This window comes from Nonomuraea sp. NPDC049709 (genome assembly GCF_040674815.1).
Classification (GTDB): domain Bacteria; phylum Actinomycetota; class Actinomycetes; order Streptosporangiales; family Streptosporangiaceae; genus Nonomuraea.
In genome coordinates this window covers 56,244-167,514 of record NZ_JBFANM010000013.1, presented here as the reverse complement: position 1 = coordinate 167,514, position 111,271 = coordinate 56,244, and the positions used below count along the sequence as shown (strand labels likewise).

The window sequence follows — 111,271 nt, the reverse complement described above, 5'->3', positions numbered from 1 at the left end:
CCGCTCCGCCGGCGAGGGCGATGAGGTCGTCGAGCGAGCCTGCCCCGGCGACGTCGAGCGCGTGGTCGATTCGTGGGATGCCGAGCGCGCGGACCCGTTCGGCCAGACCAGACCCGTAGGTGACCGGAGTCGCGCCGAGATCGGCGAGGAAGTCGTGGCTGCTGGGGCGGCCGGTCCCGAGCACGCGGGCCCCTCGCGCCACCGCCAGTTGCACGGCGATGCTTCCGACGCCGCCCGTCGCGCCGTCGATCAGCAGCGTCGTGTCCTTCGCCGCGGTCATGCCGAGCAGGTCCAGGGCCCGGGTCGCCGTCTCGATGCCCGTCGCCGCGGCGCCCGCTTCCTGCCAGGACAGGGCGGCCGGCTTCGCCGCCCAGAACGCCAGGACGGCGAACTGCGCGCTCGCCCCGCCCAGCCGGGCGGCATCGACCGCCCCGAACACCTCGTCACCGACCGAAGCCCTTGACGCCCGCACCGACCTCGTCGATCACTCCGGCCGTGTCCACCCCGGGGATGTGCGGCAGGGCGAGGCCGTCGCGCGAGGGTGAGTCACCGGCCCGCAACGCGAGGTCGACCGGCGACACTCCGGCAGCGCGGACCGCGATCCGTACCTCGCCCGGACCTGCGTGCGGCTCGGGCGCGATTCGGTGCCGAGCACCTCCAGAGGACCGAACCGGTCGAACTGTACCGCGCGCATGATCACCTCTCCGGCCCGGACCTTCCGGGCGTCGCCCCACGGTGAACATGGAGATGGAGCCGGTGTTCCGGACAGGCGCCGCTCGCCGTCGCGGGTCTGGGCGCCGGCCGCGACCGCGCCGCGGAGCAGTCACCGACGAGTGACGCAGGCAGCGACTTCCTCTACGTCACTCCGGCCTGACCATCGCGGTACGACGGTGTTCCCAGCCGGCCCGGGAACACCCGCCAACACCGGAGGATTGCTAACCCCCGGCGAGGAATCAGTGCTTGCCGCGGGCGTCGAAGCGGGGGTAGAAGTTCGCCTTGTCATCGACCTTGACCAGGGTCTCCACGACCTTGCCCTTGAGATCGACGACGCCGAAGCCGTCGCGGACGGGCAGGAGCAGGTGCTTCTCGTCGTACCAGCCGAATACGGGGAACCGGTGGGCCACCTTGATCCGGGTGACGGCCTTGCCGGTGGCGGTGTCCCACACGCAGGCCGACGACTCCAGGGAGTGGCACGCGGTGAGGAAGCGGCGGCCCGACGGGGAGAACGTGCCGAGCCCGTGGCTGGCGGGGCGGCCGCGTACCTTCCAGGTGCGCTTCACCGCGCCCTCGAGGTCGTACTGGCGGATGGAGGACTCGCCGTTCTTGCCCCAGCGCACCACGACCCCCTTGCTGTCGCGGGTCCACTGGAAGCCGCCGACCGTGATCAGGGCCTTTTCGATGCGGACGAAGCGTGGCTTGAGCGAGGGTACGTCGATGAGCACGATGCCCGCGGACCGGGGTTCGGATCCCGGCTCGAAGACGTTGACCAGCAGGGTCCGGCCGTCCGGCGACCAGGTGGGCCACATCGTGTTCAGGTATTGGCCCTCCCGCGTCGGGTCGGCTTCGACGGGCAACACGACATCTGTCGCCTTACCGGTCCTGCGGTCGACGAAACGCACCGTGGGCGGCCCTTGGCGGCGATCCCGCAGGAGAACGGCTTGCCGGCGCTCGTCGGGCGAAACGGTGGCCTGGCCGTCGATCTCGACGAACGCGCGCCTGGCCGGATCCCAGGCCCGCTGGCCCGAGCCGGGGTCACGCTCCGCGAAGTAGGAATAGAAGCTCAGCTGGACGGGGCGGCCGCTCATCTTGGCCACGATCTTGGCCGTCGTACCGGGCAGCTTGCCTACCGGTGGTTGCACGGGTGTTGCGGCGAGCATGGCTGTCAGGGCCAGTGCCGTTCCTAGGTGCAGCATCGCAGTCAACTCCTCGTCTTCTGGCGCGTCAGCGGATCTTACAAGATCACCCGTTGCGGTGCGTGTCGTTCGCTCCCGGTGCACACCTGTTCGTCGTCCCGTGCCGGCCGGCCATCGATCATGGTTCTCCTGAGCCCAGCTCGTCCAGCCTCCGTACGTGGTGGTCTTCCACACCTTGTACTTGTCGTACCGCTGCCGCCAGGCCCCGCCATGGGACGTTCGGCAAGGGGCCCGGCGGCGGTCGGTACATGCCTGTTGTCAGGCGTTGCCAACGAAGACCGGGGGCGTCCGGTCCTTCCATGGCATGGCCTGTTCCAGGTAGGCGGCGATCTGGAACAGCAGGTCCTCACGGCCGTGGGCGGCGATGAGCTGCACGCCGATCGGCAGCCCTTCGTCGCTGTGACCGAGCGGCAGACTGATCGCCGGGTGGCCGGTGATGTTGAACAGCCCGGTGAACGGCCCATAGTCGGTCAGCGCCGCCCACCAGGTGCTCATGGTGTGGCCGGGGTCGTCGTAGCGCAGGGTGCCGTGCGGCGCCGGCAGGCGGCCCATCGTCGGCGTGATGAGCAGGTCGTACTCGGTGAGGAACGCGCTCACCGATCGGGTCACCCGGTTCTGCGCGTTGAGCGCGGCCAGCATGTCCAGTGCGCTGCACTCCCTGGCGAGCTGGAGGAACTGCCGGGAGACGGCCTCCATCATGGCCGGGTCGGGCTGCCGGGGGGCCAGCAGGAGCAGGGATGCCAAGGCGACCCCCTCGGCCATCCCGGCCAGCAAGACGGCCTCCCCATCGACGTGCGGGCCGGACTCGGAGACGCTGTGCCCCGCCTGCTCCAGCACCTGGCCGGTCAGGATCGCCGCGGCGGCGACCTGGCCGTCGACCGGCGTGCCCGACCAGGGCTGGGTGGTCACCGCCACCCGCAGCCGGCCCGGGTCGGCGCCGATCTCGTCCGCGTACGGGCGGCGTGGGGGCGGCGCGGTGTACTTGTCGCCGATTCCCGGTCCCTGCACGGCGTCCAGCAGGCTGGCGGCGTCGCGGACGGTGCGCGTCAGCACGAACTCGTACGCCATGCCGAGCAGCGCCTCCCCCGCGTCGGGCCCGCACGTGACCCGGCCCCGGGTCGGCTTGAGCCCGACCAACCCGCAGCAGGAGGCCGGAATCCGGATGGAGCCCTGCCCATCGCTGCCATGGGCGACGGGCACGGCACCGGCGGCGACCAGCGCGGCGGCGCCGCCGCTCGACCCGCCCACGCCCCGGTCCAGGGCCCACGGGTTGCGGGTCGGCCCGTATCTGACCGATTCGGTGGAGAAGCTGGCGCACAGCTCCGGCACGGTGGTCAGGCCCAAGGTGACCAGTCCGGCGGCACGGAATCGGGCCATGAGATCGGTGTCGTGCTGGGCGACGACGCCCGGCAGAGCGCGGCTGCCGAGGGTGAACGGCACTCCCTCGGCCACCGGCCCGTGGTCCTTGATGAGGAACGGGACCCCGGCGAACGGCCCGTCCGCCGCGTGGTCGAGCGCGGGCGCGAACACCGGCAGCGCCAGGCCGTTCACCTGCGCGTTCGCCACGGCCAGAGCCTGCCGGGCAACGGTCTCGACCTCGTCGGCGGTGACCTCGCCGGCCCTGATCAGATTCCGGATTCCGACGGCGTCGTACCTCGCGTACTCGTGGAGTTTCATAAAAAATCCATTTCTCGGCGTCCTCGACGCCTGTACCTCGATCACAGCTGGAATGGGCGGACAGCGCGCAGCAAGCCACCAGGCAGGGGGCGCCGCCGATAGCGAGCAGCCTGAACGGGGTGATGGTCGCGACACCGGGCCGGCGGCTCCGGGGACCATCACAGTCAGTGATCGGGGTACGTCTACGCTCGGTACATCACCGCCCATGCTGGTGCAGCCGCCCCGGACCGTCCACTGGTTTTCTCGGGCCGGCAGGCAATGGAAGTCCTCGGCGAGCGCATCGACGATGTGGCTGGCGTGGGCGTCCCCGGCGTGGGCGGCGGCCTCGCACCCTCCGAACCTCATGGGGGTTGCCCGGCGTGACCTGCCTGAACGGTTCGTCCGTGGATCACGCTCATCCACGAAATGTGAAAGCTGCCGGCAGGTCGCGGCCAGGTTCAGCGATCGGTGCCCAGGTCGGCCAGGTCGGCGATGCGGCGCAACTCGGCGAGGTGACCGGCCAGGGCCTTCCTGCCTCGTCCGGTGAGGCTGAGCCAGGTGCTCCGGGGTGCTTTGCCGGAGGTTTTCTGGGCGGCGACGTAACCGGCCGTCTGCAGGACTTTGAGATGCTTGCTCAGCACCGAGTCGCTGATATCGAGGGTGTCGCGGATCGTCGCGAACTCGGCGGATTCTACGGCGGCGAGCATCGCGCAGATCTGGAGCCGGTTGGGGGCGTGGATGATCTCGTCAAACAGCGGTGTGGTCATGGCCCGCTCGCAGGTCCCGCCGTACCGCTTCGTCGACGCGATGGCCCATGACGACGGTGAGGACGCCGACCAGCACGCCGGCCGCCGCGAGAGCGCCGACGACACCGAAGCCCCACTCCAGCACCGCCGCCGCGAGGACCAGGGTGAGGTCGGCCAGCGTGTAGATCGTGCTCACCCGGCGGGCTCCGGGGGTGGCGCTGTAGCGGTCGAGCGCGACCCCGGTCGAGCGCTTGAGCACCCAGCTGAGCAGGAAGATCGCAAGCATCGCGCCGGGCACGCCGTAGGAGGCGAAGCGCAGGCTCATGGAGGCCAGGGCGAAGGCGAGCGAGAGGCCGAGGCCGACGTGGTACCACCAGGGGCTGGTGATGCTGTCGGCCACCCGGGCACGCGTCGAGGAGACCGCTGCCAGGGCCGCCCGCGCAGAGGCTCCATCACGGAGGCCCGGGGACTCAGAGCTGCTTTCCATGATGGAAAGCCTAGCTCGTACTTTCCATGATGGAAAGTACGAGCCGTCCGGCGGGAACGGGCTCGTGTGTCGTGCCGCGATGTGTGCGCTGCGCGGTGTCACGAGTAAATGGGCCCGGTCACTGATCTTGTGACGTGGGACATCAACGCCGGTGTCCAACCTGACGGATCGGCGTGATCATGCGGATTCGGCCGAGCAGCCGCGACAGGAACGGCACGCGGCCCGGTTGTCAGCGGCCGTACGCCTCCAGCAGCCGCAGCCACACCTCGCTGACCGTGGGGAACGACGGAACCGCGTGCCACAGCCGGTCCAGCGGAATCTCGCCGACGACCGCGATCGTCGCGGCGTGCAGCAGTTCTGCGACGTCCGGGCCGGCGAGCGTGAAGCCGACGAGCACTTTCCGGTCCTCGTCGACGACCATGCGGGCGTGCCCCCGGTAGCCGTCGGCGTGCAGGGCGGATCCGGCGACGGCGCCCAGGTCGTGGTCGACGACGCGGATCCGAACCCCGGCGGTCCCGCCTGCTGACCGGGCACCAGGACGGGACGGCCTGCCAGGCCGCCGCCACACTCGTGCCGGTGGCGCTGCCGGACCTCCTCGCCAGACCGAACGTTCTATCTCGGCACAGCATGGCGACCTGCGGTGCACCCTGTCAAGACCGAACGTTCTATCAGCTACGATGGCCGTATGCCCAGCCAAACCGAAGGCCGGCCGTCCGAAGCGCGGTCCCGGCTGCTCAACACGGCCACCCGGCTCTTCTACGCGGAGGGCATCCACGCCGTCGGCATCGATCGCATCGTCGCCGAAGCAAAGGTGACGCGGGCCACCCTCTACCGGCACTTCCCCGGCAAGGAAGACCTTGTCCTCGCCTACCTGAACGAGGTCGACCGGGCCATGCGGGGGCAGGCGGACGAGGCCGTCGCCGCCGGACTACCGGCCGCCGACACCATCCAGGCCCTCAGCAGGTCCATCGCCCAGGGCATCCAGTCCCCCGGCTTCCGGGGATGCGCCTTCCTCAACGCCGCCGCCGAGTATCCCGACCCCGAGTCTCCGGTGCACAGGACCGTGCTCGCCCACCGCCAATGGTTCCTGGACACCGTCACCGAACTGCTGGCCAAGATCCAGGAGACCGGCGCCGAGCCCGCCGCCCGCCACTTCGTGATGATGCGCGACGGCGCCATGGCCGCCGGCTGCCTGTTCGACCCGGCGCTGATCTGCGAGACCTTCCTGCGCGGAGTCGAGAGGCTCCTGCAGGTATATGCCGTCACCGACTACAGCGCACCGGCGGGCGCCTGAAGGCGACGGCGAGCCGCGTGAGATCCTCTCCCGTGACAGCCCAGCCGGTGGCGAGCACCCCGCCGACGGGAGAGACGATCGGTGCCGTCGCCGTGCTGTACACGGTCCAGCGAACGTAGGTCTCGTACCGGCGGGTGCTGGTCAGCGCGCGGAATCCGTCCAGCTTGGGCTCGAACGCCCATGTGCCCGGCCGCCCCGGAGGGAAGCTGTCCACACTCGCCGCCAGCATGGGCTCGATCGGGGTCCGCAGCCGGGTTCGGGCGTGTTTACGCTGGTCGGAAGGCATGGCCATGGGCCGGTTTCTATCGGCCAGCCGAGCAGGACAAAACCCCTATTGAGTACAGAAATCCCCAAGGATGCTGTCCTGGAGCGGCAACGCCTGAAGGGACCGACCCAGCCGAGCCCCGGCAACTCCGCCGGGTGCGCCCTCCGCGACCAGCCCTCCATCGCCGTCGTCGGCGCCTCCCTCACCGGCCGCGCGTGGCACCTCGTCCACACCGCGCCGACCCGGTGAGCGCCGACCTGGTGGTCTTGGCCGACGGCCGCCGCTCGACCGGTCGCCACCTGCTCGACCCCGGCCGCGAGCTGCGCCACGGCGGCTACGTGGCCTGGCGCGGCCGATCCCTGATCGTGCCGCCGGGACCTGCGCGGTCACACCCGGCTTCGAGTCACCCGGGTCAGGCTGCCACCGGCGCGTCCCGAATGCTTGTCCCAGATCTGTGTGAGAGCGCCGCCGCCTTCCGAAGATGCGACGATAAGCTCGCTGATCGCCGCCACCGCTCCAAGGGCCGCTCCGACGGGCGAAACGCGGGTCGGCCGCGCCGCGGCGGGAGATTTCTCCGGGGCCGTGTCGATCCGCGGGCCGCTCGTTCGACATGTGGGTGCGAGGGCCGAGAGGCGGCCCCGCCGGACGAGGAGGACACGATGCCGAAATACCTGCTGATCATGCGGGGCACCGACGAGTCGAACGCGGCCATGATGGCCGACATCGACGAGATGATGGCCACGACCCGCCAGCTCATCGAGGACATGGTCAAGGCCGGCGTTCTCCTCGCGGCGGAAGGGCTGGACGATCCGGGCCAGGGCGTCGTGGTCGACTTCAGCGGCGAGACCCCGGTGGTCACGGACGGGCCGTACGGCGAGACCAAGGAACTGTTCGGGGGCTTCTTCCTGCTCGAGGTCGCCTCGAAGCAGGAGGCGGTGGAGTGGGCCAAGCGGGTCCCTGCGGCCTCCGGGGCCAAGATCGAGGTCCGGCGGGTGCCCGGGAGCGACGAGGTCCCGCAGGTCGACAAGTGATCGTCAAGGGCTGGGCCGGGCGCGAAAGCGACGGCCGGATCTGATGGGTACGGCCGATGTCGAGGCCGTCTGGCGGATCGAGTCGGCGCGGATCGTCGCCGCGCTGACCCGGTTCACCGGCGATTTCGGGCTGGCCGAGGACGCGGCCCAGGAGGCGGTGGCCGAGGCGCTGGTGTCGTGGCCGCTCGCCTCTCCGGCGAATCCGGCCGGCTGGCTGATGGCCACGGCCCGGCGGCGGGCGATCGACGCGATCCGCCGCCGGACCGCCCTCCAGGACCGATACGCCCTGCTGGCGGTCGACTCGACGGTCGACTCAGCGGTCGACTCGGGGGTCGACGAGGAGATCGATCCCGACAAGATCGACGACGACGTGCTGGCGCTGATGTTCATCAGCTGCCACCCGGTGCTCTCCCCCGAGGCCCGGGTGGCGCTGACCCTGCGCGTGGTCGGCGGCCTGTCCAGCGAGGAGATCGCCCGCGCGTTCCTCGTGCCCGTGCCGACCGTGCAGGCCCGCATCACCCGGGGCAAGAAGACGATCGCGGCGGCCGGGGTGCCGTTCGAGCTGCCGCCGGCCGCCGAGCGCCGGGAGCGGCTGGGCGGCGTGCTCAGCGTCCTCTACGTGATCTTCACCGAGGGGTCGACGGCCACGTCGGGCGACCGGCTGCTGCGCCCCGACGTCGCGTACGAGGCGATCCGGCTGGCCCGCACCCTGGCCGCGCTGCAGCCGGACGAGCCGGAGGTGCACGGCCTGCTCGCGTTGTGCGAGCTGACGGCCGCGCGTTTCCCGGCACGGACCGGCCCGGACGGTTCGCCGGTCCTGCTCGACGAGCAGGACCGGCGGCGGTGGGACTTCTCGGCGATCCACCGTGGGCTGGCCGCGCTGGCCAAGGCGTCGACCCGCGGCCTCGGCCCCTACGGCCTGCAGGCCGCGATCGCCGCCACCCACGCGTCGGCGCCCTCGGTCGAGGCGACCGACTGGGACCGGATCGTGCTGCTCTACGAGGCGCTCGGCCGGGTCGCACCCTCGCCGGTGGTCGAGCTCAACCGGGCCGTCGCCGTGGCCATGGCCTCGGGCCCGGTGCAGGCCCTGGCCATCGTGGACGAGCTGATCGCCACGGACCGGCTCCCCGGGTCGCATCTGGTTCCGACCGTACGCGGTGAGCTGCTGGCCCGGCTCGGACGGCGACCGGAAGCGCGTGCCGAGCTGGAGCTGGCGGCCCGGCTGTGCGCCAACCAGCGCGAACGCTCAGTGCTGCTGCGCAAGGCGGCCGCGCTGGGCTGACTTCTCCAGTCGGTGTCCTGGATGGTGGCGGAGCAGGGCGCCCGCGAGGTGGCCTGGCGCCGCGCAGCCGGGCCGGGCGCCGCGCTGGCGACCTTCGGGGAGGCACTGCCCGACCCGCTCGCTTCGCCGCGCTGGTCCTCGACGTCACCGACGGTTCGAGGCCCTGGGTTTCGGCCCTGCCGGGCGATGGCGTGTGACGCCCCCGGAAACCCGTACGCCTCACCCGCGGCCGCCGCCCTCAGCGTTCCAGGGATCGTCCGGCGGGCGTCGGCGAGCCTGGCCGCCCTTCACGCGCGAGCCGGGCGTCCAGCGTTCTCACGCCACTCTCGTGCGAGATCCCGCGGAACAGTTCGCGGGCCTCTTCCCAGACGGCCCTGGCCGTGCGGTGGTCGCCGGCGGCGGCGTGGGCGTCGCCGAGGGTGCGGAGCGTCCGCGCCAGATAGGGGTTCGAGCCGCGGGTTCGCCACATCCGCACCGAACGTTCGAGGGTGGCGATGGCGGACGGCAGGTCTCCTTCGGCCAGGTCCAACTCCCCGAGAACGCTGAGCGAGTCGGCGAGATAATGGCCGAAGTTGCCGTCCTCGCTGTGGGCCAGCGTCAGTTCGGCGGTCGCCCTGGCCCGCTTGTCGCCGGCCTTGGCGAACAGCTTCGAGAGGTAGAGCAGCGAGAACGTCTCCAGATAGCGGTAGTTCAACCGCCGTGCCATTCCCAGGGACCTCTCCAGCAGTTCCTGTCCGCCCGCGATGTCACCGCAGAACGATTTCGCCGCGCCGAGGAACTGGGTGACCGTCGTGGTGTAGTGAGCGTTGCCGAGCGCCTCGGCGATTTTCACCGCCTGCTCCAGCACGGTGTGCGCCGCTTGCGGGTCGTCCTCGCCGTGGATGATCGCCAGTACGTGATAGGCCCGTGCCTGGCCGCCGAGGTAGTCCACGTCGGCGGCCGTCCGCAGAGCGCGCTCCGCCAGGGCGAGCGCTTGTGCACCGCCGTTCCCGTCGGCCGTCAGGCTCCAGGCCAGGGTGGCCAGGCTGTCGGCCATCCCGACCGGATCGTTCAGCATGGTGAACAGGTCGAGGAGCTGCGAAGCGCCGGCCCGCATCCGTGTCATCGCCGGTCCGGGGCCCGGCGGCGAGTTCCAGGTGGTGACCTCCAGGAGGCCGCGCATCAGCACGGCCTCGCCGCGCTTGTCACCGGTCTCACGGCACAGCGCGAGCGCCTGTTCGTGCATGCGCTGCCAGCCGTCGTACAGGCCGCGCACGTTGAGGTACGTCTCGGTGGACCCCGCGAGGTCCCATGCGAGTTGGGTCAGGCGCGCCTCGCACGCTTGGGCGACCCCCGCCATCAGCGCGGCGTGCTCCGCGCCGAACCAGGCCATCGGGTCGGCCAGCAGCGGGCCGGAGACCGCCGCGGGCAGCCGCCAGCGCGGCGCGCGGCTGTGCATGAGTGCGTAGCAGGGGCCCGGGACGTGCTCCGCCGCCACCTCCGCCAGCGCCAGCCAGGCACCCAGGGCCCGCTGGAGCGCGGCCTCGCGCTCGGATTCGGAATCCTCGCGCTGCGCCCGCTCACGCGCGTACAACCGGATCAGGTCGTGGAACCGATACCTGAGCCTGCCCGTCTCGTCCGTCCCGGTGAGGTTCAGCAGATGAGCGTCGACCAGGGTTTCGATCTCACGTTCCGCCTGCCGCACCGGCACGTCCAGGAGGGCCGCCACCGCCCAGGAGGCGAAATCGGGCGCGTCGAGCAGCCCGGCCAGCCGGAAGGCCCGCCGCGTGCTTGCGGGCAGCATCCGGTAGCTCATCTCGAATCCCGCGCGGATGTCGAGGTCGCCCGCCACCAGTTCGTCCAGCCGGTGCCGCTCCTCCCCGAGGACGCCGGCGAGGTGGGACAGACTCCATTGCCTTCTGCCGAGGAGCCTGGCCGCGGAGATGCGGACCGCCAGCGGGACCCGGCCGCACAGCCGGGTGATCTCCAGTGCCGCGTTCGGGTCGTCCTGGACGCGTTCGTCGCCGACGATCCTTCTCAGCAGGTCCATGGCCTGGCCCGACGGCAGGACGTCGAGTTCCAGCAGGCTCGCGCCCTCGAGACCGACCAGCCGGACACGTCCGGTGAGGAGCACGGCCGTGCCTGAAGCCCCGGGCAGGAGCGGCCGCACCTGCTTCTCCCCGGCGACATCGTCGAGCAAGATGAGCATTCTGCGTCCGGCCAGACAGCTCCGGTAAAGCGCCACGCGTTCTTCCAGGGATTCGGGTATGCCGGTGGGGCTGACGCCCAGTGCGAACAGGAACCGGCTGAGCACGTCCTCTGGGCGGGCAGGGTCTGCGGAGGCGCCGCGCAGGTCCGCATAGAGCTGGCCGTCGGGAAAGCTTCCCGCGACCCGGTGCGCGACGTGCACCGCGAGCGTGGTCTTGCCCAGGCCCCCCAGACCCGCGATGCTGGCCAAGGCGACGGTGCCCGGCCGCGGCTTGGTGAGGAGGTCCGCGAGGTTCACCACCTCGTCGTCCCTGCCCGTGAAGTCCGCGATGTCCGGCGGCAACTCGGCGGGAGTGGGAGCCGCTTGAGGTTCAGGCATCGGGGCCGAGGCATGGACGGGACGGCCGGCGGACAGGGCCCGCCTGTGCGCGTGCCGGACTTTCTCGTTCGGCTCGGCGCCCAGTTCATCCGGCAGGTGCGTGGCACGTTCACGGCAGGCCCGTGAGACCTCCGCAGGGGAACCCGTGATCGTCGCCGTGACGCGAGGAACGAGGTCGAGTGAGGGGTCCTGCGTGAGGATTCGCTGATGCATGTCGTGCAGCTCTCCGGCCGGGTCCAGACCGGTCTCCTCGATCAGGGTCGTGCGGGCACGTGCGTATTCGGCGAGCGCGTCCGCCCGCCGGCCACAGCGGTACAGCGCCAGCATCAGCTGCGCGCGCAGCCGCTCCCGTAGCGGGTACTCGATGGTGAGCGCGGTCAGCTCGCCCAACAGCCCGGCATGGCGTCCCAGCCTCAGGTCCGCGGCGATCCGCGACTGCAGGACCGACAGGCGGATCTCGTCCAGCCGCGAGGCCTCCGCGGCCAGCATCGGGACATCGGTCATGCCGGCGAACGCGGGCCCGCGCCAGAGGCTCAGCGCCTCGTGCAGGCGGTGGGTCGCCTCCTCCGGTTCACCGGCGGCCTCCACCGCCTGCCCTGAGCCGGCCAGGGTCTCAAACCTCGCCGCATCCAGCTCGTCCCCATCCACCGGGATCAAATAGCCGGTGCCCTGCCGCACCACGAGAGCCGGGTCGCCCAGGTGCCGCCGGAGCCGGTGGGCGTAGGTCTGCACGTTCTTGGTGGCGCTCTTCGGAGGGGTGTTCCCCCATAGCGCCACGACGAGTTGATCTTCCGAAACCGGGCAACCCGCCTGGCACAGCAGAACCGCCAACAGCACCCGCGCCTTGGGCGTGCCCAGATCGACCTGCTCACCCTCGCGCCATGCCGTCAGCGGACCTAGTATCCCAAACTCCATAGTGCTCCCTTGGCTGGACGCACTGTAAACCCGGAGGGCTTGTTTCGTCGGTCCACTCGGTGAAGAAACCCTTGCGAATCTTTCTCGCCCAGCCCTCGGTCCCTGACGGCATGGGTGCCGAACGCGCCTGGGCTCAAACCGGGGAGCGGCCATGGCGTCGTTCGCCCTCCATCACCCGCTCCGCCGCGGGCCCCTTGGACGTGGACCAAGGTCACCCGGCTCCTTGTGCCGGCCCGCATCGCGCCGGCCGCGGACACCGCCACACGTCCGTGCTGCCGGAGCCGTACCACGAGGACCGGCGCGACTGTCTCCGCCCCGCGGATGAGGCTCGCCGAGGATGCCTCCAAGGTGCGCAGCGACATCAGGTGAGGGACGCTGCACCCGTTCAGCCACGCGAAGCCGGGTGACCAGGCGTATTCCCCTCGTATTCCACGGCGCTGCCGACGCGTGCAACGATCACTCCACTGAATTTCGGCCCGGGGGATCGCTCGCGTCAGAGGGATTCGAGCATGACGAAGCCTCATTGGAGTTCCTCCGCCTTGGCGACCGCCCCGGTGAGCACCTCGGCCGCCCGCCCCGACCTGTGCGTACACGTCAAGGGCCGAGCCGGTCTGGGTCTGGCCCCGATTGTGGCGGTCGTGTTTCCGCATCTTCCACGGGACAAAAGTTCAGGAATGTGCTCGCCGGAATTACATTGATTCTTCGCCGGCCATACTCCTGAAGCGTTTCCGGTTCGTGATCTGGATCCAGGATGATCGCGCCCCATGAAGCAAGCGATCATGGGCGTCACCGCCGGCGCCGCCCTCCTCTTGACCGCCACGCCCGCCGTGGCCGCCCCCAAGGACCCGCTCGCGGCGCTGCGGGCGCAGCTCGTGGCGGGCAAGGGCGTGTCGTTCTCGTTCCGCATGCACGGACAGTCCACGCCCCTCACGCAGACCGGCCGCCTGCAGTTCGGCAAGAAGGGCATCGCGGCCTCCGACATCACCGGCAAGCTCGCCACCGGTGACGACGAGAAGCCGGCCGACGACTTCGGCGGCGGCGAGGACCCGAGCGCCCTGGCCACCGCCATGGGGAAGCCGGAGCGCACGATCCGCATCGGCCGGACGTCCTACGTCAGTGGCGGCCCGATGAGCGCAGGCCTGCCCGAGGGCAAGACGTGGTACAAGCAGTCGCCGGGTTGGACGAGCGGCATGACCGCCCTCTTCGGCGGCTTCGTGAACGCGGCCGACCCGAGCACGTTGAAGGCGCTGCTGGCACGCTCCAAGAGGAGCGGGTCCACGTACAAGGGGTCGATGATGGTCAAGGACCTGCTGAAGGCCTCGGACTGGTCCCGCGCCACCATGTGGTGGAAGCTCGACTCCGGCGTGAAGGTGAACTGGACGCTCGCCGTCGGCTCCTCGGGCCTGCCGGTCAAGCTGACCACGCGGCTGGAGAACAAGAAGACCGGCGTGAGCAAGACCGCGATGGAGATGCGCTACACCAAGTGGGGCGCCAAGGTCTCGATCAAGGCCCCGGCCGCGAGCACGGTGACCACCAAGCTCGACTCGGAGAAGGCCACGCTCCAGCTCCCCCCGGCGCCCAAGCGCTGATCACGGCCTGACGTCGGGCCAGACCAGCCGGTGGTCGGAGCTCGGGAACGGGAAGACGCCGGCCACGCGGGACAGCGGATCGCTCGGCACCGGCCAGAAGCCGCCGCCCGCCACCGCCTGGCCGGTAGGACATGGTCGGCGCGCAGGTTGCGGGCTGCGCAACGCATGGGGGCCGGGCTGACCGAGCCCGGCCGGTTGACGCCCGCAACTGTTGGTTGTCCAATCCTGGTGGGAAGAGCCGCCGCTGTTCGTGATGGCCGGGGCGATCAGCACATTCCTTCCGCTTGCCGGTCATGACGCTTCCTTTCCTCCAGGCGTTTCTTCGAGCGCCTCGGTCTATTCAGGGAATACGGCTGGTAGACGGGCGCTGGATCAACGAGTGGAACCGGCTTGGCTCCCGGTTGGCGTCCCGTGCGGGATCAAGGATCGCGGCGGGTTCCCTCTCGGCGGCGCCTGCCCCGCCCGGCCTGGTCCTTTCCGGGATCGGGATGAGCAGGGGCCTGGCCGACGAGGCCGTTGAGGTGGGCGTAGGCGACCGCGTGCACCCGGTCCCGCAGGTTCAGCTTGGTCAGGATGCGCGACACGTGCGTCTTGACGGTCTCGTCGCCGATCCCGAGACGGCCGGCGATCTCGGCGTTGCTGTACGCCCCGGCGAGCAGCAGCAGTACCTCGCGTTCCCGCGTGGTGAGGAGGTCCAGGTCGGCCGAAGGGGGAGACGGGGCGATGCCGTCGGCGAGACGGGCGCTGAGGCGGCGGGTCACCGAGGGGTCGATGAGGGCGTCGCCGCGGGCGGCCACCCGGACGGCCGCGATCAGTTCCTCCGGCGGGAGGCTCTTCAGCAGGAATCCGCTGGCTCCTGCCCGAAGGGCGCGGTGGACGTACGTGTCGTGGTCGTAGGTGGTCAGCAGGATGACCTTGGTGGCGTTGGCCGGGTCTGCGAGGATCTCCTCCGTGGCGCGCAGGCCGTCGAGCCGGGGCATGCGGATGTCGATGATCGCGACGTCGGGACGCAGCCGGAGCACCTCGCTCACGGCGGCCCGGCCATCCGACGCCTCGCCCACGCAGGCGAGGTCGGGCTGGGTGCCCAGGACGGCGCGCAGACCGGAGCGGAACATGGCATGGTCGTCGGCGATCAGGACGCGCAAGGTCATGAGGGGCTCAGGGGGAACGTCGCGGTGGTGGTCCAGGTCCTGCCGTCGGGTGCGGGTCCGTAGCTGGTGTGGCCCGAGAACACGGCGGTACGGCTGCGGATCCCCTGCAGCCCCCGGTGCGGCGAGTCCGGCCGGGCATGTGCCCGCGTGCCGAGGAGGTTGGAGGCGGTCACGGTGAGGCTGGAGGGGTCGTGGCGCAGCTCGACCTCCGCGACACCGCCGGCGCCGTGCCGCAGGGCGTTGGTGAGCATCTCCTGCACCACCCGGTACACGGCGATGTCCAGCGACTCCGGCAGCGGGGACGGGACGCCGTGGACGGTCACCCGCGCCCGCAGGCCGACGGCGCGGAGGGTGTCGAGGAGTTCGGGGAGGTTGTCCAGCCCGGGCTGGCTGTCCTCCCCCGACGGGTGGCCGTGCAGGACGTCCAGCAGCCGCCGTAGGTCGAGCATCGCCGCCCGGCTGGACGTCTCCACGGCGGTCAGCGAGTCCGCCAGGTCGGGAGCGCCCGGCGCCGCCGCGGCCCGCAACCGGGCCACCCCGGCGTGGACGCCGATGGCGCTCACGTGGTGGGAGATCACGTCGTGCAGGTCGCGGGCGATGCCGGCGCGCTCCTCCGCGATGGCCGCCGCCAGGGCCTGCCGCGCCTCCGCCTTCTCCCGCTCGGAGCGTTGTTCCAGCTCGGCGATGTACGCGCGTCGGGCGGTGGTGTACCGGCCGACGAGCCAGGGCAGCAGCGCGCTGGCCATGGGGGCGAGCAGGAGGAGCTCCTGTGCGAAGTTCGCCCCGCCGAGGATCGGTCTCGCGAGGGTCCCCGCGGTCAGGAAGAGCAGGGACACCACCGCCGGCCACCGGTCCAGCCAGGCACCAGCCCGGTAGGCGGAGATGAGCATGCCCGCGCTGTTCAGCGAGGGCATCAGCGCGGTTTCGGGGCGCAACAACGTGCCCGCTACCTGGACCGTCGCCTGAGCGACGGCCACCACTCCCGACAGCCGCGGCGCGCTGGCCAGGCCGGCGTCCACCACGACGATCGCCGCCAGCATGGCCCAGCGCCATCCCGCCGGAAACGCGGGGGAACCGGTGGAGTGGGCGAAGGTGAGGGCGTCGACCACCAAGGTGACCGCGGCGATCACGATCGCCTGACGGGTCAGAGGCCCATTGACGTCGCGGATGCGGACGGACCCGGCACCAGGCCCGTCACGTCCCTCCCTGTCGGGCACCGGCACCCCTTCCTCGTTCACGAGCTCCCATGATGCCTGGTCGGCGGCGGTGGCCGAGTCCCCCGCCCGGGGGACCCGCATCCCCTGGCGCCGTGACGACAGCGGCGGGCGGCCTCCCTAGGCTGCCCGCACGATGAACGACTCCGCCGCTCGTGCGAGGGAGTGCGACAGGTTCCCGCGCACGGCTCCTTGTCTCCCACCTGTCCAGGTTGTCCGGCCCGGGAAGCCCGGTCGGCCGCTCCGGCGCCGCCTCGGTGCCGCGCTCGCCGTCGTGCTGACCACCGCGGCCCTGACGCTCGCCATGAGCCCACAGGCCGGGGCGGACTCAACCGGCGGCGACGTGCAGGTCGCCCAGACGCTCGGCGACCGGGAGCTGACCGTCATCCTGCGCCGGGTCACCGGGGTGCCCGGACCGCTGCACGTGGATGTGTTCACCCACGCGGGCACGCCCGCCGGCGCCCTCGACCTGGCGGCGGTACCCACCGGGGTCTCCTCCTCCGCGTCGGCGGCCTCGGCGTCCGGCACGGTCGTCCACACCGCCGTGGTCACGCTGGGGAGCCGGCCGGGGACCTACTCCGCGGTGCTGGACGTCACCCAGGCCGGCCCGTGGGAGCTGTCGCTCAGCGACGGGCAGCGGACCGCGACGATTCCGTTCATCGTGCCGAAGCAGACCACCTCACCCGCGGAGGCCGCGGCCTACCTGGGCTTCTCCGGCGCCGGGGGGCTCATCCTCGTCACCGTCCTGGTCGCCGTACGGGCGCGGCGCGGCTGGTGGACGCTGGTGCCGGGCGGCGGGCTGGTCGCCTGCCTGACCGTGGCGGTCACCGGCGCGCTGCTGTCGTCGCAGCTGCCGCTGCCGCCGTCTCAGGGCGGCCAGGTGGACGCCACGATCGACGGCGTCAACGATCCCTACGCATCCGTCGGGCAGCGGACCGGCGACTACTCGCGCCCGCCCGCGACGCTGCTGCTGTCGTCCTCCACAAACCGGGCGGGTGAGGTCGCCGAGCTGCGGCTGACGCTTTCGGACGCCGCCACCGGCCTGCCCCTGGACGACGTCGTCGTCCACGACGGCGCGCTGATGCACCTGCTGGCCATCGGTCCCTCGGGGCAACTGTGGCACCTGCACCCCGTACGGACCGGACCCGGCGAATTCGAGGTCCCCTTGTCACTGCCCGAGGCAGGCCACTACGCGGTCTCCGCCGAGTTCGCCCGCCGGGGCGGCGGCGTCCGACAGCTGCGCTCCGCCACCGGCATCGACGCGGTGTCCGGCTCCGGCGCGCGGACCACGGCCGGCGACGCCCCGGCGCGGGCAGGGACCGGTTCGCGGACCGTGGCCGGGGTCGAGGTACGGCTGTCCGCGTCGTCGCTGGTGGCGGGCAAGGCCACCGTACTGACCGCCCGCGTGGGGGACACGGCGACCCTGCAGCCCTGGCTCGGCATGCTCGGCCACCTGATCGTCGTCGGTCCGCTCCCGCCCACGGCAGCGGTGGGGGCGGCGACGCAGAACGCCCAGCTGTGGGCCCACTCCCACTCCATGGGCGCGATGCCGGACAGTGCTCACGACGTGAGCCGCACGCAGGAGACGCCGCACATGGGAAGGCACTCGTCGCCGGCATCATCCTCCGCCTCCTCCGCGGAGACGCACTCGATGAGCGGGCTGACCTCCCTCAACGGCGACAGCACCGCCGATGAGACCGTCGCCGCCTACGGCCCCGACGTCGCCTTCGTCTACACCTTCCCGGCCGCCGGCCACTACCGGATCTGGATCCAGGCCGAGCGCGACAACACCATCCTGACCGTTCCCTACCTGCTCCACGTCACCGGCACGGAGGACAGGACCCCATGAGCCCGTCCGGTCGGCGTTCCCTGGTAGCCGCGGTGGTCATGGCGGCGATCCTGCTCACCGCGCTGTCGGTCCATGCCCTGTGGGCGCCGTGGTCAGGCGGGACGCGGCCCGCGTCGGACTCCGTCCCTCGGGGCGCGCTGACCCTCACCGGCGGCACCGCCCACGACGTGGTGACCCTGACGGTCTCCGCGCCCGTCACCGGAGTCACCCCGGTCCATGTCCGGCTCGTACCGCGCAACGCGACCGTCCGGTCATCACCGGTCGTCACGGTCTCCGCGGTGCTGCCCACCGCGGGCCACGCGGTACCCGATCTCCCCGCCGTACGCGTCTCCGGCAACAGCTACCACGTGGCCGGCCTTCCGCTGATGATGCCCGGCCGATGGGAGTTCCTGGTCGCCGTGGACGGCGACGGCCGTCACGAGCGGCTCGTCTTCCCGCTCACGGTCTCCCCCTGATCGCGCACACCCCTCTTCCGAGAAAGGCATGTCCGATGGATCCTGTTCCCGCATCCGCGCCGGCCGGCCCAGGCGGGCCCGCCCCGTCCGACCGGCAGCCCACCGCCGTGGCCGGCGCGTACACCGTGCTGGCCGGAACGCTGCTGTCGACGGTCGGCCTCAGCTGGGACGTGCAGTGGCACATCGAGGTCGGCCCGGACACCTTCTTCACCCTGCCCCACCTGCTCCTGTACGCCGGCAGCGCCATCGCCGGCATCGCCGGCCTGGTGATGGTGCTCCGCGCCACCTTCGCCCAACGGGCCGGGCGCCCCGCCGACCACGCCGGCGGCAGTCCGGTCCGGGTTCTCGGCGGCACGTTCACCGCGCCCCTGGGATACCTCGTCGCCGGGACCGGCGGCGCGTTGTTCCTGCTCTACGGCCTGCTCGATCTGTGGTGGCACTCCCTGTACGGCTTCGACGCCGTACTGGACTCCCCGCCCCACGTCGCCCTGTTCATCTCCATCAGCCTGACCATGGTCGGCAGCGTCATCGTCTTCGCCGCCGCCCGCGCGCGGCGCTGGGGGCGGATCGGGCTCGTCGTCAGCATCCCCGTACTGATGACGTTCACCCCGATCACCACGTACGCGTTCCAGAGAATGCCCCTTCCCATCGACCCCAGGCTCGCGGGCACCGTCTTCTTCGCCGTCTGCTTCGTGCTCATGGGAGCGATCACCTTGCGGCACCGGCGGGTGGCTCTGTCCATCGCGGTCGTCCTCGGCGGCATGCAGCTGTTTCTCTGGTGGTTCTCGCCGTGGGCCGCGAGGGTCTACGCGGACTACGTCGGGCTGCCTCTGCGGGACAACCTCAGGGACATGGCGCCTGTGCTCCCGGCCGGCATACCGATGTTCATGCTCGCCGCGGCCCTGGTGATCGAGGGGCTGCTCTGGCTGGGGCGCGGGCGGGGCTGGTCGGCCCGCCGGCTGCCGCAGCTCGTCGGCGCCGTCGGCGGCGTGGTGGTGAGCCTGTCCATGCTCGTGCAGACGTCGATACTGCGTGGATGGGCAGGGAGAGGGCCGATGGGCCAGGCCACCACGTCGGCGACCACGGTGCTGATCGACGTGGTCATCGGGCTGGGGCTCGGTGCCCTGGCCGGCTATCTCGCCGCCCGCTTCGCCGTACTGCTGCGCCTCAACACCCCCGCCGCCGACCAGGAAGGCCGCTGACCCGATGCACGTCCGAACGTACCTGCCGGCACGGCCGCGACCGGCCCGCGCCACCCGCTCCGCGCCGACGCACCGCGCCCGCAACCTGCTCCTGGCCGTGTGCGTCATGGGAGCCGCGATCCCGGTCTCGGCCCCGCCCGCCCAGGCCCACGCGCCGGCGGAGCCCGCGCAGGTGTACGCGCCGGTCGACGTCGTGCACACCGAGCGGGTGCAGGCCGGCCCGTACCACCTGACCGTGGGCTTCTCCAGGTGGCCGCTGCGCGCCATGCAGTCGCTGGACTTCACCTTCGCCCCTGACGGTGGACTGACCGGCAAATCCGGCACGCTCGGCATGACCGGCCCCGGCATGGAGGGGGGTGGGCGCGGGGCGGCCCCGCTGTCTCGCCATCCGCGCAAACGGGATGTTTGGGGCCTGGACATCCAGTCGCTGTCCACGGCCGGAAAGTGGAGCTTCACCTTCGCCGTCAACGGCCCCCTGGGACAGGGAACAGGCACTCTCGACAACGTCACGGTCCTCGATCAGCCCGGCCCGCCGCTGGCGCTGAGCTGGGCCCTTTGCACCCTGCCCGTCCTCGGGCTGATCGCCTTCCTGGCCGTCGCCTGGCGACGTCACCGACCTTCCCGTCACCTCGCGACGCTGGGCATCTGACGAGGTGGCCGAACCTGACGCGGCACATACCGCTCTCCCGTGCGTACGTGCGGGGGTCCGCGAGCCGGGGAGTGGCAGGGCCTGGCTGAGCACTGTGAAACCACTGATGATGGTCCTGTGATCGACCACGGAAGCAGCGGCCACGGATGTCGTATTCACCCACGGTCAAGCCTGCGGCCCGGGTCGAGCAGGCGCCGTTGCGATCTTGAGTTCGCCTGATGGGTCGCGGCCGCGGCCGCGCGAATGCAGCCGCCGGCCGGCCACCTCATCCCCGTCCACGCCGACATCCGCGAAGTGCGCACGATCCATAGGGAGCTTTCATGTCCGCCACCTCCACTCTGGTGTTCGTTCACGGTTTCTGGCACGGCTCCTGGTGCTGGAGTGAGGTCGTCCCCCATGTGGTGGCCGCCGGGCGTCCGGCCGTTGCGGTGGACATGGCGGGGCACGGGCTGTACGCCCGCCGTCCTCAGTGGTTCACCGAACCGCCGTACAACCCCGAGGCGGTCCGCACAGAGGTCTCGCCCGTGGGGGACGTGAGTCTCGACGATGCGGCCGAGCTGCTGACTTCGCAGGTCAAGCGAATCGGCGGGGGCGAGCCGGTTACGGTGGTCGCCCACAGCGCGGCCGGTCCCGTACTGACCCGAGTGGCCCAGCGGACGCCCGAACTGGTGGCGCACGCGGTGTACCTGACCGCGTACATGCCGGCATCCGATGTGCCGGCCGCGGCATACACGCGGCTGCCGGAGGCCGCCGATGACCAGGTCGCGCCGTTGTTACAGGGTGACCCGGCCCAGACAGGCGCGCTGCGGCTCGACCTGGCCACGGACGACGCGGCCTACCGGCAGGGGCTGTACGAGGCGTTCTACGGTGATGTGGACCCGGTCCTCGCCGACGCCGCCACCGGCCTGCTGACGCCCGACGGTCCGATCGGCATCATGCTGGGCACCACCACCCTGACCCACGACGGCTGGGGATCGGTGCGGCGCACATACCTCACCTGCACGCGGGACATGGCGATCCGGCCGGGCGTGCAGGCGAAGTTCATCTCCGAGGCCGACGCGGCCTTTCCCGACAACCCGACCTCCGTCGTCGCGCTCGACGCCTCCCACTCGCCATTCCTCTCCATGCCCGGCGAGCTGGCCGGCATCATCACCCCGCTCGGCTGACACGAAGCCCTTCAGCCGACGCGGCTTGAGGCGGTTGGACGTCTCCCCCGCAAGGCGTCGCCGGTGGAGTCGTCGGCGGGGACGCCACTGCCCTCATAGGAGCCGAGGTTCTCGACCAGGTCGAGGAGTTCGGGGTGGTCGGTGAACCCGTCGCTGTGCACCTGGGCGATCTTGTCGCCGATCTCGGGGCCGGGGTCGTCGGTGAGGTCCAGTGAGTCCATGTCGGCCGCGAGCGGGATGCCGATCGCGTCGATCTGGCGGTGCAGCGGGTCGTACATGTAGGTGCGGTAGGCGTCGATGTCCTTGAGCGCGTACATGGCGCCGTAGTGGAACTCGGTGCAGGTGGTGCCGCGCCGGTCCGCGTCAGTGGGGTGTCTTCTCTCCGGCCTCGATCGCGAAGGGCAGCCGGTTCGTCGATGGCGGTAGTGGGCAGATGGGGAAGTGCTCGCTGAACGCGCACGGCAGGTTGACGGTGCGGTTGAAGTCGAGCGTCACGTTGCCGTCGCTGTCCGGGGCGGGGATGTCCAGGGAGCGGCCGGCCCCGTACGTGGTGACGCCGCTGGTGGCGTCGGTGAAGACGGTGAGCAGCATTCCGTGTGAGCTGAGCACCTGAAGGGTGTGCTCGGCGCCCGCGTACGCGAAGCGAACCAGGCCCGGCGTGTCGTGGGTGTGAGTGCCCCAGCCCACGGAGTCGAGCGTGATGGACGTCGGCGTGTCGAACCGTTCGAGGCGGCCCGGCAGTACCCACCTCTGGCTGGGCTCGTGGACGGGCACGCCGTCGAAGTCGCGCCGGGCCGGTGAGCTCGGGTCGTAGGTCACGACCAGGTACGTGCCGCGGTAGGTGATGCCCACCTCGAGCTCTCCGACGGTGACGCGGACGTCGTCGGGGGCGTCGGCGAGGGTGAACCGGCGTTCGGTGGTGAAGGTCTCACCGTCGAAGACCATCGGGGCGCCCTGGGGGTCGATATGGACGGCGTCCCCGTGCTGCCACCACAGGCCGGGCAGCCCGGGGTGGTTCCGGGGCGTGTCGTCGAGCCATTCGTGCGAGGTGGCGGCCAGCCAGCCCAGGGGCTGGGTGAGCCATTGCTCCCATCCGGCCCGCCACTCCTGCCAGGCGCGCGTGAACTCCTGCTGACTGGTGGTGGAAACGGGTGCGTCGCTCATGGTGGTTCTCCGGTTTCTCGTGTCGTTGCGGTCAGTGCGCGGTCGTGGTGGGGCGGGCCCAGGTGGCGAAGAGGGTCAGGGCGAGCAGGGGGAAGACGATCCCGGCGGTGAGGGCGGTCGCGATCGCCCCCGCTTCGCCGGCTCCGGCCGCGGCACCGTAGACGGTGGTCATCACGGCCAGGCCGAGCGCGCCGCCGAGCTGCTGCATGGCCTGATTGAGGCTGGAGGCGGCACCGAGACGGGCCGGCGGCGCCTGGTGCATGATGACGGCGGTGAGCGGCGCTACGGTCAGCCCCGCGCCGAGGCCGAGCAGGACGAACGGCCCGAGCAGGCCGCCGGCGAAGGTGTCGGCGGCGTCGATCCGCGACATCCACACCAACCCCGCGAGCAGGGCGGACATCCCGAGGGAGCCGATGATCCGCTCTCCGTACCGCGGCACCAGGCGGCCGGTCAGCAGGTTCGTGACGAGCAGCGCGGCGCTGAAGGGCAGGACGGACAACCCCGTCTGCAGCGGGGTGAAGCCCAGCGCGTCCTGGGTGAACAGCGCGGCGAAGTAGAGGAAACCGGCCTGACCTGCCGGAATCAGCATCATGGCGAGCAGCGGGGCCGCGCTGCGCATCCGGGTGAAGAACTCCAGCGGCACGACCGGGGCGGCGTGGCGCCGCTCGATGAGGACCAGGGCGAGCAGCCCGGCGATCGCCAGCGCGAACGAGACCAGGACCGGCGTGCCGGTCCAGCCGTGCGACTCGGCATTGATGAGGCCGTAGACCAGGGCGGTCATGCCGGTCGTGGACGCGATGGCCCCGCCGACGTCGAGACGGGCCGGCGCGCGGGGCGCCTCCGGCACCAGCAGGCGTACCCCGACCAGGACGATCAGGCCGATGGGGACGTTGACGAACATCACCCATTCCCAGCCGAGGGAGGTGGTCAGCAGCCCGCCGAGCACCAGACCGAGCCCGGCGCCGATGCCGATGGACAGCACGAACACGCTCATCGCCCGGGCGCGCTGCGGACCGGGCCTGGTGATCGACATCAGCAGCACGAGGGTGCCCGGGGCGGCCAGTGCCGCTCCGAGTCCCTGCAGGACGCGGGCGGCGATGAGCATCGCCGGCGTCGTGGCCGCACCGCCCAGCGCCGAGGCGACGGTGAAGATCGACACGCCGATCAGCAGGGCGCGGCGCGGCCCGATGATCGACCCCACCTTGCCACTGAGCAGGACCAGACCGCCGAAGACCAGGGCGTAGGAGGCGACCACCCAGGACAGGCCGGTCGCGGAGAAGCCGAGCGCGTGGCGGATCTGCGGCAGCGCGACGTTCACCACGCTGTTGTCGATCACCAGGATGAGCTGGGTGAGGCACAGCACGATGACGGCCGGGTAGCGCAGCCGCTGGGCGGAGGGCGCCTGGTCGCCGCTCGCCGCCGGCCGCCGATCCGGCGGGATGACGGGGTCGCGCCCCGGATCGTGCCCGGAGCTCTGGAGGGGTTGGGTGCTCACCGTGAGCGTCCTTTCTGACTGTCGCAGACTCTGGCCGGGCGCGGACATGTGGTCGGCGCCCGGCTGTGCTCGGCGCCTGGCCGGCGTCGCACGGCTGGGAGTCTGCGTCACCCCAGGACGCGGACACACGAAAATTTGCCGACTCGGCAAGAGACGCCCTGCGGGAATGCGAGCGCATGCGTGGACGGTTGATGCCGTCGCCGGACATGGGAGCCGTTTCCGGCTTCTTTCCTCGTTGCCAAGTCAGCATGGATGGCCACTGTGGACGACGATCTCGACGCCGCGCTGTCGGCCATGGGCCCGCGGCTTCGGCGGTTGCGCCGCCACCGCGGCCTGACCCTGGCCGACCTGGCCGCGGAGACCGGCATCTCGCAGAGCACCCTGTCGCGCCTGGAGAGCGGCGGGCGGCGGCCGAACCTCGAGCTCCTCCTCCCGCTGGCCAGGGCGCACGGCATGCCGCTGGAGGAGCTCATCGGTGCACCGCAGACCGGCGACCCGCGCGTCCACCTGCGGCCGATCCGGCGCGACGGTATGACCTACATCCGGCTGAGCCACATGGCGGGCGGCACCCAGGCGTACAAGCTGATCATTCCTGGGGCGGCAGGCCCCGCCGACCCCGATCCACAGCGCCACGAAGGCTACGAGTGGCTGTACGTGCTCAACGGCCGGCTACGGCTCGTGCTCGGGGAACAAGAGCTGACCCTGGGGCCCGGCGAGGTGGCCGAGTTCGACACGCATGTCCCGCACTGGATGGGCAACGCCGGGCCCACGCCGGTCGAGCTGCTCATCCTGTTCGGACCTCAGGGAGAACGCGCTCATGTACGCGCCCGGCCGCGCCCGAACGGCACCTGACGCGCCGGGGGCCTCCGCGGCCCCCCAACGGCGTAGCCGAAAGCGGCGTCACCCTGAGGAGCATCGCGGAGACGATCGCTCCGGCCTCGATCCGCCCCCGGTCTCCGGCTCTTACACCCAAGTGCTGCTCGGCTGGCCACCCACCCGGCACCGCTCGACGACCTGGAGCACGGCGCCTACTTCGCCACGCGGGCCTCCTGACCGCATCAGGTGAGCCAGGAGCTGATCGCCGCACGCGGTTGCGGTTCCAAGCGGCCGGCTGGAGACGAACACATCCGCGCCCGGCGCGATGCCAGACCGGCGGGGCGGACAACCGCTCCCCGTCCCGCCCCGGAAACACAACGGTCAGTGAAAACCGTGCGCGATCAACGGAATGCGGCCAGCGCGACCGGCTGCCACTTCCGCCACGTGGCAAGCCGCTCCTCGTACTCGGCCGCGACCGGCTCGAACGACCTGCCGAAGAAGATCCGCGCCGGCGGGTCGTCGGTGTCGGCCAACTCCAGGATCGGACCGCGCGTCGCCTTCGGGTCGCCCAGCTCCCACACGATATCGGTGGCCGCGCGGACCTCGGCGTAGTCGGGGTGCTCGGCACTGGTGCGGATGCTGCCGCCGCCGAAGTCGGTCGAGTACGGTCCGGGCTCCAGGCAGATCACGTCGACGCCGAAATGCGCGACCTCCTTGCGCAGCGATTCCGACAGCCCTTCCACCGCCCACTTGGAGGCGTGGTAGCCGCCGATGCCGGGGTACGCCCGGACACCGCCCTCGCTGGTGACCTGGATGATCCGGCCGTGACCTTGCGCGCGCAGCACGGGCAGGACCGCCTGCGTCACCCAAAGTGTGCCGAAGAAGTTGGTCTCCATCTCGGCGCGGATCTCGGTCTCGGTCAGCTCCTCGACCATGCCGAAATGGCCGTAGCCCGCGTTGTTGACCACCACGTCCAGCGCGCCGAAGTGCTCGGCCGCCTGTCGCACGGCGGCGAACACGGCCGCGCGGTCGGTGATGTCGAGCCGCAGGGGCAGCACGGCGTCGCCGTACTTCTCGGTGAGGGGGCGCAGGTGGTCGAGGTCGCGTGCAGTGGCGGCGATCCGGTCGCCGCGCTCGAGGGCGGCCTCCGCCCACTCGCGGCCGAACCCCTTCGATGTGCCGGTGATGAACCACGTCTTGGACATCGTCTTCACCTCTCCTGAATTGATACTATCCATTGCAACAGTAGCATGGGATGCATTAATTCCACCTATGTTAGTCTTGCCGCATGGAGGGCAGGCGAGACAGGAAGAAGCGGCAGACCCGCGAACGGATCCAGACCGCGGCACTGGAGCTGTTCACGTCGCACGGCTACCGCAACACGACCATCGCGGCGATCGCCGAACACGCCGACGTCGCGACGCGGACCGTCACGCTGCACTTCCCCACCAAGGAAGACCTGCTGTTCGCCGACGACCCGTTCGCCCCGGAGACACTGACCGCCCGCCTCGACAGCCTGCCCGGGACCGCCCTCGATGCCGTCGGCGAGTGGATGCGCGACACGATGCGCGCCCTCGACGAACGCGACGCCCAGCAGGGCCGCCAGCCGGGTGAGACCTGGTCCCTGCGCACCAAGCGCGCCACGCTCATAGCCGAGGACGAGGACCTCCGCGGCCGCGCCCGCGCGAGCTACTACGAACTCGAACGCCTGATCGCCGCCGCCATCGGCAAGGACCTGGGCCTACCGCCCAGCGCGCTGGCCCCGCGCCTGACCGCGTACACCGTGGTGGGCGGCCTGCGCGAGCTGTACATGACCCATGAGGCTCATCACCGCGACACCGCCACCGAGGAGCTGCTTCCCCTGGTAGACCGGGTATTGGACTTCGCCCGCGCAGGCCTGGCGACGCTCATGACCGAACCCCCGCCAATCCCTGTGTCGCGCCGCTAGCGGTGGCCAGGACGAGACGATGGCGGACGCTCAGGTGCTCGTCGTCGAGCCGGTCGAAGAAGAGCCTGCACAGATCGCCGTACTGCCGGCGCCATGCCTTGCGCATGAGCGCCCTCCCGTCCTTGGTCAGGACCACCGTGAAGCCACGGCCGTCGTCGGCCGACCGGTGCCTCTCGATCAGGCCGCGGCGCTCGAGCCGGTCGGCGAGCCGGGTGAACCCGCCGGCGGACATCAGGCGCTGCTGGGCGAGCTCCGACATCCGCATGCCGTTGCGACCGGCCTTGCCCAGCAGTGCCAGCACGCTGTACTCGGCCATGCTCACGTTCAGCGGAGCGAGCCCGGCCTCGATCTCACGCCAGATCCGATCGTGCATGAGCAGGAATCCTCGCCACGCCTGGCCGGACTCACTGACGTCGCAGACCTTCTCAGAGCTCGCGCGACGGGCCCGGGAGCAACACGGGACCGGGGAGCATCGAACGGCCGGGCCCCCCGCAAAGTCACCTGGCCTCTCCAGCGGGTGACGACGCCTTACGTATCGCCAACTTGAGTAGGGATCTACTCATGCCTGCCGTGATCCCGAGGGCCAGCCTTCAAGAGACATGAAGGACGCCGGAGGGAACGTGTCATGCACAATGACGTGAATCATCGATGGAGCGGCCGCCGAGGGCTGCTCACCGTGCTCATGGTCCTGTCTCTCGCCGTGCCCGTGTGGTGGCCGGCTCCGCCGGCCGTCGGCGCGGTGGCAAGGAGCGCGCAGACGGCGGACACCTGGTCCTACCTCTTCGAGATCCACCGACGTTTCCCTGCGCCGGAAACATGCGTGGACGTCGACAACGGCTACACCCACGACGGCGCCAACGTCAAGCAGTGGGCCTGCGCCAACGTGCCCCAGCAGCGGTGGCAGTACCTCCGGGTGACGCCCGGCAGCGAGTGGTTCTTCATCCGCGCCCAGCACAGCGGCAAATGCCTGGACGTCGACAACGGCTACACCCATGACGGCGCGAACGTCAAGCAGTGGAGCTGCGTGAACGTCCCGCAGCAGATGTGGCGCTGGAAGTACGCCTACACCGACGCCTGGTGGAACACCTTCTATCACCTGGAGAACAGAAACAGCGGCAAATGCCTCGACGTCGACCACGGCTGGACCCACAACGGCGCCAACATCCAGCAGTGGGCCTGCGACCAGTACGCTGGTCAGCAGCTGTGGTACTTCCGGGCCGTGTAGCCGGCGCTGAGCGCGTACGCACACAGCACGAACCCGAGCGGAGGGGGTGGCGTTCGGCCGCCGCCGACCTCACCCACCTCCGCCGACACCGGCCAGCGCGCGTGGATCACATCCCTCAGTGCGCGCGTTCGCGTCAAGTGCTGCACCACCGCATCGGGGCCACCGCATCGGGCGTGGAACTGGGCGGGCTTGGTGGTGCCGGTCCTGGCCGGGAATGGACGGGTCGGCACGGGGACCGCGTGGCCTCAATGGCAGAGTGCCGAGGTCAGCAGGGTCAGAGCAGCTTTCTCGGGGTCGCCCGCGTACGGGGTCATCGACAGCGCCAGTTGCCGGGAGCCGTCCGCCGAGCTGAACGCCACCGTCAGATAGCCGTGGGTGCCGCCCCCGTGGCCCCAGGCGGTGCCGCAGGGCAGCGAGCCCACCTCCAGCCCCAGCCCGTACTCCTTGGCCGCGGCGAGGTCCTTCATCTCCTTGAGCTGGGCCGGGAGCAGCAGCCTGCCCTGGAAGAGGGCGCGGAAGAAGCGGTTGAGGTCCTCGGTGGTGGAGATGATCTCACCCGACGCGCCGGCCATCGTGGGGTTGAAGCGGGTCACGTCCACCGGGACGGTCTTGCCGCCCTTGGTGACCGGCACGTACGCATGTGCGTGCGGGCCCGGAATCCGCGTGGCGGCGCCCGGCAGGCTGGTGTGCCGCAGGCCGAGCGGGCGCAGGATCCGTTCCCTGACCTCTGTGGCGTACGGCCGGCCGGTGACGCTCTCGATCACCATGCCGAGCAGGACGTAGTTGGTGTTGGAGTAGCCGAACCTGGTCCCGGGCGGGAACTCGCGGGGCCGGTCCCGCACCCTTTCCACCAGTTCACGCGCCGCCCAGGTGCGGTGGCGCTCCTCGGGGATGCCCCATTTGTCGAACATGCCGGTGGTGTACTCAGGAATGCCGCTGGTGTGCTGGAGCAGGTTCCTGACGGTGATGCGCTGGCCCCCGTCCACCAGGCCGGGCAGCCATCGTTCCACGGTGTCGGTCAGGCGGAGCCTTCCTTCACCCACGAGGTGGAGCACGGTGGCGGCGGTGAACGACTTGGTGACGCTCCCGGCCCGGAACCGCCCGTTCGCCGGGGCCGGGCGGGAGCCGTCCAGTCTCACCGTGCCGCTGACGCCCCGCCACGTCCTGTCCCTGTCACGGATCTCGGCGATCGCGGCGACCGCGCCGCCCGCGACGACCCCGTCCAGCAATGCCTGCCAGTCGGGCGTGCCACTCGGCGCCGCGTCGGCCGCCGCCGGGACCGCCTGGACGGCCCCGGCGGACGCGGCCAGCAGGGACGCGATCAGGCCCGCCCCGGCGATCGTTCTGGTGATCATGGTTGCTCCTCGATGCGCGGAGCCCGGCTCTCGGGATCCCCACCATCAAGATCGGGGATGACAGGGCGGTCAGGCATCGGAGGCGACACCTACGGCGACCCTGGTTTCCCGGCACCGGCCTCCACCTCCGGAAGGAGCCCCCGCATCGGCCATTCAGCCGATCCAGGACAGGTCAGGACAGGGTGAAGGCGGCGACGCGGGTCATCCCCTGACCTCCTGGCCGAGCCGGGCCACCACCCGCCGCAGCCCGTGTCACACCCGCCGATCTCAGGTCGCCTGGGCCCTGTCACCGGTCGTAGCGGAGGAGATCGCCCGGCTGGCAGTCGAGGGCATCGCACAGGCGCATGAGGGTGGAGAAACGGATCGCCTTGGCGTGGCCGTTCTTCAGGATCGACAGGTTGACGACGGTGATCTGGACCCGGTTCGACAGCTCGGTGAGCGTCATGCGACGCTCTTTGAGCAGGTCGTCCAGTCGTACGCGGATGGTCGGGTCGGCCATCAGATGGTGGCCTCGACCTCTTCGAGCAGCACCAGGCCACGCCGTACGACCTCCGACACGGCCAGCATCGCGACTCCCGTCACCACTCCGGCCAGTACCTCGCCCGGCGGGGGGTAGAACGAGTAGCTCTTGTCCAGCAGCATCGAGGCCAGGAGCGGCTCGGCCACCATGCCGAGCAGGCCTGTGGCGAGCGAGCCGATGATCAGGATCCAGCCGAGGCGGCGCAGGTGGGCGGCAGTGACGGCCGAGAACAGCGCTCTGTCTCCCGATCTGGCCCGGCCCAGCGCGCGGACGACGGTGAACAGGGCGAGCAGAGTGGTCACGACGCCCGGCGCCCACAGAAGCAGGTAGAGCAGGCCGACGAGCGGCGCGGGACCCTGGTGGCGGACGGTCACGTCAGCGGTCGCGCTCTCGATCACGGCATCCGGAGCCGCCATACCCGCGATCGGCAGGTCGAACACTCGCAGTGGAACGCCGATGCCGTTGGCGTTGCCAACGAAAGCGATCAGGACGGTGGAGAGCAGCAGAGCCAGGGCGCCCAGGCAGGCCAGGACCAGGAAGAGAGTCAGCAGGGTTTGGAGTCGGGTGAGCCATCTCGCAGACATAACGATAATCGTAAATAACGATATTCGTTATGTCCAGGGCTGACAGACGGCGAACCCGCCACGCTGGAGCCACGCCACAACGTCCGCCAGGTCGAGGTGAACGGTTTCGGCCGGCACACCACCGGCGACCTCCTCAAGCCGCCGGGACCTGGCCGGCACCGATGACCGGACCGACCGGATCAAGGCGCAGGCCGTCCAGGTGGTGTCCTGTGCCGCAGGGTCGCGCGGGCTGAGCAGGCCCGGCACGGCTCGGCGGGTCATACGTCGAGGACCGCCTTTCCGGCGACGCGCCGGGCGAGCAGGGCGTCGGCGGCCTCCCTCACCCTGTCCCACGGCCCGCGCCAGCCGACCTGCGCGTCCAGCTCGCCGGCCGCCAGCAGCCCGACCAGGTGGGCAAGGTCGGCGCCGAACGGCGTGGTCACGTTGAAGTTCTCGATCCGCCCCCGCGCCGAGCGCGTGCCCGCCTGCTCGAAGTCGATGACCGTGGCCTCGCGGGCCGCCCGTCCGACGGCCATCACCACGCCATCGTCCTCCAGCCGGTAGAACGCCTGCGCGAGCTGCCGCCCGCCCACGATGTCCAGCACGCCGTACACGCGACCTTCCAGGTGCTCCGGGCCGAAGACGATCTCCGCGGCGCCGAGCTCGCGCAGGCCCCGCGCGCGGGCGGGGCTGCCGGCCGAGGCGACGACCTGCGCACCCGCGCGGGCGGCGAGCTGTACGGCGAAGCGGCCGACGCCGCCGGACGCCCCGGTGACCAGGACGCGCCGGCCCGCCACCGGGCCGAGCCGGCGCAGCGCCTGCAGCGCCGTGACCCCGGCGACCGGCAGAGCGCCGGCCGGCCCTAGGTCGACGGCGTCGGGAACGACGGCCAGGTCGGAGGTGTCCACGGCGCGCAGCTCCGCCCACGCTCCCGACCAGCCGAAGGTGACCACGCGGGTGCCGGCGGCCGGTCCCGTACCGTCGGCGGCAGGCTGGACGACCACTCCGGCGGCGTCCCATCCCGGGACGTGGCCGGGCCGGGCGTCCGCGCCGGAGTAGGCGATCTCACCGAAGTTGAGGGAGAAGGCCGCCACCCGGATCAGCGCCTGGGAGGGCGTGGGCACCGGATCGGGCACGACGTCGAAGGAGAGGTCCGGGTTGAAGGTCAGGGCGCGCATCGTTACTCCTGCATCAGTGGGTGACGGGTACGACCCTGACGCTGCGCGCGCACGATCGGCTGGGGGTCAGCGCACGGGCCCCTCCTCACCCAGCGCAGCGCGGACGGCGGCCGCGATCCGGTCGACGTCGCCGCGTTCCGCGGGTGGCAGGGGCGCGCCGACCGACTCCCTGAGCGCGGCCGCCTCGCTCAGCAGGGCCGCGGCCTCCTCATGGGCGCCCTCGGCCGCCGCGGCCCCGGCCAGCCCTTCCCGGGCCAGGGCGATGGCACGCGGATCGCCGAGCTCGTGGGCCGCCGCGAGCCCCTCCTGGTGCAGTGACCTGGCGGTGGCGGGGTCGCCGCGCTGTTCGGCGATGAAGCCGAGCTCGGCCAGCAGCAGCGTCACCCCGTAGAAGGGCACGCCGTAGTCGGCTTCCAGGCGGCGGTTCCAGGCCAGCGACTGTTCGAAGAGCCGGTGTGCGGTGTCGAGGTCGCCGGCGCGGCGGGCGACGAGACCGAGGCCGACCCGGGCGAACTCCTCGGCGAAGCGGTTGGACTGCTCGGCGGCCAGGCGCAGGCCGCGCTCGTGCAGGTCCCGGGAGCGGTCCAGGTCCCCGGTCAGCAGGGCGAGTCGTCCCAGGCTGGACAGCCGGTAGGAGGCGTCGGTCCACAGCCGCAGGTCCTCGGCGACGCGCAGGCCCTCATGGTGCAGGCGGGCCGCGCGTTCGTAGCCGCCGGTGATCTCGGCGAGGTAGCCGAGCATGTCGGAGGCCTGCAGCCGTCCCCATCCGTCACCCAGGTCGTCGAAGATGGCCAGGCTCTGGGTGCCGGACCGCTCGGCGAGGGCGTGCTCTCCCTGGAACATCGCCTGTTTGGCCCGCCCGGCCAGCGCCGCCGCCTCGCCCCAGCGGTCGCCGGCGGCGCGGAACCCGGCCAGCGCCTCCGTCAGCAGTCCCTCCGCGGTGGCGGCGTCCCCGAAGCTCAGATGCGCGAGCGCGAGGAACCAGCGCGCGCGGGCGTCGCCGGAGCCCAGCGCCCGCGCGGCGGTACGGCTGCGCTCCAGCAGGTCGGTGCCGTCGCCGGTCAGCATCGCGAACCCGGCCTCCCACGCCGCCGTCACCGGGCGCTCCGCTCCGGGCAGCGCCAGGGCCGCGGCGAACGAGGCGTGGCCCTCGCGGTGTCTGCCGCGCAGGTACCAGTACCACGCCAGGGCGACGACCAGGCGCGATGCCAGGGCGGGGTCGGTGATGTGCTCCAGCGTGGCCCGCAGGTTGGGCGCCTCGGCGTCGAGGCGGTCCAGCCATCGCCGCTGTTCGGGACCCCGCAGGTGGGGGCCGGCCTGTTCGGCCAGGTCGGTGTAGTAGAGGTCGCGGCGCTGGAAGACGGGGTCGCCAGGGGGGAGCCGTTCGAGGCAGTAGGCGGCGATCGACTCCAGCAGCCGGTAACGGTTCCCGCCGGAGGATTCGACCATCGACCGGGCGACCAGCTGGTCCAGCAGATCGGCCACATCAAGCCCGGGGCCCGCGCAGACCGCCTCGGCTGCCTCCAGGGTGCAGCCGCCCGGGTGGACGGCCAGCCGGAGCAGGATCAGCCGCTGCTGCTCGGTGAGCTGCTCCCAGCTCCAGTCGATCACCGCGCGCAGGGTCTGCTGGCGGGCGGGCCGTCCCCGGCCCGAGACGGTGAGCAGGTGGAAGCGGTCGTCCAGCCGGTCGGCCACGCCGCGGACGCCCAGGGCGCGGACGCGGGCGGCGGCCAGTTCCAGCGCCAGCGGCAGGCCGTCCAGCCTCCTGCAGATCGCCGCCACCGACGGCGCGCTGGCCTCGTCCAGCACGAACCCGGGCGCGGCGGCCGCGGCACGGGCCACGAACAGCTGTACGGAGCCGGCTTGCGCGGGATCCGCTCCCGGCGCCGGAAGCTCCAGCGGCGGCACCGCGTACAACGTTTCCCCGGGGATCGCCAGCGACTCCTGGCTGGTGGCCAGCACCCGCAGGCCAGGGGCGGCCCGCAGCAGCAGGTCCACCAGCTCGGCGACCGGTTCTGTCAGGTGCTCGCAGTTGTCCAGGACGAGCAGCAGCCGCCGGCCGCGCAGGGCGTCGGCGAGCCGGTGCGCCGGCTCGGCCGGCCGCACGCCGGGACGCGAACCGGTCGCCGTGTCGTCGCGGACGCCCAGCTCGGCGGCCACCACCTCGGCCACGGTCGCGGTCTCGCCGGAGGTGCCCGCCAGCTCGACCAGCCACACCCCATCGGGGAAGGAGTCGGCGGCGCGCTCGGCGACCGCCAGGGCGAGCCTGGTCTTGCCGACACCGCCCGGACCCGTCAACGTGACCAGGCGCGCCGAGCCGAGCAGGGCGCCGGCCTCGGCCACGTCCTGCTCGCGGCCGATCAACGCGGTCAGGGGAGCGGGCAGGTTCGTACGCGGCCGCGCCGGCGCGAGCGAGGGATCCTGGCGCAGTATCGCCTGGTGGAGGGCGGCCAGCTCGGGGCCGGGGTCGAGACCCAGCTCGTCGGCGAGCCGGTGCCGCAGCTCGTCGTACCCGGCCAGCGCCTCCGCCTGCCGTCCCGACCGGTAGAGCGCGCGCAGGTGGGCGGCGCGCAGGCGTTCGCGCAGCGGGTGCGCGGCGACCAGCTCGCCCAGCTCGTCGGCCAGCCGGGTGTGCTCGCCCAGCTCCAGCCGTACCTCTGCCCGTTCCTCCAGCGCGGTCAGGCGCTGCTCCTCCAGCCGGACGGCGGCGCTCCGGGCGAACTCCTCGTCGGCGAAGTCGGCGTAGGCCGGGCCGCGCCACAGCGCCAGCGCGTCCGACAGCAGCCCGGCCCTCGCCCGCGGATCGGTGGCGGCGCGGGCCCGGTCGAGCAGCGCGGCGAACCGGACGGCGTCCACGTCGGTGGCGCGCAGGACATAGCCCCGCGTCCGGAAGGCCACCAGCTCGCGCCCTCCCGGCTCGGCCTGCTCCAAGGCCCGACGCAGCTGGGACACCTTGGTCTGCAGCGTGTTGGCGGGGTTGCCCGGCGGGTCGTCTCCCCACAGGTCCTCGGCCAGACGGTCGGCCGACACCGGACGTCCCTCGTGGGCCAGCAGGTCGGCCAGCAGTGCCCGGACCTTCACCTCGGGCACCCGTACGGGCCGCCCGTCGTCGGTCCACACAGAAAGAGGGCCAAGCACACCGAATCGCACCAGGTCACCGTACCCGCAGCGAACCCCCAGCGGATCATGCGCGCCCCTGTCCAGAGTGGAGTCCGACGCAAGAGAGCACCACGAGCGAGGAGCCCACCATGACCGTGAACCGTGAGATCCACCTGGCCGCCCGCCCCTTCGGCGAGCCTGGCGCGGAGTACTTCGAGCTGGTCACCACCGCGCTGCCCGAGCCGGCCGAGGGCCAGGTACTGGTCCGCAACACCTGGATGTCGGTCGACCCCTACATGCGCGAGCGGATGCACGACGCCGAGTCCTATCTGCCCCCGTTCCAGCTCGGCGCGCCCCTGGACGGCTCGGCGATCGGCGAGGTCGTGGCCTCACGCGCGGCCGGCGTCCCAGTGGGCGCGACCGTCGTGCACTTCCTCGGCTGGCGCGAGTACGCCGCGGTGGACGCCGCCGCCGTGACCGTCGCCGACCTCACCCTGGCCCCCGCCGAGGCGTGGCTGGGCGCGCTGGGCACCACCGGGCTGACCGCCTACGCGGCCCTGACCCAGGTGGCCCCCGTACGGGAGGGCGACGTGGTGCTCGTCTCGGCAGCGGCCGGGGCGGTCGGCAGCATCGCCGGGCAACTGGCCCGCAAGCTCGGGGCCTCCCGGGTGATCGGTTCCGCGGGCGGGACGCTGAAGGCGAAGAAGCTCGTCCAGGACTTCGGCTACGACGCCGCGATCGACTATCGTGCCGGTTCGGTCGCCGGGCAACTGACGGAGATCGCCCCCGACGGCATCGACGTCTACGTCGACCACGTCGGTGGCGACCACCTGGTGGCGGCCATCGACGCCCTGCGTCACGGCGGCAGGATCGCGATGGTCGGCGCGATCAGCTCCTACAACGCCACCGAGCCGGTCCCCGGCCCGGGCAACCTGTTCACCCTGGCCGCCAAGGACGCCACCCTGCGCGGCATGCTGATCAACTCCTACTTCCACCTGTTCCCCGAATGGATCGCCAAGGCGGCCGGCTGGCTGGCGGACGGCTCCCTGCACACCGAGCTGACCGTGGCCGAGGGCATCGAGCGGGCGCCCGCCGCGTTCCTGGACATGATGCGCGGCGGGAACATCGGCAAGATGCTGGTCAGGCTCTGACCCACCTCGGGCCCGGCCCGCGGGACGCTGGAGCTGGCCGGGGTCGCCCATCTCGCCGACCGCGTCCTCGACACGCTGTCCGGCGGCGAGCGCCAGCGCGTACGCCTGGCGCTCGCCGTGGCCCAGAACACCGGCATCCTGCTCCTGGACGAGCCGGCCGCTCACCTGGACATCCGCCACCAGCTGGAGGTTCTCGACCTGGTCCGCACCCTGCGGGCGGCTCGCGGCCTCACCGTCGTGACCGTCCTGCACGAACTGGACCACACGGCTCGCTTCGCCGAACGCGTCGTCGCGTTCCACAAGGGACGGGTCTGGGCCGACTGCGAGCCGAGGAAGTGATCACACCGGACCTGCTGGCCGAAGTGTTCGGCGTGGCCGGGCGCGTGGTCACCGACGAACCGCACGGCACTCCCCGCTGCCTGCTCGACGCGGCCCTGTGACCCCCGCCGGTCAAGGCTGGTCGACGGCATGCAGCGCAAGCGGCCGCTGTCGATCGTGAACTGTGCCGGATTCCCGGCGGAATTCTGGCAACTCGGCAGGGTTCCTTGCTGAGAGATCGCTGCGTACACTCCGGTCGGAACGGAGATGAGTTTCGTTCCCGCTCGTCACCCGCCGGGGAGGGTCAGTGCTCTCTCCGGCGTGCCTGCGAGCTGGGTGACCTGACGCCTCCCGGGCGGCGCGGCGAGTCCACGCAGCCCCTCGACGAGGAGGATCTCCGTGTCATCCAGCGCCCTGTTATCCCGCGCGCGGCGACTCGTCCCGGTCGCCGTCGCCTTGAGCGTCGTCCTGGCCATGAGCCCGGCGACGGCCGCAGCAAGCCCGACCCCGTCCCCACCGGCGAAGCGGTGGACGGCCACTCCCCTGGCCCCGGCCGAGGTCGTGGACGGCGCCAAGTCCCCGACGGGCAAGCTCGCCAAGAGCGACCCGGCCCTGCTGAGCAACACCTCTTCCGCACCGGTCAACGTCGTGGTCAAGCTGGACTACGACTCGCTGGCCGCCTACCAGGGCGGCCTGCCCGGCCTGCCGGGCACGAGCCCCTCCGTCACGGGCCGGGCCCTCGACACCAGGAGCGCCGACGCCCGCCGGTACGCCGAGCACATCCAGGACGTCGAGCACGCCTTCCTCACCGAACTGGCCGCGAAGGTCCCCGGCGCCGTCGCCGGCCAGCGGATCAGGACGGTGTACGGCGGCATCGCGCTGCGCATCCCCGGTGACAAGGCGGCCGAGGTGCTCAAGCTGCCCGGCGCCGTCGCCGTCCAGGAGGACAAACCGCAGCAGCTGCTCACCGACTCCAGCCCCGCGTTCATCGGCGCCCCCGCGATCTACGGCAAGCTCGGCGACACCGGCAAGACGGCCGGCAAGGGCGTGATCGTGGGCGTGCTGGACAGCGGCGCCTGGCCCGAGCACCCGTCGTTCGCCGCCCGCTCCGGCCTGCCGGACCCGCCGCCCACCAAGGACGGCACGCCGCGGGTGTGCGACTTCGGCGACAACCCGACGACTCCCGCCGCCGACCCGTTCACCTGCACCAACAAGCTGGTCGGCGGGCAGCCGTTCCTGGAGACGTACAACGCGGTGTTCGGCGGCGAGGTCTATCCCGACAGCGCCCGCGACTCCAACGGGCACGGCACCCACACCGCGAGCACGTCGGCCGGCGGCCCGGTGGCCGACGCGACGCCGCTGGGCATCAGCCGGGGCGCGATCCACGGCATCGCGCCCGGCGCCGCCGTGTCGGTGTACAAGGTCTGCGGCGCGGAGGGCTGCTTCCCCTCCGACTCGGCGCAGGCGGTGGCGCGGGCCATCCTGGACGGGGTCCGCGTGATCAACTTCTCCATCTCCGGCGGCAGCGACCCGTACAGCGACCCGGTGGAGCTGGCCTTCCTCGACGCTTACGCGGCCGGCGTGCTGGTCTCGGCGTCGGCGGGCAACTCCGGGCCCGGCGCGGACACCACCGACCACCTCGGCCCCTGGACGACCACGGTGGCCGCCTCCACGCAGACCAGGACGTTCCAGTCCACGATCACGCTGACCGGCGGGGGCGCCACGGCGACCATCAAGGGCGCCTCCATCACCCCGGGGATCGGCTCGCCGCTGCCCGTGGTGCTCGCCTCGGCGCCGCCGTACTCGCGGCCGCTGTGTGACGCCCCGGCGCCCGCCGGGCTGTTCACCGGGAAGATCGTCGCCTGCGAGCGCGGCCCGAACCGGGTGCTGAAGAGCTACAACGTCATGCAGGGCGGCGCCGCCGGCATGATCCTCTACAACAGTTTCCCGTTCGACGTCTTCACCGACGCCCACTGGATCCCCACGGTGCACCTCGACAAGCCGGAGGCGGACATCCTGCTGGGCTTCCTGTCGGCGAACCCGGGCGCCGCCGCGGCCTTCACCCAGGGGGCCAAGAGCACCTGGCAGGGCGACGCCATCACGCACTTCTCCTCCCGCGGCCCCGGCGGGGACTTCCTCAAGCCGGACGTCACCGCGCCCGGCCTGCACATCATGGCGGGCATGACCCCGACGCCCGAGTCGCCGCTGGAAGGGCCGCCGGGCAACCTGTACCAGGTCATCTCGGGCACCTCGATGTCGGCACCGCACGTGGCGGGATCGGCGGCGCTGCTGTTCGCCCTGCACCCGGACTGGACGCCGGGACAGGTCAAGTCCGCGCTGGAGACCACGGCCAGGACCGCGGTCACCAAGCAGGACCGTACGACGCCGGCGGACCCGTTCGACATGGGCGGCGGGCGCATCGACCTGACCAAGGCCGGCGACCCCGGCCTGACCCTGGACGAGAGCGCCGCCGGCTTCGTCGCCTCCGCGGCCGACCCGCTCAACCGCATCGACCTCAACCTGCCCTCGGTGAACGCCCCCACCATGCCGGGCGTCATCACCGCCACGCGCACGGTCACGAACGTCACGAACAGGACGCTCACCTTCACCACCTCCGGCAAGACCGTCAGCGGCGCGAACATCACGGTCCTGCCGCCGCGCTTCTCCGTCGCACCGGGCAGGAGCGCCAAACTGAGCATCGTCATCACCGCGCCCGATCTGCCCGACGGGCAGTATTTCGGCCAGGTGGACATCAAGCAGGCCGGCGGCTCCCGCGCGCTGCACCTGCCGGTCGCGTTCTTCCGCCAGGAGGGCGCGGTGCCGGTCGACCAGACCTGTGCGCCGGCCACCGTCCCCAGGAACACCGGCGAGTCCACCTGCACGGTCACCGTGCGGAACAACACCACCCAGGACACGGAGGTGACCGCCGTCAGCACGCTCGACGCCCGCCTGCGCCTCAACGCCGTCACAGGCGCCACCAAGATCGGCACTCAGATCGCGACCGCCAGGACGACACTGGCCGCCAGCCGGCCCGCCAGGCCGTCGATCGCACCGGGTGCGGGACCGGCCGGGTACCTCCCGCTCGACTCCTTCGGCGTCACCCCGATCCCGATCGGTGACGAGCAGGCGGTGAACCTCACCCCGCCCGCGCCGTTCACCTTCGCCGGCGAGAGCTACACCAGGCTCGGCGTGACGTCCAACGGCTACAGCGTGGCCGGCGGAGCCGCGTCGGCGGACATCTCGTTCACCCCGCAGACACTGCCCGACCCGGCACGTCCCAACGGCGTGCTGGCCCCCTACTGGACCGACCTCGACGGCACCGGCGCCCCCGGGGTCCTGGCCACGGTCCTGTCCGACGGCACGAACCGCTGGCTGGTGGTGGAGTGGCGGGTCAACCTCTTCGGCACCACGGACCTGAAGGTGTTCCAGCAGTGGATCGGGCTCAACGGCGCGGAGGACGTCAGCTACGCCTACGACCCGGCCAACCTGCCCGGCGCGCCGCCCGCCGAGTACGGCCTGACCGTGGGCGCCGAGAACGACGAGGGCACCGCGGGCGACCAGATCACCGGGCCGCCCACCGAGGACCTGGTCGTCACCAGCACCCCGGCCGTCCCCGGCGGCGCCCTGACGTACTCGATGAAGATCAGGGGAGTCAGCCCGGGAGTCGGCAAGGTCACCACGGCCACCTCGACCCCCCAAGTCCGAGGCATCACCGTCGAAGTGGACCGGATCACCGTCCAATGACATGACAGCGGCCGCGGGCGGCGCCACCGCCCGCGGCTGCGCGATGAGCGGCAACACGTCCGAGCCTCCGCCATGGGCGTGGATCCCACCCGCCTCGCGGCCGGGCGAACGTGTGCCGGACGCCTGTCGCGGCACGGGCACGTGGACGCCATGGACGCCGCCGGCAGGCTCCGCACCACGGCGATCGAGAAGCCGGCAGCTGCGGCAGGCCTGTCTGCCTGCACGAAACCCCCGAAGCAGGGCCCGGGCCCCGAATTGGGCTGCCCGGGTTGACGATACATGCGATGATATCGACAATGATTTTCATTTCGTACAAAGGGGGTTCAATGCGCGCTCCTGTCGCCTTGATCGCGGGACTGCACCACATCGCCCGGACCGCCGCGGTCGATCGGCTGCTGCGCCGGCACCCGGGAGCCGTCGCGATCCACCACCACGTTCGTCCCACCGGTGAGGGCCGGATCGAGCGCGTGGTCCGCGATGCCTCAGGCGTCCTGGGCCGGACCGAGGTACGCCCGGCGCACGGCTGCGTGACGCGCACCGTGCGCGAGGACCTCCTTTCCGAGCTGCCGCGCCACTCCCCCACGGCGTCACTGCTGATAGCCGACCTGTGGGACGCGGCCGAACCCCGCCCGGTGGCCGAGGCCCTGGCCGGACAGGAGCGGCTCCGACTGGCGTGCGTGCACACCGCGCTGGACGCCGAGCACATGCCCGTGGACATCTGCCGCGGCGACCGCCTGAGCGAGACCGGCCGGGCCGCCCCCGGCGACCGGCGCTTCCTGGCCGGGGTGCTGGCCCGGCAGATCGAGTACGCCACCAGCCTCTCCCTGCACGGCGGCGACGCCGAGGACGCCGAGCTGTCGGCCACCGTGCTCGCCCACCTGGCCCCGCACACGCCGATCGTCCGCTGCCCCGGCCTGGCCGCCGCCGCCCTGTGCGTGCACGAGCTGGGCGAACGCGTCGATCCGGCCACCGCGCAGCTCCCCGCCGAAGCGCAGAGCGGGGAGATCACCACGGTGGTGTGGCACCGCCTGCGCCCGCTGCACCCGGTCCGGTTGTTCGACGTCATGGACGAGCTGGCGACCTCCACGGTTCGCTCCCGCGGCCGGTTCTGGCTGGCCAACCGGCCCCACCGCATGCTGGCCTGGGACGCGGTGGCCGGCGCGGTCTCCGTCGAGGACGCCGGGCCATGGCTGGCCGCGCTGCCCGAGGCGATGTGGGAGCTCACCGCCCCGGCCCGGCGCGCGGTCGCCGCCCTGGACTGGAACCCGATCGTCGGCGATCGCGTGCAGCACCTCGTCTTCACCGGGCCCGGCCTCGACCGCGACCGCATCGTCTCCCTGCTCGACTCGTGCCTGATCGACCAGGACGACGCCCTGCCCGGCGCCGCCGAGTGGGCCGGCCACGACGACCCGTTCGCCCCGTACTGGAGGTGACGGCCGGGGCGCGGGCGGCCTTTGGCCAAGGGAGGCATGGTGGACACAGGACGATGGGCTCCGATGCTGGAGGCTTCCGGCATCCGGGCGACAGCTCAGCGGATGCTGGTGCTTGACGTGCTGGCGGGCCACCGGCTGCCCCTGTCAGCCCAGCAGGTACACGCCGAACTGCACGATCGGGGCGCTCACACCGGCCTCACCACCGTCTACCGCGCGCTCTCGTCCATGACCGAGGCCGGCCTCGTTCATGCCTTCAACCACGGCGGCGAGGCCGTCTACCGGCTGTGCGACACCGGCAGCCACCACCATCTCGTCTGCCGCATCTGCGGGCTGGTGGCGGAACGGCAGGAAGAGAACCTCGTGGAGGGCTTCAGAGCCGAAGAGGTGTACGGCGTCTGCGCGGCGTGCGAGAAGCGCCGGCCGTCACCGCGTGCCGCGACCTCCTAGGAGCACGCGCCTCCGGCGCCGCGGTCTCGTCGCCGCCCTGGCCACCGGGCCCCCGCCGTGCCGCCGCGCCCGGCGCGTCCCTGGCACGGCGGAGCGGCCCGGTGGCCGGGTGACCTCACTCGACCGTGATCAACCCCCGCTGGTAGGCGCGGATGAGACGGCGGGGCACGAGCAGCTCGCGCCCGTTCACGGTGATCGGGACGAGGTCGGGCGCGGCGGCCTTCCACTGGCTGCGCCGGTGGCGGGTGTTGCTGCGCGAGGTCTTGCGCTTGGGTACGGCCATGGCTTACCAGCTCGCTTTCGTGATGCCGGGCAGCTCGCCGCGGTGCGCCATCTCGCGGAAGCGCACGCGGGAGAGCCCGAACTTGGTCAGGTGGCCACGGGGGCGGCCGTCCACGGAGTCGCGGTTCCGGACGCGGGTGGCGCTGGCGTCGCGCGGCTGGCGGGCCAGCTCGCGTACGGCGTCCGCCCGCTCCTGCGGGGTGCCGGTGCGGACGAGCTCCTTCAGCTCGGCGCGCCGTTCCGCGTAGCGTGCGACCACGACCTTGCGCCGCTCGTTGGCCGCGATCTTGCTCTTCTTGGCCATCAGACCTTCTCTCCCCGGGCGCGGATCCGTGCGACGGCCGCCTCGACGCCGATCTTGTCGATGGTCTTGATCGCGCGGGCGCTGACCGAGAGCCGGACGAAACGGTCCTCGCTCGGCAGCCAGTAGCGGCGCTGCTGGATGTTGGGGTTCCAGCGGCGCCGGGTGCGCCGGTGGGAGTGGGAGACGTTGTTGCCGAAGACCGGCTTGACGCCGGTGAGCTGGCAGTGCGCGGACATCAGGTCCTTCCGTAGCGCTGGTTGAACCGCTCGACGCGGCCCGCGGTGTCCAGGACGCGGTTGCGTCCGGTGTAGAAGGGGTGGCTCGCCGAGGACACGTCGACGTCCACCACCGGGTACGTCCTGCCGTCGGTCCACTCGATCGTCTTGTCGCTCGCGATCGTCGAGCGGGTGAGGAACGCGAAGTCCGCGCCGGGATCCCGGAAGACGACCGGGCGGTAGTCGGGGTGGATGCCCTTCTTCATCGCTCCTCCCTGAACAGCACGTGCCGGCGGATGGTGGGGTCGTACTTGCGCAGGGTGAGCCGGTCGGGGGTGTTGCGCCGGTTCTTCCTGGTCACGTAGGTGTAGCCGGTGCCGGCCGTGGACTTGAGCTTGATCACGGGTCGCACCTCATTTCTCGCCAAAACGATTCCTTCCTCCTTGCGAAGCTGTGCCATGATAACGAGAACGGTTTTCATTATTGCAACAGGAGGCTGAGTGCCCACCCCCGTCGTCCTCGTCGCGGGCCTGCACGGCACCGCCCGCACCGCCACCGTCGAGCGGCTGCTGGCCGGACATCCCGGCTCGCTCGCCGTCCATCACGACCTGAGCGCGGTCGCCAACGGACTCGTCAGGCGCACCGTCCGCGACGCGACACGCGTTCTGGACACAACCGACGTGCGGCTCGCCCACGGCTGCATCACCTGCACCGTGCGCGAGGACCTCATCCCCCAGCTCGTCATGCTGGCGCCCGCGTCCGCGCTGCTGATCGTGGACCTGTGGGACTCGGTGGAGCCGCGCTCGGTGGCCGAGGCCGTCGACTGCGACGAAGCAAAGGAGAGCCTGCGGCTCACCGCCGTGCTCACCGCGGTGGACGCCGAGGCCATGCCCGACGACATCACCCGCGGCGAGCGCCTGCGCGAGGTCGGCAAGCCCGCCGCCGCCGGCGACCAGCGCTACCTGGCCGAGGTCCTCGCCCGGCAGCTCGAATACCCCACCGGCCTGGTCCTGCACGGCGGCGACGAGGACGACCGGGAGCTGTCCCGCACGGTCCTGGCCCACCTCACCCCCGTCACCCCGATCCACACCGTCGACTTCCTGCCCCCGGTCACCGCCGCCGCCATATGCACCGGAGAGCTGGCCGAACGCGTGGACCCGGCCACCGCCCAGCTCCCCTGCGACGCCGAGACCGACGAGATCGTCACCACCGTCTGGCGCAGCCGCCGCCCCCTGCACCCCGCCCGCCTCTTCGACGCCGTCGACGAGCTCGTCACCGAGTCCGTACGCTCACGCGGCCGCTTCTGGCTGGCCACCCGCCCCGGCCAGCTGCTGGCCTGGGACGCGGTCGCGGGCATCGTCTCGGCCGAGGACGCCGGCCCCTGGCTGGCCGCGCTCCCCGAAGCCGCCTGGGACCTGGTCTCCCCCGCGCGCCGCCTGACCGCCGCCCTCGACTGGGACGACGCGCACGGCGACCGCGTCCAGCACCTCGTCTTCACCGGCCCCGACCTCGACCCCGCCCGCTTCCACGCGCTGCTCGACTCCTGCCTGCTCACCCAGGAGGAGGAAGCAGCGGGCCCGGACGTCTGGGCCGGATACGACGACCCGTTCGCCCCCATCCTCAACATCAAGGAGACCGCGTGAAGATCCGCCGAGCCCCGCGCAAGAAGCCCAACCCGCTGCTGAACGTCGACCACGTCGACTACAAGGACACCAACCTGCTGCGCAAGTTCGTCTCCGACCGCGGCAAGATCCGCAGCCGCCGCGTCACCGGCGTCACCGTCCAGCAGCAGCGCCAGATCGCCAAGGCCATCAAGAACGCCCGCGAGATGGCCCTGCTCCCCTACGCCTCCCGGCCCGGCGCATGACGGTGTTCCCCGGGCTCCGCAGCACAGAACATCACCGGCACCGCGCCGGGGTCATCGTCCACCACACGAGCCACGTTTCGGAGAAGGGCCCTTCCTGGTGCGCACGCCGCCTTCCGCCAGGCCGCGTCGCGCAGCAGCCGCAGGCCGTTGAGCCCGACGATGACGGTGGAGCCCTCGTGCCCGGCCACCCCCAGCGGCAAGGGCAGCTCACCCAGGAGGTCCCAGGCCACCAGGACACCGATGAACGTGGCCGCAATGGCGAGGTTGGCCACCACCAGCCGCCTGGCACGGCGGGACAGGGCGATGACGGCGGGCACCGCGGACAGCTCGTCCCGGACGACGATGGCGTCAGCCGTCTCCAGGGCGAGATCGGATCCGACGCGGCCCATCGCGACCCCGGCATGCGCGGCGGCCAGTGCGGGAGCGTCGTTGACGCCGTCGCCCACCAGCAACACCCGCTGTCCGCCGTGCTGGAGTGCCCGTACGGCCTCGACCTTGCCCTCCGGCAGCAGCCCGGCCCGCACGTCGGTGATGCCCACCTGTGCGGCGAGCCGTTCCGCCGCGCGCGGGTTGTCACCGGTCAGCAGCACGGGCCTGGCCCCGGTCACGGCGACGATCCGCTCGATGCTGTCCGCCGCGGCCGGGCGCGGCCGATCGGCCAGGCCGAGCACTCCGGCGGCCTCACCGTCCAGCCTCACCAGCACGGCCGTCTGCCCGCCGCTCTCCAGTTCGCTGATCAGGTCCGCCACCTGATCGCCGGCGCCCGGCAGGTGGGCGGGGCTGCCGACCTCGACCCGGCGGCCGGCCACCCGGGCGCTGACACCACGGCCGGGAGCCGAGGAGAACTCACCGGCTTCCGCGACCGTCAGGCCCTCCTCGCGGGCGGCGCGCACCACCGCGCGGGCGATCGGATGCTCCGATGGATGCTCCGCCGCAGCCGCCAGGGCCAGCAGTTCCCTCGCGTCGACCGGGGCGCCGGGCAGCGGGCGGGTCTCGGCCAGGCGCGGCATGCCCTCGGTGAGGGTGCCGGTCTTGTCGAAGGCGACCACGCCGGCGGCTCCGATCTGTTCCATGGCCACGGCGGACTTGACCAGCACGCCGTGCCGTCCTGCGGTGGCGATGGCGGCCAGCAGAGGGGGCATGGTGGCCAGCACCACCGCGCACGGCGAGGCGACGATCATGAAGGTCATCGCGCGCAGCAGCGTCGACTCCAGGTCGGCGCCGAAGACCAGCGGAACCGTGAACAACGCCAGCGTGGCGGCCACCATCGCGATCGAGTACCGCTGCTCCACCTTCTCGATGAACAGCTGCGTGCGGGCCTTGGTGGCGCCGGCCTGCGCCACCAGGGCGACGATCCGGGCGACCACCGTCTCGCCGGCGGGGCGTCCGACCCGCACCCGTAGCGCGCCGGTGCCGTTCAGCGTGCCGGCGAACACCTCGTCCCCGGTGGCCTTGGGCACCGGGAGCGGCTCGCCGGTGATCGTGGCCTGATCCACCTCGCCGGCTCCGTCCAGCACCATGCCGTCCGCGCCGACCCGTTCGCCCGGCCGGACGATGATCACGTCGCCGACCGCCAGTTCGGTCGTGCGCACCACCTGCTCGGTGCCGTCCTCCCTCAGCCTGGCCGCCGCGTCCGGGGCCAGGTCCAGCAGCGCGCGGACCGAATCCTCGGTGCGCTGCGTGGCGTAGGCCTCCAGCGCGCCGGAGGTCGCGAAGATCACAATCAGCAGGGCGCCGTCGAAGACCTGGCCGATCGACGCCGCGCCGATCGACGCGGCGATCATCAGCAGATCGACGTCCAGCCGGCGCTCGCCGAGCGCTCGCAACCCGGACAGCGCGGGCTCCCAGCCCCCGGCCGCATAACAGGCCAGATACAGCCCCCACCACACCCAGCCGGGCGCACCGGCCAGCTGGGCGACCCCGCCCACCGCGAACAGACCGGTGGCCGCGAGCGCCCACCGCACCTCCATCAGCCGCAGGAATCGGGCACGACGCCGGCCTGCCGGCACCGTACGGTCACGTCCCGCGTGCTGCCGCCGCTCGAGAGCGGCGGTATCCGGTTCGATTATCACCATGGCAGCATATATGCGCAGATGCGAAGGTAAGCAGGCAGCTCGCCCTTGCACTATCCTTCAGACATGCACGAGTCGATAGCGGACTTCCGGATGCCGACGGAGGAGCAGGTCCATCTGGCGGCCGAATCGCTGCGCCTGCTGGCCGATCCGACTCGCATGAAGATCCTCTGGGCCCTGCTCCAGGGCGAGTCGTCGGTGGCGTGCCTGGCCGAGCTCGTCGGCGCCGCCCCCACCGCCGTCAGCCAGCACCTGGCCAAGCTCCGCCTGGCGGGGCTCGTCCGTGGCCGCCGCGAAGGCACCTTCGTCTACTACTCGGCGGCCGACGTCCACGTCCGCCGCCTTCTGGAAGAGGCGCTCTTCCACGCCGATCACGCCGACCGCGACCTGCCCCACCATCCCCCGGACGACACCTCCGCCCACCGGCCGGCCCACTGGCCGGCGGCGACTCCCACTCCCGGCTGAGCGCCGCCCGCACGCCGGGCAGGACGGCCGCGCGGAACGCGACATCGAGGCCGGCGGGTGAGACGGTCATCCCACCGTCCGCCCAGGCCCGCACCGGTCCCATGAAGGCGCCGGCCACGCGGGTCACCAGCGGGTCGGGCGAGGCCGGCACCGAGTCCCAGGGGGGACAGCGCGCGTGGCGCCGCGTTCCCGGCAGGTCCGTGGCGCCGTGCCGCCGCGCCGAAGGTTGGAGCGGCCTTTGCCGGAGGCGCAGGGTCGCCGACGTTCTGTTTGCGATCAGCGGCCTCGGTCGCGCCGCGGCTCTCGTGGTGGGTCTGAGCTGGTCATTTCTCGGAAAGGCAGTCCTCTTGGCGAGGGTGCGGGCCCCGGTGTCGCGTTAGCGTCAGCGGCGTGGAGATCGACGTGGTGCTGCCCTGCCTGGACGAGGCGGCGGCCCTTCCGTGGGTGCTCGGGCGGATGCCGGACGGGTTTCGCCCGATCGTGGTCGACAACGGCTCGACCGACGGATCCGCGAAGATCGCGGCCGGGCTCGGCGCGATGGTGATAAGCGAGCCCCGGCGCGGGTTCGGCGCGGCGTGCCATGCGGGACTGTTGGCCGCGGCCTCGGACGTCGTTTGCTTCATGGACGCCGACGCCTCGCTGGATCCCGGTCAGCTGCCTCGGGTGAGCGGACCTGTCGTGGCCGATGCGGCCGACCTCGTCCTCGGCCGCCGGGTTCTCCGGCCGGGCGCGTCATGGCCGGTGCACGCCCGGCTCGGCAACGCGGTGCTGGCTCGGCGGCTGCGCCGCCGTACCGGTGCCGAACTGCACGATCTGGGGCCGATGCGGGCGTGCGGGCGGGTCGCCCTGCTCCGGCTGGGGCTCGCCGACCGGCGTTTCGGCTATCCGCTGGAGATGGTGCTACGCGCCGGGGCGGCGGGCTGGCGCATCCGCGAGACCGAGGTGGACTACCTCCCCCGCGAGGGCAGGTCGAAGGTGACCGGCACGGTACGCGGCACGCTGCGGGCGATCGGCGACATGCGCCGGGTCATGGCCCGTCGGGACGGGGCGGCGTGAATCCGGCGGACGATCGGGACACCGAGCTCCGCCCGCAGATCCTCGTGATCGCCAAGGAGCCCGTGCCAGGGAGGGTGAAGACCCGGCTCGTTCCGCCTCTCACCCCCGGTCAGGCCGCTGCTCTGGCCGGCGCCGCGCTGGAGGACACGTTGCGGACCGTCGCCCGGGTGCCGGGCGTCCACCGGGTGCTCGCCCTTGACGGCGCTCCCGGAGCCTGGCTTCCCGGCGGCTTCACGGTGCTCCCGCAGCGCGGGGACGGTCTGGACGAACGGCTGGCCGCGGCCTTCGAGGACGCCCACCGGCTGCGGCCCACCCCCATCGTGCTCATCGGCATGGACACCCCGCAGGTGTCCGCCGCTCTGCTGACCGAGGCCGTGTCCCTGCTGGCCGGGCACGACGCGGTGCTCGGCCCGGCGGCCGACGGCGGCTTCTGGCTGCTCGGGCTGCGTGTTCCCGACCCGGCGCTGCTGCTCGGCGTGCCGATGTCGGAGCCGGCCACCGGTGAGATCCAGCTGCGAAGACTCAGGGAGGCAGGGATGAGCATCGCCTTGATGCCGTGCCTGACGGATGTGGACACCATCACGGACGCGATCGAGGTGGCGGCGATGGCCCCGCGGTCGCGCTACGCCGCCGCGCTCGCCGGGATCGGAGCGGCGACATGACCAGGGTGCTGGTGACCGGTGCGGCCGGGTTCATCGGGAGTCATGCGGTCGAGGCGCTGGAGGCGGACGGCCACGAGGTGGTCGGGCTCGACCTCCGGTCCGGCGACGACGTTCGCGACCGGGCCGTTCTCGATCGGCTGCTGCCGGAGGTCGATGTGGTCGTGCACCAGGCGGCCAAGGTCGGGCTCGGCGTGAACGTGGCGGACCTGCCGGACTACGCCTCGGTCAACGTGTACGGCACGGCCGTGCTGCTGGCGGCGATGGCGGAGCACGGTGTCGGGCGGCTGGTGCTGGCGTCCTCCATGGTGGTCTACGGTGAGGGCGCCTACGACTGCGCGCGGCACGGCCGGGTACGGCCCGGTCCCCGCTCCGCCGCGGACATGTCGCGCGGATCCTTCGAGCCCCACTGTCCCCGATGCGGAGAGGGCGTGGCCTTCGCCGCCATCGACGAGGACGAGCCGGTGGATCCGCGCAACGCGTACGCCACCACCAAGCTGGCGCAGGAGCATCTCGCCGCCAACTGGGCGCGCGAGACGGGCGCGACGGCGACCGCCCTTCGCTACCACAACGTGTACGGACCCAGGATGCCGAGGGACACACCATACTCGGGCGTCGCGGCGATCTTCCGGTCCGCGCTGGAGTCCGGCCGCCCGCCGCGGGTGTTCGAGGACGGCGGGCAGATGCGCGACTTCGTCCACGTCCGCGATGTCGCCGACGCCAACGTCGCCGCCCTCACCCGCGGCGAGCCCGGAACGCTGGCCGTCTACAACGTCGCCAGCGGCGAGCCGCATACCGTCGGCGAGCTGGCCTCGGCCCTGGCGGCGCAGCGGGGCGGCCCGGAACCGGTCACCACCGGGGAGTTCCGGCTGGGCGACGTGCGCCACATCGTGGCGGCACCGCACCGGGCAGCGGTCCAGCTCGGCTTCCGGGCGCGGATCGGATTCGCCGAAGGGATGAAGGAGTTCGCCACCGCGTCCCTGGCCTGACCACTCGAATGCCGACTTCGGCGGATCCGTTCCGGCGCGTCCCGCGGACGGGTACATGACGCCGGGCGGCGTGGCCCGCTGCCGCCTCGCCGGCACGGTCGTGCTCCTGCTCCTTCTGGTCTGCGTGCTGGCGCTGACCGTCAGCGCGGGCTCGTACTACACCGACCGGGTCGGCCTGCTCCGGCGGTACGGGCTCGCATGGGCGCTCTTCGCCGCGGCGGTGTGGACCCTGCGCAAGGTGCCGCGGCGCCAGGCGACGTTCCTCGTGATCGCCGGGGGCGTCGCGGTGACCGCCACGGGCCTCCTCGCGCCCCCGGCCACCAGCACCGACGCCTACCGCTACGCCTGGGACGGCCGCGTGCAGGCGGCGGGCGTCTCTCCCTATGACCACGCCCCGGCCGACCCCGCGCTCGCGCGGCTGCGCGACCGCTGGCTCTTCCCGGAGGGCGCCGGCTGCGACGAACCGGGCCGCTACCCGATCCCGTCCGGCGAGGGCACCCGATCGTGTACGCGGATCAACCGCCCCGCCGTCCACACGATCTACCCGCCGCTGGCCGAGGCGTACTTCTGGGTCGTGCACCGGCTCTCGCCCGAGGGGTCACGGCACAAGCCGCTCCAGATTGGCGGCGCGCTGCTCGCGCTGGCGACGGCCCTCGTCCTGCTGATCGCGCTCCGGCCCAGGGCTCCCGCGAGGGCCGCCTGGTGGGCGTGGTGCCCCGCCGTTCCGATCGAGTCGGTGAACAACGCCCATGCCGAAGCGCTGGGCGTGCTGCTCGCCGTCCTCGCCCTGATCATCGCGAACCGGCACAGAGCCGGCGGCGGCCTGCTGCTCGGCGCGGCGACCGCCGTCAAGCTCCTGCCCGCCACGGTCGCGCCCGGGATGCTCTCCGGGCTTCTGGCCAGCGGCGGGCCTCCCCTGCGACGGCGCGCGATCGACGCCCTGGCGGTCCTCGGGCCCGCCCTCCTCGTCGTGACGCTCGCGTATCTGCCGTACCTGCTGGCGTCCCACGAATCCGTCCTCGGCTATCTCTTCGGTTACCTGGACGAGGAGGGCTACGCCGGCACCGGCGACAACCGCCGCTACGCGGTGCTCCGTCTGGTCCTGCCCGACTCGTGGGCCCTGCCTGCCGCCCTGGCCGTGCTCACCGCGGCGGCTCTGCTCGTCCTTCGCCGGGGCGACGGCCGCCGCCCGTGGCGGGGAGCCCTGGTGGTCACCGGTACCGCGTTCCTCGTCTTCACGCCCGGCTACTCCTGGTACGCCCTGCTGGTCGTCGCGCTCGCCGCCCTCGACGGCCGCTGGGAATGGCTCGGCATCCCGCTCGCCGGTGCCGTCTCCTACCTGAGCCCTCAGGCCGGCCTCGGAACGGCCGCCTACGCCGTCGCGACACTGGCGGTCGTCGCCGGCTGCGTCGCACGCATGGTGCTCAACGATCCGCCCTCCTCGACAAACCGCGCCGCACCGCGTACAGCAGCCCCGAGACGCCGAAGAGCACCACGGTGATCAGCAGCCAGCGCGCGAGATAGGGGGAGGTGCTCAGTCCGACCGCCCAGCGATAGTCAGGGTCGGCGCCGCGGAGAACGAGCGGGAACCACACCAACAGCAGCAATCCGGACAGTGCGGCCGGCACCCGCAGGTGATTGAGCACAGCGGGCCGTGGCGTCCGGCGCGATGCCCGCCTGGTCAGAGTCTGGGTGGCGGCGTCGGCGGCGGAATACGCTGGATACAGCACCAGATCGTGCAAGATGATCGCACCCACGAACCAGGCGGCGAACCCCAGCCAGATGCCGGCGGCGACGACCCGGGTGGTGACATAACCCGCGGCCACGAAGCAGGCCACCAGCAGGAGAAGGTGCCACAAGGGGGCACCGTAGCCGCTCACCCGCCGGCTCACGCGGTCTCCACGCGGAAGTCGAGTTCGCGCACCCATTTGGTGTTGTGCACCCCCGGGGCGTTCGGCACGATGATCCGCGCCGGGTATCCGTGGTCGAGCGACAGGTCGGTGCCGTTCACCCGCAGCGCGAGCAGGGAGCGCGGGTCGGCCACCTGCCGGGCGCTCAGCGACGCCTGGCCGAAGTAGCCCACACGCTGCAGGGACCTGGCCGTGACTCCCGCCGAGCCGGGCGCCGCTCCGGCCAGGCGGGCCAGGTCCGCGAGCCGTACGCCGGTCCAGGTCTGCTCGGTCGACCAGCCCTCCACGCAGGCGATCGGAAGCGCGTAGGTGTGCAGCGGCATCGCCAGCAGGTCCTCGCGGGACAGGTGGAGCCGGCCCGGGCCGGCGACCGTCAGCCGCCACCGCGCGCCCGTCTCCGCCGCGGTGACGCCCAGGCTCGCCGCCGTCTTGTTGATCTGGAAGTCGTTGGGCCCGGTGCCGTAATCGCGGCCGTGCGGGGCCAGCAACGCCGTACGGCGCAGCGGCCCGTCCACCGTCTGCCCCACCGACAGGCCGAACATCATCACCGAACCCCCGCCGACGAACGCCAGCAGCCCGCGCCGGGACATGGTGGGCGGCGCCGGGTCCGTGGCCACCAGGCCGTCGGGGTCGGGCGGTTCGGGCCGCGTGCCGGCCAGGCCTGTGCGCAGCTCGCGGCGCAGATCCCGCGACCGCACCGCCCGGATCGCCTTCGGCAGCCGCACGACGACGTGGACGGCGAGCGCGGCCAGGAAGATCCACGCACCGTACAGATGCGCCGGGTAGAAGGAGAACGGGAAGACGTAGAAGACCTGGATGTTGAGGATCCCGGTGACGAACTGGAACACCGCGCCGCCCACCAGGAGCACCAGGCTGGCCCGCTCGATGGCCTCGGCGATCGAGCGCGCGGGCGGCCAGGCGAACAGCTTCGGGATCACCGACCACAGCTTGGCCAGCAGCACCGGCACCAGCGTCAGCCCGACGATGACATGGGCGCCCTGGGTGAGCCGGTACATCCAGGCCGGATCCGTGGGCCAGTCGAAGAGATAGAAGCCGAGCAAACCCTTGGTGGGGGTGGTGTCGTTCCCCGGCAGTCGCGGCTGGTAGGCGGCGTACGACAACAGCCCGGTGACCGCGACGATGACCAGCCCGGCCAGCAGGACCAGGCCGAGCACCGACGTGAGCCACGGGCCACGCAGCGGGCTGCGCCAGAACCCGGGCCGGAACGGCCCGGGAGGCCCGGCCCGCAACCACGCCGCCGACCGCGACTCCCCACCGGTCGCGTCCCGGGCACGTCTGGGCGGCGTATCCGGCATTGATCCCCCCGAAGCCGATGTCGGATGCTGCTCTCCTTACCGGTTACCTCACCTTCTATGCCTCGTCACGGTACGCATTCGGCCAGTCCGATCGCATCGACCGGCGACTCCTGTTCCGGGGATATGCCGGTCCCGTGGCCGCCGTACGCCGGCATCCTGCTGACCGAACGGGCCGCCGTCAGCATGTCGTAAGGATTGAGCACCCTACGTCGTCTTACTGTCGATCACGTGGTCCAAATTATGATCATCGCCAAGGAGCCGGTGGCCGGGAGGGTCAAGACCCGGCTGACCCCGCCGTACAGCCCCGACCAGGCAGCGGCCCTCGCCGAGGCCGCTCTCCGCGACAGCCTGCTCGCCGTCTCCGCGGCACCGGCGACCCAGCGGATACTCGCCCTGGACGGGCTGCCGGGCAGCTGGCTGCCGCCGGGTTTCGTGGTGATCCCGCAGCGCGGCACGGGCCTGGACGAGCGCTTGGCGGCGGCGTTCTCCGACGCGTACCGGCTCCGGCCGGAAGCCGTCGTGCTGATCGGCATGGACACTCCGCAGGTGACTCCCGCTCTGCTCGGGGAGGCGGTGGCGGCCTTGGAGCGGCACGACGCCGTGTTCGGCCCGGCCGCGGACGGCGGCTTCTGGCTGCTCGGCCTGCGCGAGCCGGACCCTACGCTGCTGCGCGGGGTGCCGATGTCGCATCCGGAGACCGGCAAACTCCAGCTCGACCGGCTGGATCGGGCCGGGCTGACCGTCCACCTGCTGCCCGAGCTGACCGATGTCGACACCGCGGTGGACGCCGTCGCGGTGGCCGAGCGGGCGCCCGCTTCCCGCTTCGCCGCCACGCTACGGGAGCTGAGCCGATGATCGGGCAGATCTACGCCGACGCGCTCGCCGGCGCGACCGCCGAGATCGAGTACGTCGACGGCACCCGCGTCCCGATGGAGACCGCGCGCTGGTTCGAGCCGGTGGACGGCGACGACGCGCTCCTGAGCAGGTGCGCCAGTCCGACGCTGGACATCGGCTCGGGTCCCGGCCGGCTCACCGTCGCGCTGACCCGCCGCGGCGTTCGGGCCCTCGGCATCGACATCACCCCGCGCGCCGTCGCCCTCACCCGCAGGGCGGGAGGCTTCGCGCTGCTCCGCGACGTCTTCGACGAGGTCCCGGGCGGTGGCCAGTGGGCGACGGCGCTGCTCGCCGACGGCAACATCGGCATCGGCGGCAACCCCGCGACGCTCCTGCGCCGGGTCAGGCAGCTGGTCCGGCCGGGCGGGAACGTCCTGGTCGAAGTCGCGCCACCCGAGACGAAGAGCCGAGTCGACCGCGTACGGCTGCACCGCGGCCCGCTCGCCGGGGACTGGTTCGGCTGGGCGACCGTGTCGGTGAGCGACATCCAGCGGGTGGCGCACGCCGGCGGCTTTCCGGTCGTGGACTGCTGGACGGCTCAGGGCCGCTGGGTGGCCTGTCTGAGCTAGACGGCCGCTCGACCCGCTCAGCCCCGCGACCGCGCCCACGGGGTGGGCCTTCCGGACGTCGCCTTGGCGATCGGGTAGAGCACGAAGCACAGGAAGGCCAGCGCCAGCACCGCCGGCGGCACGCCGCCGAGCAGCAGCCGCACGCCGGTGACCACGCTCTCCGGCTGCTCGGCGGCGCCCGCCCGGTAGCCGGAGGCCGAGAGCACGACGCTGAGCATGACCGCCTGCAACGAGGTCGACCAGCGCACGACGAAGCCGTTCATCCCCATGTACATGCCTTCGCGCCGCAGCCCGGTGCGCCGCTCGTCCTCGTCGATCACCTCGGCGAGCAGGATCTCCAGCAGCACCATCATGCCCGCGATGCCCGCGCCCACGGCGACACCGGTCGCCACGGCCAGCGGCAACGAGCCGACGACCAGGAAGGGCATCAGGGCCAGGCCGTAGACCACGATCGCGATGAGGACGGCCCTGCGCGGGCCGACCCTCGTGGTCACCCGGCTCCAGACGTAGACCAGCGGGATGGCGGTGATGAAGACCGCGCCCAGGATGAGGGTGTTGGCGGTGTCGGGCTCGCCGAGCGCGTACTTCGTGAAGAACGGCACCCCCGCCTGCAGCAGGGCGAAGGTCACCTGGAGCAGGAAGCCGCCGGCCACGTAGGCGAGGAAGGCCCGGTTGGCCAGGGTGTAGCGCACGGCCGTGAAGAAGCCGAAGTGCTCGCGCCCGACCTGGGCCCGCTCGCGCGAGCCGGTCAGCGACAGGGCGAAGAACGCCAGCGCCACGACGGCGAAGCCGATCCCCATGGCCGCCCAGCCGACGGCCTGGTAGAGCAGCGGCGCGGCGGCGACACCGACGATCATGCCGACGATGCCGAAGAGCTGCCGCCACGAGGCCGCCCTGGCCCGCTCGACGATGGTGACGAACATCTCCGGGAAGAGTGCGACGTAGTTGAGCACCACCACCACGTGGAGCACGTCGTAGACCAGCACCACGACCAGGAAGTACCAGAACCGCGCCGTCGAGCCCTCGACCAGCGGAATCCAGATGAGGGCGAAGGTGGCGGCGAGCGGCGCCATGCCGACCGTGATGTACGGCAGGCGCCGGCCCCACCTGCTGCGCGTCCGGTCGGACAGGTGGCCGACGAGCGGGTTCAGCACGGCGTTGAGTGCACCGTGGACGACCATGGCCAGCCCGATCAGTGCCGGGTCCACGCCCAGGTGGTCGATGTAGTAGAAGGTGGCGTAGGTCGCGAACGCCTGACCGAGCAGGTTGACGGCCAGGTTGCCGGAGCCGTACCTGATCAACGGGACCTCTGCAGGTCACGCAGCTCGCGCCAGCCGATCAGGCTGACGTCCTCGTCCGTCAGCGCCTGCCGTACCTCCGGGTCGGTGAAGACGCGCAGCTCCATGGCGCGCTTCTCGTAGTGGGGCATGATGTGCCGCAGCTCGTCCGTGTCCTCGAAGGGATGGATGTAGATCTCGGTGACGCCCGGTCTCAGCGAGCGGATCAGCTCGATCATCTCGAGCTTGAAGCTCTCGTAGGTCTCGCCCTCCCGCTGGTGGAAGGGGAGCGTCCACAGGCGGTCGAGGATCACCACGCCCGCCGCGTCCGCCCGTGCCGCGGCCGCCTCCGCGAAGGGGTCCAGCTCGGGCGGCAGGCCCATGCCGTCCAGGGTCCGGGGCAGGCGGAACGGCAGGCCGTACTCCGCGCAGACCTCCAGCGCCTCGGTGAGGAAGTCACGGCCTGTGGCCAGGCCGTACAGGCTGCCCATGTGGTTGTCGGCGTGCGACGGGTCCAGGCCGAGGGCGACGGCGCGGTCGATCTGGGCGACCAGCTCGGCGCGGATCTCCGCCGGGTCGGCCTGCTCCTCGACCGTCTTGGACTCGCGCGGGAAGTAGCCCGCCGCGTCGCGCAGGCTCGCTCCGCCGGTCAGCGGGCTCCAGCGGTAACCCTCCCACTCGCTGGTCAGCGTGAGATGCACGCCCACGTCCCAGCCGTGGCGGGCGACGGTGGCGATCGCGTCGGGGGCCCACGGGCACGGCGTCATCACCGTGGCCGAGCTGATCGCGCCCGCCTGGAGCAGGGAGGTGATGCCGGTGTTGGCCGCGCGGCACATGCCGTAGTCGTCGGCGTTGATGATCAGCTGTCGGGTCACGGGGGGCTGCCCTTTCAGTCGGTCGCTTCGGATGACGCGCTTCAGTCGGTCATTTCGGGAAATGCGCTTCAGGTGGTCGCTTCGGTGAACACGCTTCAGGTAGTCGCTTCGGGAAACACGCTTCAGGTAGTCGCTTCGGTGAACACGCGCTCGCGGACGTGCTCGTGGGCCACCAGCGCGGCACCCTGCACAACGGCGCCGCCGGGCACGCCCGACCCGGTGACGTCGACGGCCAGCTCGGGAGCGTCCGCGAGCAGGTGGCGGCGGACCGGCTCCAGCAGCACCTCGGTGCCCTCTCCCCCGACGACGAACAGCTCGGGCTCGATGACCAGGGCGATCGCGCCGATCACGTGCGCCAGCCGCCGCGCGATCGCGTCGGCCGCGTCGATCGCCACCGGCTCACCCGCTGAGGCCATCGCGAGAAGCTCCGCCGGGCTTCCCTCGAACCCCTGCTCCCGGGCGATTCCCCGCGCGTTCAGGACCTCGCTGCCCAGCGCCGTCGCCGGATGCGGCAGGAAGCCGACCTCGCCCGCGCCTCCGGCGAACCCCCGGTGCAGGCGTCCGCCGATCACCACCCCGGCGCCGAGCCCCGCCCCGACCCTGAGCAGCACGAAGTCCTCGATCCCGCGTCCCGCGCCCCTGCGCTGCTCGGCCACCGCCGCCAGGTTGACGTCGTTCTCCAGCAGGATCGGGTACGGCAGGCGTGCCTGAAGCTCCACCCCCAGCGTTGCGGCCCCGGGCAACCCGCGCGAGGCCCGGATGCTCTTGCCGTCGCGCGCCACGATCGCCGGCACCCCGACGACCGCCTCACCGACCGTCCGGCCACCGGCCACCTCCGCGGCCACCTCCGCGGCCACCTCCGCGGCCAGCTCGGCGACGATCCCGGCGAACCCTCCGGCAGCGGGACCACCCGCCGGGACCGCCCGCTCTGCCCCCGCGCCCCCCAGCTCCCGCTCCGCCCGGCAGACCTCCGCGCCCGCCAGGTCGACCAGCACGGCGCTGACCCGCTCGGCCGCGACGTCGATCCCGATGGCGTGCCCGCTGCCGGGGGCGGTCTCGTAGAGGGTCGCCGCCGGACCGCGCCGCTCGGTGTCGAGCCCCGCCTCCCGCACGACCCCGCGTGCCAGCAACTCCTGCAGCGCCTGGGAGACGGTGGTCTTGGACAGCCCCGTGGCCCGGACGAGCTCCGGCCGGCCGGTCGGTCCCTGGGCGTCGACGGCCTCCAGCACGGCCCGCGTGTTGATGGACCACAACAACGCCTGCGGTCCCGCCATCGCCACCACCCAAGATCAGTAGGTCGGAAACTTTCCTACTGGCCGCATTTCTATCCTCATCTGGGCAAGGCTGGCAAGATGGCGGCTGCGGCTCCATCGTCCGGAACCGGCCCGCGATGTGGTGGAGAGGCGCCGAGTTCGCGAAGCCGACCGTCTGACGGTGGGGCACCGGCCCGGTACGGCCGGCGCCCCGTCACGCATGCCGGGCGGAATCCACAGGATTCACTACCGCCGGAGCCTGGCCTTGACGGCCGCGGTCACCACCGTGTCCTTCTCGGCTGAGGTCATCAGCCCGGCTCGGATCCACTCGTCGGCGGTGCGGGCCACCGTGGACACGAAGCGGCCCTGGTTGGCGAAGGGCGCCCTGGCCCAGACCGCGTCCAGGAACGTCACCGAATCCTCCCGCGCGTAGTTCGGCACCCCGGAGTCCTGCTTCCCGAACACGATCTTCGGTTCGACGCGATGGAAGTAGGCGTGGTAACGGTCGGTGTCGCCGAGGTAGAACGGCACCAGTGGCAGCTCGTGCGTGGTGAACGTCATCGACGCGGTGGGCGTCATGGTCTGCGCGAGGTCACCGGACAGCGTGAAGTCCTTGTAGAAGGAGAACTCGCGGAAGGTGGTCTCGTTGCTCTTGGCGACCATCGGCACGGGGCCGTACGCGATGCTCTGGGTGGTCGGGATGTCCAGCGCCTTCTCCACCCGCAGCGAGAACGGCATCGAGACCCTGATCCGGTCGCCACGCCGCCAGTGCCGGTTGAGCGTCACGTATTCGCCGGGCTCGGCGTCCACTTTCTGCTCGGCCCCGTTGACCAGCACCTTGAACCCCTTCTCCACCCAGTACGGAACGCGGAGTTTCACGGCCAGCCGGCCCGTGCCCTCCACGGTGAGCGTGGTGACGCCCGCGGGGTCGGCCGGATAGTTCGTGCTCTGTTTGACGATGAAGCCCTTTTCCGCCCAGCGCAGTTCCGAGGCCAGGTAGAGATTGACGTAGAGCGTCGAGTCGTCCGCCGACCGGAAATAGATCGAGTCCTGGAACTTGGTGTGGCTCTCCAGCCCGGTGCCGCCGCAGCAGGTGCCGAGATTGCCGTAACTGCGGGAGGCGCCCGGCCGCATGGGGATGAAGTAGGTCACCAGCGGGTCCGTGGCGCTGTCGACGTTGCGGCGCGAGGCGAGGATCTGGCCGTAGAGGCCGCGCTCGTAATACTGCATGTACTTCGGGTTCGCCGTGTGGAAGAACAGGTTCCGGCTCAGTTTCAGCATGTTGTAGACGCAGCAGGTTTCGGCGTTGTTCGTGCCGAGGGTGCCGACGATGACGCCGCGCGCGCCGAAGAGCTCGCCGTTGTCGGTCGGTCCGGCCATTCCGCCGTCGGTGAAGGTGCGATGGGGTACGACCATGTCCCAGAAGTTCACGGCGGCGTCGAAGTAGCGGCGTTCCTGGTTGCGCTCGAAAACGGACAGGTAGCCGATGAACTGGGGGATGTGCTGGTTGGCGTGTTTCCTGTTCAGCGTGTCCTCGTTGGCGACGGTGGCCGCGAGGAGCGCGGTGTTGTCGAAGCACTTGGCCGTCGCCAGATATTCTTCCTTGCCGCTGATGGCGTAGAGGTCGGCCATCACGCTGTTCATGCCGTTGTACTCGCCCGCGATGTAGATGCTCCACATGCGGTCGAGCTGCTCCCGGGGAAGGTGACCCAGCCGGCTGTGGACCCAGTCCCCCATCTTCATCACGATCTCGAGCGCCTGCTCGTTGCCCGCGTACTGGTAGGCGTCGAGCAGCCCACGCATGATCATGTGGCAGGTGTAGTAGGGCGCCCAGATCGTCGGGTACGTGGCGTACTGCTCCAGCAGGATGAACTGCGTCTCGGGATAGGCGGCCAGGAAGCCGGGATGGCTGGGGCCGGGGTGCCCGCTGGGCTCCGACACCAGCCGGGCGTCCCTCCCGTTGCCGGAGGAGTCGCCCGCGCTCTCGCCGCTCTCCTCGTCGAAGCGGTACCACGCGACGTTGCCGCCGCCCAGCCCGCCGTCCGCACCGGTCGTCAACGCCGCGATCTCCGCCCCGGTCAGGGCGCGGTCGTAGATCTGGAACTCGTCCACCGAGGCTTTCAGGTACGCGTCGCCGTACTGCGATTTCCCGATCCAGTTGTTGCCGGTCTGGCCGAGGCTGGACGGTTTGAGGGTCATGGCGGTGTTCGTGCCGACCGGGGCGCCGTTCACGTAGAGGGTTCCGGTTCCCGCCGACAGGGTGACCGCCACGTGCGTCCACTGGCCGGCGGGTAACTGGCTGGTGCCGTTGATGCGCTGCTCGCCGCTGCCGCCGCTGGTGGTGATGGCGAACCTCGGCGCGGAGCCGGCGCTCACCGCCAGGAACATGTTACGGCTCGTGCCGGTGCCGAAATCGAAGATCCGGGACCAGCTGGTGACCGCGGCCGGGTTCAGCCAGACGGCGATGGTGAAGTCGTCGAGGGCGCTGACGATGCCGGCGGGCAGCGACACGTACTGGGGGCCGTCGAGCTTCGCCGCCTTGCCGAACTTCCCCGCCACCCTGGCGACCGGGGTCGGCGGAGGCGCGGGTTGCCCGACCTTGGCGGCCAGCGCGTCCTGGCACTCGCCGAGCGCCTTGACCATGTAGTCGACCTTGTCCTTGAAGAACGGATCGCCGGAGCCCGCGTACGCCAGGGCCAGCGCGCTGACGAAGTGCCCGCTGTAGTGGCCGCGCAGGTTGCCCGTGGCGTCCTCCCACCCGCCGGGCGGCTGGGCGCCCAGCGTGTCCAGCTCGGCGTTGGCCCGGAAGTTGGCCAGCATCCGGTCGGCGGGATAGGACCTCAGGAAGTTCAGCATCCGGTCGCGGTTGACGCTGAACAGGCTCTCCCCCAGGGTGACCTGGCTGTTCGCGAACGGCTTCACGATCCAGGAGCCCGGCTGCGGCGGGTCGTGTTGCGGCGGCGGGGCTGTCGTCGTACGAGCCGCCTGGGCGGCGCCGGGCGGGAGCAAGGTGAGTGCGGACGGCGTCGCGACCGCCAGCGCCGCCAACCGCAGCGCCTCGCGCCTGGGCATCATGTTCGGCATCTCACTGTCCTGTCGTGCTCGGGACCGCCGGATGATAGCGCTAACATTTCCGCGCCGAGCAATCAGGCGATACGTGATGGGTCACATTTCGCGAGTGTTAACGATCTCCTTGCGTCCGTCAAGGTTCGAATCCGCCGTAGTGATGGACCCGTAGCAGTGCGGCGCCGGCCGCGATCAGGGCAAGCACGACGGCGACGGCGGTCCGGACGGGACGCGTCATTCCTGCTCGGGTCGATGACCGGGCCTGGAGCCCACCGGTGTCAGCGGGGGTGGTAGCAGCAGCGCCCGCCAGTCGCGATCGTGGCGCGGAGTTCTTCGCCGATCGCGTCGTCGGCCTCGGTGATGCGGGTCAGCGCGCGCCGGATGGCCTTGCCCACCGCGATTCTGGCGCGTTCCTCGTCGTCGGTGAACGGGCGGACGCGCCCGCCCAGGCCGGTGGCGGCGGCCAGTTCGGCGGCCAGCCAGTCACGTTCGGCGCGCAGCGCCACGGCGCGCTCGGTGTCGTTCAGCGACTCCAGCTCGGCGATCTCGGCCTGCAGTTCGAGCAGCCGCTCCTTGTAGGTGCGTTCGGCGAGCTGGTCCAGCACCGGCTGGACCGAGACGGGCATGCCGGTGTCATCGCCCCGGACCGGGGCCTCCGCCCGCGTGGCGCGGGAGGCGCTCCGGGACGTCCGGCCGGCCGCCAGGTCGGTCGCGCGGATCTCCCGCCCAGGGTTGGCGATCAGGATCGCCAGGTACCGGACGCCGACGCTGTCGTCGACCCGCGCGGTCCGGCCGTTCAGCTCGAACTGCCACTGGCGGCCGTGACGCCGGCAGGTCGCGCGGGGAGTCCTGGAGCGGGGAGCGGTTCCGGCGGGGAGGGTCATGCCCAGCTCGGTGGCCTCCTGCTCGGCCAGGGCCAGCTGCTGCCGGGCCGGCGGATAGCCGGTCCCGTGGCGCATGCTCAGGGTTTGTCCCAGCCGCCACCGGGACAGCACCGCCGCCGGCCAATGGCCCAGGCCGAGGTTGGCCTGCACGGCCTGGCCGAGATGCTCGACGGCGGTGCCCAGGTCGCCGATGGTGAGCGCGGCCATGCCCAGGGCGTGGTGGGTCGAGCCGAAACAGGCGATGCCCAGGCCGGCCATGGCCGGCAGCCGGGCGTACGGGGTGAGCAGGCGGTAGGCCTGGGCCGCGGTGTCGGTGTCGTCGAGCAGGTGGGCCGCTTCGGCAACGCCGTGCATCGCCGCCAGCCAGCTTTGGGAGCGTGACGAGTCGGCCAGGGCCGGTCCGCGCGACCGGGCCAACATCCCGGCGGCCAGGCGGCGATCTCCCGCACAGGCGGCGGCCACCGCCAGGGCGGGGAAGTAGGCGTGGTCGGCGAAGCCGAGCCCCGGGGAGTGGACCAGCTCCGCGAGTGGTTCGAGGAGCTCGGCGGCTCGGCCCTGGTACCAGCGGATCGCCGTCAGCTGCATGCCGTGCCGGCCGGGGGCGTCGTGGTCACCGGCGTCCGTGCCGCGCTGGGCGCAGGCGGCCGCGAGGGTTTCGGCCTGGGTGAGGCGGCCGGCCCGGATGGTGAGCATGACCTTGATGGCGTCGGCGACGAACCCGGCCGCCAGGTGACCGCGGCGCGCCAGATGATCGCCCAGCTCCCGCAGCGAGCGTTCGGCGCGTGGGTCGGCGGCCAGGAACAGATCGACGGTTCGCCACAGCAGCCCCGTGAGCAGGTCACCACGGCGGCCGGTGCGAGCCGCCTGGCCGATCAGGTCGAGGGCCAGCTCCCCCCGGAGGGTCTCGTGCTCGGGGCTCATCAGGCAGTGGTGGGCCAGGCTCAGCGCCTCTGCCGTGGCCACCGGGTCGCCGCTCGCTCTGGCCTCGGCCAGTGTCCGGAGGATCGTGGCGTGCTCGCCGAGACGATAATCCTCCTCGCCGTGCAGCCGGGCCCGCAGCCGTACGGCCAGCGACGAGTTCGGGTCGATGCCGGTCAGGGCGTGTCGTTGACGGGCCCGCACCTGGGTGGCCTCCACGGCGGTGCGGTGTTCGTGCACCCATACGCCGCTCATTCCCAGGGCGGCCCGGGCCATGGCGAGGTCGTCGCCTTGGCGCTCGGCCGCCTGGTAGGCGGCCTCGAACCGCTGCCGGCCGGCCCTCAGGTCACCTTCGACGTGGAGTGCCCGCTCCGCCCGGAGGAGCGCGAACTCCACGTCATCGGACGGGGTTGGGCGCTCCTTCAGCCGGCTGACAATGCTCACCATCGATCCCTCGTGTCGGCCGCTCCCCCGCGGCTGGCTCCGGACGGTCGGCTCGAGAGGTTGTTACGAAGAGTCGTGACGGCGTGTGTCATCCTGCGACTCCCCCGTCCGGCAGCAGCGCGACGGCTCGGTCGGCCTCGACGGGATCGACCACCGGTGCACGACCGGTCAGTCCGGGGGCGGCGGCCCGCAGCGTGGCCTCGATCTTCGGCCAGGCCATGCCCGGCGGTACGGCGACCATGGTGATGTCCGCGACGCTGTCCCATCGCCGGAGCTGCTCCTGCACGCCGGCCGCGTCTCCGTACGCGGTGAACTCGTCCAGCAGGATCTGTGCCGCGTCGGGCACGATCCCCGGCTCCCGGCCGGCGGCCGGGTTGACGGCCCGGACGAGTTCGACCTGCTCGCCGAGGCCCTGCGCCGAGACGAGGCGCGGGTACACCTCGCCCATGGCCGCCAGGTAGAACGCCGTGCATGCGGCCGCGGCGGCTCGGGCCGCGCCGATGTCCGGGTCCACGATGGTGAACGGCCCGGCGGCCACGGTGATCGGCTCGCCCGGCCGGCCCACGGCGGCCCGGAGCCGCCTGATCTCGGCGGCCAGTTCACGACACCGATCGCGGCGCAGGTAGAGCGGGAACCAGCCGTCGGCCAGCTCGGCGGCCACCCGGATGGTCCGCTCACCGGTGGCGGCGATCCAGATCGGCAGGTCCGCGACGGGAGGCTGGCCGAGCCGCAGGGGTCGGGCCTCCGGTACGACCGCCGGCCGGGCCCGCTCACCGGCCAGCAGAGCACGCACGTTCTCCGTGACCTGCCGCAGCCGCCCCGCCGGCCGGGTGAACCGGACCGCGTGCCAGCCCTCCACAAGCTGCCGGGTGCTGGCCCCCAGGCCGAGCACGAACCGGCCATCGCAGATCTGGTGCAGGGTCGCGGCGGTCATCGCGATCGTCCCGGGGGTGCGGCCCCACACCGACAGGACGCCGGCCATGAGCTTGATCCGCCGGGTCACGGTCGCGATCTCGGCCAGCAGTACGGTCGAATCGAGGCCCCACCCCTCGGCCACAGAGAAGATCTCGTAGCCCAGTTCGTCCGCGAGCGTGGCCATGCGCACAATGACGTCGCGCCGGATCTCCATCGGTGTCAGCGCGATGCCGCGCCGTTCGGCCGTCATCCCGGCACCCCTCTGCGCGCGATCGTGATCCAGGTCTGGCGGGAGAACCCCTGCAAGGCACCGGACGGCGAGTAGAGGGCCGAGCCGGCGTACAGCTTGCGACCGAACACGCCCTCCAGCCATCCGACCACGACGTGTGCGTCGTGCGCGGCGACCGGCTCCTCCAGCCACGCCGCCATCCGGCCGAGGACGATCGGGCCATCGACGTGGCCGAACCACATCGCGGCCCAGCCTGCCGGGCAGTCAAGCGCGGCCCAGGCGTACTCCGGCCTGATCGACTCACCGGCCAATGCGCCGCCGGTCGGGTGCCAGGCCGCCGCCAGAAGATCGCGGGCGGCCAGCGGACCGGGGAAGATGCGAAAGGCATCGGCATCCGCGCGTTCTGTTCCGCAGACCACACAGCGCGGGAAGCCGCTCGAGGTGAAGCCTGGGAAGGCCGCGCCGGCCGCCGAGGCCTCGGCGACCGTCGGCGGCTTCGGCGCGCGGCTCACCAGCCGGGTCGTGACGGCCTCGGCGACGAGGGTTCGCCCGTCGTACAGTGCAAGACCACCGTCGCGCGGTTCCAGCCCCAGCGCGACGCCGAGCCGCACCGGTTTCCTGAGCGTTATCTCGGCGTCCGCCGGCAGGTACGGCGACAGCAGCCCGCAGGTGTAGCCGCCGTGGGCGGATGCGGGTGGACCCTCGAAGGCGGGGTCGATGACGATTTCCTTGTTCGGCACCCCACGAAAGCTAGTTGGCGCGGCATCTGGGCGAATCAGACGTTCTACCTAGACAATGGCCGGCTTCCCACCGGGATCGGCCTCGCTGACCGGGTCCGGGGCGGAAACTACCTACGCAGCAGCCCGCGGCTCTGCCGCTGCTCGCTCACCCATACCGCCATCTGAGCGCGCGATCGCACGCCGAGCTTGGTACGCACGTGCTCCACGTGCGCGTCGACCGTCCGTACCGACACGCCCAGGAGCCGGGCGATCTCGGCGTTGGTCAGCCCTTCGGCGATATGGGCCACGACCTGCAGCTCACGATCGGTGAGCCGGGGGTCGGTGGACAGCCGGCCCGTGCCGCCGGCCCGGTCGCGCAGGAACGAGAGAATCGTGGCCGCGGCGATGTCCTCGCCCTCGAAGTAGATCGGCTGCATCCGGCCCTCCAGTGCGACAAGCTGTGCGCCCGGGATCAGCGAGGCCAGCTCGCGGCCCAGCTCGAAGGGCACGGCCCGGCTGCCACGCCGATGGAGCACCAGCGTGGGAACCCGGATCGCCGGCAGGATGTCGGCGACGTCGATGCGGTAGAACATGTCGAGCAGGGCCGCAGCCATCTCGGCCGTCGCGGCGGCCCGCTGCACTCGGGCGAACATGTCGGTCACCTCGGCCGGGGCGCCGGGAAACCAGATGTCGGCCAGGACCCGCGAGCCCATGCCCCAGTGCGCCCCGATCAGCGACAGGATCGAACGCTTGACAGGGTCCGGCGCGAGATCGCCGCCCCGGGCACAGCTGCCGTAGACGAGCAGCGACGCGACGGCGTCGGGGTTGCGGACGGCATGAGCGGCCGCCACCTGCCCGCCCTCACAGGATCCGAAGATGGTGTACCGCTTGAGGCCCAGATGCCCGATCAGCGCGTCGAGCGTCTCGAGTTCGGACTCCAGCGTGAAGGCCTCCCGCGGACGGTCGGACAGGCCGCAGCCCAGTTTGTCGTACCGGATGACGGTGTGGTCCTGTGCCAGCGCTTCGACGAACCGGCGGTGGGAGGGCATCTCCCACGCCAGGCCCAGATGCGACACCCAACCGAGGAGGTACACGATCGGCGGGCCGCTGCCGACGACCGAGTAGGCGATGCGACCACCTGGCGTGGAGGCGAACCTCACTACCTGCTTCACCGGGCCAGCATGTCACCGCGGTTGCCGCCTGTCACAGGTCGAACGACGATTTTCCGGCCACCGTTCGCGGGCGCCCACCACTCCCCTCAACGCCCTGTGACTGGTGTCTCTCCATAGGCGTGACATCCCGTTCCATCGCGCATCACCTTCCAGGGCGATGGCGATTGTCAACCGTCGTACCGGTTCGCGGGCCTCGGTGCCAAGGAACGGCGAGCCCGATCTGGGCGACCTGCGTGCGCTCGCCGCCAAGTGCCTCTCCACGGCCCTGTCCCAGCGTCGTCCCATGGCTCGGAACGCATCGCCGCGCCTGCTCGGCGGGGCAGCGCCGGAGGGTCCGCCGGCCTGGCGGCCGGACCAGGAGACGAAGTCGTTCGCGACGACTGCATCGCCACCCACATCTCATGGCCGATCGCGGCCGGGCCAACCGTCCGGGGCCACACCGCGTACCGCCCAGGCCCGGGCCGTCAGCGTGATGGAGCCGTCAGGGCCGGCGGCCAGCCGGGAACGGAGCAGTTCCCGCAGGGCGCTCCGTCGTTCCTCGGCCAGGGCCATGACGTACCCAGGAGCCGGTCCCTGGCCCCCGAGGAACGGCCGCCAGTAGTCGTCGAAATCGGCGAACGTGGTGAGGACCTCGATGGGCGCAACGGTCACCCCGCCCAGACCGGCGTCCGCCCACAGCGCGCGGAGAGCTTCCGGTCGGCACAGCGGAAAACGGTGCCCTTCGTCCAGCTCGGCCGCGGCCGGGTCGATCTCGGTGGCGGCGTCCCAGAAGTACCGCATCATCTCCATCCCGGCGACGTAGTCCCACACATAGGCGGCGACGGTTCCACCCGGAGCGGCGACCCGGGCCAGCTCGGCCGCGGCCCGGCCCGGCTCGGGGACGAAGTTGAGCGTCAGCCCGCTGACCACGGCATCGAAGCGGCGGTCGGTCAGAGGCAGCGACTGCGCGTCGCCCTTGAGAAAGGTTGTCCGCGGATCGGCGACGCGGGCGCGAGCGCTCGCCAGAAACCCGTCGGAAGTATCGATGCCCAGGACATCCGCGGGATCCGCCACCGCCAGGATCGTTGCGGTCAATGCCCCTGTGCCACATCCCACATCGAGCCACCTCCTGCCGCCGGGCACGTCCAGCCAGTGCAGGAAGGCCTTCCCGACTCGGCGGCTCCATCGGCCCACATACGCCTCGTAGGCGTCGCCGACGGCCCAAATCTCTTTGGCCATGCGGTACCTCGATCTCTTGGGAGGACATGTGCCTTCCGCCGGCGCCGTGGTGAGGCGGTGGCATGAGTTGCAGGCGTACGCGCACACGGTATTCGAGCTCGGCCGGCGTGTGGGCGTGGACCGTCCACCAGGTGGACGACGCTCCGGGCACCGGCTCCCGGCCTGCCCAGGATCCGATGCTGCCGCCGGTCCGCTGAGCCATGCATTCGTGTTGCGAGTGGACCTGGGCCGACCGCCGGACCGGGTGACTTAATGGCCTTCCACGAAAAAGGGGGAGCCATGGCGATGAACGAAGAGCGTTTCATGGAGTTTCTGGCCAAGTTCGTCAGCGATGTGGGCGCCACGATGGCGGCGGGCGGCGTGGTGGTGGGTGATCGGCTCGGTCTCTACCGGGCTCTCGCCGACCGGCCGCAGCTGCCGAAGGAACTGGCCGACCGCACGGGTACGGCACCGCGGTACGTGGAGGAGTGGCTGCGGGGGCAGGCCGCAGGCGGCTACGTCGAGTACGACGCCGCGACGGGCGAGTACTCCCTGACCGAGGAGCAGGCGTACGCACTGACCGATCCGGATGGACCCGTGCTCGGCGGGTTCCAGCTCGCCATCGGCGCGCTGAAGGCAGAGCCGCGGATCACCGAGGCGTTCCGCACAGGCGAGGGCATGGGCTGGCATGAGCACGACGCGGATGTGTTCTCGGGCTGCGAGCGCTTCTTCCGGTTCGGTTACACCGCCGACCTCGTCAGCAACTGGCTGCCTGCGCTCGACCATGCTGCGACGGGGTCGTCGAGGCGATGCGCGGTGGAACGGGATGTCACGCCTATATGGCGACACCCTTCAACGGGCATTCAGAGGAGTCCCAAGGGATCTGCAGGCTCTACAGACGGTGCCACCCCGAGAAGGTCCCGGCTCCGCAACCGGCAGCTGTGGACGGGAGTGCTGGGCGTGCCACTCGTCCTGGTGATCACGCTGAGGATGGCCGACATGCGCGGTGCTGCCATGGCGGTGATCGCCGGAGTGGTTTGGAGTGCCTTGGTCATCAGCGAGGTGGCGTTCGCGGAACGTGTCGGGTTCCTCGAGCGCGCCCGGCCCGTGCTCTACGGGCTGGCCGTCTATCCCCTCCCGGTCTTCACCGTCCTCGCCGTCGTGTCGCCGTTCCTGTCCCTGACGATCTGCGCGATCGTTGCCGGGGTCGTCACGCTGTCCGTGGTCGTCCTGCGCGCGTACCTGGCCCCCAGACCCCCTCCATAGCCCGGGAGGAGGCCGAGGAGGTGCGCGGCGATGGACGAGCGCGTCGATCGTGGCTCACGTGCTGCACGTCCTGACGATGCGTCCATCAAGACGATTGCAAGCGGGAGGCCAGTTCGGGCAACCCGCTTGAAATCGTTCTGTCGCACAGTCTGTTCATCGCGTTAGGAAAGGACACCTCCCGATGACCGTCACCCGGACCCTCGCCCTCGCCCTCGCCACCACCGCCGCCCTCGCCGTTCTGGCCCCCGCAGCCCAGGCGACGACCGCTGCCGATTCGGCCGCCACCGCATGGGGCCCGTACTACGCCCCCGCCCATGGCGCCAAGGCCGCGGGCACCCTGAAGGCCACCGGCGAAGACCACGCCGACCTGCCCACCGCCGACGTCGTGCACATCTCGGGCACGGTCCGCGACTACACCCGCGCCCCCGCCACCTGCGGCTGGGCGGTCTTCCGCATCACCTACCGCTCCGGCAACAACCTGCCGTTCAAGCATCACTCCATCCGCGACTGCTCCTACCGCACCCCCAAGCACTTCTCCTTCAAGCACCGCGACGTCTACCAGGTCGACATCAAGGTCTGCGCCGCGGCCAAGACCACGAAGCCGACCCTCAACTGCCTCTACGCCGGCACCTGGAAGACCCTGTACCTGTCGAAGTAGGAGCAGCCGCTCAGCACCCCACGACGCTGCACGTCGCAGCCGCCCGTGCTCGCAGGTGGAACGACCGGCGTACCGGAACCCGCCGCCATCCGGAGGCAGCAGGACCGGCCCTGGGCCAACGTGCGAGCACGGGCCGCACGTGTCGATGATCTCGGATGGAGCCGTGCCACCGGTTGGCCGGAACGCGTTTGCTACCGGCCCTTTCCTTCGTCAACCAGGTGATCGTGTCCGTCGCGAGCGATGGGGGGCGAAGTGAGCGAGTGGGGCGAGGGGGCTCAGCGTGCTGCGGGCTGCGGCCGCGGACGCACCACGCCAGGCCGGCACCTACCTCTTTCTCACCGAGAACGACGATGTCCTCTACATGGGAAAGGCGGGCAACCTGCGTCAGCGCCTCCGCCGGCACGGGCCGCACAGCGGCGCAGGCGCCCGCGTGGATCATGACAGAGCCGCCGGAGGTCTTCCAGCGCGACGTGCTGCGCCGCCACGCGCTGCCGGACCAGCTCGACGACCAGGCCGCGCACCCCGGCGACCCGACGGCGGTGCGATGGAGCGGGCCTGGCCGGCCGGGGTCGTGGCCGCTCAGCGGGCCGGCAGGGCCCGCCGGGACGGGCCTTAGCGTCGGATGATCAAGAGCGGCGCTCGTTTGTGTACACAACAGGTATGGCGATCCGGGGCGCGGGCACTGGGCTGGAGCGCCGAGGGACTGCGCCGGTTCGGGCCCGGTCGGCTCCAGCTTGCGTACACAATGGCCGCTTGTGAAGCTGATCGGGATTCGTGAGGCACGCGCCCGCCTGGCCGAACTGATCGAACAGGCCGGCGGCGGCGAGCCGACCGTGCTTACCCGGCACGGCCCGGGCCGCAAGCAGGCCGTGCTGCTGCCCATCGAGGCGGCCGCATGGATGCGCCGGGGCCCGCACCAGGCATGCGACCTCGCTGTGGGCCGTCCTCCGGCGCGCCGCACCAGCAACTCGTCGTCTATCAGGCCGAGCCGACCACGCCCACCGCACCGGCGTTCGAACGGTTGCGCGTGCGGGCCGACAACGCGCTGTCAAAAGCGTTGCAGGACGCCGGCCAGGCGCTGACCACACGAACCGACTGACCCACCACAACACGAACAGGACAACACCACGCCGAGAGGCCGGGGCGCTGCCCCGGCCCGCCTCTTCTTCGTGCGCGCCCAGCGCGTCGTCCGCGGCCGGTCCCCTGCACGGCCCCGTCCCTGGTCATATCCCTCCCAGGAATTCCGCAACCCCTCTTACACCTCGCTGACCTGGGCAAATTCATGGATGTCAGCCAAGGAACGAAGGGCACCGCCATGGCCACCTGGTTCATCACCGGAGCATCCCGCGGGCTCGGCGCTGAGATCGCCCGCACGGCCCTCGCCCGGGGCGACAACGTCGTCATCGCGGTCCGCGACCCGGCCCGCGTGCCGGACGACCTCGCCAAGGCCGACCACGTGCTCACCGTCGCCCTCGACGTCACCGACAGTCCGGCCATTCCGGCCGCCGTCCAGGCCGCCGTCGACCGGTTCGGCCGGATCGACGTGCTGGTCAACAACGCCGGCCGCGGCCTGCTCGGCGCGCTGGAGGAGATCAGCGACGCCGAGGCGCGCTCCCTGTTCGACCTCAATGTCTTCGGCCTCATCGACATGACCCGCGCCGTCTTGCCCATCATGCGCCGCCAGGGCTCCGGCAAGCTCGTGCACATCGGCTCGCGGTCAGGGTTCGAGGGCGAGCCCGGGGTCAGCGTCTACAGCGCCTCGAAGTTCGCCGTGGCCGGGATCAGCGAGGCGCTGTCGAAGGAGCTTGCCCCGTTCGGCATCCAGTCGATGGTGGTGGAGCCGGGCGTGCTGCGCACCGACTTCCTCGACGCCAGCTCCCTGTCAGTCCCCGCCGGCCGGATCGCCGCCTATGACGGCACCCCGGCCCACGTGACCCTGGAGTGGGCGGGCACCGCCAACCACACCCAGCTCGGCGACCCGGTCAAGGGCGCAGCGCTGATCTACGAGGTCACCGGCCAGGACAGCCTGCCCGTGCACCTGTACCTGGGTCCCGACACCCTGGAGCGGCTGCAGGCCAAGCTGGAGCAGATCGAGCAGGACCTGGCGCCCTGGCGGGCCAAGTCCGCCGCCACCGCGCACGACGACACCGCGGCCTGACCGACGGCCTCCGGCGCCCCTGCCGCCACAAGCCACCACACACTGTCCGTAGTCTTCTGCGTCCCCACTCCGTTGCGGACGGACCTTCGACTCCCCTCGGGCAGTGTGGACTCGATGACGCGGTCCCTCGCGGCGGTGACGCACCAGGCGCGATCGAAGGCGAGCGGCACGCCGTCGGCCTGCACCAGGCCTTCCACGGAGAACAGCTCGGCATGGTCGTCGGCCAGGCGGCTTGCCGTGGTGATGCAGGTCCCCTGCAGGCCGGGGTGAACAGGCGGTCACGGGCCAGCAGCATCCCGGCCAGGCCGGCGAATCTCCAGCCGTCGCGCAGGCCAGCGGGGGCGGTGCGCCACAGTCACCGACCACATCACCACCAGGACATGACCCCTATGCCGGGGTCAGGCCTGGATGCGCGCCATGAGCAGGGCGATGTCGTCCTCGGCCGGCGCGTCGCCCACGATGGAGCCGATCACAGCCGTGCACACGCGCTCGAGTATCGCCGACTGCGGCGCCGCGTGGGCGAGGGCGTCGCCGAGCCTGGCCATGCCGGCGTCGAGGTCGGTCTGCCGCGTCTCGATCAGGCCGTCGGTGTAGAGGGCCAGCAGGGTCCCGGCCGGCAGGTGCAGGTCGCGGGACTGGAAGCTGCCCAGCCCCACGCCGATCGGGGTGCCGGTGGGCAGCGAAGGGAACGTCACCTCGCCGGACGGGGTCACGATCGCGGGCGGCGGGTGCCCGGCCGTGGCCATGGTGCAGCGGCTGGTCCGCGGATCATAGACCGCGTACAGGCAGGTGGCGCCCATGGCGTCGAGGCCGCGGGCGTCCTCCGCCATCAGGTGGTCGAGGTGGGTGAGCAACTCGTCCGGAGGCAGGTCCAGGTACGCCAGGGTGCGCACGGCCGTGCGCAGCCGGCCCATGGTGGCCGCGGCGTTGATGCCGTGCCCGGTCACGTCGCCGACGACCAGGGCGATGCGGGCGCCGGGCAGGTGGATGACGTCGTACCAGTCGCCTCCCACCCCCTCGCGCGTGTCGGAGGGCAGGTAACGCGAGGCCACCTCAACAGTGGCGCTGCCGTGCAGGTCGTGCGGCAGCAGGTCGCGCTGAAGAGTGAGCGCGGTCAGCCGCGCGCGCGTGTACTGGTGTGCGTTGTCCAGGCTCAGCGCGGCCCGCGTCACGAGTTCCTCGGCCAGGACCAGGTCGTTTCTGGTGAACGGCGCCGGGTTGGAGGTGCGCGCGAACGCGGCGACGCCGAGCACGTCGCCGCGCGCCTCCAGCGGAATGACGATCAGCGAGTGCATGCCGGTGGCGTGGATGATCCGCGCCCGGTCGGGGTCGCGATCCAGCCAAGTGCCGGGCGAGGTGTCCAGTACGGGCTCGAAGTGCGGCCGGCGCGAGTGCAGGACCGCCATGAACGGGGATCGCGGCGGCATGAACACGGTCTGCTCGCGCTCCCGGAGCGACTCGGGTACCCCGTCGTGCACCGAGGCCACGCCGGCCCGCCGGAAGACGGGGCTGCCGGCCTCTGTCACGGCCGGCCGCCGCAGCGGCTCGGCGCCGGGCATCATCGCCTCCGGCACATCAACGGTCACGTAGTCGGCGAGGACCGGAATGGCCAGCTCGGCCAGCTCCTGGGCGGTGCTCATGACGTCCAGCGTGCTGCCGAGCCGGACGCTGGCCTCGCGCAGCAGGTCGAGGTGATCGCGCGCCTTGCTGTTGCTGAAATCCAGGGCCACCGAGCACACGCCCAGCACCCGGCCGTCCGCGCCCTGCAAAGGCAACAGCGAGACCGACAGCGCGCGCTTCTGATCCCCGTGAGACCAGTGGGCCTCACGGTCGATCGTGGGGCGGCCGTCGGCGAGCACCTCGCGCATCGCGTCCTGCAGCGCTGCGGTGTCGATCCCCGGGATGGCCTCGGTCAGGGAGCGGCCGATCCGGTAGTACGGGTAGCCGTCGCTGAGCTGCTCGGCCGCCTCGTTGAACCAGACGCAGCGCAGGTCCTTGTCCCAGATGGCCATGGCGACGGGGAAGCTGCTGATGAGCGACTCCAGCAGGGCGCCGGTGTCGGTGGACAGGTCGAGGGTGGCCGGGATCGCCGACACCAGCCAGGACTCCTGCCGGCTCCCGGCGCCGCCGTCCAGAGCGAGCGGGGCGGCATCGGCGCGCACCATGATCACCTGGCCGTCCCGCCGCCGCACCTCCGTCAATCCCGGACGGGGCAGGTGCGCACCGGGCCGTTCGCCGCCGCCGCGGTTGTCGCCGTCGGGCGGGAGGAGTGTAGCGACGGGGCGGCCGATGATGCCGGCGGCAGTGTAGCCGGTGAGTTCCTCGGCCGCCTGCGTCCAGCCGATCACCGTGCCGGCGCCGTCGACGACGGCGACCGCCGGGGTCGCCCCTCCACGGACGCTGCCAGCTGCTTTCATGCCATCACCCATCTTCGGTGGGGACGAATTCGCTGCAGCATTTCCACAATAGCCGCGCCTACCTGCAGGTATTCAAACCTTGACCAAGCTTTGCCGTGACACGTACGGCTATGCGGTGGTGACGCAGGAGTTTCGTGACTGCCCTGCCCACGGCCGGGGATCGGCTCAGCGCCGGGGATCTACCGGGCTTTTCGGCCCGGCGCTCGCGCCGTCCGAGGAACCTCGCGGCCCCGGCGGCACGTTGTCACAAACGCCCTCGATTGTCAGAGAAGATCGCCCGAAGGTCCCGCAGGGGCTGCTCGTGATCGCCGGAGAGGCTGCTTTCTTCTCAGTACTCGTTCCCATACACGTCGATGGATCTCCGGACCGCGCGGCACATTCCGGTGAGCCGCGGCGACCCCGTCAGCCCGCCGCTCCCGAGCATGCCCCAGGTAGCCTGACCTTGCGTTTTGACCCCGAGGAGAAGGGTGATCGCGCGGTGAGGACCAGCCGGCTGGAGGCATTCAGCGATGCGATCTTTGCCATCATCATGACGATCATGGTGTTGGAGTTGAGCGTGCCGGAGGGGCACGAATTCTCCGACCTGATCCGCACCACCGGCATCGGGCTGCTGACCTATCTGCTCAGCTTCATCCATGTAGGCATCTACTGGAACAACCACCACCACCTGTTCCACCTGGTGGCGCGCATCAGCGGCGGGGTGCTGTGGGCCAACCTGGCGCTGCTGTTCTGCCTGTCGCTGCTCCCGTTCACCACGGCCTGGTTGGACCATTCGCAGTTCGCGCAGATCCCCGGCGTCGTCTACGGCCTGAACCTGCTCGGGGCGGCCATCGCGAAACTCGTGCTCCTGGCAATGATCATCCGGAACGAGGGGGCGGAGTCGCCGCTGCGCGGGGCGATCGGCCGCGACATCAAGGGCAAGGTCTCCCTACTGATCTACGTCGCCGCGATCCTCAGCGCCTTGGTGATCGACCGCGGCGGGCAGATCGGGATCGCAATCGCCCTGGCGTGCTACGTCGGCGCGGCGATCAGGTGGATCGTGCCCGACCGCCGCATCGACCAGGCGGTCCGCCAGCACCCAGGCGTAGCGGGCGCTGCCGGCCGCAGGCGCCGGGCTCGCCGCCGAAGCGCCGGCGGGGCGGTCCGGCGTATGAGAGCAGGGAGTGATAGGCGGTCTTTGCGGGGTAAGTGAGAGATGGTTGACCAGCGTGTTGATCAAGAGGACAGATCAAGCGCACAGATACGGACACGTGCGCGGCCTGTGTCCATCGGGGGATGCGAGGCGAGCATGCACAGCGCCGGCGGTGCGACGAGTACCTCGCCCACGGCGTGCGCACATCAGAGCCGAGATCAACGAGCGCGTGATGCGCGAGCACGGGTTCGCCGGCGAGATCGCCGTCGTCGCCACGTCCTACCCGGAGGAAGGCGGTTACCGCGGCGCACGTCTCCGTCACGCCGATCCTGGTCGTCCGCCGCTCCACCGCGCCGCCTCGTGACCCGGCGGTCGGATGAGGGAATCAGGTGCGCAGCCTGTCAGGGGCGCGCTCCGGCACGTCCGGCGAGCGCGGGGACGGCGGCGACCAGGAATTCCCGGATCGAGCGTTCCATCTGCACCGAGTCGCGGTCGAAGAGCCACTGGGCCTGCACGCCGTTGATGAGCGCGATGGTCATCGTGGCGAGCGTCTCCGGATCGCTGGCCGAGCGCAGCTCTCCGCGTTCGGCCAGGGCCTGGAAGGCCATGGCGTAGAAGCGGCGGAGCATGCGGTAGCGCTCGGCGTAGTAGGCGTGCGCCGGATGGTCGGGAGAGGTGGCCTCCCCCGACACGACACAGTGCAACTCCATCAGGCCGGGCTGCAGCTCGTTGTCCACGATGACGGAGAGCATGCCCCGGAGGCTCTCGACGGGGTTGGCGGTCGGGTCGAGGGCGCGTGCCGATTCGAGGTAGGCGGTGCCGCGTTCGTCGCGCAGCTCCAGCACGGCCGCGAGCAGCTCCTCCTTGCTGGAGAAGTGGTGCAGCAGGCCCGTGTAGCTGATGCCGGCGCGTCTGGCGATGTCTTTCATGGTCGCGCCGTAGAAACCGGTCTGGCCGAAGGCGTCCACGCAGGCTTCGACGACCCGGCGGCGGATCGCCGCCGTCTTGGCGTACGGCCCGCGGCTGGTGCTCTGGGTCACGGTCTCCTCCGGCGGCGTTAAATTCGTACTCCTATTCGGGTTTGATGGTATCGCGGCGGCGCGCCGACCCTCGCCCGGCGCTCCAAAATAGTATCGCAGTTCGAGTTTCGGTGTTACTGTGTGCCGACCCCGCAGTCTCGAGCAAGGATCGAACGATGACCCGACCCGGATTCCTCTGGGGCGCGGCGACCGCGCCACACCAGGTGGAAGGCAACAACGTCAACAGCGACTGGTGGGTTCTCGAGCAGCGCATGCCGGGCATGGAGCGCAGCGGCGACGCGTGCGACAGCTACCACCGCTACGCCGAGGACATGCGCCTGCTGGCCGAGGCCGGGCTCGACACCTACCGCTTCGGCATCGAGTGGGCCCGCGTCGAGCCGTCTCCGGGGCACTTCTCCCGGGCCGAGCTGGCCCACTACCGCAGGATGATCGACACCGCCTTCGACCTGGGGCTCACCCCGGTCGTCACGCTGCACCACTTCACCAACCCGCGCTGGTTCGCCGAGGAGCGGGGCTGGATGGGAGAGCGGGCGATCGAGCGCTTCCAGGCCTACGTCCAGGCAGTGACCGGCATTCTCGACGGGGTCGAGTGGGTCTGCACGATCAACGAGCCGAACATGCTCGCCCTGATGGTGACCATGAGCAGGGCCGCGCAGTCCGGCGACGCCAAGTCGTGGATGAGCCCGACCGTGGAGGGCGCCGCGCGACCGGTGCTGCCGAACCCCGACCCGGAAGTCGGCCACCGCCTGGCCGAGGCGCACGACGCCGCCCGCGAGATCCTGAAGAAGCACACCGGCGCGGCGGTCGGCTGGACGGTGGCCTGCCAGGCCCTCACCCCGACGCCCGGCAACGAGGACAAGCTCCGCGAGCTGCGCTACGTCCGCGAGGACCTCTACCTGGAGGCGGCCCGCGGCGACGACTTCATCGGCGTGCAGTCCTACTCCAGCCAGGCCGTGGACGAGCACGGCGTCGTCCCGCACCCGCAAGCCCCGGACAGCACCATGACCGGCAACGCCTACCGGCCCGACGCGATCGGCATCGCCGTCCGGCACGCCTGGGAGGCGACCGGGCACACCCCGATCCTCATCACCGAGAACGGCATCGCCACCCCCGACGACACCCGCCGCATCGCCTACACCGACGAGGCCCTGCGCCACCTGTTCGCCTGCATGGACGAAGGCATCGACGTGCGCGGCTACATCCATTGGACCGCGGTCGACAACTACGAGTGGGGTCACTGGGGGCCCACGTTCGGCCTCATGGCCGTGGACCGCGAGACGTTCGAGCGCAAGCCCAAGCCGAGCCTGGCCTGGCTCGGCGAGGTCGCCCGCCGCGGCGGGCTCGCGTAGGCCCCGGGGTCAGGTCGACGCGCGGTGGACGACGTGCGGGTCCATTGAGGTCGGCGGCAGCCGCGGCTTTCGGCCCGACAGGCTGGCCACCACCGCGTCCGCCAGGGATCTGCCCACCTTCTCCAGGTCGAAGGCGATCGTGCTGAGCGGCGGTTCGGCCGCCTGGGCGAGCGGGATGTCGTCGGCGCCGACGACCGCCAGGTCGCCGGGCGCGGTGAGCCTGGCGCGGCGCATGCCCGTCAGGAGCGCGATCGCGACCTCGTCGTTGTAGGCGCACACCGCCGTCACCGACTCCCGCCGCCAGCGCCGCGCGGCGCGGGCCATGACGGCTGTGTCGAGCTTGGTATCGAGCGCCAGCGGGGGTTCGAGGCCGGCGTGTGCGCAGGCCTCGGCGACACCGCGCATCCGGTCGTCGGCGATCCTGCGGAGCAACGGGTGCTCGGGCATGGCGTAGCCGAGGCGACGATGGCCCAGGTCGATGAGGTGCTCGGCCTGAAGGCGGCCCATGCGCCGCATGGTGGGATGAGCCTCGACCTCGGTGGTGAAGACGAGGTCTGCCCCCGCCCGGCGCAACGCCTGCGCGGTGTCGTCGTCGAGCGGGTCGAGGCTGGCGACCACCGAGGCGTCGATGGCGGCGCAGACGTCGGGCAGTGACCGGCCGGGCGCTCCGGCCAGGTGGGTGACCAGGGTCAAGCCGGCCTGGGCCAGGCTGGTGGCGAACTGCTCGACGAACCGGGTGATCCCCGGGCCGATCGACAGATGCGGGATGGACAGCAGCACGACGTCGCTGCGTCCCGCGGCCAGCGAGCGGGCCGAGCCCCGCGGACGGTAGCCGAGTTGCCTGACCGCCTCCAGGACCCGGCGCCTGGTCTCCTCCGGGATCGACTGTCCTGGCGTGTCGTTGAGCACGTAGCTCACGGTCGTGGCGGAGACGCCGGCCGCCCGGGCGACATCGGCGCTGGTGGCCCGCTTTGCTGGGGGTGTCATGTCACTTCATCGTATGACGTGCTGGAACACATATGTGACTCATGTCTCCGTTGCGCAGTTGTTACGGGCAGATGTCTTGCGATCTGGCCGGCGGTCAACGGTAGGTTACTGATGCGCTTAAGTAATGAGCTGCGCTTTCTCTGGCCCTGACTTCTCTGGAAGGGTGTTCATGGCCACTCCCCCCTCTCTCGAACCCCTCGACGCCCCGGAGTCCGACAACCTGCCGAGGGCACGGGCGAGCTACATCTTCTGGATGATGGCCGCCAACTTCGGCATCTCCATGGCGTTCGTCGTCCCGCTGTCGTTCTCGCTGGCGGTGCGGATCGACGAGCTCGTCCCCGGACGCGAGGAGGTGCTCGGGTACGTCACGGGCACCGCGCAGACGATCTATCTCGTGCTCAGCCCGCTGCTCGGCGTGTGGAGCGACCGCACCCGCAGCCGCCTCGGCCGCCGCCGCCCCTTCATGCTGGCCGGCCTGGCCCTGGGCCTGGCGGCGCTGGCGGGCATCGCGGTCGCGCCCAACGTGCTGCTCGTGGGAGCCGGCTGGATCGTCGCGATGCTGGGCTGGGCGACGGCCGCGCAGGCGATCCTCAACGTGCAGGCCGACCGCATCCCCGAGGAACAGCGCGGCAAGATCGGCGGCTTCACCGGGCTGACCGGCCAGATCGCCCCCATCATCGGCATCGGGATCACCTCCGCCGTGGCAGGCAGCACGTTCCTCGTCTTCGTCCTGCCCGGTCTCGTCGGCGCGGTGCTGCTGGCGGTCTTCATCGTCGTGGGCAGGGAGGCCGGCACGCGCGGCGCCGTCCGCAGCGCGCCCGTGTCGGTGCGGACGCTGGCCGCAAGCTACGTGTTCAATCCCCGGAAATATCCGGACTTCGGGTGGAACTGGCTGGGCCGCCTGATGTTCTTCCTGGGCCTGTACTTCAACACGACGTTCACCACGTTCTTCTACGCCCAGCGCCTCGACCTGCCGGTCCGGGAGGTCGCGGGCACGGTGGCCATCATCGGCGTGGCCGGCGTCGTCGCCGCGGCCCTCGGCGCGGTCGGCGGCGGCTACCTGTCGGACAAGCTGCGCAGGCGACGGCTGTTCGCCCTCATCGGCGCGCTCTTCTTCGTCGCGGGCGGGATCGTCGAGGCCTTCGCCCACACCTTCGTGACGCTGATGATCGGCTCCGTGCTGATGCAGCTCGCGATCGCGTTCTTCAGCGCCGTCGACCAGGCGATCGTGCTCGCCGTGCTGCCCAGCCGGGAGGAGGCCGGCCGGTACATGGCGGTGGTGGCGTTCGCGCACAAGCTCCCGAGCGCGATCGCACCGCTCATCGCGCCGTTCGTCATCGGCATCGGTGCGAGCGGCGGCGACAAGAACTACACGCTCCTCTACCTCGCGGGAGCGGCGCTGGCGCTGATCGGCGGGCTGCTGGTGTTCACCCGCGTGAAAGCGGTGCGCTGAGCATGGGCGCACCTTACGACCTTCGGATCGACGCCGGCGGCGACCAGTTCCCGGTCTCCGAGGAGCGGCCGTCGCTGTCCTGGAAGCTCCCGCCGACGTGGAGCGGGCAGGACGGCTACGACCTGCGGTTCCGCGTGGACGGCGAGGAGCGGGCGGTGGCCGACGTCCCCTCCGCCCGGCACCTGTTCGTCGAATGGCCGCTGCCGCCGCTGCGCAGCCGCCAGTCCGTGGCGTGGCGGGTCCGCGCCCGGCGCGGCGAGGAGGCCTCGGACTGGTCGTCCTGGCACGCCTTCGAGTCGGGCCTGCTGGACCGGGACTGGTCGGCACGCTGGATCTCCCCGCGGGAGGACGGCGAAGACCCCCGTCCCGCTCACGTCCTCGCCGGCAGCGCGCACCTGCGCGTCGACATCGCCCAGGCCCGGCTGTACGCCACCGCGCTCGGCGGCTACGAGGCGTTCGTCAACGGCACGCGGGTGGGGACGGCCGAGCTGGCGCCGGGCTGCACCTCGTACGGGGACACGCTCCACGCCCAGGCCGCCGACGTCACCGAGCTGCTGCGCGGCGGCGCCAACGACCTGGAGATCCTGCTCTCGGACGGCTGGTACCGGGGCAGCAACGGCACCTGGCGCAGGCGCGACTGCTGGGGCACGGCCACCGCGGCCCGGCTCCAGCTCCACGTCCGCTACGCCGACGGTACCGAGACGGTCGCGGTCACCGATGCGGGCTGGACCTCGCGCCCCAGCCACATCGTCGCGGCCGACCTCATGAACGGCCAGACGACCGACTTCACCGCCCCGCCCGGCACGCCCCGGCCGGTCCTGGTGGACGCCGTCACGGCACCGCCGATCAGCTACTCGCCGGCCCCGCCGGTGCGACGGGTCGAACAGCTCGCCCCGCGCTCGGTGACCCGGCACGACAACGGCGCGTACATCGTGGACTTCGGCCAGAACGCCTCCGGCTGGATCACCCTCACCGACCTCGGCCCGGCGGGCACCCGCACGGTGATCGACCACGGCGAGCACCTGGACCCCACCGGAGACCTGACCACGAGCCACCTGGACAGCCAGAGGCCGGGCGAGAGCCCGATCCCGTTCGCGCAACGCGACGAGGTCGTCTCCTCCGGCAGGCCCGGCGAGGTGTTCGAGCCCCGGCACACCGTCCACGGCTTCCGCTACGCGCGCATGTCGCGGGCCGTGGCCCCGGCGAGCATCACCATGCAGGTCGTGCACACCGACCTGCGCCCGACGGCGACCTTCGCGTGCAGCGACGACGACCTCAACCGCCTGCACGAAACCGCCCGCTGGAGCTTCCGCGGCAACGCCGTCGACCTCCCGACCGACTGCCCCACCCGCGAGCGCCTCGGCTGGACCGGCGACTACCAGATCTTCGCCCCGACCGCCGCCCGCCTGTACGACGTGGACGGCTTCAGCCGCAAGTGGCTGCGCTCGGTCCGCGACGACCAGCTCGCGGACGGCCGCGTGGTCAACTCCTCGCCGGACGCCAACCGGCTCAAGATCCACGACGATCCGATGGCGGACGCGATCACCGGCTCGGCCGGGTGGGGCGACGCCGTCGTCCTGGTCCCGTGGGTGCTGTACGAGACCTACGGCGACACCGCCGCCCTCGCCGAGAACTGGCCCGCGATGCGCCGCTGGGTCGAATGGGCGCTCGCGACCGCCCGCCACGCCCGGCACCCCTCCCGCGTCGAACGGTCGGCCGAGCCCCTGCCCCACGAGGAGTTCGTCTGGGACGGCTCCTTCCACTGGGGGGAGTGGCTGGAGCCGAGGCGACGCGCCTCCGACGGCACCCTCATCGACCCCGTGATGGCCGACCCCATCGCCTGGTACGCGGCGGACAAGGGCGAGGTCGGCACCGCCTACCTGTACCGCTCGGTCAACACCCTCGCCGCGGTGGCGGAGGTGCTGGGCCGCGCCGGCGACGCGGCCCGCTACCGCGGGACGGCGCGAATGGTACGCCAGGCATGGCAGACGGAGTTCCTGGACGCGGAGGGCCGCACGAAGGCCGGCACCCAGGCGAGCTACGTACGTGCCCTGGCCTTCGGCCTCGTCCCGGAGGAGTCGCGGGAGAAGGCGGCCCGGCACCTCGTCGACCTGATCGGCACCGCCGGCGGCCACCTCGGCACCGGCTTCCTCTCGACGGCCGACCTGCTGCCCGTCCTGGCCGACACGGGCCGTCCCGACGTCGCCTACTCGGTGCTGTACCGGCGGTCGTCCCCCTCGTGGCTCGGCATGCTGGACCGGGGCGCGACGACCATCTGGGAGGACTGGGACGGCGTGTCCGAGGACGGCACCGCCACGGCGTCGCTCAACCACTACAGCAAGGGCGCGGTCATCCGCTTCCTGCACACCCACACCCTCGGGCTGCGCCAGGCCCCGGGCTCCGCCGGGTGGGAGTCCTTCGTCGTCGCGCCCGTGCTCCACGAAGCGATCACCTGGGCCACGGGCACCTACGACAGCCCGCAGGGACTGATCACCGTCGGCTGGCGCGTCGAGGACGATCACCTGACCATCTCGGTCGACGTGCCCGGCGGCGCCCAGGCGCAAGTCCGCTTCCCGGACGGCCGCACGTTCCACGCCGGCCCGGGCCGTTTCTCCCGGCGCCGGCCCCTTTCACACTGAAGGAGATCATTCATGTCCACTGCCGATGTGTCGGGCAGATCCCTGGCCGAGCTCGTCTCCCTGCACGGGCGACGCGCGGTCGTGACCGGAGGAGGCCGAGGGCTCGGCAAGGCGATCGCGCTCCGCCTGGCCGAGGCGGGAGCCGACCTGCTGATCGGCGACATCGACGAGGAGCTGGCCGTGACCGCCGCCGGGCAGCTCACGGAACGCCACGGGGTACGCGCGATCGGCGCCGCCATGGACGTCACGGACGCGGCGGCCGTGGCCGCGGCGGCCGACCGCGCGGTCGCCGAGCTCGGCGGCCTGGACGTGTGGGTGAACAACGCCGGGATCTTCCCGAGCGTCCCGCTGCTGGAGATGAGCGAGGAAACGTGGGACCAGGTGTTCGCCGTGAACGCGCGCGGCGTCTTCGTCGGCGCGCGCGAGGCGGCCCGCCGCATGTCGGCGGCAGGCCCAGGCGGCCACCCAGGCGGCGGCCCAGGTGATGGCCCAGGTGATGGCCCAGGTGATGGCCCAGGTGATGGCCCAGGTGATGGCCGGGATGGCGGCGGGGATGGTCGCAGGGGCGGTGTCATCGTGAACATCGTCTCGACCGCCGGCTTCCGCGCGAGCGCGCCCGGCCTGGCCGCCTACGTCGGTTCGAAGCACGCCGCCCGCGGCCTGACGCGCGAGCTGGCCCTGGAGCTGGCTCCGCTGGGCATCCGGGTGCTCGGGGTGGCACCGAGCTTCGTCCCCACGGAAGGCAACATGATGATGGCGGCGGCCGTGATGCCCGACGGCGTCCCGCCGACCGACCTCATGCTCGACAGCCCGATCGGCCGGGTCGGCGTTCCTGATGACATCGCGCGCGTCGTCCTGTTCTGCGCCTCGGACCTGTCGGCCTTCATGACCGGCAGCACCTTGCTCGCGGACGGCGGCGACACCGCCTGAGCAGCGGCCGGCCGGTCACTGGAGAGCCGGGCGGTCAAGCAGGGCCGGGCGGGAGCTGGACGGTCATGATCAGACTGCAGGTCCCGGTGCCCGAGCCCCGATAGACATGCGGGACGTCACCGTTGTACGTGGCGGTCTGCCCGGCCTCGACGGCGTGCTCGGCGCCGTCGATGATCAGGATCATCCGGCCGGAGGTGACACTGACGGTCTCCACGACTCCGGCCTGGTGGGAGTCGCTGGCGTATTCCTCGTCCGGCTCCAGCTCCCAGCGCCACACCTCGACCGGGGCCGGGCCCGAGGTCGTCAGCATGAGCCGGGCCTGGCCGCCCCGTTCTCCGGTCCACAGCGGCGTGACGGCGCCCGCGGTCACGACCCGGACGCGGCCTTCGGACGGTCCCTGCATGAGGGCGGACACCGAGATGCCGAGGGTGTCGGCCAGCCGCACCAGGGTGGCCAGGTTGGGGTTGCCCTGGGCCTTCTCCAGCGCCACCAGCGCGCCCTTGCTGACCTGCGCGCGCCGGCTGAGCTCGTCCAGGCTCAGACCCGCACGGTTGCGGGCCGCCCGGACGTTGTGCGCCACCGTCCGCAGGGCTGTTGCCGTCTCGGCCATCTGATCACCATCCTCACAGCTGGACCACTTCAATGCACCATGCGGTCGTTTGATTAACCCTACTCGGTCAATCTATTGTACGCTCTGGTCGTTGTACTGGTAGTGAAGGATGTGCTGTGATCGCTCTCATGCTGGCCCTGGGCAGCTCGCTCGCTTACGGGTGCGCCGACTTCCTCGGCGGTCTCGGTGCCCGCAAGGCTCATGTGCTGCGTACCGTGATGATCGCCGCCCCGGCCAGTCTCGCGATCGAGCTGCTGCTGTGGCCGGTCCTCGGCGCGTCGTTCAGTGCTGGGGCCCTCGGCTGGGGTGCCGCCTCGGGGGTGGCCTCGGCCGCCGCGTTCGCCCTGCTCTACCGCACCCTGGCGATCGGTCCGATGAACGTGCTGTCGCCGGTGACCGCGCTGGTGTCCGCCGTGCTGCCCGTCGGCGCGGGTCTGCTGCAGGGCGAGCACCTGTCCGCCGCCGGGCTGGTGGGCCTGCCGCTCGCGCTCGTGGCGGTGGTGCTGATCAGCGCCGGGCACGGCGCGGGCGCGGCGCGCCCCTCCCGCGCCGCGCTGCTGCTGGCCTTCGGTGCGGGCGCCGCGATCGCCCTTCAGCTGATCTTCCTGCATCAGGCGCCGTCCGACAGCGGGGTGGCTCCGCTGATCGTGGGCCGGGCCGTCTCCTCGGCCCTCACCCTGGCCGCGGCCGGGCTTATGCGCCGCAAGCTGGGTCCCGAGCGGCCCGCCTACGCGATGTCGGCCGCCGCGGGTGCGCTGGACTCCGTGGCGAACCTGCTGTTCCTGCTCGCCTCCCGCAGCGGGGACCTCGCCGTCGTCGCCGTGATCGTCGCTCTCTACCCGGCTGGCACGGTCCTGCTCGCCCGTGGCGTGCTCGCCGAACGCGTCGGTCGCGGCCAGCTCGTCGGCCTGGGTGCCGCCGCGGTCGCCGTCAGCCTCCTCGCCCTGACCTGACCGAAGCCGCCCGGCGGCACGCGACGGCCTTCAGGAGGCGTACGGCCCCGAGGAGCCCCGCCGGTCCTCCGTGCCCGCCGGTTTGCGGCCGGCGAGCGCCGTCCAGCGGGCCCGCAGCGCGTGGGCCGCGGCCTTGGGCCTGCGGTCGCGGGTGAACACGCCCTTCCTGTTGCCGTCCACACGGTGGATGCCATGGGAGGTCTGGAAGTCGGCGAAGTTCCACACGTGCTCGCCGACGAACGCCTCGATCCGGTCGAACACGCGGTGGTTCATCGCGAGGTACGCCTGCTGGTACTCCTCGGTCCACGGGGTGTCCCACACCGAGTGCAGGCCGGGCAGGGTGTCGGCGCCGTACTCGCTCATCATGATCGGTTTGCCGAACTTCTCCGCCCAGCCGCGCAGGTCGTGCTCCAGGTAGGTCTCGGCGGTGGCCAGGTCGCCGGTGGCGATGTACCAGCCGTAGTAGCGGTTGACGCAAAGGACGTCGAACAGATCGGCGATGCGGTCGTTCTCGTGCGTGGCGAAGATGACGGCGGCGTAGCAGACCGGACGGGTGGGGTCGAGTTTGCGGGTCAGCTCCACCAGCGGCTCGAAGTACTCGCGGGCGCCCTCTTCGGCGGAGGACGGCTCGTTGGCGACGCACCACATGACGACGCTGGGATGGTTCTTGTCGCGGGCGACCAGTTCGCGGATCGCCTGGGCGTGCGCCTCACGGGTGGCCTCGCCGAAGGTCTCCGGCGAGAAGGTCGGCCGGGGCGGCACGCCGGAGAGCCCGCCCTGCACCGCCAGGTTGAGCCCCACGGCCGCGGTCTCGTCGATGACGACGATGCCGTGCCGGTCGGCGAACTCCATCACCTCCTCGGCGTAGGGGTAGTGCGAGGTGCGGAAGGAGTTGGCGCCGATCCAGTCCATGAGCTGGAAGTCGTGCACGAGGTAGGCGTCGTCATGGCCCTTGCCGCGCACCGGCGAGTCCTCGTGCTTGCCGAAGCCGGTGAAGTAGAACGGCTCGCCGTTGATGAGGAACCGCGTGCCGCGGACCTCGACGGTGCGCACGCCGAACGGCTCGGTGCAGGTGTCGACCACCCGGTCCCCGTCGAGCACCTCGACCACCAGGTCGTAGAGGTAGGCCGCGCCGGGCCGCCACAGCGTCACGTTCTCGATCCGGAGCACGCCGTTCGCGCCCTCGGCGGCGGCGACCTCCGTTCCCGACGCGTCCACGGCACGGACCCGGACGTGCCCGGGGGCGCTGGTCCGGACGGAGTAGGCAACGGTCCCGGAGCCCGCCTCGACGCCGGTCACGATCGTGATGTCCTCGACGTGCACGTCGGGGACGCTGCGGAGCCACACCGAGCGGGCCAGCCCGGCGTAGTTGTAGAAGTCGTGCAGGTAGGTCTGCTGCCGCCGCCCGTCGCGCGTGACGGTGATCGTGCCGGGCGGGATGGTGCGGCCGGTCAGCTCGTTGTTCACGCCGATGGTGAGCCTGAACTCCGCGCCCGGCGTCACCTGCTCGGTGATGTCGGCCTCGAACGGCGTGTAGCCGCCCACATGCTCGGCGACCAGTACGTCGTCGACGTAGACCCTCCCTTCGTGCGTGGCGGCGTCCACGCGCAGGAACACCCGCTCGCCCGTCCAGCCGCGCGGCACGCGCACGGTCCGCTGATACCACACCCAGCCGACATGATCGCGGATCGCGGAGTCGGTGAACAGGTCGTTGTAGCTCGCCGGCACCGCGGCCTCGAGCGGGGTGTCGAGCGTCCCGCTCCACGGCCGCTCGCCGGCGGCGGAATCGACCGCGAACCGCCACAGACCGTCCAGATTGACCAGCTCACGGGTGGCGGTGGCACGTGGCCTCAACATCGCGATGCCTCCTTGGCGCGTCTTTGACGGCCACCCTAGCATCGAAAATCGAATTGGAATACGAGTTTCAAGGGAAGGTTCCGGCGACTACCCAAGCGGATAGTTTCTTGACGCGATGCAGCAGTAAGCTGTCCATGCGAATAGGAGTGGCGACATGACGACAGCAGCAGCTCCCGAAGACCTGACCGCGCGGGCGCGCATCAGGGACGCGGCCATCCAGCACTTCGGCGAACTCGGCTACGAGCGGGCGTCCCTGCGCGGCATCGCCGAGACGGCCGGGGTCTCGCCCGGTCTGGTGCGTCACCACTTCGGGACCAAACAAGGCCTGCGCGAGGCCTGCGACGAGCACCTGATCAAGACGATCCGCCAGACCAACGACCATGCCAGAGCCGGCTTCACCTCGGGTGCGCTCGATTCGGTGCTCGCCGCGCGCGCGGTCCCCGAGTCCCAGCGCCGTTACATGATGCGGGCGCTGGCCGAGGGCTCGGCGGGCGCTCTGTTCGACGAGCTCGTACGGCTGACCGTGCCGTGGCTGCTCGAAGCCGACCGGAGCCGGCCCGATCCCCCCGCCGTCGACGTGCGGATCCGCGCGGCCATCGCCACGTCGATGGCCCTGTCCGTCGGGATCCTGCACGAGCACCTGTCACGGGCGATCGGCGCGGACGTGTCCAGTCCGCGCGGCGACCGCCTGCTCGCCAGAGGGCTCGTCGACCTCTATTCGCACCCACTCCTCAGCCTCGAGGACGCGCGCCGGATCCAGGCCGCGCTCGACGAGGCCGAGCGCACATCCCCGAAGGAGAATCACGATGACTGACGCCATCGCGGTGTCCGGTCTGGTCAAGACATTCGGTACGAGCCGGGCACTGAACGGCCTGGACCTCAGGGTCGGCACCGGCGAGGTGCACGGGTTCCTGGGGCCCAACGGCGCGGGCAAGACGACGACCATCCGCGTGCTGCTCGGCCTGCTGCGGGCCGACGCCGGGACGGTGAGCCTGCTCGGCGGCGATCCCTGGCGGGACGCCGTACGCCTGCACACCCGGCTGGCCTACGTGCCCGGCGACGTGAGCCTGTGGCCGAACCTCACCGGAGGGGAGGCCATCGACCTGTTCGGCCACCTGCGCGGTGGGCTGGACAGAGCCCGGCGCACGGAGCTGGTCGAGCGCTTCCAGCTGGATCCGACCAAGCGCTGCCGCACGTATTCCAAGGGCAACAGGCAGAAGGTGGCGCTCATCGCCGCCTTCGCCTCCGACGTCGAGCTGTTCGTCCTCGACGAGCCCACCTCCGGCCTGGACCCGCTGATGGAGGCGGCCTTCCAGCAGACCGTCCGCGAGGTGAGCGTTCGCGGGGCGACCGTCCTGCTGTCCAGCCACCGAGGCGGTGCGCGACCTGTCACCGTTCACCCACGTGCCCCCGATCCCGGCGGCTGCCGTGACGGCCGGGCCGCTCGTCGCGCTGGTCATCGCGGCCACCGCACTGACGGCGGCCGGGCTGGCACTGTTCCGGCGCAGAAGCCTGGCCTTGTAGTCCCACGGCGGAGCCTGGGCCTTGTAGTCCCACGACGGTCGGCCCGCCGCCCTGGTGGTCTCCGCCGGGCTGTATCGGTGGCCTGCGGGCCCGGCTCACCGGCGATACCGGTGGGCCGGGGACCGGGAGAGGGCTGAACGCCCGGGGGCCTGAGCCCTACTCCGCGAGGCTTCCGCAGGTGAAGCCCTTCTTACGGTCGGGGGGCCACATCTGGACCTCGGTCAGGATCGTGCTCTCGGAGAACTTGCGGAAGGTCAGCGCCTTGTCGCAGTCATAGATGGCGTACCCTCCCTCGCGCTCGCCGAGCACCATCATCCAGCGGCTGTCGTACAGGGGCTTGCCGCTGCTGTCCTGGAGTTTGGCCCACTGCGTCTGGAAGCCGACGGCGTCCAGCAGGGCGGTGGACTCCCCCTTCTCCAGCACCGCGATCGCACCGTAGATCATCTGAATCATGAGAAGGTAGCCGAGCCCGATCCCGGTGAGCGCCCCGACCAGCACCTTCAGCCCCGCTCGGCCCATCGGTTTGCGGCGCAGCAGGCGGAAAGGCACGAGGTAGGCCAGCACACCGATCCCGGCCGCGACGAGCACGTCACTGGCTTCGACGGACACTTTTGCGGTGGGATCGGCGGCGTCCAGAGCGGTCACGAAGTACATCCAACCCAGATAGGACGCACCCGCCCATGCCGCTGCGAGCGCGGCGATGATCCACGGCTGCTCCCGGGTCCGCTGTACGGCCCGGCCCACCAAGCCGCGCGTGATCACGTTCAGCAGCCAGCCCAGGCTGATGAGGATGCCGACGACGATGGCGCCGAGGATCAGCAGGGGCAGCAGCGTGCCCAGCAGCCGGCCCAGCAGCACCGACTGGTCGATGCCCGCCTGCTCGGGGGTGATGCCGAAGATCGCGTACATGCCCTGGTAACCCATGTAGAGCAGCGCGTACAACGTCACGCCGAGCGGGACGACGACTGATCCCACCTTTTCGAGCAGGTCGAGCACGCCCACCCTGTCGTCGTCCTCCTGGCGCGGGCCCCCTTCCGCGGGCTCTGCCTCCGCGGGAGGCAGTAAATCGGAAATCTCCTGACTGGGAGAGTTTTGTGTATAGGGCGGAAAAGTCATGGGCGGAAGCATAGGGCGATGGCCTCCTTGTTGCGATCTGGAGGCCCGCGCCGGAGCCCGCGTTCGGTGCTCGGGCCAGGCCGGGTCAGGCCGGATCAGGCCGCGATCCGGACCCGGCGAGCCGGTCCAGCAGCTCGCGGAGCAGGCCGTGCTCGCCGGCCGTCAGCCCTGTCGGGTCTTCGTCGACAAGCGTGCGCAGCGTCAGCGCCGCGCCGGCCCGCGTCACCGCGGCGGCCGCCCGGTCGAGTGCCGGTTGTCTCGCGGTCGGGTGGAGGACGGCGGCCAGCGCCGCTTCGCGGACGCGATCGGACAGCCCCATGTCGCGTTCACCCTCGGGCTGGGTGATCAGCGACAGGGTGGTCCCGACGTTCGCGGCCAGGATCTGCTCGGCCGCGTCGTCCACGGGGACGCCCAGCAGGCCACGGCGGGCGACCTCGGTCAGCAGCTCCCGCAACATGGCGTGCGCGGGCGCGGTGATGGCGCAGGGCCTGCCCGGCTCGACCTGCCCGTACAGCAGCGCGTAGAAGGTGGGGTGATCCAGCCCGAACCGCACGTGACGCTCCCAGCCCTGACGGATGTCGTCCACGGGGTCGGCGGAGCCGCTGGAGGCATGCGGCTGGACGTACTGGGTGAACCCGTGGTTGAGCACCGCGTCGATCAGGCCCTGCTTGTTGCCGAAGTGGTGGTAGAGCGTCGGCGCCTGAACGCCGGCGCGCTCGCACACGGCGCGGGTCGACAACGTGCGTTCGCCGGAGCCGTCCAGCAACTCGGCGGCGGCGAGCAGCAGCCGGTCGCGAGCGTTGCCGCTCCGTCCTCGAGTGGTCATATCGCTATAGTAGCTTCTGTAGCGCTACATTGCTTCGTATAGCCAAAGTAGCGAACCTGACCCTAAAGGAGAGCTCATGAACGTCGCCGTACCCGGTGCCGTGGCCCGCTATTTCGAGGCCGACGCGCGCCGCGATCCGGACGCCATCGTCGCCCTGTTCACCGAGGACGCCGTGGTCACCGACGAAGGCCGGACGCGGCGCGGGGCCGAGGAGATCCGGGCCTGGCGAGAAGGCGCCGCGTCGCAGTACCAGTACACGACCGAACTGCTCGGCGCCGAGGTCGCCGACGAGGACACCGTGCTGGTCACCGGCCGCTTGGAGGGCAACTTCCCGGGCGGCACCGCGGTGCTGAAGTGGCGCTTCGCCCTCGCCGACGGCCGCATCCGCCAGCTGGAGATCGCGCCTTGAAGACCTGGTACATCACCGGTGGCACTCCCGGCGGTTTCGGCATGGCCTACGCCGAGGCCGCGCTGGAGAGCGGCGACCGCGTCGTGCTGACCACGCGCCGCCCGGAGGAGCTGCGCGACTGGGCCGCGTCCCACCGGGAGCGGGCGCTCGTCCTTCCGCTCGACGTCACCGACACGCAGCAGATCCGGCAAACCGTGGCCGAGGCCGAGAGCCGCTTCGGCGGCATCGACGTCCTGGTCAACAACGCCGGTCGCGGGTGGTACGGCTCTGTCGAGGGCATGGACGACGCCGCACTACGGAAGGTCTTCGAACTGAACTTCTTCTCGGTGCTCGCGCTCACCCGCGCCGTGCTGCCCGGCATGCGCAGCCGCGGGAGCGGCTGGATCGTCAACATGTCCTCTGTCGCCGGCCTGGTCGGAGTCCTGGGCTTCGGCTTCTACACCGCGGCCAAATTCGCCGTCGAGGGGCTGACAGAGGTGCTGCGCCAGGAAGTGGCGCCGTTCGGTGTCAAGGTGCTCGCGGTTGAGCCTGGCGCTTTCCGTACGCGCGCTTATGCGGGCTTCGCCGACGAACCGGTGGAAGAGAGCATCCCGGACTATGGGCCGATGCTCGCGACGGTGCGCGCCGGCATGATCGCCCAGGACGGCAGGCAACCCGGCGATCCCGACCGTGGCGCCCGGGCCGTCATCGCCGCGATCAACCAGCACGACCCGCCCAAGCGGCTCGTGCTCGGGAGCGCGGGATACGACGCGGTGGCGGGCCACCTGGACGACATGATCGCCGAACTCCATGGCCAGGAGGCCCTGGCGCGCAGCGTGGACTTCCCGTCGATTCAGCAGGGCAACGGGTAGCGCGGCGGCGAACGGGCCCAGACTGCCGTCTCGCCCTGGGGGATGCCGCAGTTCAGGACGGTGCGCGTGGCAGGGGTGAGCCCGCCGGTCAGGGCCCGCTCGACCCCGGTGGCGGCCGAGCCGCTGGGCGGCACGCAGATCACGTTGACCGCCTGGTCGTCCGGGCCTTGCGGTACGGCTGTACGGCGCAGGCCTACCCCGTACAGCCGTACCGCGCCGGGCGCCGGCGGAGCCGCGCTCCGCCTGCGCGACCTGCCCGCCGTGCGCACCGGGCACGTCGGCTCACTTGCCGAGGAAGCATCCTGGGCTCTGCAGTCTTCTGGCTGAGGGAGAGGTGCCACAGGAATAGCATGCCTGGTGGGGCCGTTGTGGCCGGTGTGCGCGCGTGGCGGGCACCGTGGCCAGTGATCGCGTGTTCGGTCGCCACCACCACCAGGGGAAACCCCGCTGACCGTCCTTGATCCACTGCAGTGCCGGGAGTGTGCATGACCGACCGCCTCACCGCCGTCATGATCAGCCAGGCGGCCGAACGGTTGCGGCCGGTGATCCGCCGTACCGCGCTGGAGCCGAATGAGCGGCTGTCCGGCCTGCTCGGTGGCCAGGTGCTGCTCAAGCGCGAGGACGCGCAGGTCTGTCGCTCCTACAAGGTGCGCGGAGCGTTCAACCTGATCGCCTCGCTCACGGAGGAGGAACGGCGGCGCGGCGTGGTCTGCGCGAGCGCGGGCAACCACGGGCAGGGCGTCGCGTTCGCCTGCGCGCGTCTGGGGATCAGCGGTCGCGTGTACGTCCCGTCCACCACGCCCCGGCAGAAGCGCGAGCGCATTGCGGCGCTCGGCGGCGACCGGGTGGAGGTCGTGGTCGGCGGCGGCACCTACGACGAGGCGAGCAACGCCGCCCACATCGACAGCGAGCGCGCCGGCGCGATCTACGTGCATCCGTTCGACGACGTCCGGACGATGGCCGGCCAGGGCACGGTCGGCCTGGAGATCCTCGCCCAGTGCGCGGAGGCGCCGGGCACCGTGGTCGTCCCGGTCGGCGGAGGCGGCCTGATCAGCGGCATCGCCGTCTGGCTGCGCGAGCACTCCCCCGGCACCCGCATCGTGGGCGCCGAACCCGCCGGAGCGGCCAGCATGAGCGCCGCCCTCGACCACGGCGGGCCCCTCGCCCTGCCCGAGCTGGACACCTTCGTGGACGGCGCCGCCGTCGGGAGAGTGGGAGACGCCACCTTCCCCCTGGTCAAAGACCTGGTCGACGAGGTTGTCGCGGTCGACGAGGGTGCGGTCTGCACCGAGATGCTGGACCTCTACCAGGCCGACGGCATCATCGCCGAACCCGCCGGCGCCCTCGCGGGCGCCGCGGCGCGCGAGCTCCTGCCGCACGCCCCCGAAGGGCCGGTCGTGTGCGTGGTGTCGGGCGGCAACAACGACGTCAGCCGATACAACGAAGTGCTTGAACGCTCTCTCGTGCACATCGGCCTGCGACACTACTTCCTGGTGACCTTCCCGCAGCGCCCCGGCGCCCTGCGCCACTTCCTGGACGAGGTCCTGGGCGAGGGCCAGGACATCATCGCCTTCGAGTACGTCAAGAAGAACAACCGCGAAACCGGCCCGGCACTCGTCGGCATCGAACTCGAACGGCCCGGCGACCTCGACAGTCTCCTGCTCCGGATGAAGGCCAGCCCGCTCACGGTCGAGCGCATCCCTCCGGGCTCGCCCCTGTTCACGTTCATTCTCTGACCTCCGTCGAGGGTGGCCGGGCCCGGCTCGCCCGCCGACCCCTGGACATCCTCCGGCCCGTTCCTCTAGGGATATCCCTGAGCGGCTCCCGGTGTTCGCCCTTCCTCCTCCGCCCGTAGCGTGACGGCACCATCACGTGGAGGGAGGCGCCAGATGACAGCGGCGTACGAGGAGAAGCTCGTCCCGGGCCTGCTGCGCACGTCATGGCGGGAGGGCGCCCTGACCCGGATCCGGGAGCTGGAGGTGCTGTCGGCCTGGGCGCACGGCCAGGGCGAGGACCCGGAGCGGCACGAGGGCATCATCCGGGCGACCGAGGAGCACATCCGGCGGGCCAGAGAGGCCGTCGCCCACGACCGCAACTCCTACCGGTCCTTCACCGGCGCGCTGTTCGAGGCGGCCAACAGCAACTGCGACGCGGCCGAGGCCAACCTGTTGCGCATGGCCCCGAACTACTTCCTGCTCGGACAGCTCCCGAGCCTGATCGCCCACGTGACACGGCATCTGCCGGAGGGCGACCCCCGGCTGCAGGGCTTGGACGAGCTGCGCACCGACCTGGCGATCAAGGGCGAGGGCGCCTGCACCGAGCAGGCCAGGACGCAGCTCGTCGCGCTGGTGCGGGCGGCGAGCTCGGAAGCGGGCCGGGAGTTGATGAGCGTACGCCGCTTCCGCAACGTGCTTCTCGTGGCCACCTTCGTCCTGTCCCTGATCGCCGTGACCGTCGCGGTCGCGGGCATGCTCTTCAAGGACGTGCTGCCGTTGTGCTTCACGCCGCAACGGGGTGCGGTCGTGTGGCTGGTGTGTCCCACGGGCGAGATGTCGCTCGCCTCGACGCCGCTGCGGCAGGCCGTCGCGGCCACGACACAGCCGTTCGACCTGCTGGTCGTGGAGCTCCTGGGCTTGGTCGCCGCGGCGGTCACCGCCGGGGCGGGAATCCAGGGCATGCGGGCGCGAACCGGCGCGATCGGCCTTCCCGTCGCTCTGGCGCTGTTCAAGCTGCCGTTCGGGGCGCTGACCGCGTTCATCGGGCTCCTGCTCATGCGCGGGCAGTTCGTGCCGGGCCTGAGCGCACTGGACACCTCGGCGCAGATCATCGCCTGGGCGGTGCTGCTCGGCGGCTCGCAGCAGGTGTTCACCCGGCTGGTGGACCAGCAGGCCAAGATCGTGATCGGCCGGGTCCGCGGGGCGAGGCAGATCCGCCAGAACGCGATCAGCGCGTCGCCCGCCTGACCGCTCCGGGAGGGATCATGGCACTTCCACTCTTCGGGGCGTCGACGGGGGAACCGGCCGTCCGGGCTGGTACCGCCCGTACGTCCGGGGCCTCCGCCGGCGGATTGATGACGGTTTTCGGCTTCGGATGTGGCGCTTCGGGTAGGGGGTGCGCATGGCCACACTCATGGATCGGGTGCGCGCATATCTGCGCAGCCCCAAAGGCAGAGCAAACGTGGAGAAGGCAAAACGGATCGCCCGCGACCCCCGTAACCAGCAGAAGGCTCGGAGTTTTCTGGAGCGGTTCCGGGGGCGGCGTCACTGATCCGGGCGTGCGACACACCGGCCACCCCGGTGATCGAACCGGGGCTCGGCCGGACCGCCACGGTCGTCTGACGCGGGTCAGCGCCCGACGAGGTTCATGTGCGCCTCGCCGTACCGATCGCCTGCCACACCACCCTGGCGGCCAGGGCGGCCAGGTCGGCCCGCTCGTCCGCGGACAAATCCACCGTGGTCGCGCCGAGGTTCTCCCGCAGACGAGACATGCGGCGGGTTCCTGGGATCGGGACGATCCATGGCTGCTGGGCCGGCAGCCATGCCAGGGCGATCTGTCCCGGCGTGACCGCCTTCGCTTCGGCCAGTGCGCGGACATGGTCTCACCAGGGCCTGGATGCCCAGCTCCGCACACGCGGGCAGCACCTCGGGCTCGGGGTCGCGCGTCCACAGCGAGTACTCCGACTGCACCGCGGTGACCGGGTACACGGCGTGGGCCTTCCGGAGTGTGACCGCTCACCTCTGTCCGTATCGACAGGCACGCCCCCGGGCGGCTACCTGGCGGTAGCGCTGTCATTCCCGGCCGATAAAGGATCATGCCCGCCGGCCCGGAGGCCGACAGGCGGGTCTGCGGCGCCTTGGCTCAGTCGATGACGGCAGTGGCCTCGACCTCGACCAGCAGATCAGGCTCTCCCAGCGCCGCGACGCCCAGCAGCGTGATCGGCTTGACCGGGTCGACCCCCAGCTTCGCCGCCGCCCGGGCGACTCCCTCGCCCAGCAGCGGCATCTTGTCGGGTGTCCAGTCGACGACGTACACGGTCAGTTTGGCCACGTCGTCAAAGGATCCGCCGACCGCGGCCAGGGCGGTGCCGATGTTGAGGTACGCCTGCTCGACCTGGGCGGCCAGATCCTTCTCGCCGACTCGTCCGCCCTCGGCATCGCGGGCCACCTGGCCCGCCAGGAACACCAGCTTCGATCCGGTGGCGATCGACAACTGGCGGTAGACGTCGGGTTTCGGCAACCCGTCGGGGTTGAGCAGCGTCACGGTCATATCCGCTCCTTGCGCATCGGCACAGCATGTTCGGTCTCACCCGATAACATAGCAAAGCTATGTATTGTGGGGCCATGGTGAGATTGAAGGACCCCGCGGTGCGCTCCCTGCTGATCGATCGGGCCGCGCAGATGCTCGCCGCCCGGCAGCCGGTCACTCTCCGCTCGCTGGTGGCCGGAACCGGTGTGTCGACCATGGCCGTCTACACCTACTTCGGCGGCATGGACGGCCTGTGGTCGGCGATGCGGCAGGAAGGCTTCACCCGCCTGGCGGCCAGGCTCGCCGCCGTGTCGATGTCCGCGGATCCGGTGCGGGACCTGGCCGCCCTCGGCGCCGCCTACGTGTCCAACGCCATGACCAGTCCTGATCTCTACCGGGTCATGTTCGACGCCGGGTTCGAGCTCGAGAACGCCGCCGCCGCGGACGACACGCTGCACAGTCTGGTCCGGGCCGTCGAACGGGCCACGGCCGCCGGCCGCTTCCGCGACGACGTCGACCCGCTGGAGCTGGCCACGCAGAGCTGGACCATCGGGCATGGCCTGGCATCACTGGTCGCCACCGGCCCCCTGCCCCATCAGTCGCTGGCCCATGGCGTTCCGCTGCTGACCGCCCTGTTCACCGGCGCGGGCGACCACCCCGAACAATGCCGCCGGTCAATCGAACGCGGCTGGCACCCCTGACCTCTGATCGCGCTTCGAGCTGTCCGGCACGGCGTCGCATGCTCGGACTGTTCGGGCATGTCCGAACAGTCCGATAGTATCGATTCATGAGCATTGATGAGTTCGTGGAGGACGCGGGGCTCTTCTACCAGCGGCTCGGGCTGAGCCGCACGTCAGGCCGGGTCATGGGACGGCTGCTGACCAGCGACAGCTCCGGAGCGGACGCGCCGGAGCTGGCCGAGGCGCTGGCCGTGGCCAAGAGCAGCATGAGCGTCGCGCTGCGGCAGCTGGAGCAGGCGGGCCTGGTGGAGCGGTTCCGGGTGCGGGGCGAGCGGCGCGACCGCTACCGGCTGGCCGAGGACGTCTTCGCCCGCGCCTTCCGCGCGAAGATGGCCGAGTTCGAGAGCTTCCGGGCACTGGCCGAGCAGGGGCTGCGGGCGGTGGGCGACGACCCGGCGCGCCGGCGGCGGCTGGAGCTCATGCGCGACATGTACGCGTTCATGATGGACCGGTTCCCCCGTCTGCTGGACGAGTGGGACGAACTCAAGGACAGGCGTTGAGACCATTACTGATCACTGTGGGCAGCCGCGGCGATGTCCAGCCGTACCTGGCCCTGGCCCGCGGGCTGCTGGCGGCCGGGCACCGGCCGGTGCTGGCCGCGCCCCGGCGCTTCGCACCGCTCGCCGCCGCCCACGGGGTGGAGTTCGCGCCGCTGAACGACGAGATGCTCGCGCTCCAGGACTCCGTCCGGGGGCAGGGTGTGCGCGCCGCCATCACCGCCGCCGGCGCGGTCAGGCCGATGCTCCGCCGCCTGCTCGGCGACCAGGCGGCGCTCACCAGGAGCCAGGCCGACACCGTCATCTACCACCCCAAGTCCCTCGGCGGGCCCCACCTCGCCGAGAAGCTCGGCGTCCCGGCCCTCGCCGGCCTGCTGCTGCCGCTCTACCTGCCAACCTCGGCCTTCCCCTCCCCCATCCTCCCGGTACGGGTGCCGCGCGCGCTCAACCGGGCGAGCTGGCGCGTCTCCTCCGCCGTCGAGGCGCCCTACCGGGGCACGGTGCGGGACTGGCGGGCCGGAGCGCTCGGCCTGCGCGAAGGCTTCCGGCCGATGGCCGATCTGATCAAGGCGGGCGGCGTGCTGCACGCCTGGAGCCCGCAGCTGCTCCCGGCCCCCGCCGACTGGCCCGCCCAGGCCCATCCCACCGGGTTCTGGACGATGCCCGCCCCCGATGGCTGGACGCCGCCCGAGCGGCTGGCCCGGTTCCTGGAGGACGGGGCCCCGCCGCTGTACGTCGGCTTCGGCAGCTCGGTGAGCGGCGATCCGGAAACGCTGACCGCGACGGTGCTGGAGGCCGTCCGGCTGACCGGGCGCCGCGCCGTGCTGGCCACCGGCTGGGGCGCGCTGCGGCCGGGTTCGGAGCCGGACGGCGTCCTGGTGATCGAGGACGCCCCGCACGGGTGGCTGCTGCCCCGCGTGGCCGTCACCGTGCACCACGGAGGGATCGGCACGGTCGGCGCCGCCCTGCGCGCCGGCGTCCCGCAGGTGGTCCGGCCCTTCCTCGGCGACCAGCCGTTCTGGGCCGAGCGCCTGCATCACCTCGGCGTCGCACCCGCTCCGGTCACCGGCCGCCTCACGACCGAACGGCTGGCCGCCGCCATCGAGGCCGCGAGCGCGCTGGCGCCGGCCGCCGGCGCGCTCGGCACGCAGGTCAGCGCCGAGGACGGCGTCGCCACCGCCATCACCCGCATCGCCTGCGCGGACACAGCTCAGGCTTGAAGCGGAGCCGGTTCGCCGACTGGGTCGTCCGGGCTCGGCGCCCTGTGGCCCCAACCCCCAGGCATGGAGATCGGCAGGTCCTTCTCCACCGTCACCGACCGGGGTCTCGGCGGGCGGCAGGTCGGCCTGGTGGCGGAGGAGGCGACCGGCCACGCTCATGACAGCGACTCCAGGATCTTGACGGCGCGGCTGTTCCCGTCCCCGCCCCGAACGGCGTGCCCCAGTCGCGCGGCGGCCCGTGTCATGGCCGCGTCACTCAGGGCCGCGCGGATGGCGGCGGCCAGCCCTTCGGCGGTGAGACGCCGCTGGGGCTGCGGCGGCGGGGCGACGCCGGCCGCGTGCACGCGGGCGGCCCAGAACGGCTGGTCGGCCACGAACGGGCAGACCACCTGCGGCCGCCCGGCGGCCAGTGCCGCGCCGGTGGTGCCGCTGCCGCCGTGGTGCACGATCGCGGCCATGCGCGGGAACAGCCAATCGTGCGGTGCCTGGTCGAGCTGGAAGACCTCGTCCGGCAGGTCGCGCACCCGCAGACCGCCCCACCCGGACGCCACCACCGCCCGCACCGCGGCCAGCCGCACGGCCTCCATCACGATCCGGCCGATCCGCTCGGGATCGTTGCCCGCCATACTGCCGAACCCGATGTACACCGGCGCCTGCCCCGCTTCCAGGAACGCGGCCAGCTCCGGCGAGGGCACCGCCATGGTCGCGACCCTGTGGAGCCAGTGGTGCAGCGGCGCCCGGCCCTCGAAGCCGCCCAGGCCGCGCCAGGCCCGCAGCAGCGCTTCCTGCAGCGCGTCGTCGGCCTGGTCGATCGAGCCGAGCATGCGGTAGCAGTGCAGGTGCAGGGCTCGCCAATGCGGCCCGACCAGGGCGTCGAAGGCGGCGCGATCGCCAAGGACTGACACGGCGACTTCCCTCGACCCTGGGAACGGGAGTGCGTCGCCCTCCAACGCCGGCCGCGACAGGGGCATGCAGACAGGCCGGTGGCTCACGGGCGCCTCTCGGGCTCCTGCCTCCGGCCCTCGCCCTTCCGCCCGGACATGTCACGACTTCTATCGATTTTCGGCAAAAGGGTATGGGCAAGTTGAAGATCTCATCTTATATTACGGCGCAGAGCAGCGTTACCCCTCCCCGTTCCAGCGAATGAGACCCGGTATCCGTCGATGGATTGCAGCCGTCCCGGCGATGCCGCACCCCCGCCCACGCCGAACGCGGCACCCTCTCCGAGATGGGACAGGCCATGCGGAAATCACCCCTGTTATCCGTCTTAATGATCACCGCTCTCGCCTGCCTGGTCGTACCCGCTCAAGCGCACGCGGCGGTCCCGCCGCAGGAGCCGGGCATCACCCTGCGCACCTACGACGTCCAGGTCGAGCTGTCCAAGCTCTGCACGCTCAAGCCCGGTCAGACCCCCAACGTGGACAAGCTGATGCCCACGATCGACTGGACCTCCGACGCCGACTTCGGCCTGACCGACATGTTCGTCACCGAGGCCATCGGCAACATCGACATCCCGGCCCCGGGCACGTACGAGTTCCGGCTCACCAGCGACGACGGCTCGCGGCTGAGCATCGACGACACCGTCGTGATCACCAACGACGGGCGGCACGGGCCGATCGCGGTGGACGGCACGATCACCCTGACCACCGGCTACCACGCGCTGCGCGTCGACCACTTCGAGCACCTGTACGGCCAGCAGCTCAAGCTGGAGTGGAAGCCGCCCGGAGCCTCCGCGTTCACCCTCGTACCGACCTCGGTGCTGAGCACCGACGCGGACGTGGTCAGAGTCACCGCCCCCGGGCGCAAGGACTGCGAGAGCGGCGCCGACTCCCCCGGCGACGGGCTGCCGCTGGAGTCGGTACACCCTGACTTCACGCTCACCGACCTGCGACCGGCCGGTTTCCAGCCGCAGGTGACCGCGATGGACTGGCTGCCCGACGGCCGGCTGGCGATCACCACGTGGGGCGGCTCGGAGACCAAGACCGGCGAGGTCCATCTGCTCGGCAACGTCACCGGCGAGACCTCACCCGCGCGGGTGACCACCAAGAAGATCGCCGAGGGGCTGCAGGAGCCCATGGGCATCAAGTACGTGGACGGCAAGCTCTACGTCTCGGAGAAGTCCCGGCTGGTGGAGCTGAACGACACCGACGGCGACGAGGTCGCCGACGACCTCAGGACCGTGGCGAGCTGGCCGTTCGGCGGCAACTTCCACGAGTTCGCGTTCGGGCTGCTCTACCGCGACGGCCACTTCTACCTCAACCTCTCCGTCGCCATCAACTACGGCGGCGCCACCACCGACCCGCAGCCGGCGCCGGACCGGGGCACGACCATCAAGGTCAACAAGGCCACCGGCCAGGTCGAGTACATCGCCGGCGGCCTGCGCACGCCCAACGGGCTCGGCTGGGGCCCGGAGGGTGAGCTGTTCGTCACCGACAACCAGGGCGGCTGGCTCCCGGCCTCGAAGCTGGTGCACGTCAAGAAGGACCGGTTCTTCAACCACTACACCAACCCTGACGGCCCGTTCGACGGCAACCTGGTGAGCCCGCCCATGCTGTGGCTGCCGCACAACGAGATCGCCAACTCCCCCAGCACCCCGCTGCTCATGAAGCGGGGCAGGTTCGCGGGGCAACTGCTGTTCGGGGACGTCACCTACGGCGGGATCCAGCGGGCCTACCTCGAGAAGGTCAACGGGGAGTACCAGGGCGCGGTCTTCCGCTTCACCCAGGGACTCGAGGCGGGGATCAACCGGATCAGCCTGGGGCCCGACGGCGCCATCTACGCGGGCGGTCTGGGCGCCGGCGGGAACTGGGGCCAGCCGGGCAAGCTCACCTACGGCCTGCAGAAGCTGACCCCCGGCGGCGACAAGGCGTTCGACATCCTGAGGATGCGGGCGGTGGAGGGCGGCTTCGAGCTGGAGTACACGCAGCCGCTGTCGGCGGAGACCGCCACCTCGCTGGCGGCCAGGTACCAGGCAACCCAATGGCGGTACGTGGCGGCCGCCACCTACGGTGGCCCCAAGGTGGACGAGGAGCCGCTGACGATCACCTCCGCCAAGCTGACCTCCGGCGGGAAAAAGGTCACGCTCAAGATCCCGGGCCTGAAGCCGGGGCGCGTGGTGCACCTGCGGTCACCGCGTCCGTTCAGCTCGGCGGCAGGGCAGCCGCTGTGGAGCACCGAAGCCTGGTACACGCTCAACTCGCTGGTCGGCGGCCCGGCGGCGGACACCACGTACGAGGCGGAGAGCGCGTCGCACAGCGGCGGCGCCAAGCTCAACACCGACCATCTGAGCTACTCGGGCAGCGGCTTCGTCGACGGTTACTGGACCGCCGGTGCGGCCACGCAGTTCGCCGTACGGGCGGCCGAGGCCGGCACGTACCACGTGGGCCTGCGCTACTCCAACGGCCCGAACCCCGCGCCCGGCACCAAGTCGCTGAGCGTGTACGTCAACGGGACCAAGGTCAGGCAGGTGCCGTTGCCCACCACGGAGACGTGGGACCTGTGGGCCACCCGGGTCGAACCGCTCACGTTGCAGGCGGGCGCCAACACCATCGCCTACACGTACGACAGCGGCGACGCGGGCAACGTCAATCTGGACTCCATCACCGTGGCCGCGCGGCCGGTGCTCGAGGCGGAGGACGCCCAGCTGCGCGGTGGCGCGAAGGTGGGCACGGACCATCAGGGCCACACCGGCCAGGGCTACGTCGACGGCTACACGACCGCGGGCGCGAGCACGACGTTCACCGTGCGGACGGACTCCCCCGGCCCGCACAACGTCGGGCTTCGCTACGCGGCCGGCACCGGCACGTCGGTGAGCGTGTACGTCAACGGGACCAAGGTCAGGCAGGTGCGGCTGGCCGGCACCGGCGGCCCGGACGCCTGGGCCGTCCAGACCGAGGCGCTCGACCTGAAGCGGGGCTCGAACAGGATCGCCTACAGGTACGACTCCGGCGACGCGGGACAGCTCAGCCTCGACCACCTCACCGTGTCGAAGGCGCGGCGGATCACGCTGTTCGACGGATCCCATCTGGCGGCGTGGGAGAAACGGGCAGGCGGGACGGCCACCTGGCCGGTCGCCAACGGCTCCATGGAGTCCTACGGCGGCGACATCCGTACCCGGCAGACGTTCGGCGACTTCAAGCTGCACGTCGAGTGGTCCGAGCCGGACTACCCGCCGGAGGTGACCGGGCAGCAGCGCGGCAACAGCGGCGTCTTCCTCCAGGAACGCTACGAGGTGCAGGTCCTCGAGTCCTACGGGGACACCACCCCGGCCGCCAACGAGGCGGGCGCGATCTACTCCAAGCGCGCGCCCGACCGCAACATGGCCACCGCCTCGGGAACGTGGCAGACCTACGAGATCACCTTCCGCGCGGCCCGCTACACCAGCGCGGGGGTGAAGGCCGACAACGCGCGGGTGACGGTCGTCTGGAACGGTGTGGTGGTGCACGACGACGTGGCCATCGACGGCGGCACCGGCGACAACATCCCGGAGAGCGCGGCGTCGGGCGGGATCCGCCTCCAGGACCACGGCGATCCCGGCGAGAACCCTCGTTTCCGCAACGTGTGGATCGAACCCGTCACCTGACGCCGTCCGGCCCGGCCGGTCGCCCCGCCCCCCGGCGTGGGGGCGGCCGGCCGCGGCCCGTTGCTCAAGGAGGACCGCACGGCGGGCAGCGGCGGCTCAGCTGAGGCCGACGGTCTGCCGCTCGGGCTCGATGACGGCGACAATGCGGTCCTCTCCCCGGGAATAGGGCTGGCCGATGTACTTCATCGAGATCTGGTCGATGATCTCCCAGGCCGCGTCGCCGTCGAGCCACTCGATGACCCGGCCGCGGACCATGACGGGCTGGAACGGGTTGTCGGCGGGCACCACGGAGAGCGCCACCCGCGGGTCGCGGCGCAGGTTGCGGGCCTTGCGCGACTGCGGGCCGGTGAGGAAGACGACGTGGTCGCCGTGGGTGCCGACCCAGAGCGGGACGGTGTGGGGCGAGCCGTCCGGCAGGACGGTGGCGAGGTGGGCCAGCGAGGTGCCGTCGAGGACGCGGCGTACGTCGGGGGTGAGCATGTTTTCTTCTCCTTGCGGTTGTCGGTGGGTCAGCGCTCGACCTGGTAGTGGAGGTGGGTGACGCCCGGCGCCGGGACGGCTTCGACCAGGCGGAGGCGTACGTGCTCGGGCAGCTCCTGGAAGAAGGGGCGGCCGCCGCCGAGCAGGATCGGCACCTGGTGGAGGACCACCTCGTCGACGAGCCCGGCCTTCAACGCCTCGGTCGCGACGCCGCCGCCCATGAGACCGACGTCCCTGCCCTCGGCGGCCTCGCGGGCCGCCGCGACGGCGTCCTCGATGCCGGTGGTGATGAGGGTCTGCCGCTCGGTCATCTCCGGCGCCGCCCGGTGGCTGAGGACGAACAGGCGGGCTGCCGGGTGCGGGCTGCCGCCGCCGAAACGGTCGGAGTCCTCGTACGTGTTGCGCCCCGCCACGATCGCGCCCACGCGTCCGGCGAGGGCGTCGAAGACCCGGGCGCTGGGCTCGCTCAGCCGGAACCCGTCGAACACCTGGCTGGGCGTGTCGCCGCGGAAGTACCAGTCGAACAGTATCGACCCGTCCCCGAGCCCGCGCCCGGCGCCCGGATCGCGCCCGGTGATGTAACCGTCGACCGACACCGCGTGGGCGCTGATTACCTTGCTCATCTGCGCGATCCTTTCGGAGTTCCTTCAAGAGACTCCATGACCGTAGCACTCGGAGTTCCCTAAGGGAACCCCAATTTGGTAGAGTGATCTCATGCAACGCACGAATTTCGGGCAGATGGCCTGCTCCATCGCGCGCACCCTCGACGTGATCGGGGAGCCGTGGTCTCCGCTCGTCCTGCGTGATGTGTGGGTGGGGATGAGCCGGTTCGAGCAGATCCAGGCCGACCTCGGGATCTCGCGCAAGGTGCTGACCGAGCGCCTCAACCACCTCGTCGACGAGGGCGTGGTCGAGCGCCGTCCCTACGACAAGCGGCCCCGCTACGAGTACGTCCTGACCCAGAAGGGCACCGAGCTGGTCGACCTGCTCATGGTCATGACCTCCTGGGGGGACAGGTGGCTCGCGGGCGAGGCCGGCCCGCCGGTGCTCTACCGCCATCACGCCTGCGGCGAGATCAGCAGCGTCGACCTGCGCTGCGCCCACTGCGGCGAGCCGATGCACGCCGGCGACATCGACCCCGTGCAAGGACCGGGCGCGGCCATCTGACAAGGCGGCTCCAGAGCTCCCCGGCAGCCCCCGCCGAGCAGGGCGCAATTTCGCTGGAGCCGGGCGCACGAGCGCTCGCTGGTCAGGAGCTTGTCCTGAGGCGTTCACCCGCAGACCGAAGGATCTCGACGCTGATCCTTCGGTCGGTCGGACGGAAGGGTCTTGCCGGACACAGGTGGTGCGCTAGGGTGCGGCGGTGATCAGGGTTCGGGCACTACGGGTCGCGCTTCCGGTCGTGCTCGTCGCGGCCTGTGCCACGGGCAGCGCGCCCGTTTCCGGTGAATCCCGCGTCGTGTGGTGCTCGCGCGCGTGAACGCCGCCTGGGACAGGATCGAACGCTGGCTCGGCAGCCACGCCTCCGCGACGCTGCGCCGGCTCTCCCTCCCGGCCTCCCCCCGCGACGTCGACGGCCGGGAACGCTACTCCGGCAGGAAGACCCCCGACGCGCTGTACGTGTCGCTGATGCGGCACGACGGCGCGGACGGCAATTTCGGTGCCGGTTTCCAGCTCCCCCTCGGCATCGGCCTGGCCGGCCTGTCGAGCTACTTCAGTCTGCGCAGCTACAACTGCATCGACCTGATCATGTGGGGGTCGGAGGAGGACGCCGATCCCGATGACGGAGTCTGGCACGGGAGCCTGCTCCCGTTCGCGTCCTCCGGTGGGGGCGAGGAACTGTTCATCGACCCGCGGACGGGCCGGGTGGGCCGGCAGAGCGGGGGCGAGCGCATCCGCTACGACGGGCCGATGAGCTGGCCGTCGTACCTGGACCTGCTGGAGGGGGTGGCGGCCGCGCTGGAGTCCGGCGGGCCGCTGCGCGAGTGGTATCCCACGGTCACCGCGGGCTGCTAGCTGCGCTGGTCAGACCGGCCCGCCGCGTCCCCGCCGACGCCCGGCTGCGCGGGCGGCCCGCGCCCCTCCCCCACCCCCGCACCGACGCGCTGAGCCGGCGGCCCCGTACGGGGGCCGGCGTCACGGTCCTTCCCCCTGGTGGTCGTGGGGGCGAGAGGTCAGGTCGGCGACGGTCTGGGTCAGGTGCTCGGTCAGGACCTCGGCGGCGGTGTCGGCGTCGCGGGCCAGGGCCGTCTCCTCCAGGCGGCGGTGTTCGGCGACGCCGTCGCGGCCGGGGGCGCGGTGGGCCGACCAGCGGCGGGCCAGCTCGCTGGCCGTCCACAGCCGGTCGAAGGTGTCCAGCAGCACCGGGTTGCCGCATCCCTCCAGCAGCGTCCGGTGGAAGACGCGGTGGGCTTCGGACCACGCGCTGCTCAGGTAGTCGCCCTCCTCCGGCACGTACACCGGGGTGCGGGCCAGCCGGTGGTGAGCCGCGCGCACTCGTGCCTCCCAGTCGACGTCGCCGCGCTCGATCGCCAGGCGCAGCATGACCGGCTCGATCGTACGGCGGGCCTCGGCGATCTCCTGCCAGCGCCGATCGGAGAAGTCCGGGACCGCGAAGCCGCGGTTGGGCAGCCGGACCGCGATGCCCTCGCCGACCAGCCGCACCAGGGCCTCGCGGACGACCGCCAGGCTGACCCGGTGCTGCTGGGCCAGCTCCTGCGGCTTGAGCGCTTCGCTCGGGGCGTACTCGCCCCTCATGATCGCCTCCCGGAGCCGGGCGTGAACACGCTCGGAGAGCATCTGCTTCGTCGATGTGTCGGCCGTCTGCGTCATGCCGCCCAGCATAGACGATTCGACAAATAATCGATTATTAGTGTTATGGTCGATCGTATTCGGACAGCGGCCCCCGACGGCGCCGTCCGGCCGACCCCACCATCTCCGTAGAGGAACAATGCGATGAGCATCAACGACCCCTTTGCCCGTCTCCCCGAAGTGCCCTCCTTCACCGTCACCAGCACCACGCTGGCCGACGGCGCCCCCTGGCCCGCTGAGCAGATGTCCGGCGGCGTCCCGGGCGGCAAGGACGTCTCTCCGCAGCTGTCATGGAGCGGCGCCCCCGAGGGGACGAAGAGCTACGCCGTGACGGTGTACGACCCGGACGCGCCGACCGGCTCCGGGTTCTGGCACTGGGCCGTGGCCGGCATCCCCGCCACCGTCACCGAGCTGCCTGAGGGCGCGGGCGACGAGACCGGCTCGGGCCTTCCCGAGGGCGCCTACCAGCTGCCCAACGACGCCCGTATGGCCCGCTTCATCGGCGCGGCCCCGCCGGCGGGGCACGGCACCCACCGCTACTTCATCGTGGTGCACGCCCTCGACGTCGAGACCATCGGCGTCCCGGCCGAGGCCACCCCCGCCTACCTCGGCTTCACCGTCGCCGGCCACATCCTCGGCCGCGCGGTCCTGACAGCCACCGCCGAGACCCCCGCCTGACCGCCGAGGCCGGGAACGGCCGCAGGAGGCCGACATGGTCACTCTGCAGCCGTTCCCGGCTCTCTCGGCCCGGGCTTGCGGGTCCTCGGATCACAGGTCGACCACGAACGCCGCCTCATCGCCCGGCAGGCGTCCTGAACGGGTCTCGGCCCTTACCCCAGCCCGCGGCCGCTCGTCGGGCGGCCCGGTTCGATGCCTGGTCAGAGCATGAGCTGGTCGATGGTGGCCCGTCCATGCCCTGGACGTGGACGACGGCGTCCAGGGCGGCCAGCGGCACCCCGGCGTCGGCGGCGCGCACGTACTCGAATGGACGCATCCCTCAGCCCCCCGCCGCCACGTCGCGGATCGCCTTGCGGATGTTCGGATAGGCGCCGCAGCGGCACAGGTTGCCGCTCATGAACTCGCAGATCTCCTCCTCCGAGCCCGCCCGGCCCTCGGCCAGCAGCGACACGGCCGACATGATCTGGCCCGGGGTGCAGTAACCGCACTGGAAGGCGTCGTGCCGGGCGAAGGCCGCCTGCACCGGGTGCGGCGTGCCGCCGTCCGACAGCGCTTCGACGGTGGTGACCTCCCGGTCCTCGCACTGGGCGGCGAGCGTCAGGCACGACACCACGCGCCTGCCGTCCAGCAACACCGTGCAGGCGCCGCAGGCGCCCTGGTCACAGCCCTTCTTCGCGCCGGTCAGGCCGAGGTGGTCGCGCAGGGCGTCCAGCAAGGTGACCCGGGCGTCCAGTCTCAGCCCGTGCGGGACGCCGTTGACGCGGAGGGTGATCTCCACCTGTGGGATTTCGGACGTCGTCTCTTCGTGCGGGTGTGCTGTGCCTGCGGCTGTTCTCATAGCGCCTCGGTTCCGAGTTCTCGATCGAACGCCCCGCTGAGTTCGCACATTACCTAGCAAAAGAGACAAAATTCGCAAGCAGCCATAAAAGTCTGCACTAAGGGCGGGGAAGCCCTGACCTCATGAGGCCAGGCGGTGATCGATCGTGGCGATCACGGTCAGCACGACCACGACGGCGGCCATGGCGGCCCAGCCCGCGAACGACGCCGCCACCCCCAGCGGCACCGCGCACACCGCTCCGACGACGCGATCGGCGATCCGGCCGCTCTTCAGCATGGCGCGGTAGACGGCGTGTCCGGCCAGGAAGATCGCGGTGCCCCAGCCCAGCCACCACGGGTTCACCGGGCCGCCGAAGTGGTGGATGGCGTCGGTGATGCCCGCCGCGACGAGGATGACCCCCGATGATCATCACGAGGTGGGCGCCGGTGAAGGCGTAGTAGGCCAGCGTCTGCCGGCGATGCTCGGTGGCCTTCTCGAACGCCGCCTCGGCCCGGACCTCGTCGCCGTCGAAGTACACCCACCACAATCCGGCCGCCGCCGCGATGCCCAGGATGACCCCGAGCGCGAGGGGCCAGTCCACCGCGTGCCCCTGCGGGCTCTCCGCGCCGATGCCGATGGCCACCACAGACTCGCCCAGCACCACCAGCAGCAGCAGCGCGTGGCGCTCCACGAAGTGGTGGGGCTCGATGACGAACCCCCGGATACGGCCCAGGAACGGCGACAGGTAGAGCACCGGCACGGCGGCGGCCCAGCACACCCAGCCCCACACCTCGGGCAGGTGCGGCGCGACGAGCACCAGCACGCCGGCCGCCGCGTTGAACGGCATGTTCCGCAGGATCGCCCGCCGGGCCGTCGGGGCGCTGGCGGTCAGGTAGACCCCGCAGTGGATGGCCACCACGGCCAGGTAGGCGACGGGAAACGCCCAGCCCTCGGGTTCGAAGGCGTACGGCACGTCGAGGCCCATGACGAAGAAGGCCATCATCGCGAGAATCAGCAGGATCCGCACTCCCACCGCGTCGGGCCGTACGGCGTTGGTGAGCCAGCCGAACGCGCTGAACATCCACCACACCACGACCATCGGCAGCAGGCCCTTGAACAGCCCCTCCCAGCCCGGATGCCTCTCCACCGCGTGCGTCACCTGCGTGACCACGAAGACGAAGACGAGGTCGAAGAAGAGCTCGGTCGGCGTCACCCGGCCGCCGCCACTCGTAGAGGTCCCCAGCCGGAACCGGGCCGCGGGCGAACTCATCCCCTCATGCCTCCCACGTCGACAGGGTCATGATGACCTGGTTCCGAAAGGGTAGCCGTCCGGGACCGCGCGGCGGAAACGAGCTGCCGGCGGTGCGTAGCGGCACCACGGTACTCCTACGGAAGCTGCCAGAGGGCCCGGAGAACCCCGTCCGGGTCATAGCGCTGCCACAGGTGCCTGACCCGGTCGCCGGTCGCGCCCGGGTAGATCCGCTCGAAGGCGTCCTTGTCCGGCCGGCTCTCGAAGCCGACATAAGCACCGTCGACCCGTCCGGCCAGCGGGCGCCAGGCCGCGTCCAGTGCCGCGCCGCGACCCGGCGGGAACACCGAGGCGACCACCAGCGTGCCGTGCCGCCGGTGCGCGTACGCGGTCGCGTCCGCCGGCACGTCGTTGACCGCCCCGCCCACGGACCGCAGCTGGACCAGCGCCTGGCGCGGCCCGCTCGCCGCGGCCACGATCGCCGCCGCGTCCTCGTCGGTCATGGCCGTCAGCAGCCCGTTGGTGGTCATGCTGGGCTGCTGGCCGACGTTGGCGTGCAGGTGCGCCGTGGAGACCAGGGCGGAGTACGGGGCGATCTGGGCTTGCTGGTCCAGCGTGGCGCCGATCTGGAGCAGCGGCTCGACCGCCGCCCGGAGCCGCTGCTCGCTGCCGCCGGCGACCACGGCGGTGATGGAGGCGACCAGGGACCGGCCGTGCGGCAGCAGGGTGACGGCGGTGGACAGCTCGCGCGGGGCGGAGGCCAGATAATCGGCCCATCGCCGCAGCGCGCGGCCGTCCCGGTCGACCTGCACGGCGATCTGCGCGTACCCGATGTCGCGCAGTTCGATCGCCTCGATCTCGAAGGCGACCACGATGCCGGCCCCCGCGCCGGCACCGCGCACCGCCCACAGCAGATCCGGCTCGTGCTCGGCGTCGGCGCGCACGGCGGTCCCGTCGGCCAGCACGACCTCGGCCGCCCGGATGTGGTCGATGGTCAGCCCGTAGTGGCGCACCAGCCAGCCGATGCCGCCGCCGGTCGCCAGCCCGCCGGCGCCGACGTTGCCGTGGTCGCCGGAGCTGACCGCCAGCCCGTACGGCGACAGCGCCTGAGCGACCTGCGCCCACCGCGCTCCCGCCTCCACCCGGACGAGCCGCGCCGCCCGGTCGATCACCTCGACCCGGTTCATCGAGGACAGGTCGATGACCACGCCACCGTCGTTGGAGGAGCGCCCGGACAGGCCGTGACCTCCGCTCCGTACCGATAAGGGCAGGCCCTGCTCGCGGGCGAACCGCAGCGCGGCGGCCACCTCCGACGTGCTTTCGGGAAGCAGCACGGCGGCCGGGGCGGCCACGGTCGTGTACGTGGAACGAAGCAGCCGGTACCGCTGGTCCCCGGGAACGACGACCTTGCCCCGCAACTCGGGCGGCGCCGGGGAGAGCTTGGGTGTCATCGCTGCCCCCGCATCCTGGCGACCTGCTCGCGGACGGCCGGGACGACCTCGGCGGCGAACACGTCGAGCTGGACCCGATGGTCGGTCACCGGCCAGAAGACGAACGTGTCGAAGCCTAGTTCGACCACCCATTCGGTGAGCGTGTCCGCCCACCGGCGCGCGTCGCCGGCCAGGCCGGGTCCGCCGCGGACGTCGCCGATCACGCCGATCACGTTGGAGATCCTTCGTATCTCCGCCGGGTCGCGGCCCGCCGCGCGAGCCGCCTCGTCGATGATCTTCTGCTTGCCGGGCACCTCGGCCGGCGGGACGTAGCTGTTGAGGGGTGAGACCCAGCCGTCGGCGGCGCGGCCGGTCACGGCGAGCATCTTGGGGCCCTGAGCGCCGAGCCACAGGGGGATGGGAGCGGGCGGCACGGGCCCTGCCGCGTACCCCTCGATCGTGTGCTGGCCGCTGAGCAACCGCACCCCGCCGCCGCCCAGCGCGGCCCGCATGACGTGCAAGGACTCCTCGGTGTAGGCGACCATCTCACCGCCGCTGCGCCGCCCGCCGCCCATGCCCGCGATGGCGTCCGCGAACGCCCCGCCACCGACCCCGAGGACGGTCCGGCCCCCGGCCAGCACGCCGAGCGAGGCCGCGGCCTTGGCCAGCATCGCCGGCGGGCGCAGCTGCAGATCCGCGACATCGGTGAGGAACGAGATGCGCCTCGTCCGCGTGGCCAGATGGGTGATCAAGGTCCAGGCGTCCAGGTGCGCGGGTTGGTAGGCGTGGTCCTGGACGGCCAGGTAGTCCAGTCCGCCGTCCTCGGCGGCCGTGGCCAGCCGCCCGGTCTCGTCAAGCCTGTTCATGTCGGGGTCGAGGCTCAGCCCGAACGACAGGGAGTGTCCGTAATCAGT

General features: G+C 71.4%; 107 protein-coding genes and 3 pseudogenes (2 of these 110 only partly in view). 54 read left to right on the top strand and 56 right to left on the bottom strand.

What is annotated here, in order from left to right; all coding sequences use genetic code 11:
* The 6 genes and pseudogenes from AB0J69_RS15670 to AB0J69_RS15645 form a co-directional block, all read right to left on the bottom strand.
* Positions 1-694, bottom strand: a pseudogene (locus AB0J69_RS15670) (NADP-dependent oxidoreductase) (it extends 281 nt beyond the left edge of the window).
* Between the two features lie 259 nt (positions 695-953).
* Positions 954-1,913: a hypothetical protein gene (locus tag AB0J69_RS15665; protein WP_364117322.1), complete on the bottom strand. Its 960-nt coding sequence runs from the start codon at positions 1,911-1,913 to the stop codon at positions 954-956.
* Between the two features lie 258 nt (positions 1,914-2,171).
* Positions 2,172-3,590: an amidase gene (locus AB0J69_RS15660; protein ID WP_364117320.1), complete on the bottom strand. Its 1,419-nt coding sequence runs from the start codon at positions 3,588-3,590 to the stop codon at positions 2,172-2,174.
* A 437-nt stretch (positions 3,591-4,027) separates the two neighbouring features.
* Positions 4,028-4,336 (bottom strand): transcriptional regulator, encoded by a 309-nt coding sequence (locus AB0J69_RS15655; protein WP_364117318.1) that lies wholly within the window; start codon positions 4,334-4,336, stop codon positions 4,028-4,030.
* Entirely contained in the window at positions 4,317-4,802 is a 486-nt protein-coding gene (locus AB0J69_RS15650; RefSeq protein WP_364117316.1) for a hypothetical protein, read from the bottom strand. The genes AB0J69_RS15655 and AB0J69_RS15650 overlap by 20 nt, the downstream gene beginning before the upstream one ends.
* Before the next feature lie 229 nt (positions 4,803-5,031).
* The gene (locus AB0J69_RS15645) at positions 5,032-5,256 is read right to left on the bottom strand and encodes a hypothetical protein (RefSeq protein ID WP_364117394.1); all 225 of its coding nucleotides are present in this window, start codon (positions 5,254-5,256) and stop codon (positions 5,032-5,034) included.
* Between the two features lie 231 nt (positions 5,257-5,487).
* Here AB0J69_RS15645 and AB0J69_RS15640 point away from each other — a divergent pair, with 231 nt between their 5' ends.
* The gene (locus AB0J69_RS15640) at positions 5,488-6,096 is read left to right on the top strand and encodes a helix-turn-helix domain-containing protein (RefSeq protein ID WP_364117315.1); all 609 of its coding nucleotides are present in this window, start codon (positions 5,488-5,490) and stop codon (positions 6,094-6,096) included.
* Here AB0J69_RS15640 and AB0J69_RS15635 read toward each other — a convergent pair.
* Positions 6,065-6,388, bottom strand: coding sequence for a hypothetical protein (locus AB0J69_RS15635; RefSeq protein WP_364117313.1), 324 nt, complete (start codon positions 6,386-6,388; stop codon positions 6,065-6,067). The two genes, AB0J69_RS15640 and AB0J69_RS15635, sit on opposite strands and share 32 nt — an antisense overlap.
* Positions 6,389-6,430: 42 nt before the next feature.
* On the opposite strand from AB0J69_RS15635, the gene AB0J69_RS15630 reads away from it, so the two are divergent.
* The 3 genes from AB0J69_RS15630 (at position 6,431) to AB0J69_RS15620 (ending at position 8,674) form a co-directional block, all read left to right on the top strand.
* Positions 6,431-6,610: a hypothetical protein gene (locus AB0J69_RS15630; protein WP_364117312.1), complete on the top strand. Its 180-nt coding sequence runs from the start codon at positions 6,431-6,433 to the stop codon at positions 6,608-6,610.
* Between the two features lie 410 nt (positions 6,611-7,020).
* Positions 7,021-7,392: a YciI family protein gene (locus AB0J69_RS15625; protein ID WP_364117310.1), complete on the top strand. Its 372-nt coding sequence runs from the start codon at positions 7,021-7,023 to the stop codon at positions 7,390-7,392.
* Between the two features lie 43 nt (positions 7,393-7,435).
* The gene (locus AB0J69_RS15620; RefSeq protein WP_364117308.1) at positions 7,436-8,674 is read left to right on the top strand and encodes a DUF6596 domain-containing protein; all 1,239 of its coding nucleotides are present in this window, start codon (positions 7,436-7,438) and stop codon (positions 8,672-8,674) included.
* Positions 8,675-8,912: 238 nt separating this feature from the next.
* On the opposite strand, the gene AB0J69_RS15615 is transcribed toward AB0J69_RS15620, so the two are convergent.
* Positions 8,913-12,155: a BTAD domain-containing putative transcriptional regulator gene (locus AB0J69_RS15615; protein ID WP_364117306.1), complete on the bottom strand. Its 3,243-nt coding sequence runs from the start codon at positions 12,153-12,155 to the stop codon at positions 8,913-8,915.
* 764 nt (positions 12,156-12,919) lie between these two features.
* Here AB0J69_RS15615 and AB0J69_RS15610 point away from each other — a divergent pair.
* Positions 12,920-13,744, top strand: coding sequence for a hypothetical protein (locus tag AB0J69_RS15610; RefSeq protein ID WP_364117305.1), 825 nt, complete (start codon positions 12,920-12,922; stop codon positions 13,742-13,744).
* Between the two features lie 419 nt (positions 13,745-14,163).
* Here the strand turns inward: AB0J69_RS15610 and AB0J69_RS15605 are convergent, their stop codons facing one another.
* Together AB0J69_RS15605 and AB0J69_RS15600 are read right to left on the bottom strand one after the other, a co-directional pair.
* Positions 14,164-14,895, bottom strand: a complete 732-nt coding sequence (locus AB0J69_RS15605; RefSeq protein ID WP_364117303.1) for a response regulator transcription factor — start codon at positions 14,893-14,895, stop codon at positions 14,164-14,166.
* Entirely contained in the window at positions 14,892-16,193 is a 1,302-nt protein-coding gene (locus AB0J69_RS15600) for a histidine kinase (RefSeq protein ID WP_364117301.1), read from the bottom strand. The genes AB0J69_RS15605 and AB0J69_RS15600 overlap by 4 nt, the downstream gene beginning before the upstream one ends.
* A 190-nt stretch (positions 16,194-16,383) precedes the next feature.
* On the opposite strand from AB0J69_RS15600, the gene AB0J69_RS15595 reads away from it, so the two are divergent.
* From AB0J69_RS15595 to AB0J69_RS15575, 5 genes are all read left to right on the top strand, one after another.
* Entirely contained in the window at positions 16,384-17,958 is a 1,575-nt protein-coding gene (locus tag AB0J69_RS15595) for a hypothetical protein (protein ID WP_364117299.1), read from the top strand.
* Positions 17,955-18,413, top strand: coding sequence for a hypothetical protein (locus AB0J69_RS15590; protein ID WP_364117297.1), 459 nt, complete (start codon positions 17,955-17,957; stop codon positions 18,411-18,413). The genes AB0J69_RS15595 and AB0J69_RS15590 overlap by 4 nt, the downstream gene beginning before the upstream one ends.
* Positions 18,414-18,448: 35 nt before the next feature.
* Positions 18,449-19,615: a hypothetical protein gene (locus AB0J69_RS15585; protein ID WP_364117295.1), complete on the top strand. Its 1,167-nt coding sequence runs from the start codon at positions 18,449-18,451 to the stop codon at positions 19,613-19,615.
* A 4-nt stretch (positions 19,616-19,619) separates the two neighbouring features.
* A complete protein-coding gene (locus tag AB0J69_RS15580) occupies positions 19,620-20,264 on the top strand; it encodes a hypothetical protein (RefSeq protein ID WP_364117294.1) in 645 nt (214 codons plus the stop codon).
* A 320-nt stretch (positions 20,265-20,584) separates the two neighbouring features.
* A complete protein-coding gene (locus AB0J69_RS15575) occupies positions 20,585-21,430 on the top strand; it encodes an alpha/beta fold hydrolase (RefSeq protein WP_364117292.1) in 846 nt (281 codons plus the stop codon).
* Between the two features lie 11 nt (positions 21,431-21,441).
* Here the strand turns inward: AB0J69_RS15575 and AB0J69_RS15570 are convergent, their stop codons facing one another.
* Genes AB0J69_RS15570 through AB0J69_RS15560 form a run of 3 tightly spaced genes read right to left on the bottom strand, consistent with a single transcriptional unit; the run spans position 21,442 to position 24,089 of the window.
* Positions 21,442-21,747, bottom strand: a complete 306-nt coding sequence (locus AB0J69_RS15570; protein WP_364117291.1) for a hypothetical protein — start codon at positions 21,745-21,747, stop codon at positions 21,442-21,444.
* A gap of 46 nt (positions 21,748-21,793) precedes the next feature.
* Positions 21,794-22,594 (bottom strand): DUF1684 domain-containing protein, encoded by an 801-nt coding sequence (locus AB0J69_RS15565; RefSeq protein ID WP_364117289.1) that lies wholly within the window; start codon positions 22,592-22,594, stop codon positions 21,794-21,796.
* Positions 22,595-22,625: 31 nt separating this feature from the next.
* A complete protein-coding gene (locus AB0J69_RS15560; protein ID WP_364117287.1) occupies positions 22,626-24,089 on the bottom strand; it encodes an MFS transporter in 1,464 nt (487 codons plus the stop codon).
* A 261-nt stretch (positions 24,090-24,350) separates the two neighbouring features.
* On the opposite strand from AB0J69_RS15560, the gene AB0J69_RS15555 reads away from it, so the two are divergent.
* On the top strand, positions 24,351-24,941 hold the full coding sequence (locus AB0J69_RS15555) for an XRE family transcriptional regulator (RefSeq protein ID WP_364117285.1): 591 nt from the start codon (positions 24,351-24,353) through the stop codon (positions 24,939-24,941).
* A gap of 365 nt (positions 24,942-25,306) precedes the next feature.
* On the opposite strand, the gene AB0J69_RS15550 is transcribed toward AB0J69_RS15555, so the two are convergent.
* On the bottom strand, positions 25,307-26,110 hold the full coding sequence (locus tag AB0J69_RS15550; protein ID WP_364117283.1) for an SDR family NAD(P)-dependent oxidoreductase: 804 nt from the start codon (positions 26,108-26,110) through the stop codon (positions 25,307-25,309).
* A gap of 83 nt (positions 26,111-26,193) precedes the next feature.
* Between AB0J69_RS15550 and AB0J69_RS15545 the strand changes: the two genes are divergently transcribed.
* Positions 26,194-26,853, top strand: a complete 660-nt coding sequence (locus AB0J69_RS15545) for a TetR family transcriptional regulator (protein ID WP_364117281.1) — start codon at positions 26,194-26,196, stop codon at positions 26,851-26,853.
* On the opposite strand, the gene AB0J69_RS15540 is transcribed toward AB0J69_RS15545, so the two are convergent.
* Entirely contained in the window at positions 26,813-27,226 is a 414-nt protein-coding gene (locus AB0J69_RS15540; protein ID WP_364117279.1) for a MarR family transcriptional regulator, read from the bottom strand. The genes AB0J69_RS15545 and AB0J69_RS15540 overlap by 41 nt on opposite strands.
* A 252-nt stretch (positions 27,227-27,478) precedes the next feature.
* On the opposite strand from AB0J69_RS15540, the gene AB0J69_RS15535 reads away from it, so the two are divergent.
* Positions 27,479-28,078: an RICIN domain-containing protein gene (locus AB0J69_RS15535; RefSeq protein ID WP_364117277.1), complete on the top strand. Its 600-nt coding sequence runs from the start codon at positions 27,479-27,481 to the stop codon at positions 28,076-28,078.
* Positions 28,079-28,323: 245 nt separating this feature from the next.
* Here the strand turns inward: AB0J69_RS15535 and AB0J69_RS15530 are convergent, their stop codons facing one another.
* The 5 genes from AB0J69_RS15530 to AB0J69_RS15510 form a co-directional block, all read right to left on the bottom strand.
* Entirely contained in the window at positions 28,324-29,433 is a 1,110-nt protein-coding gene (locus AB0J69_RS15530) for a serine hydrolase domain-containing protein (RefSeq protein WP_364117275.1), read from the bottom strand.
* 286 nt (positions 29,434-29,719) lie between these two features.
* Entirely contained in the window at positions 29,720-29,932 is a 213-nt protein-coding gene (locus AB0J69_RS15525) for a helix-turn-helix transcriptional regulator (RefSeq protein ID WP_364117273.1), read from the bottom strand.
* Entirely contained in the window at positions 29,932-30,537 is a 606-nt protein-coding gene (locus tag AB0J69_RS15520; RefSeq protein ID WP_364117271.1) for a DUF2975 domain-containing protein, read from the bottom strand. The genes AB0J69_RS15525 and AB0J69_RS15520 overlap by 1 nt, the downstream gene beginning before the upstream one ends.
* 257 nt (positions 30,538-30,794) lie before the next feature.
* Positions 30,795-31,694 carry a zinc-binding dehydrogenase gene (locus AB0J69_RS15515; RefSeq protein ID WP_364117269.1) on the bottom strand — a complete coding sequence of 300 codons (900 nt, stop codon included), beginning with the start codon at positions 31,692-31,694 and terminating at the stop codon, positions 30,795-30,797.
* Between the two features lie 66 nt (positions 31,695-31,760).
* Positions 31,761-34,844, bottom strand: a complete 3,084-nt coding sequence (locus AB0J69_RS15510; RefSeq protein WP_364117267.1) for a BTAD domain-containing putative transcriptional regulator — start codon at positions 34,842-34,844, stop codon at positions 31,761-31,763.
* Positions 34,845-34,942: 98 nt separating this feature from the next.
* Between AB0J69_RS15510 and AB0J69_RS15505 the strand changes: the two genes are divergently transcribed.
* The 5 genes from AB0J69_RS15505 (at position 34,943) to AB0J69_RS15485 (ending at position 41,886) form a co-directional block, all read left to right on the top strand.
* A complete protein-coding gene (locus AB0J69_RS15505) occupies positions 34,943-35,944 on the top strand; it encodes an NADP-dependent oxidoreductase (protein ID WP_364117266.1) in 1,002 nt (333 codons plus the stop codon).
* A 27-nt stretch (positions 35,945-35,971) separates the two neighbouring features.
* On the top strand, positions 35,972-36,283 hold the full coding sequence (locus tag AB0J69_RS15500; protein ID WP_364117392.1) for an ATP-binding cassette domain-containing protein: 312 nt from the start codon (positions 35,972-35,974) through the stop codon (positions 36,281-36,283).
* Between the two features lie 378 nt (positions 36,284-36,661).
* Complete coding sequence (locus AB0J69_RS15495; RefSeq protein WP_364117264.1) at positions 36,662-40,006, top strand: S8 family serine peptidase; 3,345 nt, start codon at positions 36,662-36,664, stop codon at positions 40,004-40,006.
* 326 nt (positions 40,007-40,332) lie between these two features.
* Complete coding sequence (locus AB0J69_RS15490; RefSeq protein ID WP_364117262.1) at positions 40,333-41,439, top strand: GTP-binding protein; 1,107 nt, start codon at positions 40,333-40,335, stop codon at positions 41,437-41,439.
* Between the two features lie 63 nt (positions 41,440-41,502).
* Positions 41,503-41,886, top strand: coding sequence for a Fur family transcriptional regulator (locus AB0J69_RS15485; protein WP_364117260.1), 384 nt, complete (start codon positions 41,503-41,505; stop codon positions 41,884-41,886).
* A gap of 115 nt (positions 41,887-42,001) precedes the next feature.
* On the opposite strand, the gene rpmF is transcribed toward AB0J69_RS15485, so the two are convergent.
* Genes rpmF through rpmG form a run of 5 tightly spaced genes read right to left on the bottom strand, consistent with a single transcriptional unit; the run spans position 42,002 to position 43,114 of the window.
* A complete protein-coding gene (rpmF, locus tag AB0J69_RS15480) occupies positions 42,002-42,169 on the bottom strand; it encodes a 50S ribosomal protein L32 (RefSeq protein WP_364117259.1) in 168 nt (55 codons plus the stop codon).
* A gap of 3 nt (positions 42,170-42,172) precedes the next feature.
* On the bottom strand, positions 42,173-42,472 hold the full coding sequence (rpsN, locus tag AB0J69_RS15475) for a 30S ribosomal protein S14 (protein WP_364117257.1): 300 nt from the start codon (positions 42,470-42,472) through the stop codon (positions 42,173-42,175).
* Positions 42,472-42,708 carry a 50S ribosomal protein L28 gene (gene rpmB, locus AB0J69_RS15470; protein ID WP_364117255.1) on the bottom strand — a complete coding sequence of 79 codons (237 nt, stop codon included), beginning with the start codon at positions 42,706-42,708 and terminating at the stop codon, positions 42,472-42,474. Before rpmB ends, rpsN begins: the two co-directional genes overlap by 1 nt.
* Complete coding sequence (locus tag AB0J69_RS15465) at positions 42,708-42,953, bottom strand: type B 50S ribosomal protein L31 (RefSeq protein WP_364117253.1); 246 nt, start codon at positions 42,951-42,953, stop codon at positions 42,708-42,710. The genes rpmB and AB0J69_RS15465 overlap by 1 nt, the downstream gene beginning before the upstream one ends.
* Positions 42,950-43,114, bottom strand: coding sequence for a 50S ribosomal protein L33 (gene rpmG, locus AB0J69_RS15460; protein ID WP_049563842.1), 165 nt, complete (start codon positions 43,112-43,114; stop codon positions 42,950-42,952). The genes AB0J69_RS15465 and rpmG overlap by 4 nt, the downstream gene beginning before the upstream one ends.
* Positions 43,115-43,187: 73 nt before the next feature.
* Here rpmG and AB0J69_RS15455 point away from each other — a divergent pair, with 73 nt between their 5' ends.
* Together AB0J69_RS15455 and rpsR are read left to right on the top strand one after the other, a co-directional pair.
* Complete coding sequence (locus AB0J69_RS15455) at positions 43,188-44,330, top strand: GTP-binding protein (protein WP_364117251.1); 1,143 nt, start codon at positions 43,188-43,190, stop codon at positions 44,328-44,330.
* Complete coding sequence (gene rpsR / locus AB0J69_RS15450; RefSeq protein ID WP_364117249.1) at positions 44,327-44,554, top strand: 30S ribosomal protein S18; 228 nt, start codon at positions 44,327-44,329, stop codon at positions 44,552-44,554. Before AB0J69_RS15455 ends, rpsR begins: the two co-directional genes overlap by 4 nt.
* Here the strand turns inward: rpsR and AB0J69_RS15445 are convergent.
* Positions 44,530-46,524 carry a heavy metal translocating P-type ATPase gene (locus AB0J69_RS15445; protein WP_364117390.1) on the bottom strand — a complete coding sequence of 665 codons (1,995 nt, stop codon included), beginning with the start codon at positions 46,522-46,524 and terminating at the stop codon, positions 44,530-44,532. The genes rpsR and AB0J69_RS15445 overlap by 25 nt on opposite strands.
* Before the next feature lie 168 nt (positions 46,525-46,692).
* On the opposite strand from AB0J69_RS15445, the gene AB0J69_RS15440 reads away from it, so the two are divergent.
* The 5 genes from AB0J69_RS15440 (at position 46,693) to AB0J69_RS15420 (ending at position 51,296) form a co-directional block, all read left to right on the top strand.
* The gene (locus AB0J69_RS15440) at positions 46,693-47,091 is read left to right on the top strand and encodes a metalloregulator ArsR/SmtB family transcription factor (RefSeq protein WP_364117247.1); all 399 of its coding nucleotides are present in this window, start codon (positions 46,693-46,695) and stop codon (positions 47,089-47,091) included.
* A 390-nt stretch (positions 47,092-47,481) separates the two neighbouring features.
* Complete coding sequence (locus tag AB0J69_RS15435; RefSeq protein WP_364117245.1) at positions 47,482-48,147, top strand: glycosyltransferase family 2 protein; 666 nt, start codon at positions 47,482-47,484, stop codon at positions 48,145-48,147.
* Complete coding sequence (locus AB0J69_RS15430) at positions 48,144-48,809, top strand: TIGR04282 family arsenosugar biosynthesis glycosyltransferase (protein WP_364117243.1); 666 nt, start codon at positions 48,144-48,146, stop codon at positions 48,807-48,809. The genes AB0J69_RS15435 and AB0J69_RS15430 overlap by 4 nt, the downstream gene beginning before the upstream one ends.
* Complete coding sequence (locus tag AB0J69_RS15425) at positions 48,806-49,795, top strand: NAD-dependent epimerase/dehydratase family protein (protein WP_364117241.1); 990 nt, start codon at positions 48,806-48,808, stop codon at positions 49,793-49,795. The genes AB0J69_RS15430 and AB0J69_RS15425 overlap by 4 nt, the downstream gene beginning before the upstream one ends.
* 55 nt (positions 49,796-49,850) lie before the next feature.
* Positions 49,851-51,296, top strand: a complete 1,446-nt coding sequence (locus AB0J69_RS15420) for a glycosyltransferase 87 family protein (RefSeq protein ID WP_364117239.1) — start codon at positions 49,851-49,853, stop codon at positions 51,294-51,296.
* Here AB0J69_RS15420 and AB0J69_RS15415 read toward each other — a convergent pair.
* Both AB0J69_RS15415 and AB0J69_RS15410 read right to left on the bottom strand, forming a co-directional pair.
* Positions 51,220-51,687: a hypothetical protein gene (locus AB0J69_RS15415; protein WP_364117237.1), complete on the bottom strand. Its 468-nt coding sequence runs from the start codon at positions 51,685-51,687 to the stop codon at positions 51,220-51,222. The genes AB0J69_RS15420 and AB0J69_RS15415 overlap by 77 nt on opposite strands.
* Positions 51,684-53,021 carry a molybdopterin-dependent oxidoreductase gene (locus AB0J69_RS15410; RefSeq protein WP_364117235.1) on the bottom strand — a complete coding sequence of 446 codons (1,338 nt, stop codon included), beginning with the start codon at positions 53,019-53,021 and terminating at the stop codon, positions 51,684-51,686. Before AB0J69_RS15410 ends, AB0J69_RS15415 begins: the two co-directional genes overlap by 4 nt.
* Positions 53,022-53,249: 228 nt before the next feature.
* Here AB0J69_RS15410 and AB0J69_RS15405 point away from each other — a divergent pair, with 228 nt between their 5' ends.
* Together AB0J69_RS15405 and AB0J69_RS15400 are read left to right on the top strand one after the other, a co-directional pair.
* The gene (locus tag AB0J69_RS15405) at positions 53,250-53,876 is read left to right on the top strand and encodes a TIGR04282 family arsenosugar biosynthesis glycosyltransferase (protein WP_364117233.1); all 627 of its coding nucleotides are present in this window, start codon (positions 53,250-53,252) and stop codon (positions 53,874-53,876) included.
* On the top strand, positions 53,873-54,484 hold the full coding sequence (locus AB0J69_RS15400) for a methyltransferase domain-containing protein (RefSeq protein WP_364117231.1): 612 nt from the start codon (positions 53,873-53,875) through the stop codon (positions 54,482-54,484). The genes AB0J69_RS15405 and AB0J69_RS15400 overlap by 4 nt, the downstream gene beginning before the upstream one ends.
* 17 nt (positions 54,485-54,501) lie before the next feature.
* Here the strand turns inward: AB0J69_RS15400 and AB0J69_RS15395 are convergent, their stop codons facing one another.
* The 9 genes from AB0J69_RS15395 to AB0J69_RS15355 all read right to left on the bottom strand — a co-directional run bounded on the left by AB0J69_RS15395 (position 54,502) and on the right by AB0J69_RS15355 (position 67,454).
* The gene (locus AB0J69_RS15395) at positions 54,502-55,785 is read right to left on the bottom strand and encodes an MFS transporter (protein ID WP_364117229.1); all 1,284 of its coding nucleotides are present in this window, start codon (positions 55,783-55,785) and stop codon (positions 54,502-54,504) included.
* Complete coding sequence (locus AB0J69_RS15390; protein WP_364117228.1) at positions 55,782-56,636, bottom strand: polysaccharide deacetylase family protein; 855 nt, start codon at positions 56,634-56,636, stop codon at positions 55,782-55,784. The genes AB0J69_RS15395 and AB0J69_RS15390 overlap by 4 nt, the downstream gene beginning before the upstream one ends.
* Positions 56,637-56,758: 122 nt before the next feature.
* The gene (locus AB0J69_RS15385; RefSeq protein ID WP_364117226.1) at positions 56,759-57,910 is read right to left on the bottom strand and encodes an ROK family protein; all 1,152 of its coding nucleotides are present in this window, start codon (positions 57,908-57,910) and stop codon (positions 56,759-56,761) included.
* A 225-nt stretch (positions 57,911-58,135) separates the two neighbouring features.
* The gene (locus tag AB0J69_RS15380) at positions 58,136-60,973 is read right to left on the bottom strand and encodes a beta-L-arabinofuranosidase domain-containing protein (protein WP_364117224.1); all 2,838 of its coding nucleotides are present in this window, start codon (positions 60,971-60,973) and stop codon (positions 58,136-58,138) included.
* Positions 60,974-61,233: 260 nt separating this feature from the next.
* Positions 61,234-63,204 carry a hypothetical protein gene (locus AB0J69_RS15375; RefSeq protein WP_364117222.1) on the bottom strand — a complete coding sequence of 657 codons (1,971 nt, stop codon included), beginning with the start codon at positions 63,202-63,204 and terminating at the stop codon, positions 61,234-61,236.
* Positions 63,205-63,289: 85 nt separating this feature from the next.
* Complete coding sequence (locus AB0J69_RS15370) at positions 63,290-64,366, bottom strand: LLM class flavin-dependent oxidoreductase (RefSeq protein ID WP_364117220.1); 1,077 nt, start codon at positions 64,364-64,366, stop codon at positions 63,290-63,292.
* Entirely contained in the window at positions 64,363-65,085 is a 723-nt protein-coding gene (locus AB0J69_RS15365) for a hypothetical protein (RefSeq protein ID WP_364117219.1), read from the bottom strand. Before AB0J69_RS15365 ends, AB0J69_RS15370 begins: the two co-directional genes overlap by 4 nt.
* 107 nt (positions 65,086-65,192) lie before the next feature.
* Complete coding sequence (locus tag AB0J69_RS15360) at positions 65,193-66,236, bottom strand: alpha/beta fold hydrolase (RefSeq protein WP_364117217.1); 1,044 nt, start codon at positions 66,234-66,236, stop codon at positions 65,193-65,195.
* 399 nt (positions 66,237-66,635) lie between these two features.
* Positions 66,636-67,454: a class I SAM-dependent methyltransferase gene (locus AB0J69_RS15355; RefSeq protein WP_364117215.1), complete on the bottom strand. Its 819-nt coding sequence runs from the start codon at positions 67,452-67,454 to the stop codon at positions 66,636-66,638.
* 252 nt (positions 67,455-67,706) lie between these two features.
* Between AB0J69_RS15355 and AB0J69_RS15350 the strand changes: the two genes are divergently transcribed.
* From AB0J69_RS15350 to AB0J69_RS15320, 7 genes and pseudogenes are all read left to right on the top strand, one after another.
* Positions 67,707-68,699: a hypothetical protein gene (locus tag AB0J69_RS15350; protein WP_364117213.1), complete on the top strand. Its 993-nt coding sequence runs from the start codon at positions 67,707-67,709 to the stop codon at positions 68,697-68,699.
* 181 nt (positions 68,700-68,880) lie between these two features.
* Positions 68,881-69,357: a hypothetical protein gene (locus AB0J69_RS15345; RefSeq protein ID WP_364117211.1), complete on the top strand. Its 477-nt coding sequence runs from the start codon at positions 68,881-68,883 to the stop codon at positions 69,355-69,357.
* Between the two features lie 280 nt (positions 69,358-69,637).
* Positions 69,638-69,769: pseudogene (locus AB0J69_RS15340) on the top strand (GIY-YIG nuclease family protein); the annotation flags it as partial.
* 25 nt (positions 69,770-69,794) lie between these two features.
* Positions 69,795-69,983 carry a hypothetical protein gene (locus AB0J69_RS15335; protein WP_364117402.1) on the top strand — a complete coding sequence of 63 codons (189 nt, stop codon included), beginning with the start codon at positions 69,795-69,797 and terminating at the stop codon, positions 69,981-69,983.
* Between the two features lie 129 nt (positions 69,984-70,112).
* Positions 70,113-70,244: pseudogene (locus tag AB0J69_RS15330) on the top strand (type II toxin-antitoxin system Phd/YefM family antitoxin); the annotation flags it as partial.
* A 35-nt stretch (positions 70,245-70,279) separates the two neighbouring features.
* Complete coding sequence (locus AB0J69_RS15325; protein WP_364117400.1) at positions 70,280-70,456, top strand: hypothetical protein; 177 nt, start codon at positions 70,280-70,282, stop codon at positions 70,454-70,456.
* Between the two features lie 216 nt (positions 70,457-70,672).
* On the top strand, positions 70,673-71,515 hold the full coding sequence (locus AB0J69_RS15320) for an SDR family NAD(P)-dependent oxidoreductase (protein WP_364117210.1): 843 nt from the start codon (positions 70,673-70,675) through the stop codon (positions 71,513-71,515).
* 398 nt (positions 71,516-71,913) lie between these two features.
* Here AB0J69_RS15320 and AB0J69_RS15315 read toward each other — a convergent pair whose 3' ends face one another.
* On the bottom strand, positions 71,914-73,932 hold the full coding sequence (locus tag AB0J69_RS15315; RefSeq protein ID WP_364117208.1) for a SpoIIE family protein phosphatase: 2,019 nt from the start codon (positions 73,930-73,932) through the stop codon (positions 71,914-71,916).
* Positions 73,933-74,011: 79 nt separating this feature from the next.
* Between AB0J69_RS15315 and AB0J69_RS15310 the strand changes: the two genes are divergently transcribed.
* Together AB0J69_RS15310 and AB0J69_RS15305 are read left to right on the top strand one after the other, a co-directional pair.
* Positions 74,012-75,124 carry a TMEM175 family protein gene (locus tag AB0J69_RS15310; protein WP_364117206.1) on the top strand — a complete coding sequence of 371 codons (1,113 nt, stop codon included), beginning with the start codon at positions 74,012-74,014 and terminating at the stop codon, positions 75,122-75,124.
* Positions 75,125-75,296: 172 nt separating this feature from the next.
* Positions 75,297-75,428 (top strand): hypothetical protein, encoded by a 132-nt coding sequence (locus AB0J69_RS15305; protein WP_364117204.1) that lies wholly within the window; start codon positions 75,297-75,299, stop codon positions 75,426-75,428.
* A 37-nt stretch (positions 75,429-75,465) separates the two neighbouring features.
* Here AB0J69_RS15305 and AB0J69_RS15300 read toward each other — a convergent pair whose 3' ends face one another.
* On the bottom strand, positions 75,466-76,104 hold the full coding sequence (locus AB0J69_RS15300; RefSeq protein WP_364117202.1) for a TetR/AcrR family transcriptional regulator: 639 nt from the start codon (positions 76,102-76,104) through the stop codon (positions 75,466-75,468).
* Positions 76,105-76,259: 155 nt separating this feature from the next.
* Here AB0J69_RS15300 and AB0J69_RS15295 point away from each other — a divergent pair, with 155 nt between their 5' ends.
* Entirely contained in the window at positions 76,260-77,453 is a 1,194-nt protein-coding gene (locus tag AB0J69_RS15295) for a family 1 glycosylhydrolase (protein ID WP_364117200.1), read from the top strand.
* 9 nt (positions 77,454-77,462) lie between these two features.
* Here the strand turns inward: AB0J69_RS15295 and AB0J69_RS15290 are convergent, their stop codons facing one another.
* Positions 77,463-78,440: a LacI family DNA-binding transcriptional regulator gene (locus tag AB0J69_RS15290; RefSeq protein ID WP_364117198.1), complete on the bottom strand. Its 978-nt coding sequence runs from the start codon at positions 78,438-78,440 to the stop codon at positions 77,463-77,465.
* A gap of 169 nt (positions 78,441-78,609) precedes the next feature.
* Between AB0J69_RS15290 and AB0J69_RS15285 the strand changes: the two genes are divergently transcribed.
* From AB0J69_RS15285 to AB0J69_RS15275, 3 genes are read left to right on the top strand one after another with little or no spacing between them, the layout of a single operon-like run.
* Positions 78,610-79,893 (top strand): MFS transporter, encoded by a 1,284-nt coding sequence (locus AB0J69_RS15285; RefSeq protein ID WP_364117196.1) that lies wholly within the window; start codon positions 78,610-78,612, stop codon positions 79,891-79,893.
* Between the two features lie 2 nt (positions 79,894-79,895).
* On the top strand, positions 79,896-82,532 hold the full coding sequence (locus tag AB0J69_RS15280; RefSeq protein WP_364117194.1) for a family 78 glycoside hydrolase catalytic domain: 2,637 nt from the start codon (positions 79,896-79,898) through the stop codon (positions 82,530-82,532).
* A 12-nt stretch (positions 82,533-82,544) separates the two neighbouring features.
* Entirely contained in the window at positions 82,545-83,462 is a 918-nt protein-coding gene (locus tag AB0J69_RS15275) for an SDR family oxidoreductase (protein ID WP_364117192.1), read from the top strand.
* 34 nt (positions 83,463-83,496) lie between these two features.
* On the opposite strand, the gene AB0J69_RS15270 is transcribed toward AB0J69_RS15275, so the two are convergent.
* Positions 83,497-84,072 (bottom strand): XRE family transcriptional regulator, encoded by a 576-nt coding sequence (locus AB0J69_RS15270; protein ID WP_364117190.1) that lies wholly within the window; start codon positions 84,070-84,072, stop codon positions 83,497-83,499.
* A gap of 116 nt (positions 84,073-84,188) precedes the next feature.
* Here AB0J69_RS15270 and AB0J69_RS15265 point away from each other — a divergent pair, with 116 nt between their 5' ends.
* Positions 84,189-85,025 carry an EamA family transporter gene (locus AB0J69_RS15265; RefSeq protein WP_364117188.1) on the top strand — a complete coding sequence of 279 codons (837 nt, stop codon included), beginning with the start codon at positions 84,189-84,191 and terminating at the stop codon, positions 85,023-85,025.
* Between the two features lie 30 nt (positions 85,026-85,055).
* Here AB0J69_RS15265 and uidA read toward each other — a convergent pair whose 3' ends face one another.
* A complete protein-coding gene (gene uidA / locus AB0J69_RS15260; protein ID WP_364117187.1) occupies positions 85,056-86,882 on the bottom strand; it encodes a beta-glucuronidase in 1,827 nt (608 codons plus the stop codon).
* 154 nt (positions 86,883-87,036) lie between these two features.
* Here uidA and AB0J69_RS15255 point away from each other — a divergent pair, with 154 nt between their 5' ends.
* Entirely contained in the window at positions 87,037-87,696 is a 660-nt protein-coding gene (locus AB0J69_RS15255; protein WP_364117185.1) for a TetR/AcrR family transcriptional regulator, read from the top strand.
* A complete protein-coding gene (locus AB0J69_RS15250; protein WP_364117184.1) occupies positions 87,689-88,543 on the top strand; it encodes an ABC transporter ATP-binding protein in 855 nt (284 codons plus the stop codon). Before AB0J69_RS15255 ends, AB0J69_RS15250 begins: the two co-directional genes overlap by 8 nt.
* A 19-nt stretch (positions 88,544-88,562) precedes the next feature.
* Here AB0J69_RS15250 and AB0J69_RS15245 read toward each other — a convergent pair whose 3' ends face one another.
* On the bottom strand, positions 88,563-89,522 hold the full coding sequence (locus tag AB0J69_RS15245) for a hypothetical protein (protein WP_364117182.1): 960 nt from the start codon (positions 89,520-89,522) through the stop codon (positions 88,563-88,565).
* 85 nt (positions 89,523-89,607) lie between these two features.
* On the bottom strand, positions 89,608-90,348 hold the full coding sequence (locus tag AB0J69_RS15240; RefSeq protein ID WP_364117180.1) for a TetR/AcrR family transcriptional regulator: 741 nt from the start codon (positions 90,346-90,348) through the stop codon (positions 89,608-89,610).
* A gap of 76 nt (positions 90,349-90,424) precedes the next feature.
* Between AB0J69_RS15240 and AB0J69_RS15235 the strand changes: the two genes are divergently transcribed.
* On the top strand, positions 90,425-90,757 hold the full coding sequence (locus AB0J69_RS15235; protein ID WP_364117178.1) for a nuclear transport factor 2 family protein: 333 nt from the start codon (positions 90,425-90,427) through the stop codon (positions 90,755-90,757).
* Complete coding sequence (locus AB0J69_RS15230; protein WP_364117177.1) at positions 90,703-91,608, top strand: SDR family NAD(P)-dependent oxidoreductase; 906 nt, start codon at positions 90,703-90,705, stop codon at positions 91,606-91,608. Before AB0J69_RS15235 ends, AB0J69_RS15230 begins: the two co-directional genes overlap by 55 nt.
* On the opposite strand, the gene AB0J69_RS15225 is transcribed toward AB0J69_RS15230, so the two are convergent.
* Positions 91,590-91,877 (bottom strand): hypothetical protein, encoded by a 288-nt coding sequence (locus tag AB0J69_RS15225; RefSeq protein WP_364117175.1) that lies wholly within the window; start codon positions 91,875-91,877, stop codon positions 91,590-91,592. The genes AB0J69_RS15230 and AB0J69_RS15225 overlap by 19 nt on opposite strands.
* A gap of 216 nt (positions 91,878-92,093) precedes the next feature.
* On the opposite strand from AB0J69_RS15225, the gene ilvA reads away from it, so the two are divergent.
* Positions 92,094-93,344: a threonine ammonia-lyase IlvA gene (ilvA, locus tag AB0J69_RS15220; RefSeq protein ID WP_364117173.1), complete on the top strand. Its 1,251-nt coding sequence runs from the start codon at positions 92,094-92,096 to the stop codon at positions 93,342-93,344.
* Between the two features lie 153 nt (positions 93,345-93,497).
* Entirely contained in the window at positions 93,498-94,571 is a 1,074-nt protein-coding gene (locus AB0J69_RS15215; protein ID WP_364117171.1) for a hypothetical protein, read from the top strand.
* 398 nt (positions 94,572-94,969) lie between these two features.
* Here AB0J69_RS15215 and AB0J69_RS15210 read toward each other — a convergent pair whose 3' ends face one another.
* Complete coding sequence (locus tag AB0J69_RS15210; protein ID WP_364117388.1) at positions 94,970-95,143, bottom strand: hypothetical protein; 174 nt, start codon at positions 95,141-95,143, stop codon at positions 94,970-94,972.
* A 323-nt stretch (positions 95,144-95,466) separates the two neighbouring features.
* Positions 95,467-95,874: a RidA family protein gene (locus tag AB0J69_RS15205; RefSeq protein ID WP_364117170.1), complete on the bottom strand. Its 408-nt coding sequence runs from the start codon at positions 95,872-95,874 to the stop codon at positions 95,467-95,469.
* Positions 95,875-95,948: 74 nt separating this feature from the next.
* Here AB0J69_RS15205 and AB0J69_RS15200 point away from each other — a divergent pair, with 74 nt between their 5' ends.
* The 3 genes from AB0J69_RS15200 to AB0J69_RS15190 all read left to right on the top strand — a co-directional run bounded on the left by AB0J69_RS15200 (position 95,949) and on the right by AB0J69_RS15190 (position 98,310).
* On the top strand, positions 95,949-96,554 hold the full coding sequence (locus AB0J69_RS15200) for a TetR/AcrR family transcriptional regulator (protein WP_364117168.1): 606 nt from the start codon (positions 95,949-95,951) through the stop codon (positions 96,552-96,554).
* A gap of 86 nt (positions 96,555-96,640) precedes the next feature.
* A complete protein-coding gene (locus AB0J69_RS15195; RefSeq protein ID WP_364117166.1) occupies positions 96,641-97,093 on the top strand; it encodes a MarR family transcriptional regulator in 453 nt (150 codons plus the stop codon).
* On the top strand, positions 97,090-98,310 hold the full coding sequence (locus AB0J69_RS15190; protein WP_364117164.1) for a glycosyltransferase: 1,221 nt from the start codon (positions 97,090-97,092) through the stop codon (positions 98,308-98,310). The genes AB0J69_RS15195 and AB0J69_RS15190 overlap by 4 nt, the downstream gene beginning before the upstream one ends.
* A gap of 155 nt (positions 98,311-98,465) precedes the next feature.
* Here AB0J69_RS15190 and AB0J69_RS15185 read toward each other — a convergent pair whose 3' ends face one another.
* A complete protein-coding gene (locus tag AB0J69_RS15185; RefSeq protein ID WP_364117162.1) occupies positions 98,466-99,215 on the bottom strand; it encodes a nucleotide disphospho-sugar-binding domain-containing protein in 750 nt (249 codons plus the stop codon).
* Positions 99,216-99,580: 365 nt separating this feature from the next.
* On the opposite strand from AB0J69_RS15185, the gene AB0J69_RS15180 reads away from it, so the two are divergent.
* The gene (locus AB0J69_RS15180) at positions 99,581-102,892 is read left to right on the top strand and encodes a family 16 glycoside hydrolase (protein ID WP_364117160.1); all 3,312 of its coding nucleotides are present in this window, start codon (positions 99,581-99,583) and stop codon (positions 102,890-102,892) included.
* A gap of 96 nt (positions 102,893-102,988) precedes the next feature.
* On the opposite strand, the gene AB0J69_RS15175 is transcribed toward AB0J69_RS15180, so the two are convergent.
* Both AB0J69_RS15175 and AB0J69_RS15170 read right to left on the bottom strand, forming a co-directional pair.
* Positions 102,989-103,372: a PPOX class F420-dependent oxidoreductase gene (locus tag AB0J69_RS15175; protein WP_364117158.1), complete on the bottom strand. Its 384-nt coding sequence runs from the start codon at positions 103,370-103,372 to the stop codon at positions 102,989-102,991.
* Positions 103,373-103,401: 29 nt separating this feature from the next.
* The gene (locus tag AB0J69_RS15170; protein WP_364117156.1) at positions 103,402-103,995 is read right to left on the bottom strand and encodes a dihydrofolate reductase family protein; all 594 of its coding nucleotides are present in this window, start codon (positions 103,993-103,995) and stop codon (positions 103,402-103,404) included.
* A 91-nt stretch (positions 103,996-104,086) separates the two neighbouring features.
* Here AB0J69_RS15170 and AB0J69_RS15165 point away from each other — a divergent pair, with 91 nt between their 5' ends.
* Together AB0J69_RS15165 and AB0J69_RS15160 are read left to right on the top strand one after the other, a co-directional pair.
* Positions 104,087-104,539, top strand: a complete 453-nt coding sequence (locus tag AB0J69_RS15165) for a helix-turn-helix domain-containing protein (RefSeq protein WP_364117154.1) — start codon at positions 104,087-104,089, stop codon at positions 104,537-104,539.
* A 309-nt stretch (positions 104,540-104,848) separates the two neighbouring features.
* Positions 104,849-105,388, top strand: coding sequence for a hypothetical protein (locus tag AB0J69_RS15160; RefSeq protein ID WP_364117152.1), 540 nt, complete (start codon positions 104,849-104,851; stop codon positions 105,386-105,388).
* Positions 105,389-105,508: 120 nt separating this feature from the next.
* On the opposite strand, the gene AB0J69_RS15155 is transcribed toward AB0J69_RS15160, so the two are convergent.
* Entirely contained in the window at positions 105,509-106,204 is a 696-nt protein-coding gene (locus AB0J69_RS15155; RefSeq protein WP_364117150.1) for a GntR family transcriptional regulator, read from the bottom strand.
* Between the two features lie 123 nt (positions 106,205-106,327).
* On the opposite strand from AB0J69_RS15155, the gene AB0J69_RS15150 reads away from it, so the two are divergent.
* Positions 106,328-106,861, top strand: coding sequence for a YbhB/YbcL family Raf kinase inhibitor-like protein (locus AB0J69_RS15150; RefSeq protein ID WP_364117148.1), 534 nt, complete (start codon positions 106,328-106,330; stop codon positions 106,859-106,861).
* A 115-nt stretch (positions 106,862-106,976) separates the two neighbouring features.
* Here the strand turns inward: AB0J69_RS15150 and AB0J69_RS15145 are convergent, their stop codons facing one another.
* From AB0J69_RS15145 to AB0J69_RS15125, 5 genes are all read right to left on the bottom strand, one after another.
* Positions 106,977-107,177, bottom strand: a complete 201-nt coding sequence (locus AB0J69_RS15145; RefSeq protein WP_364117146.1) for a hypothetical protein — start codon at positions 107,175-107,177, stop codon at positions 106,977-106,979.
* A 3-nt stretch (positions 107,178-107,180) separates the two neighbouring features.
* Positions 107,181-107,639 carry a (2Fe-2S)-binding protein gene (locus tag AB0J69_RS15140; RefSeq protein WP_364117144.1) on the bottom strand — a complete coding sequence of 153 codons (459 nt, stop codon included), beginning with the start codon at positions 107,637-107,639 and terminating at the stop codon, positions 107,181-107,183.
* A gap of 157 nt (positions 107,640-107,796) precedes the next feature.
* The gene (locus AB0J69_RS15135) at positions 107,797-108,948 is read right to left on the bottom strand and encodes a low temperature requirement protein A (protein ID WP_364117142.1); all 1,152 of its coding nucleotides are present in this window, start codon (positions 108,946-108,948) and stop codon (positions 107,797-107,799) included.
* Between the two features lie 116 nt (positions 108,949-109,064).
* Entirely contained in the window at positions 109,065-110,378 is a 1,314-nt protein-coding gene (locus AB0J69_RS15130; RefSeq protein ID WP_364117140.1) for an FAD-dependent oxidoreductase, read from the bottom strand.
* Positions 110,375-111,271, bottom strand: the 3' portion of a protein-coding gene (locus AB0J69_RS15125) for an LLM class flavin-dependent oxidoreductase (protein WP_364117138.1). The gene runs 3 nt beyond the window's last position; only the last 897 of its 900 coding nucleotides appear in the window; its start codon lies off the right edge, out of view; its stop codon occupies positions 110,375-110,377. Before AB0J69_RS15125 ends, AB0J69_RS15130 begins: the two co-directional genes overlap by 4 nt.

What these genes read in the sequence shown, in the direction of transcription:
- AB0J69_RS15370 (WP_364117220.1), bottom strand. Translation starts at nt 64,366, where the DNA reads ATGACGGCCGAACGGCGCGGCATCGCGCTGACACCGATGGAGATCCGG.
- AB0J69_RS15130 (WP_364117140.1), bottom strand. Translation starts at nt 110,378, where the DNA reads ATGACACCCAAGCTCTCCCCGGCGCCGCCCGAGTTGCGGGGCAAGGTC.
- AB0J69_RS15385 (WP_364117226.1), bottom strand. Translation starts at nt 57,910, where the DNA reads ATGGCGGGACCGCAGGCGTTGTTGTGGTCCATCAACACGCGGGCCGTG.
- AB0J69_RS15165 (WP_364117154.1), top strand. Translation starts at nt 104,087, where the DNA reads ATGCAACGCACGAATTTCGGGCAGATGGCCTGCTCCATCGCGCGCACC.
- AB0J69_RS15635 (WP_364117313.1), bottom strand. Translation starts at nt 6,388, where the DNA reads ATGGCCATGCCTTCCGACCAGCGTAAACACGCCCGAACCCGGCTGCGG.
- AB0J69_RS15660 (WP_364117320.1), bottom strand. Translation starts at nt 3,590, where the DNA reads ATGAAACTCCACGAGTACGCGAGGTACGACGCCGTCGGAATCCGGAAT.
- AB0J69_RS15550 (WP_364117283.1), bottom strand. Translation starts at nt 26,110, where the DNA reads ATGTCCAAGACGTGGTTCATCACCGGCACATCGAAGGGGTTCGGCCGC.
- AB0J69_RS15295 (WP_364117200.1), top strand. Translation starts at nt 76,260, where the DNA reads ATGACCCGACCCGGATTCCTCTGGGGCGCGGCGACCGCGCCACACCAG.
- AB0J69_RS15505 (WP_364117266.1), top strand. Translation starts at nt 34,943, where the DNA reads ATGACCGTGAACCGTGAGATCCACCTGGCCGCCCGCCCCTTCGGCGAG.
- AB0J69_RS15270 (WP_364117190.1), bottom strand. Translation starts at nt 84,072, where the DNA reads ATGGCCGAGACGGCAACAGCCCTGCGGACGGTGGCGCACAACGTCCGG.
- AB0J69_RS15575 (WP_364117292.1), top strand. Translation starts at nt 20,585, where the DNA reads ATGTCCGCCACCTCCACTCTGGTGTTCGTTCACGGTTTCTGGCACGGC.
- AB0J69_RS15335 (WP_364117402.1), top strand. Translation starts at nt 69,795, where the DNA reads ATGACAGAGCCGCCGGAGGTCTTCCAGCGCGACGTGCTGCGCCGCCAC.
- AB0J69_RS15520 (WP_364117271.1), bottom strand. Translation starts at nt 30,537, where the DNA reads ATGTCTGCGAGATGGCTCACCCGACTCCAAACCCTGCTGACTCTCTTC.
- AB0J69_RS15620 (WP_364117308.1), top strand. Translation starts at nt 7,436, where the DNA reads ATGGGTACGGCCGATGTCGAGGCCGTCTGGCGGATCGAGTCGGCGCGG.
- AB0J69_RS15540 (WP_364117279.1), bottom strand. Translation starts at nt 27,226, where the DNA reads ATGCACGATCGGATCTGGCGTGAGATCGAGGCCGGGCTCGCTCCGCTG.
- AB0J69_RS15615 (WP_364117306.1), bottom strand. Translation starts at nt 12,155, where the DNA reads ATGGAGTTTGGGATACTAGGTCCGCTGACGGCATGGCGCGAGGGTGAG.
- AB0J69_RS15355 (WP_364117215.1), bottom strand. Translation starts at nt 67,454, where the DNA reads ATGGCCAAAGAGATTTGGGCCGTCGGCGACGCCTACGAGGCGTATGTG.
- AB0J69_RS15625 (WP_364117310.1), top strand. Translation starts at nt 7,021, where the DNA reads ATGCCGAAATACCTGCTGATCATGCGGGGCACCGACGAGTCGAACGCG.
- AB0J69_RS15590 (WP_364117297.1), top strand. Translation starts at nt 17,955, where the DNA reads ATGAGCCCGTCCGGTCGGCGTTCCCTGGTAGCCGCGGTGGTCATGGCG.
- AB0J69_RS15665 (WP_364117322.1), bottom strand. Translation starts at nt 1,913, where the DNA reads ATGCTGCACCTAGGAACGGCACTGGCCCTGACAGCCATGCTCGCCGCA.
- AB0J69_RS15375 (WP_364117222.1), bottom strand. Translation starts at nt 63,204, where the DNA reads ATGGTGAGCATTGTCAGCCGGCTGAAGGAGCGCCCAACCCCGTCCGAT.
- AB0J69_RS15485 (WP_364117260.1), top strand. Translation starts at nt 41,503, where the DNA reads ATGCTGGAGGCTTCCGGCATCCGGGCGACAGCTCAGCGGATGCTGGTG.
- AB0J69_RS15605 (WP_364117303.1), bottom strand. Translation starts at nt 14,895, where the DNA reads ATGACCTTGCGCGTCCTGATCGCCGACGACCATGCCATGTTCCGCTCC.
- AB0J69_RS15655 (WP_364117318.1), bottom strand. Translation starts at nt 4,336, where the DNA reads ATGACCACACCGCTGTTTGACGAGATCATCCACGCCCCCAACCGGCTC.
- AB0J69_RS15135 (WP_364117142.1), bottom strand. Translation starts at nt 108,948, where the DNA reads ATGAGTTCGCCCGCGGCCCGGTTCCGGCTGGGGACCTCTACGAGTGGC.
- AB0J69_RS15535 (WP_364117277.1), top strand. Translation starts at nt 27,479, where the DNA reads ATGCACAATGACGTGAATCATCGATGGAGCGGCCGCCGAGGGCTGCTC.
- AB0J69_RS15350 (WP_364117213.1), top strand. Translation starts at nt 67,707, where the DNA reads ATGGCCTTCCACGAAAAAGGGGGAGCCATGGCGATGAACGAAGAGCGT.
- AB0J69_RS15465 (WP_364117253.1), bottom strand. Translation starts at nt 42,953, where the DNA reads ATGAAGAAGGGCATCCACCCCGACTACCGCCCGGTCGTCTTCCGGGAT.
- AB0J69_RS15315 (WP_364117208.1), bottom strand. Translation starts at nt 73,932, where the DNA reads ATGAAAGCAGCTGGCAGCGTCCGTGGAGGGGCGACCCCGGCGGTCGCC.
- ilvA (WP_364117173.1), top strand. Translation starts at nt 92,094, where the DNA reads ATGACCGACCGCCTCACCGCCGTCATGATCAGCCAGGCGGCCGAACGG.
- AB0J69_RS15255 (WP_364117185.1), top strand. Translation starts at nt 87,037, where the DNA reads ATGACGACAGCAGCAGCTCCCGAAGACCTGACCGCGCGGGCGCGCATC.
- AB0J69_RS15235 (WP_364117178.1), top strand. Translation starts at nt 90,425, where the DNA reads ATGAACGTCGCCGTACCCGGTGCCGTGGCCCGCTATTTCGAGGCCGAC.
- AB0J69_RS15240 (WP_364117180.1), bottom strand. Translation starts at nt 90,348, where the DNA reads ATGACCACTCGAGGACGGAGCGGCAACGCTCGCGACCGGCTGCTGCTC.
- AB0J69_RS15515 (WP_364117269.1), bottom strand. Translation starts at nt 31,694, where the DNA reads ATGCGCGCCCTGACCTTCAACCCGGACCTCTCCTTCGACGTCGTGCCC.
- AB0J69_RS15440 (WP_364117247.1), top strand. Translation starts at nt 46,693, where the DNA reads ATGCACGAGTCGATAGCGGACTTCCGGATGCCGACGGAGGAGCAGGTC.
- AB0J69_RS15610 (WP_364117305.1), top strand. Translation starts at nt 12,920, where the DNA reads ATGAAGCAAGCGATCATGGGCGTCACCGCCGGCGCCGCCCTCCTCTTG.
- rpmB (WP_364117255.1), bottom strand. Translation starts at nt 42,708, where the DNA reads ATGTCCGCGCACTGCCAGCTCACCGGCGTCAAGCCGGTCTTCGGCAAC.
- AB0J69_RS15345 (WP_364117211.1), top strand. Translation starts at nt 68,881, where the DNA reads ATGACCGTCACCCGGACCCTCGCCCTCGCCCTCGCCACCACCGCCGCC.
- AB0J69_RS15530 (WP_364117275.1), bottom strand. Translation starts at nt 29,433, where the DNA reads ATGATCACCAGAACGATCGCCGGGGCGGGCCTGATCGCGTCCCTGCTG.
- AB0J69_RS15145 (WP_364117146.1), bottom strand. Translation starts at nt 107,177, where the DNA reads ATGCGTCCATTCGAGTACGTGCGCGCCGCCGACGCCGGGGTGCCGCTG.
- AB0J69_RS15175 (WP_364117158.1), bottom strand. Translation starts at nt 103,372, where the DNA reads ATGCTCACCCCCGACGTACGCCGCGTCCTCGACGGCACCTCGCTGGCC.
- AB0J69_RS15420 (WP_364117239.1), top strand. Translation starts at nt 49,851, where the DNA reads ATGACGCCGGGCGGCGTGGCCCGCTGCCGCCTCGCCGGCACGGTCGTG.
- AB0J69_RS15525 (WP_364117273.1), bottom strand. Translation starts at nt 29,932, where the DNA reads ATGGCCGACCCGACCATCCGCGTACGACTGGACGACCTGCTCAAAGAG.
- AB0J69_RS15215 (WP_364117171.1), top strand. Translation starts at nt 93,498, where the DNA reads ATGACAGCGGCGTACGAGGAGAAGCTCGTCCCGGGCCTGCTGCGCACG.
- AB0J69_RS15425 (WP_364117241.1), top strand. Translation starts at nt 48,806, where the DNA reads ATGACCAGGGTGCTGGTGACCGGTGCGGCCGGGTTCATCGGGAGTCAT.
- rpsN (WP_364117257.1), bottom strand. Translation starts at nt 42,472, where the DNA reads ATGGCCAAGAAGAGCAAGATCGCGGCCAACGAGCGGCGCAAGGTCGTG.
- AB0J69_RS15280 (WP_364117194.1), top strand. Translation starts at nt 79,896, where the DNA reads ATGGGCGCACCTTACGACCTTCGGATCGACGCCGGCGGCGACCAGTTC.
- AB0J69_RS15290 (WP_364117198.1), bottom strand. Translation starts at nt 78,440, where the DNA reads ATGACACCCCCAGCAAAGCGGGCCACCAGCGCCGATGTCGCCCGGGCG.
- AB0J69_RS15205 (WP_364117170.1), bottom strand. Translation starts at nt 95,874, where the DNA reads ATGACCGTGACGCTGCTCAACCCCGACGGGTTGCCGAAACCCGACGTC.
- AB0J69_RS15600 (WP_364117301.1), bottom strand. Translation starts at nt 16,193, where the DNA reads ATGCGGGTCCCCCGGGCGGGGGACTCGGCCACCGCCGCCGACCAGGCA.
- AB0J69_RS15410 (WP_364117235.1), bottom strand. Translation starts at nt 53,021, where the DNA reads ATGCCGGATACGCCGCCCAGACGTGCCCGGGACGCGACCGGTGGGGAG.
- rpmF (WP_364117259.1), bottom strand. Translation starts at nt 42,169, where the DNA reads ATGGCCGTACCCAAGCGCAAGACCTCGCGCAGCAACACCCGCCACCGG.
- AB0J69_RS15285 (WP_364117196.1), top strand. Translation starts at nt 78,610, where the DNA reads ATGGCCACTCCCCCCTCTCTCGAACCCCTCGACGCCCCGGAGTCCGAC.
- AB0J69_RS15565 (WP_364117289.1), bottom strand. Translation starts at nt 22,594, where the DNA reads ATGAGCGACGCACCCGTTTCCACCACCAGTCAGCAGGAGTTCACGCGC.
- AB0J69_RS15305 (WP_364117204.1), top strand. Translation starts at nt 75,297, where the DNA reads ATGCGCGAGCACGGGTTCGCCGGCGAGATCGCCGTCGTCGCCACGTCC.
- AB0J69_RS15445 (WP_364117390.1), bottom strand. Translation starts at nt 46,524, where the DNA reads ATGGAGGTGCGGTGGGCGCTCGCGGCCACCGGTCTGTTCGCGGTGGGC.
- AB0J69_RS15155 (WP_364117150.1), bottom strand. Translation starts at nt 106,204, where the DNA reads ATGACGCAGACGGCCGACACATCGACGAAGCAGATGCTCTCCGAGCGT.
- AB0J69_RS15245 (WP_364117182.1), bottom strand. Translation starts at nt 89,522, where the DNA reads ATGACTTTTCCGCCCTATACACAAAACTCTCCCAGTCAGGAGATTTCC.
- AB0J69_RS15650 (WP_364117316.1), bottom strand. Translation starts at nt 4,802, where the DNA reads ATGGAAAGCAGCTCTGAGTCCCCGGGCCTCCGTGATGGAGCCTCTGCG.
- AB0J69_RS15490 (WP_364117262.1), top strand. Translation starts at nt 40,333, where the DNA reads ATGCGCGCTCCTGTCGCCTTGATCGCGGGACTGCACCACATCGCCCGG.
- AB0J69_RS15250 (WP_364117184.1), top strand. Translation starts at nt 87,689, where the DNA reads ATGACTGACGCCATCGCGGTGTCCGGTCTGGTCAAGACATTCGGTACG.
- AB0J69_RS15545 (WP_364117281.1), top strand. Translation starts at nt 26,194, where the DNA reads ATGGAGGGCAGGCGAGACAGGAAGAAGCGGCAGACCCGCGAACGGATC.
- AB0J69_RS15640 (WP_364117315.1), top strand. Translation starts at nt 5,488, where the DNA reads ATGCCCAGCCAAACCGAAGGCCGGCCGTCCGAAGCGCGGTCCCGGCTG.
- AB0J69_RS15380 (WP_364117224.1), bottom strand. Translation starts at nt 60,973, where the DNA reads ATGCCGAACATGATGCCCAGGCGCGAGGCGCTGCGGTTGGCGGCGCTG.
- AB0J69_RS15180 (WP_364117160.1), top strand. Translation starts at nt 99,581, where the DNA reads ATGATCACCGCTCTCGCCTGCCTGGTCGTACCCGCTCAAGCGCACGCG.
- AB0J69_RS15150 (WP_364117148.1), top strand. Translation starts at nt 106,328, where the DNA reads ATGAGCATCAACGACCCCTTTGCCCGTCTCCCCGAAGTGCCCTCCTTC.
- AB0J69_RS15570 (WP_364117291.1), bottom strand. Translation starts at nt 21,747, where the DNA reads ATGTACGCGCTCAAGGACATCGACGCCTACCGCACCTACATGTACGAC.
- AB0J69_RS15320 (WP_364117210.1), top strand. Translation starts at nt 70,673, where the DNA reads ATGGCCACCTGGTTCATCACCGGAGCATCCCGCGGGCTCGGCGCTGAG.
- AB0J69_RS15325 (WP_364117400.1), top strand. Translation starts at nt 70,280, where the DNA reads ATGCGACCTCGCTGTGGGCCGTCCTCCGGCGCGCCGCACCAGCAACTC.
- AB0J69_RS15275 (WP_364117192.1), top strand. Translation starts at nt 82,545, where the DNA reads ATGTCCACTGCCGATGTGTCGGGCAGATCCCTGGCCGAGCTCGTCTCC.
- AB0J69_RS15580 (WP_364117294.1), top strand. Translation starts at nt 19,620, where the DNA reads ATGCACGTCCGAACGTACCTGCCGGCACGGCCGCGACCGGCCCGCGCC.
- AB0J69_RS15195 (WP_364117166.1), top strand. Translation starts at nt 96,641, where the DNA reads ATGAGCATTGATGAGTTCGTGGAGGACGCGGGGCTCTTCTACCAGCGG.
- AB0J69_RS15585 (WP_364117295.1), top strand. Translation starts at nt 18,449, where the DNA reads ATGGATCCTGTTCCCGCATCCGCGCCGGCCGGCCCAGGCGGGCCCGCC.
- uidA (WP_364117187.1), bottom strand. Translation starts at nt 86,882, where the DNA reads ATGTTGAGGCCACGTGCCACCGCCACCCGTGAGCTGGTCAATCTGGAC.
- AB0J69_RS15400 (WP_364117231.1), top strand. Translation starts at nt 53,873, where the DNA reads ATGATCGGGCAGATCTACGCCGACGCGCTCGCCGGCGCGACCGCCGAG.
- AB0J69_RS15170 (WP_364117156.1), bottom strand. Translation starts at nt 103,995, where the DNA reads ATGAGCAAGGTAATCAGCGCCCACGCGGTGTCGGTCGACGGTTACATC.
- AB0J69_RS15200 (WP_364117168.1), top strand. Translation starts at nt 95,949, where the DNA reads ATGGTGAGATTGAAGGACCCCGCGGTGCGCTCCCTGCTGATCGATCGG.